The following is a 112,082-nucleotide window of genomic DNA, read 5'->3' on the forward strand; positions in this document are numbered from 1 at the left end:
ACGCGTACCTCGACGGCTGGTTCGACACCGGGGCGCTGTGGCGCGAGGTGTTCGGGCCGCTGGAGGCGGGCGGCTCCGGCCGGGTGCTGCCCGACCTCTGGGACCCCGTGACGGACCGGGCCACCCGCTCCCCGTACCACGCCCTGCCCGAGGGCGGGGTGGTCGTCGTGCACGGGCCGTTCCTGCTGGGGCACTGGTTCCCGTTCGCGCTCACCGTTCATCTGCGGCTGTCCCCGGGAGCGTTGCGGCGGCGCACGCCGGAGCCGGAACGCTGGACGCTGCCCGCCTTCGCCCGGTACGAGGACGAGGTGGCGCCCGCCGAACGGGCGGACGTGGTGGTCCGGGCGGACGACCCCGCCCACCCGGCCTGGTCGGGGCTGCCGGAGAGCGGGTGAACCGAGCGCGGTACGGCACCTGCTGTCAGTGAACCGGCGGCCGCCCGCCCACCGTCGCCACGGCCGCCGCCCCCGCCCGGCAGCCCTCGGCCGCGGCGGTCACCTCGTCCGCCCCGGCCAGCAGGGCCGCCAGGAACCCGCCGGTGAACGCGTCGCCCGCCCCCGTCGAGTCGACCGGCTCGCGCACCGCCGCGCCGGGAACGCGGCCGATCACCTCACCCCCTGCGGCCACCACCGCGCCCCCCGCGCCCAGGGTGACGACGACGCGCGGGAACCACCGGCTCAACTCGGCCGCCGCGACATCGGGTTCGGGCAGTCCGGTGAGCAGCCGGGCCTCGTCCGCGTTCGGCAGCAGCAGCTCCGCCCCCTCCGCGAACTCCAGGAACCGCTTCGGCCCCAGCTCGCCGAGGAAACCGGCCGACGCCGGATCGACGCTCACCGGAACACCCCGCTCCACGGCGGTCCGCAGGGCGAGCAGCGCCGCCGCCCGGCTCGACGGCGCGAAGAGGAGGTAGCCGGAGAGATGCAGCCGCCCGACTCCCTCCAGCATCGACGGCGCGAAGTCGTCGGAGGCGAGCCGCAGCACCGCCCCGGCGTCGGTCAGGAACGTCCGCTCGGCCGCCGCGTCGACCAGGGCGATCACCGTCGCCGTCGGAACCTCCTCGTCCACCGCCAGGAACGCCCGCACCCCCGCCCGCGCCAACGCCTCCCGATGCCAGTCGGCGGACCCCGCCCCGGCCCTGGCGAGCAGCCGCACGTCGGCACAGCCCGAACGCACCGCCCAACAGGCGACGTTGGCCCCCGCGCCGCCCGGCAGGGTCCGGATCCGGGCCGACGTGTCCGTACCGTGCGCGAGTGCCGACCCGTACCGCGCCACCACGTCCGTGACGACTTCCCCCACCACCAGGAGTCCGCCGCCCGCCGCCGGACGGTTCACCGGGCGGCCGCCGCGACGGCGATCCGTGCCGCGAGCGTCACATTCCCGCGTACGGCCGCGAGGTTCGCCTCCAGCGACGCGCCCCTGGTCCGCCGCATCAGCTGGTCCAACAGGAACGGCGTGACGCCCTGCCCCGAGATGCCCCGCTCCCGGCACGCGTCCAGCGCCTCCGCCAGCACCCGGTCGTGCAGGGCCGGATCCAACTGATCCGCTTCCGCTACGGGGTTGGCGACGATCAGCGCGGACGCGGGCCCGCCCAGCGCCTCCCTCGCCCGGACCACCTCCACCACCTCCTCGGGGCTGTGCACCGTCCAGTCGACGGGTTCGCCCGAAGTGCTCAGATAGAAGCCGGGGAAGTGCCCGGTGCCGTAGCCGACGACACAGACGCCGAGGGTCTCCAGCCGCTGGAGGGTCGCCGGAACGTCGAGGATCGACTTCACGCCCGCGCAGACCACGGTGATCCCGGTGCGGGCGAGCAGCCGCAGATCGGCCGACTCGTCCTGGTCGGCGGTCCACTCCCGGTGTACGCCGCCGAGCCCGCCCGTCGCGAAGACGCCGACGCCCGCCCGCGCGGCCAGGAAAGCCGTCGCGGACACCGTCGTCGCCCCGCTCGCCCCGGCGGCGAGCGCCGGGGCGAGATCGCGGTGCCCCAGCTTGCGTACCGTCGGATCCTCGGCGACCCGCTCCAACAGGTCCTCACTGAGGCCCACATGGGCCCGGCCGTCGAGAACGGCGACGGTGGCCGGGACGGCTCCGGCGGACCGGACGAGCCCCTCCAGCTCCCGCGCCACGGAGAGGTTGCGGGGCCGCGGCAGACCGTGCGCGATGATCGTCGACTCCAGCGCCACGACGGGCGGACCGGCGCTCAGAGCCGCGCGCACCTCTGCCGAGAGCACCGGCTCGTAGGGTTCTGGTGAGTTCTGAGGCATGCCCCATCCCTGTCGCGGCCGGGAGGGGCGCAAACCACGGCCGGACGTTCTCCGGCGGGTCCTGGTCACCCGGTGGCCGGAAGCGGTCGCTAAGGTGACCGGCCATGACGACAAACGACCAGGTCCCCGCCTCCTTCGCCGTGCACATCCCGGACGCCGAGCTCGTACCGGAGCCCCTCGATCCGGCGCAGATCGTCTCGGGCGATCCCGTGGTGACGGGCAAGGTGCTGTGGGAATCGCCCGACGGCAAGCAGATCCGCGGCATCTGGCAGATCACGCCCGGCGTGGTCACCGACACCGAGGCGAACGAGCTGTTCGTGGTCGTCAGCGGCCGGGCGACGGTCGCGGTCGAGGGCGGGGCGACGCTGGAGATCGGCCCGGGGGGCGCCTGCGTCCTGCGCGAGGGCGACCGGACGACGTGGACGGTTCACGAGACGCTCCGCAAGGCGTACCACATCAGCCTCTGAGGACGACGACTCCCCGACGGAGCGGCCGGGGCGAGGTCCCGAGGCACAGAGGGCCCGGACCGGGGGCGCGCGGGTCAGCCGCCGACCGCCCCCGGCCCCGGCCCCGCGTCCGGCCGCTGCCGCAGGCTCCGGCGCAGGGCGAGCACGGCGACCGGCAGCAGCAGCGCGGCGCCCATCGCGTTGAGGGGCCCGTACCCCCACTGGGCGACGATCACCCCGGCCGTCGCCCCGCCGACGCCCGCCGCCGCGCTCATGGTCAGGTCCGAAAGACCCTGCACCGCCGCCTGGGCGGACCGCGGCACCGCGTCGGTGAGCAGCGCCGACCCGGCGATCATCCCCGCCGACCAGCCGAGACCCAGCACGAAGAGGCCCGCCGCGGTCTGCCCGTGCCGGGGTCCGGCCGTACCCGCGAGCAGCGCGGCGCAGCTCAGCAGTCCGACGGCCAGCCCGATGACGGTCAGCCGGCCGAGCCGGTCCGCCAGCCACCCCATCAACGGCGAGAACGCGTACATGCCCGCGATGTGGCCGCTGATGACGAGCCCGATCAACTGGAGACCGGCACCGTGCCGGCTCAGGTCGACCGGGGTCATGACCATGATCGACACCATGGCGGTGTGCGACACGGTGACCGTCACCAGGGCGAGCCGCGCCATCGGCGACGCGCGCACGGCCTCGATCCCGGCGCGCAGGGAGCCCTTCGGCGGCCCCTCAGGGCCCTCGGGGGCCAGGGCGCGGGCGGTGAGGAGCGGATCCGGGCGCAGCGCGAGCGCCACGACGAGTCCGGCGAGCAGGAACACGGCGGCCGAGCAGAGGAACGGCCCGGCCGCCTCGGGCACCGGCGTACCGCGGAACAGCCGGCTCGCCGGGGCCGATATGTTGGGGCCGAGGACCGAGCCGATCGTGGTCGCCCAGACGACGGTGGAGATCGCCCGCCCCCGCCGCTCCGGCCCCACCAGGTCGGCCGCGGCGAACCGCGCCTGGAGACCGGCCAGCGACCCCGCGCCGAACCCGGCCATGCCGAGCAGCAGCAGCGGGAAGCTCGGCAGCATCGTGGCCAGGACCACCAGGCCGCCGCCCAGCGCACCGATCAGATAGGCGAGCATCAGCCCGGACCGGCGGCCCCGGGAGGTCATCAGGGCGGCCAGCGGCAGCGACAGCAGCGCCGTGCCGAGGACGGACGCGGTCGGCGCGAGGCCGGACAGCGCCTCCGATCCGCTCACCTCCGCGGCGAGCATCGGGGCCAGGGCGATACCGATGGCGACGCCGAGGCCGCCGAGTATCTGGCTGACGATGAGCACGGCCGACGTCCGGCGCTGCAGAGCGGGCAGGCCGACGGCCGGGACCGGGGGGAGGGAGAGGGGACGCGTCACCGGCGCAGTGTGCCACCGCTCGGCCGCCGCCGTGCACCCGGGCGGGTGAACGCCCCTCGCGAGGCCGGCACCTTCGGCTCCGCACGAACCGAGCACGACGATCAGGACCGAGCACGACGATCAGGACGGAACATGCTGAACATCGGCTTCACGCCCGACAGTGACATGGACATCCCCGCAGGGGCCGAGCGCGCCTGGCGTGACGGGCGGATCGGGCTCGCCACTCTGAGCGCGACGGACCTGCGCTACGGATGGTTCGCGTACCGGACCGACTTCGAGGTGGGCGGGCACGCGTTTCTGTCCGGGGCGCGGGAGCCCCTCGTCGACACCATGTTCACCCTGGCGCACACCCTCCGGGGCCTGTACGCGAACGGCTCGGCGGAGATCGATTTCACCGAGAGCTCCTACGTGATCCGGCTCGAAGTCACGGGGGACCGGGTGACGTTCACCTCGTCGCGCCGAGCCCCCGCCGAGCCCCCGCGATGCGCGGTCGAGGACTACGCCGCGGCGGTGCGCGCATTCGTCGCCACCGGTACCGCGTGGCTGGCCGGGAACCATCCCGCCATCGCGGCCAACCCCGCACTCCACGAGCTTCGGGCGCTGGTGTCGGATCCGGCGGGCGGTGGCACCGGTGACCCCGGCCTGCGAACCGTCTAGAACAGCGGCTGCGGCAGCACCCCCTCCAGCGCCAGCAGTTGCCGCTTGGTCTCCAGACCCCCGCTGAATCCGCCCAGGCCCCCGTCGCTCTCCACCACCCGGTGACACGGCACCACCACCGGCAGCGGGTTGGCCCCCATGGCCGCGCCCACCGCCTGGGCCCCCTCCGGCCGGCCCACCCGCGCGGCCAGCTCGCCGTACCCCACGACCGTCCCGTAGGGCACCCCGGACGCCAGCTCGCGGAGCACCTCACGGTGGAAGCCGGAGGTCAGCGACCAGTCCAGAGCGAGGCCGAGGTCCCGCGGCTCGCCCGCGAAGTACGCCGCGAGCTCGCGTATCGGCTCGGCGAGCCGTGCCGAACCGGGCGCCGCCACCGGCTCCGTGCCGAACCGGGTCCGCAACCGGTCGAGTGCCGCGTCCCGGACGGCGGGGCGGGCGTGGAAGGCCACGGTCACCAGGCCGGTCGCGGTCGCCGCGAGCAGCAGCGGACCGATGCCGCTGTCCAGGACATCCCACTCGACGGTCGGCTCTCCACCGACCCCGTAGCCGTTCATGCCGACCACCGTACGGCCCGCCACTGACAGCGACGGGCCGGTCGGCCGGAAGACGCGGAAGGGCGGCGTCAGCTCGTCGCGTCGCGCACCACGTCGGGGAAGTTGGTGATGATGCCGTCGACCCCGTAGTCACGGGCCTTCACCGCGTCCGCCGCCTTGTTGACCGTCCACGTGTTCACCCGCAGCCGCTTGCCGTGCGGGCCCTTGAGCTGCTGGACGGCCGCCACGTAGTCGGCGCCGATCGTCGCGTACGACGGGTTGATCTGGTCGGTGAACGCCGCGTACGAGGGCAGGTCCGCCACCGCCGGGGTGCCCAGGAAGCCGGTCGTGATGTCGGGGCGCAGTTCGTGCACCTTCTTCACGCTGTCGGCGCCGAAGCTCTGGATGACCAGCCGGTCCCGTACGTGGGAGCGGTCCAGCCACCCCGACCGGCCCAGCGTCCGGATGATGTCCCGCTCGATGCCCGGGTAGGTCGCCGGGCTCTTGATCTCCAGGAGCAGCTTCTGCCGGTTGCGCTCCAGACGGTGCAGGAACTGGGTGAGCGTCGGGATCCGGGCCCCGGTGAACTGCTCCCCGAACCAGCTGCCCGCGTCGAGTTTCGCCAGCTCCGCCGCGGTGAAGTCCTTGACCGCCCACGGCGCCCGGTCGGGGAAGACCTCCTCGACGTCCGTCGTGCGCTTCAGATCGGTGTCGTGCAGCACGACGAGCACGCCGTCGCGGCTGCGGTGGACGTCGTTCTCGACCCAGTCGATACCGAGCGCGTCCGCGGCGTCGACGGCGGCGAGGGTGTTCTCCGGCGCGTAGCCCGACGCCCCCCGATGGGCCACGACGACCGGGTTCGCCCGCTGCGCGGAGACCTGGTCCGGGGCCTCGGGCCGGTCGGCGGGCAGCAGCAGGGCGCCGGCGCCGAGCAGGGCGGCGGCCGTGGTGGAGGCGGTTGCGGTGCGGACGAACACGGGGACTCCTCACGTCGGGAGTGTGCGGACACGCAGAGAGTGACAGCGGCCCGCCAACGCCCGGCGGGGCGGCGATGGCCGCGAAATGAACGGAACCTTCGGTCCAGAGGACCACCGCCGCGGCACGGCCCGCGACCGTGCCGATAAAATGCGCCTTCTTTTGTCTGTCTGCCGGGACTCGCCCCTTGGGGACCCTCCTCGACCCCGGGCATTCTCGAAGGGCCTGCGCGCATGCAAGGAACAGTCGACGGATTCACCTACGGCCTGGTGACTCCGGTCGCGGCGTTCTTCATGGCCGCGCTGGGAGCCGCCCTCGGGCTCCGCTGCACCACCCGGTCCCTTCACACGACACGCTCCTGTCGGATCGGCTGGCTGGCGCTGGGCTCGCTGTCCATCGGCTCCGGGGTGTGGACCATGCACTTCATCGCGATGACCGGCTTCACCGTCCGGGAGGCGCCGATCTCCTACGACAAGACCCTCACCTTCGCCGGCCTGGCCGTGGCCGTCGTGATGATCGGCATCGGCATTTTCATTGTGGGATACCGGGGCGCGACCCGCATGGCGTTGATCACGGGCGGCACCATCACCGGTCTCGGCATCGCCTCGATGCACTATCTCGGCATGGCGGGCATGCGCATGGCCGCACACCTCGCGTACGACACCCCCCTCGTCGTCCTCTCGGTGCTGATCGCCGGGGTCGCCGCCACGGGCGCGCTGTGGGCGGCCGTCACCCTGAGGGGAGCCCTCTCCGGCCTCGGCGCGAGCATCCTGATGGCCGTCGCGGTGACCGGGATGCACTACACCGGCATGGCGGCGCTCGACGTGCACCTGCATCTGCCGCCCACCCTGCCGGCCGACCTGGCCGACGTCCTGCCCCGCGACCGGCCCGCCGAGATCATCGGCCCGATGCTGGCAGGACCCGCCTGCTTCCTGCTCCTCGCCGCCGTCGTGCTCCTGTTCGACCCGAGGGCGATGACGGGCGAGCCCGCCCCGTACCCGCGGGCCGGACACCGCCCGCGGAGCATGGTCCGCGAGGGCGCGGCAAGGGCCCGGTACCGCTGATCCGAGGCCGTTGTCAGTGGCGGGTCGTACGGTGGTTGCATGCGGCCCGTTTCCAAGATCGAACGTTCGGTGCGGCCTTTCGAGGTCGTCAGTCCCTACCAGCCCAGCGGCGACCAGCCGACGGCCATCGCCGAGCTGGAGCGGCGAATCCGCGCCGATGAGAAGGACGTCGTCCTGCTCGGCGCGACCGGCACCGGAAAGTCGGCGACCACCGCCTGGATGATCGAGAAGCTGCAGCGCCCCACCCTGGTGATGGCGCCGAACAAGACGCTCGCCGCCCAGCTGGCCAACGAGTTCCGTGAGCTCCTCCCGAACAACGCGGTGGAGTATTTCGTCTCGTACTACGACTACTACCAGCCCGAGGCGTACGTCCCGCAGTCGGACACCTACATCGAGAAGGACTCCTCCATCAACGAGGAGGTCGAGCGGCTGCGTCACTCGGCGACGAATTCGCTGCTCACCCGGCGCGACGTCGTCGTGGTCGCCTCCGTCTCCTGCATCTACGGCCTCGGCACGCCCCAGGAGTACGTGGACCGCATGGTCCAGCTCAAGGTCGGCGAGGAGATCGACCGCGACCAGCTGCTGCGCCGCTTCGTCGAGATGCAGTACACCCGCAACGACCTGGCGTTCACCCGCGGCACCTTCCGGGTCCGGGGCGACACCATCGAGATCTTCCCGGTCTACGAGGAGCTCGCCGTCCGCATCGAGATGTTCGGCGACGAGATCGAGAACCTGTCCACGCTCCACCCGCTCACCGGCGAGATCATCAGCGAGGACCCCACGGTCCACGTCTTCCCCGCCAGCCACTACGTCGCCGGCCCCGAGCGCATGGAGCGGGCCGTCAGCGGCATCGAGCAGGAGCTGGAGTTGCGCCTGGCCGAGCTGGAGAAGCAGGGCAAGATGCTGGAGGCCCAGCGCCTGCGCATGCGCACCACGTACGACATCGAGATGCTCCGCCAGATCGGCACCTGCTCCGGCGTCGAGAACTACTCGATGCATTTCGACGACCGCGCACCCGGCACCGCCCCCAACACCCTCCTCGACTACTTCCCGGACGACTTCCTGCTCGTCCTGGACGAGTCCCACGTCACCGTCCCGCAGATCGGCGCGATGTACGAGGGGGACGCCTCCCGCAAGCGGACCCTCGTCGACCACGGCTTCCGGCTGCCGTCCGCCATGGACAACCGGCCGCTGAAGTGGGAGGAGTTCCTGAAGCGGATCGACCAGACGGTGTATCTCTCGGCCACCCCGGGGAAGTACGAGCTCTCGCGCGGCGACGGGTTCGTCGAGCAGATCATCCGCCCCACCGGTCTCGTCGACCCCGAGGTCGTCGTGAAGCCCACCGAGGGCCAGATCGACGACCTGGTCCACGAGATCCGCGAGCGCACCGAACGCGACGAGCGCGTCCTGGTCACCACGCTCACCAAGAAGATGGCCGAGGACCTCACCGACTACTTCCTGGAGCTCGGCATCCAGGTCCGCTATCTGCACAGCGACGTCGACACCCTGCGCCGCATCGAGCTGCTGCGCGAGCTGCGCTCCGGCGAGTACGACGTCCTCGTCGGTATCAACCTGCTGCGCGAGGGCCTCGACCTTCCCGAGGTGTCCCTCGTGGCCATTCTCGACGCCGACAAACAGGGCTTCCTGCGCTCGGGCACCTCGCTCATCCAGACCATCGGCCGCGCCGCCCGTAACGTCTCCGGCCAGGTCCACATGTACGCCGACAAGGTCACCCCGGCCATGGAGCAGGCGATCGACGAGACGAACCGCCGCCGCGAGAAGCAGATCGCGTACAACACCGAGCGGGGCATCGACCCGCAGCCGCTGCGCAAGAAGATCAACGACATCGTCGCGACCATCGCCCGCGAGGAGGTCGACACCGAGCAGCTCCTCGGCACCGGCTACCGGCAGGGCAAGGAGACCAAGGCCCCGGTCCCCGCGCTCGGGGGCAAGGCAGCCAAGGGCGGGGCGAAGGGCAGGGCCGCCAAGGCCGGCGCCGTGACCGGCGACCGCCCCGCGACCGAACTGGCAGGGATCATCGAGGAGATGACCGACCGGATGCGGGCCGCCGCCGCGGATCTGCAGTTCGAGGTGGCCGCCCGGCTGCGCGACGAGGTCGGTGAACTGAAGAAGGAACTGCGTCAGATGAAGGAAGCGGGCATGGCCTGATCCCGCCGTTCGATTCCGCTGCCGATCGCCGGTGCCGGGCCGCTCCCGGCACCGGCGATCGACACCGTATCCACCGCGCCGGGCGGGCCACGCCGGGTGTGTTGCAAGACCGACACAAAAACGGACCGAACCTGCTGCCACCCGGGGTGGAATGCGTAGGGTGCGGGGAAACCGCACACGGATGGCTGCGGGGCAATGCCGAGAGGGGACAGCGCGTGACGGTCAATATGACCAAGGGTCAGGCCATCAGCCTGGAGAAGAGCGACGGGGGGACCCTGACCGCGGTACGGATGGGGCTCGGCTGGCAGGCGGCTCCGCGCCGTGGCCTGTTCGGTTCGCGCACCCGCGAGGTCGACCTGGACGCCTCGGCGGTGCTCTTCGCCGACAAGCAGCCCGTCGACGTCGTGTTCTTCCGCCACCTCGTCAGCGACGACGGCTCGGTCAAGCACACCGGTGACAACCTGGTCGGCGGCGCCGGATCCGGCGGCGACGACGAGGCGATCCTCGTCGACCTCCAGCGCGTCCCGGTCCACATCGACCAGATCGTCTTCACGGTGAACTCCTTCACCGGGCAGACGTTCCAGGAGGTCCAGAACGCCTTCTGCCGCATCGTCGACGAGACCAACGGCCAGGAGCTCGCCCGGTACACGCTCGACGGCGGCGGCCAGTACACCGCCCAGATCATGGCGAAGGTGCACCGCGCGGGCAACGGCTGGAAGATGACGGCCCTCGGGAACCCGGCCAACGGCCGCACGTTCCAGGACCTGATGCCGTCGATCCTCCCGCACCTGTAGGACCGGGACCGGTCCGGTCTCCGGCCCGGCGCCCAGACAGGCGGGGGCGGCTCCCGGCGGCACAGACCGCCGGGAGCCGCCCCACGCACAGCACGACAGCGCACGGCAGCAGACGGCCGTACGCGGCAGAACACGGCATCGCACGGCCCGGCGCCCACAGCGGCGCGCGGGCCATCGTCGAGGGGGACAGGGCAATGACGGCCGAACTGGTCCGGGGGCAGAACCACACCTTGCCCCAGACCCGTCTGGAGATCCGGGTGTCGGCGGGCACGCCCGTCGTGGCCGGGGCCACCCTCGGCGACGAACAGGGCACGGTGCGCGGCATCGAGTGGATCGCCCACCCCGGCTCGCCCCAGCTCCCCGGGCTCGAGGTCTCCCAGCAGGCGGCGGCCGACCACCGGCTCGCCGTCGACCTGGAAGCCCTGCCCACCGGCGCCCACCGGGTCACCGTGCTGCTCGCGCTGCCCGTCGGAGCCGGCGGCCCGGTGCGGTTCGGCGCCGTCCCCGCCCCCTTCGTCGCCGTCACCGGGCTCGACGGCACCGAGATCGCCAGCTTCACGCTCACCGACCTGGACGCCGAGTCCGCGGTCAGCGCCCTGGAGCTCTACCGCCGCCAGGACGCCTGGAAGGTCCGGGCCGTCGGACAGGGGTATGCGGGCGGGCTCGCCGCGATGCTCGCCGACCAGGGCGTGACCGAGCCCGCCGCCCTGGCCGGAACGATCCAGGAAGCCGTCACCCGGGGCCTGGCCCGCTCGGTGGCCCCGCCGCCGCCCCGGACCCCGGAAGGCGACCGCGTACGGCACGCGACGGGCTCCGCCGACCACCGCCCGACCGCGCCGCCCCCGTCCCCGGCCCAGGCCCCGGAGCCCCCCGAGCCGCTGACCGACCCGGCCGCCACCGGCCCGGCGCACACCGCCCAGCCGCACACCGCCCCCGGACCGGCCGCCGCGGGACCCGCGGCCGCGGGACCCGCGGCCGCGGGCACCTCCGCCGGCGGGCCCATCAACTACGCGCACCCGCGGCGGCAGCACGCCGCGCCCCCCTCGCCGCCGCCCACCGCGCCCCCCGCCCAGCCGGGACAGCCCGCTCAGCCGGTCGCGGGCGACGCCACCGGCTGGTCGATGGACGAGCGCCTGTACAACCAGATCTGGGGCATGTTCGAGGACCTGGCCCGCGCCGTCGCCGCCTACCGCAGCGCCGTCGACTTCGCCGAGTCCCGGATGGACCAGGAGCTCGACCGGGCCCTGTCCGACCCGCGCAACCGGATCGGCGGTGCGGGCGACCGCGCCCGCGAGGCGGCCCGCGCCAAGCGCGACGAGCTGACCTCCCGGGCCCGGGAGGCCCTCGACCGCGATCTGGCCCAGTTGGCAGCCGAGGCGGCCGTCGTAGAGCCCGCGCTCCCGGCGGCGTACGCCGGCTGGGGCAACCCCGTCTGGCACGCCCACCGCATCCCCATGGAGATACCGATGGCCCTGCGCATCGGGGATCTCCATCTGCCCGAGCGCACCGACCTGCGCATCCCGCTGCTCGTCCGGCTGCCGCTGGAGCGCGGGATCTGGGTGGACAGCGGACGGGCGGCGTCCGAGGCTGCCGCCCTGATGGACACCGACCGGCTGCGCCGGCTGGCCATGGAGACCGCGGTCGCGCACGCGGCGCGGCTGCTCGCGGTGTATCCGCCCGGGGAGTTCGCGGTGCACGTCATCGATCCGGCGGGCTCGGCTGCGGGCCCGCTCGCCCCGCTGGTCGAGGCGGGCGTCCTCGCCGGACCGCCCGCCGCCGGGCCCGGGGGAGTGGCGTCGGTCCTCGCCCACCTCACCCGGCGGGTCGATCTGGTGCAGATGGCGGTGCGGGCCCGGGCGGCCGACTCGCTCCCGCCCGACCTGGACACCGGCGAACAGCTCCTGGTGGTCAACGACTTCCCGCACGGCTTCGACGACCGGGCCGTCACCCAGCTCCGCTACCTCGCCGACGAGGGCCCCGCGGTCGGGGTGCACCTGCTGATGGTCGCGGACCGGGAGGAGGCCAGTGCGTACGGGCCGATCCTCGACCCGCTGTGGCGTTCGCTGCTGCGGATCACGCCGGTCGCCGACAGCCACCTCGCCGACCCCTGGGTCGGGCACGCCTGGACCTACGAGCCGTTGACGGTCCCGCCGGGCAGTCGTGTCCTGGAGCAGGTGCTCGCGGCGGTGGCCGAGGCTCGCAGAGCTGCCGGCCGCTGACCGGGAAGGCAACGTTGACCTGCGGTCTTGACGACCTCTTTACCCTTTTCTTTACCTACCCTTGGTGATGCCTGTACTGTTCGGGGAACGGAGGGGAGTACTCCTTACGCGACGTGCCCGTCAATACGGACCGCAATCGGTCCCGGGGCGTCGGTCCAGGCGCGCACCACGTGCAGGGATGGAAGAGACCTCCGGCAGCGACGACGCTGATTCAGTAGCCGTAGCGAACTGCCGGAGGCGCAGTGGACGTTTCATGGACCGTATGGGCCCTGACCATCGTTGGTCTGTCGGCCCTCATCGCCGTCGACTTCTTCATCGGGCGTAAGCCCCATGACGTGTCGACCAAGGAAGCCGGGATCTGGACGATCGTCTGGATCGCGCTGGCCATTCTCTTCGGAGTCGGCCTCATGGTCGCCGGCGAGAGCCAGGCCTCCGGCGAGTTCTTCGCAGGTTTCATCACCGAGAAGTCGCTGAGTGTCGACAACCTCTTCGTCTTCGTCCTGATCATGGCGAAGTTCTCGGTGCCCTCCCACCTCCAGCAGCGTGTGCTGCTGATCGGTGTGCTCATCGCCCTGGTGCTCCGCGCGATCTTCATCGCCGCCGGCGCCGCCGTGATCGCGAACTTCTCGTGGGTGTTCTACATCTTCGGCGCGTTCCTGATCTACACCGCCTGGAAGCTCATCCAGGAGGCCCGGGCCGGCGAGGAGGACGAGGAGTTCGAGGAGAACCGCCTCCTCAAGAAGATCGAGCACCGCTTCGGCGTCGCCGATCAGTACCACGGCACGAAGCTCTTCATCCAGAAGAACGGCAAGCGCATCCTGACCCCGCTGATGGTGGTCATGCTCGCCATCGGTATGACCGACGTGCTGTTCGCGCTGGACTCGATCCCGGCGATCTTCGGCCTGACCCAGGACCCGTACATCGTCTTCACGGCCAACGCGTTCGCGCTGATGGGCCTGCGCCAGCTGTACTTCCTCATCGGCGGTCTGCTGAAGAAGCTGGTCCACCTCAGCTACGGCCTGTCGGTGATCCTCGGCTTCATCGGCGTCAAGCTGGTGCTGCACGCCCTGCACGAGTCCGGTGTGCACACGCCCGAGATCTCGATCCCGTTCTCGCTCTCCGTCATCTGCGGTGTCCTGGTGATCACCACGATCACCAGCCTCATCGCCAGCAAGAAGCAGGCGGCGGCCGAGGCGGAGGAGGCCGCGAAGGCCGAGACCGCCGGCCCGGCCGACGAGGAGAGCAAGACCCTCAGCTAGCTGACCCGGGGCCGCCCCGAGCGGCACAGGGACACACCGGCAGCGGCCGGGGTGGACACGGCGGAAGCCGTCCACCCCGGCCGCTTTCGCGTGCGAGCCCGGAAGGCGCGTACGCGGAGGGTGCGGGTGCGCCGAGGATGCGGGTCGGCGCGTGCGGGCTACCAGCCGCGGGCACGCCACTCGGGCAACTGGGGGCGCTCGGCGCCCAGCGTCGTGTCGTGTCCGTGGCCCGGGTAGACCCAGGTCTCGTCGGGCAGCCGGTCGAACAGCTTCGTCTCGACGTCGTTCAGCAGGCTCGCGAACGCCTCGGGGTCCTGGTGCGTGTTCCCGACCCCGCCGGGGAAGAGGCAGTCCCCGGTGAACAGATGCGGGGCGCCGTGCGGATCGTCGTAGACCAGGGCGATGGAGCCCGGGGTGTGACCGACCAGGCGGCGGGCGGTGAGTTCGACCCGGCCGACCGTGACCGTGTCACCGTCCTCGACCGGGACGTCGGTCGGCACCGGGATGCCCTCGGCGTCGTAGCGGCCCGCGTACGTCCGGGCGCCCGTCGCCCCGACCACCTCGGCCAGCGCCTGCCAGTGGTCCCCGTGCCGGTGGGTGGTGACGACGGAGGCGATCCCGTCGTCACCGATCAGCGCGAGCAGGGTCTCCGGCTCGGCGGCCGCGTCGATCAGCAGCTGCTCGCCGGTGGCCCGGCAGCGCAGCAGATACGCGTTGTTGTTCATCGCGCCGACGGCGACCTTGGAGATCATCAGATCCGTCAGTTCGTGCACGCTCGCCGGTCCGCCGACCTTCACCGCTCCGCTGTACGTCATGCGGCTCAGCCTATAGCGGGGGGAGTGCGGGCAGCGGGCCTCCGGCCACGGTCAGGGCGGAGCCGTCACGGCGTCCGCAGAGCCAGCCCAGCAGCTCCACGGCGGGCCCCTGCACCGTCACCAGGTCGCTCGGCGGGCCGCCGCCCGTGCTCCAGGTCCGGCCGTCCAGGTCGGTCAGCCCGGTGGCGGGCACGTTCTCGTTGCCCAGGAAGCGATCGGCGAGGAAGGCGATCTCCCGCTCCACGAACTCCGCGGGCAGGTCCTCCAGCTCGTAGCCGATGCCGAGATCGACGTGGTGCAGATCGACCTCGACCCAGCGCCGGAAGGGCACCCGGGCCGCGGAGTCCGTCACCCCGTTGCGCAGGGTGACCGTTCGGGACCAGTCGGCCGGTTCGGCGGCGACGGCCAGGAAGGCGTCCGCGGTCTCCCGCAGGTCGGTCAGCTGCTCGGCCGCCGGGCGGGGGGCGCCGGCCGCGATGTCGGCGTCGCGGGTTTCGCTGCTCGCGTACATCGGGAGACCCCGGAGAACATTTCCGAGCGCGTCGGCGTTACGTGACAGGTGGGCCAGAACATGGCCCCGACTCCATCCGGGCAGCCGTGACGGCTCGGCGACAGCGGCGTTGTCCAGTTTGCCAACTGCGTCGAGCAGCCGTTCGGTCGCTTCCCGTACAGCTCCCAGGTCGTGCGCATGATCAATCATGCGGCCGAGCCTAGCCCTGCCACTCATTCGGGTGAAGGAGGGTGAGGGTGGCCGTAAATCGAATGTGCGTGCTATACGCTCGGAATCGAAAGCTTCGTACACCGCTGTGGCGCCCCCCATACCCTGGGAGAGGGGCTCAGTTCCCCCGCTTCTCTCTAGAAAGGTGCGGACCGGCGTGGCCGACCGTCTCATCGTCCGTGGCGCGCGCGAGCACAACCTGAAGAACGTCTCGCTCGACCTGCCCCGCGACTCCCTCATCGTCTTCACCGGGCTCTCCGGGTCGGGCAAGTCGTCCCTCGCGTTCGACACGATCTTCGCCGAGGGGCAGCGCCGCTACGTGGAGTCCCTCTCCTCGTACGCTCGCCAGTTCCTCGGCCAGATGGACAAGCCGGACGTCGACTTCATCGAAGGTCTGTCCCCGGCCGTCTCCATCGACCAGAAGTCGACCTCGCGCAACCCGCGCTCGACGGTCGGCACCATCACGGAGGTCTACGACTACCTCCGGCTGCTCTTCGCCCGGATCGGCAAGCCGCACTGCCCCGAGTGCCGCCGCCCCATCTCCCGCCAGTCGCCGCAGGCCATCGTCGACAAGGTCCTCGGCCTGCCCGAGGGCAGCCGCTTCCAGGTCCTGTCGCCGCTGGTGCGCGAGCGCAAGGGAGAGTTCGTCGACCTCTTCGCCGACCTCCAGACCAAGGGCTACAGCCGGGCCCGCGTCGACGGCGAGACCATCCAGCTCGCCGAGCCTCCCACGCTCAAGAAGCAGGAGAAGCACACCATCGAGGTGGTCGTCGACCGCCTCACCGTCAAGGACAGCGCCAAGCGCCGGCTGACCGACTCGGTCGAGACCGCGCTCGGCCTCTCCGGCGGCATGGTCGTGCTCGACTTCGTCGACCTCCCCGAGGACGACCCCGAGCGCGAGCGGATGTATTCCGAGCACCTCTACTGCCCGTACGACGACCTCTCCTTCGAGGAGCTGGAGCCGCGCTCCTTCTCCTTCAACTCGCCCTTCGGCGCCTGCCCCGACTGCACCGGCATCGGGACGCGCATGGAGGTCGACCCGGAGCTGATCGTCCCGGACGAGGAGAAGTCCCTCGACGAGGGAGCCATCCACCCCTGGTCCCACGGGCACACCAAGGAGTATTTCGGCCGACTGATCGGCGCGCTCGCCGAAGCCCTCGGCTTCCGTACGGACATCCCCTGGGCCGGACTGCCGCAGCGGGCCAAGAAGGCCCTGCTCTTCGGCCACAAGATCCAGACCGAGGTCCGCTACCGCAACCGCTACGGGCGCGAGCGCGCCTACACCACCCCCGCCTTCGAGGGCGCGGTGCAGTTCGTCAAGCGGCGGCACACCGAGGCCGAGAGCGACTCCAGCCGGGAGCGCTTCGAGGGCTACATGCGCGAGGTGCCCTGCCCCACCTGTGAGGGCACCCGGCTCAAGCCGATCGTCCTCGCGGTGACGGTGATGGAGAGGTCCATCGCCGAGGTCGCCGCGATGTCGATCAGCGAGTGCGCCGAGTTCCTCGGCCGCCTCAAGCTGAACGCCCGCGACAAGAAGATCGCCGAGAGGGTGCTCAAGGAGGTCAACGAACGGCTGAAGTTCCTCGTCGACGTCGGCCTCGACTATCTGTCGCTGAACCGCGCGGCCGGCACCCTGTCCGGCGGCGAGGCCCAGCGCATCCGGCTGGCCACCCAGATCGGCTCCGGCCTGGTCGGCGTGCTGTACGTCCTGGACGAGCCGTCCATCGGCCTGCACCAGCGCGACAACCACCGGCTGATCGAAACCCTGGTCCGGCTGCGGGACATGGGCAACACGCTCATCGTCGTCGAACACGACGAGGACACCATCAAGGTCGCCGACTGGGTCGTGGACATCGGCCCCGGCGCCGGTGAGCACGGCGGCAAGGTCGTCCACTCCGGCTCGCTCAAGGAACTGCTGGGGAACAAGGCCTCGGTCACCGGCCAGTATCTGTCCGGCAAGCGGTCCATCCCGACCCCGGACGTCCGCCGCCCGGTCGACCCGGCCCGGGGCCTCACCGTGCACGGCGCCCGGGAGAACAACCTCCAGGACATCGACGTCTCCTTCCCGCTCGGCGTCCTCACCGCCGTCACCGGCGTCTCCGGTTCCGGGAAGTCGACCCTGGTCAACGACATCCTCTACACCCACCTGGCCCGCGAGCTCAACGGCGCCAAGTCGGTGCCCGGCCGCCACACCCGGGTCGACGGCGACGACCTCGTCGACAAGGTGGTCCACGTCGACCAGTCGCCGATCGGCCGGACCCCCCGGTCCAACCCGGCGACGTACACCGGAGTCTTCGACCACGTCCGCAAGCTGTTCGCCGAGACGATGGAGGCGAAGGTGCGCGGCTATCTGCCGGGCCGCTTCTCCTTCAACGTCAAGGGCGGCCGCTGCGAGAACTGCTCCGGCGACGGCACGATCAAGATCGAGATGAACTTCCTGCCCGACGTGTACGTCCCGTGCGAGGTCTGCCACGGAGCGCGCTACAACCGGGAGACCCTGGAGGTCCACTACAAGGGCAAGTCCATCGCCGAGGTGCTGGACATGCCGATCGAGGAGGGCCTGGAGTTCTTCGAGGCCGTCCCGGCGATCGCCCGCCACCTCCGTACGCTCAACGACGTCGGCCTCGGCTACGTCCGGCTCGGGCAGTCCGCGCCGACCCTCTCCGGCGGTGAGGCGCAGCGCGTCAAGCTGGCGAGCGAGCTCCAGAAGCGCTCCACCGGCCGTACGGTCTACGTTCTGGACGAGCCGACCACCGGTCTGCACTTCGAGGACATCAGCAAGCTGATCACGGTGCTCTCGGGCCTCGTGGACAAGGGCAACTCGGTGATCGTCATCGAGCACAACCTCGACGTCATCAAGACCGCCGACTGGGTGGTCGACATGGGCCCCGAGGGCGGCAACGGCGGCGGACTGGTCGTCGCCGAGGGAACACCGGAGCAGGTCGCCTCGGTGCCCGCCAGCCACACCGGGAAGTTCCTCCAGTCCATCCTGGACGCGGACCGGATCGCCGAAGCCGCGGTGCCCTCGGGCGGGACACCCCGTAAGACGGCCGCCCGCAAGGCCGCCCCGGCGAAGAAGACGGCTGCCGTGAAGAAGACGGCAGCCGCAAAGAAGGCCACGGCGACCAAGGCGCAGGCCACGGCCACCGGCACCAAGGCCGCTGCCGCCAAGAAGACGGCCCGGGCCCGCAAGGCCTAGGGGGCGCCCGGCGGACCAGGGCCGGGGGCGCCCGGCGGACCAGGGCCGGACTCCCCTGGCCCGGGCTCACCGATGGCGGCGGCCCCCGCAGGACGACGGGGGGCCGCCGCCATCGGCGTAGGCGGCCCGCCGCCTGTCCACCACGGCTCCCCTCGGCGGTTTCCCGGCGGGGGCGGGCCGGGGCCCGCAGGCCCCGTCCCCTCTCGACCGGCCCGCCCGCAAGGCTCCCGTTCCCCGCCGGTATCGTCGGTTCTGTCACCGGCACCCGCGGCCGCCGTCGTCGCTCCGCGGCCGTCCGGCGACCCCGACCGCGGTGTCCCACCGCGATCCGCCTCGAACGACACCCGTGGAGTCCGCATGCCCGGCCTGCCCGCCGCCCGCCGTACCGTGCTGAAGGGCGCCGCGCTCGCCGGTGCCGCCGGGCTCGGGGCGGCCGCCTGCTCGACCGAGTCCAAGCTCGGGCACGCCAAGAACCCCACGCCGACCGCCCCCGTCGCCCTCGGGGCTGCCTCCGACGTGCCGGTCGGCGGGGCCAAGCTCTACCGGGAAGCGCGCCTCGTCGTGAGCTGCCCGGCCAAGGGCGAGTACAAGGCGTTCAGCGCCCAGTGCACCCACGGCGGCTGCGTCCTGACCAAGATCGAGGGCACCGAGGGCCACTGCCCCTGCCACGGCAGCCGCTTCGACACGACCACCGGCGAGGTCATCGAGGGCCCGGCCACCGTGCCGCTGCCCGCCGTCCCGGTCACCGCCGAGGGCGGAAACCTCGTCGCGGGCCCCGACGCCTGAACCACGAGCGCCGCCTCGTCGGCACACCGGCCGGCTCTCACTCCCAGTCCCAGTCGATCCCGATCAGGCCCGGCCGTACGCCCTCCGCCACCAGGTGCACGGTCCGGTGCCGGCCGGTCAGTGTGAGGTCCCCGCGGGCCCCGCGCGCCGCCCCCGCCGACGCCTGGGCGAACCGGCGGCACCGCACCGGGAGCGCGGCCTCGTCGAAGCCGACCTGGAGCACGTACTGGCCGCCCCCGAAGGTGAAGCCGCGCACGTACTCGCCGCTCGCCCCGCCCGTACCGTCCTCGAAGCCGTAGCCGAAGAGGTACGTCTCGCCGGACCGCAGCCGGGTGTCGAACAGCAGCTCCGCCACCAGCACCCCCGCGTCCCCGTCCCAGCGGACCCGGCCCGTCCGGCAGTTCTCCAGGGCCCGCACCGCGATCCGCGACGGGGCGCAGCCGGGATCGCCCCGGTACACCGCGAGATAGCGGTCCACGCCGTCCCGGTGCGCGCGCACCACATGCCGGGAGGTGCGGCCGGCCAGCTCCCGGCGCGCCCCGATCCGCACCCGCTCCTGGTGCCCCACCGTGTGCAGCCCGCCGTCCACCGGTGACTCCATCGCCGCGAGGAGCCGCTCCACCGAACCCGACGCCTCCATCAGCGACCGGTACGAACGCCCCGCCGGGCGGTCCCCCTCACCCGGGGCGTCGCCGTCGCGCAGCAGCCTCAGCAGCGAGTCCTCCGGCAGCGCGAGCACCTCCTCCAACGCCCGCACGGCCCGCAGCGACTCGGCCCGCCGGGGACGGCGCACCCCCTGCTGCCAGTAACTGAGACTGGTCACCCCGAGCGTGACGCCCCGGTGCGCCAGATGGTGCCGCACCCGCTGGAGCGGCAGCCCGCGCACCGACAGGGCCGTGCGCAGCGCCAGATGGAACGGACCGGTCCGCAGAACCTGCGCCAGTTCGGTCTCGGTCTCGGTCTGCCGCATGGGCGGGCCTCCGGTGAACGTTCACGTGGGGAGTGGCGACACCGACCCCCGGGGGATGCGGGGGAGCAGGTGACCGGGGCGGTGCCGTTCACACGGACGCCGTGCCGTTCACACCGTGATGTCACCTCGCATTGAAGCGTGTTGACCTGCTCCGGACAACGCCGGATGCTCTTCGTCAGCGTCCGGACGCGCTCCTCCGATCCCCACCCCCGTTTCGGGAGGAACGCCATGCGCAACCGAAATGTCAGCCCCAGACGGCCCGCAAGGTCCCCAAGGCGCGGAAGGTTCTCGTTCACCGCCCTCCTGGCCGCCGCCCTCCTCGCTGTCCCCGCCGCCACCGCCACCGCCGCCCAGCCCCCTGCCACGACCGGCTCCACCATCGCCGCCGCCCAGCGGCTCAACATCACCATGCAGGCGCAGCAGCAGAGCAACTGGTGCTGGGCGGCCGGCGGCAACACCATCGCCGCCTGGTTCGGCCGCGGCTACTCCCAGAACCAGTTCTGCAACGCCGCCTTCAACCGCAACCAGAACACCCAGTGCCCCAACTCGCAGGCCACCCTGGGCAATGTCCAGACCGGCCTGTCCTGGGCCGGTGTCAGGCCCGGCAGTTACGTCACCGGCTGGCTGCGCTACCCGACCGTGCAGGCCGAGATATCCGCCCAGCGCCCCATCGAGACCCGGATCCAGTGGTCGTCAGGCGGCGGCCACATGCACGTCATCTACGGGTACGACGACGCCAACAGCTGGGTCTACTGGGGCGATCCCTGGCCCTCCAGCAACCGCTACAACTGGGCCTCGCACGCCTGGTACGTGAACAACAACGAGTTCTCCTGGACCCACTCGCTCTACCGGATCGGGGCGTGAGGACATGAACTCCACCACCCGGCACTCAGCCACCACCCGGAACGCGGCAACGAACCGGAACGCGACCACCCGGCGCCTCGCCGTCGCCACCGCGCTCACCGCGACCGCCCTGTTCACCGCCGCCGCCCCCGCCCTCGCCGACGACGGCCGCGCGGCCCCGCCGAAACTGACCGCGTCGACCCTCGAAGCCGCCCACGAGGCCGCGACCGAGCCGGCGACCCTGGACACCCTGTCCCGGTTCTTCGCCCGGGAGGGCGCGGTGAGCAGGAAGGCGAGCGCACCGAGGATCGAGGGCGAGGCCGTGCCCGTGCGCACGCTCTCGGCCGCCTTCGTCGCCGGAAAGGCCGGGGCCGCCCCGAGCACCCTGGACTACCTCGCCAGCACCGCCGTCTCCTCCGACGGCCAGAGGGCCTCCCTGTGGACTCTCCCCGGGGCGGGCGCCGACGGCGACTGGCAGGTGGTGAACATCGCCGCCGGCGACGACGAGGCCCGCTACGTCGCCCAGGGGGCCCGCGCGCTCCCCGGGGGCACCGTCTTCCGCGAACCGCAGATCGACGCCTGGTACGTCCACGACGGCTCCCGGGTCCTCCCGCTCGACCAGGACGCGAGGACCGCTGTGGGAGCGAAGGGCACCACGCTCGACGCCTACTGGACCCGGGTCCAGAAGGCTTACGGCGACAAGCTGCCCGGCTCCGGATACGCCCGCTCCGGCCAGGCGGGCGGCTACGGCCCCGACGCGGCCGCCGGACCCGCCGCCGGACCCGCGCCCGCCCCCGGACCGGTCTCGGGCCCGGCGGCGGACCGGACCGCCCCTGATCCGGCCGGAAACCCCGCACTGGCCGGCGCGGCCCAGGGCCCAGACACGGCCCTGACCGCCGTCTCCACCACCGCCGGGGTCGGGGCGCTCCTCGCCCTGGCCCTGTGCGGGGCCGCCGCGCTGCGCCGCCGGAGCCGTACCGGGCGGTCCCCGGCCGCGGACGCCTGAGCAGCGGATCCAGCGGCGCCGCCGGCCCACCGGCCCGCGCTCCGGGGTGCGGAACACCCCACGGCACTCCGGAGCGCGGCACCGCCCCCGGCAAGACGTGAGGACGACGCACTGTCACTGCCCGCAAGTAGGGTGTGAGACATGGCAGACCCCTCCAGCTACCGCCCCAAGCCGGGACAGATCCCCGACTCCCCGGGGGTCTACAAGTTCCGCGACGAGCACCGCCGGGTGATCTACGTCGGGAAGGCCAAGAACCTGCGCCAGCGCGTGGCCAACTACTTCCAGGACCTGGCGAACCTCCATCCGCGTACGCGCACGATGGTCACCACCGCCGCGTCCGTCGAGTGGACGGTCGTCTCCACCGAGGTCGAGGCGCTCCAGCTGGAGTATTCCTGGATCAAGGAGTTCGATCCCCGGTTCAACGTCAAGTACCGGGACGACAAGAGCTATCCCTATCTCGCGGTCACGCTCAACGAGGAGTTCCCCCGCGTCCAGGTCATGCGCGGCGCCAAGAAGAAGGGCGTGCGCTACTTCGGCCCGTACGGCCACGCCTGGGCCATCCGCGAGACGGTCGACCTGATGCTGCGGGTCTTCCCCGTCCGCACCTGCTCCGCCGGGGTCTTCAAGAACGCCGCGCGCACCGGCCGCCCCTGCCTGCTGGGCTACATCGGCAAGTGCTCCGCCCCCTGCGTCGGCCGGGTCACCCCCGAGGAACACCGCGAGCTGGCCGAGGACTTCTGCGACTTCATGGCCGGGCGCACCGGCACCTACATCCGCCGCCTGGAGAAGGACATGATGCAGGCGGCGGAGGAGATGGAGTACGAGCGGGCCGCCCGCCTCCGCGACGACGCCGAGGCCCTCAAGCGGGCCATGGAGAAGAGCGCCGTCGTCCTGGCCGACGCCACCGACGCCGACCTGATCGCCGTCGCCGAGGACGAGTTGGAGGCCGCCCTCCAGATCTTCCACGTACGCGGCGGCCGGGTGCGCGGCCAGCGCGGCTGGGTCACCGACAAGGTCGAGGCGGTCGACACCTCCGGCCTCGTCGAGCACGCCCTCCAGCAGCTGTACGGGGAGGAGCGCGGCGACGCCGTCCCCAAGGAGGTCCTGGTCCCCGCCCTGCCCGAGGACACCGAAGCGGTCTCCCAGTGGCTCGCCGAGCGCCGGGGTTCCCAGGTCAGCCTGCGCATCCCGCAGCGCGGCGACAAGAAGGACCTCATGGCCACGGTCCAGCGCAACGCCCAGCAGGCCCTCGGGCTGCACAAGACCAAGCGCGCCTCCGACCTGACCACCCGCTCCCGCGCCCTGGAGGAGATCGCCGAGGCGCTGGGTCTGGACACCGCCCCGCTGCGCATCGAGTGCTACGACATCTCGCACCTCCAGGGCGACGACGTGGTGGCCTCCATGGTGGTCTTCGAGGACGGCCTCGCCCGCAAGAGCGAGTACCGCCGCTTCCAGATCAAGGGCTTCGAGGGCCAGGACGACGTCCGCTCGATGCACGAGGTGATCGGCCGCCGCTTCAAGCGCTACCTCCAGGAGAAGGAGCGCACGGGGGAGTGGGAGGAACAGCCCACGGACACCGCGACCGCCGGACCCGCCGCCACCGGCCCCGTCCCCGGCCCCGCCGCCACCGGCCCCGGACCCGCCGCCACCGGCCCTGGCCTCGCCCCGGCCGCCGACGAGCGCCCCTCCGTCGCCGAGGACGCCGAGCCCCGGGAGGACGACGGCCGTCCCAAGCGGTTCGCCTACCCGCCGCAGCTCGTCGTCGTCGACGGCGGGCAGCCCCAGGTCGCCGCCGCCAAGCGCGCCCTGGACGAGCTGGGCATCGACGACATCGCCGTCTGCGGCCTCGCCAAGCGCCTCGAAGAGGTCTGGCTCCCCGACGACGACGATCCCGTGGTCCTTCCCCGCTCCAGCGAGGGCCTCTACCTCCTCCAGCGCGTCCGGGACGAGGCGCACCGCTTCGCCATCACCTACCAGCGCGCCAAACGCGCCAAGCGCATCCGCACCAGCCCTCTCGACGACGTGTCCGGCCTCGGCGAGACCCGGAAGCAGGCACTGATCAAGCATTTCGGCTCGGTGAAGAAGCTCCGGCAAGCGACAATCGACGAGATCTGCGAGGTCCCCGGGATAGGGCGAAGGACGGCGGAATCCGTGGCCGCCGCCCTCGCCTCGACCGCTCCCGCGGCACCTGCCGTGAACACGGCCACAGGAGAGATCATTGAAGAGGACGACGGGGGCAACTCATGACCGAGAACAGCCACGAAACCGCACAGAACATCACATGCCCGGCCGACACAGACCCGACCGCCTCAGTGACAGCCGACACCGCAGACCGAGCAGACGGAGCAGCAGACGTGAGTACGAACACCCCGAACGAGACGGGTGACGCGGCCATCCCCGAGCTGGTGATCATCTCCGGGATGTCGGGCGCCGGCCGCAGCACCGCCGCCAAGTGTCTGGAGGACCTCGGCTGGTTCGTCGTCGACAACCTGCCGCCCGCGCTGATCCCCACCATGGTCGAGCTCGGCGCCCGCTCCCAGGGCAACGTGGCCCGGATCGCCGTCGTGGTCGACGTACGAGGCCGGCGCTTCTTCGACAACCTCCGGGAATCTCTCGCGGACCTGGAAGCCAAGCATGTCACCCGGCGGATCGTCTTCCTGGAGTCCTCCGACGACGCCCTCGTGCGCCGCTTCGAGTCCGTCCGCCGCCCGCACCCCCTCCAGGGCGACGGGCGCATCGTCGACGGCATCGCGGCCGAGCGCGACCTGCTGCGCGAGCTGCGCGGCGACGCCGACCTGGTCATCGACACCTCCAGCCTCAACGTGCACGAGCTGCGGGCCAAGATGGACGCCCAGTTCGCGGGCGAGTCCGAGCCGGAGCTGCGGGCCACGGTGATGTCCTTCGGCTACAAGTACGGCCTGCCCGTCGACGCCGACCTCGTCGTCGACTGCCGCTTCCTGCCCAACCCGCACTGGGTCCCCGAGCTGCGCCCCTTCACCGGCGTCAACGAGGAGGTGTCCGACTATGTCTTCGACCAGCCGGGCGCCAAGGAGTTCCTCAACCAGTACACCGAGCTGCTCCAGCTCATCGCCGCGGGCTACCGCCGCGAAGGCAAGCGGTACGTGACCATCGCCGTGGGCTGCACCGGAGGCAAGCACCGCTCCGTCGCCATGTCCGAGAAGCTCTCCGCCCGCCTCGCCGCCGAAGGCATCGAGACCGTCCTCGTCCACCGCGACATGGGGCGAGAGTGACCGGACGCAATCTGCGGATGCGGCGCCTGAGCCGTGCCACCTCGGCGCTCTCGGGCCGCAAGCGCGGTGCTCAGCCCAAGGTCGTCGCGCTCGGTGGCGGCATGGGTCTCTCGGCGTCCCTGACGGCGCTGCGCCGGATCACCGGCGACCTCACGGCCGTTGTCACCGTCGCCGACGACGGCGGCTCCAGCGGCCGGCTGCGCGAGGAGCTGGGCGTGCTGCCGCCCGGCGACCTCCGTAAGGCCCTCGCCGCCCTGTGCGGCGACGACGACTGGGGCCGCACCTGGTCCCAGGTGGTCCAGCACCGGTTCGAGTCCAAAGGCGACCTGCACGGGCACGCGGTCGGCAATCTGCTGATCGTCGCCCTCTGGGAGCAGCTCGGCGACCATGTCCAGGCGCTCGACCTGGTCGGCAAGCTGCTCGGCGCGCACGGCCGGGTGCTGCCGATGTCGGCCGTCCCCCTGGAGCTCCAGGCGCTGGTCAAGGGCCACGACCCCGACCTGCCCGACGCGATCGTCACCGTGCGCGGTCAGGCCACGGTGGCGCTCACGCCCGGCGAGGTGCAGTCCGTGCACGTGGTCCCGCCCGACCCGCCGGCCGTCCCGGAGGCCGTCGCGGCGGTCCTGGACGCCGACTGGGTGGTCCTCGGACCCGGCTCCTGGTTCTCCTCGGTGATCCCGCACCTGCTCGTGCCGGAGCTGCTCGACGCCCTGGTCACCACGAAGGCCCGCAAGGTCCTCTCGCTGAACCTCGCGCCCCAGCCCGGTGAAACAGAAGGCTTCTCACCGCAGCGTCATTTGGAGGTTTTGGGGCGACACGCCCCTAAACTCGCCTTGGACGTGGTGCTGGCCGACGAGGCCGCCGTGCCCGACCGTGAGTCCCTCGCCGACGCCGCCCAGCGGCTCGGAGCCGCGGTCGAGCTGGCGCCGGTGGCATCGCCCGACGGCGTTCCGGTCCATGATCAGGAGCTGTTGGCCGCCGCGTACGACCGTATTTTTCGGATGCATGGAAGGATCGGCCCATGGCGATGACGCCAGCGGTGAAGAACGAAATCTCTCATCTTCCCGTCACCCGGACCTGCTGCAGGAAGGCAGAGGTCTCGGCGATTCTTCGGTTCGCGGGTGGGCTGCACCTGGTGAGCGGCCGGATTGTGATCGAGGCGGAGCTGGACACCGGCAACGCCGCCCGCCGCCTCAAGCGCGACATCCTGGAGATCTTCGGGCACAGCTCGGAGCTGATCGTGATGGCCCCCGGCGGACTGCGGCGCGGCTCGCGCTACGTCGTCCGCGTGGTGGCCGGCGGTGACCAGCTCGCCCGCCAGACCGGTCTGGTCGACGGCCGCGGCCGGCCGATCCGCGGGCTGCCCCCGCAGGTGGTCTCGGGGGCCACCTGCGACGCCGAGGCGGCCTGGCGCGGCGCTTTCCTCGCCCACGGTTCGCTCACCGAGCCCGGCCGCTCCTCCTCCCTGGAGGTGACCTGCCCCGGCCCCGAGGCGGCCCTCGCCCTGGTCGGCGCGGCCCGCCGGCTCTCCATCGCCGCCAAGGCCCGCGAGGTGCGCGGCGTGGACCGCGTGGTCGTCCGCGACGGCGACGCGATCGGCGCCCTGCTGACCCGGCTCGGCGCCCACGACGCGGTGCTCGCCTGGGAGGAGCGGCGGATGCGGCGCGAGGTCCGCGCCACGGCCAACCGGCTCGCCAACTTCGACGACGCGAACCTGCGCCGCTCGGCCCGCGCCGCGGTCGCCGCCGGGGCCCGGGTGGGGCGCGCGCTGGAGATCCTCGGCGAGGAGGTCCCCGAGCACCTGGCCGCCGCGGGACGGCTGCGCATGGAGCACAAGCAGGCCTCCCTGGAGGAGCTGGGCGCGCTCGCCGACCCGCCGCTGACCAAGGACGCGGTCGCCGGCCGGATCCGCCGGCTGCTCGCGATGGCCGACAAGCGGGCCCAGGACCTGGGCATCCCGGGGACCGAGGCGACCCTCAGCGAGGAGCTCGCCGACGGCCTGGTCGGCTGACCGGCCGACTCGGCGGCGGGCGGGGGACGTTGGTCCCGAACCCACCGGGACATGGGTCCCGGACTGCCGGGACCCATGTCCCGGCGGGCGAAACGGAGGTCCGTACTCCTACTGGCGAGTACGGGCCTCCAGCCGTATCCGGTGGCGCGTAGGGGCCCTCTCGATGTCACTCCCCGGCCCTCGGAGAGGTAGGGTCGGAAGCGGTCGGGGACATCCCTATACAACTCGCCGGCGTCGAAAACCGGCGTACCTAACGAGGAGATCGGTTCGTGACGATCCGCGTAGGCATCAACGGCTTCGGCCGCATCGGTCGCAACTACTTCCGCGCGCTGCTCGAGCAGGGTGCGGACATCGAGATCGTGGCTGTCAACGACCTGGGTGACACTGCGACCACTGCACACCTGCTGAAGTACGACACCATCCTGGGCCGCCTCAAGGCAGAGGTCAGCCACACCGCCGACACCATCACCGTCGATGGTCACACCATCAAGGTGCTCTCCGAGCGCAACCCGGCCGACATCCCCTGGGGTGAGCTGGGCGTCGACATCGTTATCGAGTCGACCGGCATCTTCACCAAGAAGGCCGACGCCGAGAAGCACATCGCGGGCGGCGCCAAGAAGGTCCTCATCTCGGCTCCGGCCAAGGACGAGGACATCACCATCGTGATGGGCGTCAACCAGGACCAGTACGACGCGGCCAAGCACAACGTCATCTCCAACGCCTCCTGCACCACCAACTGTGTGGCGCCGATGGCCAAGGTCCTCGACGAGAACTTCGGCATCGTCAAGGGCCTGATGACGACGGTCCACGCGTACACCAACGACCAGCGCATCCTGGACTTCCCGCACTCGGACCTGCGCCGCGCCCGCGCCGCTGCCGAGAACATCATCCCGACCACCACCGGTGCCGCCAAGGCCACCGCCCTGGTCCTCCCGCAGCTCAAGGGCAAGCTCGACGGCATCGCGATGCGCGTTCCGGTCCCGACCGGCTCCGCCACCGACCTGGTCGTCACCCTCCAGCGCGAGGTCACCAAGGACGAGGTCAACGCCGCGTTCAAGAAGGCCTCCGACGACGGCGCCCTCAAGGGCTTCCTGACGTACACCGAGGACCCGATCGTCTCCTCGGACATCGTCGGCGACCCGTCGTCCTGCACCTTCGACTCCTCCCTGACCATGGTCCAGGAGGGGAACTCGGTGAAGATCCTCGGCTGGTACGACAACGAGTGGGGCTACTCCAACCGCCTCGTCGACCTCACGGTCTTCGTCGGCGAACAGCTCTGATCCTCGGGTCGGCAGGCACATCGATGTGAGCTAGGGGCTCGACCGGCGCAACGACGCGCCGGTCGAGCCCCTTAGCATGCTCATCGGTCCTTCCAAGGAGTAAACGGAACAGATGAAGACGATCGACGAACTTCTCGCCGAAGGGGTCGCGGGCAAGCGGGTATTCGTCCGCGCCGACCTCAACGTGCCGCTCGACGGCACCACGATCACCGACGACGGCCGTATCCGCGCCGTCCTCCCGACGATCGCCAAGCTCGCCGAGGCCGGCGCGCGCGTGGTCGTCGCCTCGCACCTCGGCCGCCCCAAGGGCGCCCCGGACCCGGCGTTCTCGCTGGCTCCCGCCGCCGCCCGCCTGGGCGAACTCCTCGGCGCCGACGTCGCCTTCGCCACCGACACGGTCGGCGAGTCCGCCCGCGCCGCGGTCGCCGGCCTCGCCGACGGCCAGGTCGCCGTCATCGAGAACCTGCGCTTCAACCCCGGCGAGACCTCCAAGGACGACGCCGAGCGCGGCGCCTTCGCCGACCAGCTGGCCGAGCTCGCCGACGTGTACGTGGGCGACGGCTTCGGGGCCGTGCACCGCAAGCACGCCTCCGTGTACGACCTCCCGGCGCGGCTGCCGCACTACGCGGGCTACCTCATCGCCACCGAGGTCGGCGTCCTGAAGAAGCTCACCACCGACGTCAAGCGCCCGTACGCGGTCGTCCTCGGCGGCGCCAAGGTCTCCGACAAGCTCGGCGTCATCGACCACCTGCTGGAGCGGGCCGACCGCATCCTCATCGGCGGCGGCATGGCGTACACCTTCCTCAAGGCCCAGGGCCACGAGGTCGGCAGCTCGCTGCTCCAGGAGGACCAGATCCCCGCCGTCCAGGAGTACCTGCGGCGGGCCGAGGAGAAGGGCGTGGAGTTCGTCCTCCCCGTCGACGTCGTCGTCGCCCCCGCCTTCCCCGACCTCAAGACCAAGGCCCCGGCCCACCCCGCCACCGTCGCCGCCGACGCCATGCCGGAAGGCCAGATGGGGCTGGACAACGGGCCCGAGACCAACAAGCTCTACGCATCGAAGCTCGCCGACGCGGCCACCGTCTTCTGGAACGGCCCGATGGGCGTCTTCGAGCACCCCGACTTCGCCGACGGCACCCGCGCGGTCGCCCAGGCGCTCGTCGACTCCCCGGCCTTCAGCGTCGTCGGCGGTGGCGACTCCGCCGCGGCCGTCCGCATCCTGGGCTTCGACGAGAATGCTTTCGGACATATTTCGACCGGTGGCGGCGCGAGCCTCGAATACCTCGAGGGCAAGACGCTTCCCGGGCTCGCCGCACTGGAGGACTGACCTTTCATGACCACCCGCACCCCGCTGATGGCGGGCAACTGGAAGATGAACCTCAACCACCTCGAGGCCATCGCCCACGTCCAGAAGCTCTCCTTCGCCCTGGCCGACAAGGACTACGAGGACGTCGAGGTCGCCGTCCTCGCGCCCTTCACCGACCTGCGCTCCGTGCAGACCCTGGTCGACGGCGACAAGCTGAAGATCAAGTACGGCGCCCAGGACATCTCGGCGCACGACTCCGGCGCGTACACCGGTGAGATCTCCGGCCCCATGCTCGCCAAGCTGCGCTGCACCTACGTGGCCGTCGGCCACAGCGAGCGCCGCCAGTACCACGGCGAGAACGACGAGATCTGCAACGCCAAGGTGAAGGCCGCCTTCAAGCACGGTCTGACCCCGATCCTCTGCGTCGGTGAGGGCCTGGACATCCGCAAGGCCGGTGACCAGGTCTCCTACACCCTCGCGCAGCTCGACGGCGCCCTGAAGGACATCCCGGCCGAGCAGGCCGAGACCATCGTCATCGCCTACGAGCCGGTCTGGGCCATCGGGACCGGCGAGGTCGCCACCCCCGAGGACGCCCAGGAGGTCTGCGGCGCGATCCGCGGCCGTCTCGCCGAGCTGTACTCGCAGGAGCTGGCCGACGCCGTCCGCATCCAGTACGGCGGCTCCGTCAAGTCCGGCAACGTCGCCGCCATCATGGCGCAGCCCGACGTGGACGGCGCCCTCATCGGCGGTGCCGCACTGGACGCCGACGAGTTCGTCAAGATCGTCCGCTTCCGCGACCAGTGAGTATGCGGTAGCGCCGATCCGTCGTACCCTTGCGGGGGCCGAGGGGGTGGTCACCCTCCGGCCCCCGCTGTACGTACAGGCAGTATTCGAGAAATCCGGAAAGTAGGGACCAGCCGTGATTCTGGCGTTCCAGATCGCCCTGATCGTCTTCAGCCTGCTGCTGATGCTGCTGGTGCTCATGCACAAGGGCAAGGGCGGCGGCCTCTCCGACATGTTCGGTGGCGGAATGCAGTCCTCCGTCGGTGGCTCCTCGGTTGCCGAGCGTAACCTCGACCGGATCACCGTGGTGGTCGGTCTGATCTGGTTCGCGTGCATCGTCGTCCTCGGTCTGCTCATCAAGCTCGACTGAACGACCCGTTCCGCGATTCCGGTAACGGTGTAACTCCTTCCACTGGACGCACGTTGGGCCTTACGTAGACTGAGGCATCCTTCGAGCACCATCACGCAGGGAGTTACGACCGTGGCAAGTGGCAACGCGATCCGGGGAAGCCGGGTCGGAGCGGGGCCGATGGGGGAGGCCGAGCGCGGCGAATCCGCGCCGCGCGCCCGCATCTCCTTCTGGTGCTCGAACGGGCACGAGACGCAGCCGAGCTTCGCCCATGACGCGCAGGTGCCGGACATCTGGGACTGCCCGCGCTGCGGCTTCCCGGCCGGCCAGGACAAGGACAGCCCGCCCGACCCGCCCCGCACCGAGCCGTACAAGACGCATCTCGCGTACGTACGTGAGCGCCGCAGCGACGAGGACGGCGAAGCGATCCTCGCCGAGGCACTGGCCAAACTCCGCGGCGAGATCTGACATCCCTCCCCGTACAGCTCCACGGAAACCCCAGTCGTTCACCGGCCGGACACCCACGGGTGTCCGGCCGTATCGCGTTCCCGCGCCACCCTTCTCCTCCACGCCGTCGGCCTCCCCGATCAATTAGGTTGGAGGGGCAGCGGGGATGCTGATGACGAGTGAGAAGTGGGCTGATATCCCGGATGAACGCAGCAAGCCGAACCAAGCTCAACCAGACGCCCGAGTGGACGGCTCTCGCCAAGCACCGTGAGGAGCTCGGCGCACCCCAGCTGCGCGAGCTGTTCGCGCGGCAACCGGACCGGGGCACCGCCTACACCCTGCGGGTCGGCGACCTCCACCTCGACTACTCCAAGCACCTGGTCACCGACGAGACGCTGCGCCTGCTGCGCGAGCTCGCCGCCGCCACCGGGGTCGCGGAGCTGCGGGACGCGATGTTCCGCGGCGAGAAGATCAACACCACCGAGGACCGGGCGGTCCTGCACACCGCGCTCCGCGCCCCGCGCGAAACGGTCGTCGAGGTCGACGGGGAGAACGTCGTCCCCGCCGTGCACGCCGTCCTGGACAAGATGGCCTCCTTCGCCGACCAGGTCCGCTCCGGGCAGTGGACCGGCCACACCGGCAAGCCCGTCAAGAACATCGTCAACATCGGCATCGGCGGCTCCGACCTCGGCCCCGCCATGGCCTACGAGGTGCTGCGCTCCTTCACGGACCGCGACCTCACCCTCCGCTTCGTCTCCAACGTCGACGGCGCCGACCTCCACGAGGCCGTCCGCGACCTCGACCCGGCCGAGACGCTCTTCGTCATCGCCTCCAAGACGTTCACGACGATCGAGACCATCACCAACGCCACCTCCGCCCGCGACTGGCTGCTGACCGAGTTGAGGGCCGGTCAGGACGCCGTCGCGAAGCACTTCGTGGCGCTGTCGACCAACGCCGAGAAGGTCGAAGAGTTCGGCATCGACACGGCCAACATGTTCGAGTTCTGGGACTGGGTCGGCGGCCGCTACAGCTACGACTCCGCCATCGGCCTCTCGCTGATGGTCGCCATCGGCCCGGACCGCTTCCGCGAGATGCTGGACGGCTTCCACCTCGTCGACGAGCACTTCCGCACCGCCCCCGCCGAGGAGAACGCCCCGCTCCTGCTGGGCCTCCTCGGCGTCTGGTACGGCAACTTCTTCGACGCCCAGTCGCACGCGGTGCTGCCCTACAGCCACTACCTGTCCAGGTTCACCGCGTATCTCCAGCAGCTCGACATGGAGTCCAACGGCAAGTCCGTCGACCGCGAGGGCGACCGCGTCGACTGGCAGACCGGCCCGGTCGTCTGGGGCACGCCCGGCACCAACGGGCAGCACGCCTACTACCAGTTGATCCACCAGGGCACCAAGCTGATCCCGGCGGACTTCATCGGCTTCGCCGCCCCGGTGCACGACCTGCTGCCCGGCCTGATCGCCCAGCACGACCTGCTGATGGCCAACTTCTTCGCCCAGACCCAGGCCCTCGCCTTCGGCAAGACGCCCGAGGAGGTCCGGGCCGAAGGCGTGCCAGAGGAGCTGGTCCCGCACAAGACGTTCCGGGGCAACCACCCCACGACGACGATCCTCGCCGACAAGCTGACCCCCTCGGTCCTCGGCCAGCTCATCGCGCTGTACGAGCACAAGGTCTTCGTCCAGGGCGCCATCTGGAACATCGACTCCTTCGACCAGTGGGGCGTCGAGCTCGGCAAGGTCCTCGCCAAGAAGATCGAACCGCTGCTGACCGGCGACGGGGGAGCGGACACCGGGCAGCTCGACAGCTCCACCGCCGCCCTGGTCGACGCCTACCGCACCCTGCGCGGGCGCTGAGCCGATGCCACAGGGGGAGGGGGAGACGGTCCGGCTGCGGCCGCCGCGCAACACACTGAACGAGCGGGCCGTCGGCTGGTGGCGGGTCCAGTGGCTGCTGCTGACGGCCCTGCACGTCGTGCCGCTCGCGGTGCTGGGCGCGCTGATCGAGCCGGCCCGTTTCTGGCTGCTGCTGCCCGCCGCGGTCCTGGCCGTCGCGGGGGCGGCGGCCACCGTCCTCTTCCCCCTGTGGTGGTTCCGTACGCACCGCTGGGAGATCACCGACGACGCGGTGTACGTCCGCACCGGGTTCTTCTGGCAGGAGTGGCGGATCGCCCCGATGTCCCGGATCCAGACCGTGGACACCGTGCGCGGCCCGCTGGAGCAGCTCTTCCGGCTCGCCACCGTCACGGTCACCACCGCCTCCGCCAAGGGCGCTGTCCGGATCCAGGGGCTGGACCACGAGCTGGCCGCCGACCTCGCCGGGCAGCTCACCCGGATCACCCGCGACACCCCCGGCGACGCCACATGAGCACCGCCGCCCCGCCCGCCGACTGGCACCGCCTCGACCCCCGTACGGTCCTGGTCACCGCCCTCGTCGTGGCGGGGGTCGTCGCGGGCGCCGCCATCCCCGTCACGCTCGGGCTCACCCGCTGGTCCAGCCTCCCCGTCGCCGTGCTCCAGGTGCTCGCCGGAGCCCTCCTGGTCATCGGGGTCGCGGCGGGCGCCGACCGGGTCCGCTGGCACCGCACCCGCTACCGCATCGGCACGGAGCGCGTCGACCTCCACACCGGCCTCCTCCTCGTCAAGCGCCGCTCCCTGGCCCGCAGCCGCATCCGCACGGTCGACCTCACCGCCAACCTGATGCTCCGCCTCCTCGGTCTGGTCACCGTCAGGATCGGCACCGGAGAACAGGGCTCCGAGTCCACCCTCGTACTGGACCCGGTCACCCGCGCCGAGGGCGAACGACTGCGCCTCCTCCTCCTGGAGCGCGCCGCCACCGCATCGCCCGGCGTCCACCGCGAGGGCGAACTGGCCGTCCTGGACCCCCGCTGGATCCGTTACGCCCCGGTCTCCTTCGTCGCCCCCATGCTCGGCGGAGCGGCCGCCGGGGCCGTGATGCAGGTCAGCGACTGGATCGGGGCCCAGGGCCAGGTCATCGAGTGGGTCGGCGACCGGTTCCGGGAGACCCCACTGCTCTGGACGATCATCGTCCTGGTCCTGGCCGCCCTGGTCGCGGGCGTCGTCGGGGCGCTCGGCCTCTGGATCGAGATGTGGTGGAACTACCGCCTGGAGCGCGAGGCGGGCGGCACGCTGCGGGTCCGGCGCGGGCTGTTCACCTCCCGGTCCATCTCCGTCGAGGAGGCCCGGCTGCGCGGCGTCGACCTGGTCGAACCCCTGGGCGTCCGGCTGCTCGGCGCGGCCCGCCTCGACGCGATCACCACCGGCCTGGCCAAGGACCACGAGGCCAGGAACGCCGACCACAACACCCTGCTCCCGGCCGCGCCCCGGACCCGGGCCGACTCCGTCGCCGCCGACGTCCTGCGGGAGCCGGACACCCCGACCGGCGCGGCGCTCACCCCGCACCCCCTGGCCGCCCGGGGCCGCCGGCTGCGCTGGTCGCTCGCCGCGGCCCTAGCCCCGGTCCTGATCCTGACCCTCCTCGGGGCGCTGCTCACGCCCGTGCTGCTGTGGATCGCCCTCGGCTGCGCGGCGGTCGCCGTCCCCGTGGCCGTGGCGCTCGCCCTGGACGCGTACCGGGCGCTCGGCCACGCGCTCTCCGGCCGCTATCTGGTCACCCGCTCCGGAACGGTCCGCCGCTCCACGGCCGCCCTGGAACGGGCCGGGGTGATCGGCTGGACGGTGAAGCAGTCGGTGTTCCAGCGCCGGGCCGGGCTGCTGAGCATCACGGCCACCACGGCCGCCGGAGGCGGCGCGTACACGGCGTACGACACCGACGCGTCCGAGGGCCTGACCTTCGCCGCCGATGCGGTCCCGGGGCTGCTGGAGCCCTTTCTGGAGCGTTCCCCGAAGGGCGCCTGAGAGGCCTGGGGCGGTCAGCCCCCGTGCGTCGTGTCGATGACGCAGAAGCGGTTGCCCTCGGGGTCGGCGAGCACCACGAAGTCCGGGTCCGGCGGATAGAGCTCCCACGCGACCCGCTCCGCGCCCAGCCCCATCAGCCGCTCCACCTCGGCCTCCTGCTCGTCCGAGTAGAGGTCCAGGTGGACCCGGGGGACCTCCTGGACGGGGGAGGTGGAGCGCCCCAGCGCCACGCCGACGCCGGGTCCTTCGACCGGGACGAGCACCACCCAGTCGTCCGTCCCCGGCTCACGCTCGGTATAGGTGAGCGCCGCCTTCCAGAAGGCGGCGGCCCTGCTCACGTCGGTCGCGCCCATCACCACGGTTCCGATATGCACCATGGGGCCGAGCTTTTCACGACGAAGGCCCGGCCCGCTCGGGATGAGCGGGCCGGGCCTCAAGAGCGTCACCACTCAGGCGGAGGCCGGAGGGTAGAGCGCGCGCGGCAGTCGCGAGGCCGCCGCCGCGTCCAGCAGCCACAGCGTGCGGCTGCGGCCGTACGCCCCCGCCGCCGGGGCCTGGATCTCCCCGGCCCCGGACAGCGCGATGGCCGCCGCTTCCGCCTTGTCCTCGCCCGCCGCGAGCAGCCACACCTCGCGCGCCGCGCGGATCGCCGGCAGCGTCAGCGAGACCCGGACCGGCGGCGGCTTGGGCGCCCCGTGCACACCGACGACGGTGCGCTCGGTCTCCCGTACCGCGGGCAGCTCCGGGAAGAGCGAGGCCACATGCGTGTCCGGGCCGACGCCCAGCATCAGCACGTCGAACGTGGGCACCGGGCCGTGGTCCTCGGGACCCGCGGCGGCGGCCAGTTCACCGGCGTAACCGGCCGCAGCGGCATCCGCGTCGTCGCCGTACGGGCCGTCGGACGCGGGCATCGCGTGCACCCGGGCCGGGTCCAGCGGCACCGCGTCGAGCAGCGCCTCGCGGGCCTGGGTGACATTGCGCTCCGGGTCGCCCTCGGGCAGGAACCGTTCGTCACCCCACCACAGGTCCAGGCGCGACCAGTCCACCGCGTCCCGGGCGGGCGCGGCGGCGAGCGCGGCCAGCAGGCCGTTGCCGTTGCGCCCGCCGGTCAGCACCACCGAGGCGTGGCCCCGGGAGGCCTGGGCGTCCACGATCTTCGTGATCAGCCGGGCCGCCGCGGCTTGGGCCATCAGCTCCTTGTCGCGGTGGACGACCAGTTGGGGAGGCGTCACTTGGAGGCCGCCTTCTTGGCCGGGGCCTTCTTCGCGGCGGGAGCCTTGGCCTCGGCGGGCTTGTCCGCCTTGTCCGAGGCGGACGTGACCGGCCTGGCCGTGACCTCGCCGCCCGAGTGCAGCTTGTCGACGCCGAACTTCACCGCCGATGCGTAGGTGTTGTCCGGGTCGAGCCGGCGCAGCTCCTCCGCCAGCAGCTCGGAGGTGTCCCGGCGCTTGAGCGCCACCGCGCGGTCGGGCTGGTTCTGCATGGAGAGCGTGGCCAGCGAACCGTCGGCCCGGTCCAGGACGATGACGCCGTTCTTCGTCTCCATCCGGACCGCGGTGAGCCCGGGGCCCTGGGAGAGCGTGCGCTCCACCGGGACGCCGAGCCGGTCCGCGAGCCACATGGCCAGCAGCTCGCAGCTCGGGTTGTCGCTCTCGCCCTCGACGGTCGCGCCGATGACCTCGGCCGGCTGCTGGTCCAGCGCGGCGGCCAGCATCGAGCGCCACGGCGTGATCCGGGTCCAGGCCAGGTCCGTGTCGCCGGGGCTGTACGTCGCGGCCCGCACCGCCAGCTCGTCGAGCGGCAGCTCCGCCGAGTAGGTGTCGGTGATCCGCCGCTGGGCCAGTGCCCCGAGCGGGTCGTTCGCCGGGTCGGCGGGGGCGTCCTCGGGCCACCACACCACGACCGGGGCGTCCGGCAGCAGCAGCGGCAGGACGACCGACTGGGCGTGGTTGGCCAGCTCGCCGTGGAGGCGCAGGACGACGGTCTCGCCGGTGCCCGCGTCGGAACCGACCCGGACCTCGGCGTCGAGCCGGGCGTCGCGCCGGGCGCGCGGCGAGCGGCTGACCCGCTTGATCACCGCGATGATCCGCGAGGGGTGCTCGCGCGAGGCGTCACCGGCCGACTTGAGCGCGTCGTACGCGTTCTCCTCGTCGGTGACGATGACCAGCGTGAGCACCATGCCGATGGCGGGGGTGCCGATCGCCCGGCGGGCCGAGACCAGCGCCTGGTTGATCTTGCTGGACGTGGTTTCCGTGAGATCGATCTTCATGGCCGCCTCCAGCTCCGTCCGTCACGTGCGAGCATCTCGTCGGCCTCGGCCGGACCCCAGGTGCCGGCCGCGTACTTCGCGGGCTTGCCGTGCTTGTCCCAGTACTCCTCGATCGGGTCGAGGATGGTCCAGGAGAGTTCGACCTCCTGGTGGCGGGGGAAGAGGTTGGCGTCGCCGAGCAGCACGTCCAGGAGGAGCCTCTCGTACGCCTCCGGGCTGGACTCCGTGAACGACTCGCCGTACGCGAAGTCCATCGTGACGTCCCGGACCTCCATCGAGGTGCCGGGCACCTTGGAGCCGAAGCGCACGGTGACGCCCTCGTCGGGCTGGACCCGGATGACCAGGGCGTTGCCGCCCAGCTCCTCGGTCGCGCTCGACTCGAAGGGCAGGTAGGGGGCGCGCTTGAAGACGACCGCGATCTCCGTGACCCGGCGGCCGAGCCGCTTTCCGGTGCGGAGGTAGAACGGCACGCCCGCCCAGCGGCGGTTGTTGATCGTCAGCTTGATGGCCGCGTAGGTGTCGGTCGTCGACTTGGGGTCGATGCCGTCCTCCTCGCAGTAGCCGAGGACCTCCTGGCCGCCCTGCCAGGCGTGCTCGTACTGGGCGCGCACGGTGTGCGCACCGAGGTCCTCGGGCAGCTCGACGGCGGTGAGCACCTTGAGCTTCTCGGCCACCAGGGCCTTCGGGTGGAAGGAGCCGGGCTCCTCCATCGCGGTCAGAGCCAGCAGCTGGAGCAGGTGGTTCTGGATGACGTCACGGGCGGCGCCGATGCCGTCGTAGTAGCCGGCCCGGCCGCCGATGCCGATGTCCTCGGCCATCGTGATCTGCACGTGGTCGACGTACGACCGGTTCCAGATCGGCTCCCACATCGTGTTGGCGAACCGCAGCGCCAGGATGTTCTGGACCGTCTCCTTCCCCAGGTAGTGGTCGATCCGGAAGACCTCGTTGGGCGGGAAGACGTCGTGCACGAGCTGGTTGAGCTCCTGCGCGCTGGCCAGGTCGTGACCGAACGGCTTCTCGATGACGGCACGCCGCCAGGAGCCCTCCTTCTGGTCGGCCAGGCCGTGCTTCTTGAGCTGCTGGACGACCTTGGGGAAGAACTTCGGCGGCACGGAGAGGTAGAAGGCGAAGTTGCCGCCCGTCCCCTGCGCCTTGTCGAGCTCCTCGATGGTCGCCTTCAGCGTCTCGAACGCCTCGTCGTCGTCGAAGTTGCCCTGGACGAAGCGCATCCCCTGGATGAGCTGCTGCCAGACCTCCTCGCGGAACGGCGTACGGGCGTGCTCCTTGACGGCGTCGTGGACGACCTGGGCGAAGTCCTCGTCCTCCCAGTCGCGGCGCGCGAAACCGATGAGCGAGAAGCCCGGCGGCAGCAGGCCGCGATTGGCCAGGTCGTAGACGGCAGGCATCAGCTTTTTACGGGACAAATCGCCCGTGACGCCAAAGATGACCAGGCCCGACGGCCCCGCGATACGCGGGAGCCGTCGGTCCTGTGCGTCACGGAGCGGGTTGGCTCCGGGAACAGCAGACAAAGTGGTCAGCCCTCCGAGGGGGCGAGGCGCGAAAGCTCCGCCTCGGTCGACTTGAGCAGGTCGTTCCAGGACGCCTCGAACTTCTCGACGCCCTCGTCCTCCAGCACCTGTACGACGTCGTCGTAGGAGATGCCGAGCTTCTTGATGGCGTCCAGGTCCGCGCGCGCCTGGTCGTAGCCGCCGGCGACGGTGTTGCCGGTGATCTCGCCGTGGTCGGCCACCGCCTCCAGCGTCGCCTCGGGCATGGTGTTCACCGTGTTCGGCGCCACCAGGTCGTCGACGTACAGCGTGTCCTTCAGCGACGGGTCCTTGACGCCGGTCGAGGCCCACAGCGGACGCTGCTTGTTGGCCTGCGCCTTGTCCAGGGCCGCCCAGCGGTCGGAGGAGAAGACCTCCTCGTACGCCTCGTAGGCCAGGCGGGCGTTGGCCAGGGCGGACTTGCCCTTGGCGGCCTTCGCCTCGTCGGAGCCGATCGCGTCCAGCCGCTTGTCGATCTCGGTGTCCACGCGGGACACGAAGAACGAGGCCACCGAGTGGATCTTGGAGAGGTCCAGGCCCGCGGCCTTCGCCTTCTCCAGGCCCGCCAGGTAGGCGTCCATGACCGCGCGGTAGCGCTCCAGCGAGAAGATCAGCGTCACGTTGACGCTGATGCCCCGGCCGATCGTCTCGGTGATCGCCGGGAGGCCCGCCTTGGTGGCCGGGATCTTGATGAGCGTGTTCGGCCGGTCGACCAGCCAGGCCAGCTGCTTGGCCTCGGCGACGGTGGCCAGGGTGTTGTGGGCCAGGCGCGGGTCCACCTCGATGGAGACCCGGCCGTCCTGGCCGTCGGTGGCGTCGAAGACCGGGCGCAGGATGTCGGCGGCGTCGCGGACGTCCGCCGTCGTGATCATGCGCAGGGCTTCCTCGACGGTGACCTTGCGGGCGGCGAGGTCGGTGAGCTGCTGCTCGTAACCGTCGCCCGAGGAGATCGCCTTCTGGAAGATCGACGGGTTGGTGGTGACGCCGACGACATGGCTCTGGTCGATCAGCTCGGCCAGGTTGCCGGACGTGATCCGCTTGCGCGACAGGTCGTCGAGCCAGATCGCCACGCCCTCGTCGGAGAGGCGCTTGAGTGCGTCTGTCATGAGTTGCATCTCCTACTAGTCGTATCTACCGGCGTCAGCGTGCTGCGGCTTCGAGCCCAGCCACATGTTCAAGGGAGTCCCGCGCGGCGGCGGCCACGTGCTCGGGCGTGAAGCCGAACTCGCGGAACAGCACCTTCGCGTCGGCCGAGGCACCGAAGTGCTCCAGCGAGACGATCCGGCCGGCGTCGCCCACGTACCGGTACCAGGTCAGGCCGATGCCCGCCTCGACGGCGACGCGCGCCTTCACCGACGGCGGCAGCACGCTGTCCTTGTACGCCTGGTCCTGCTCCTCGAACCACTCGACCGACGGCATCGAGACCACCCGGGTCGGCACACCGGCCGCCTGGAGCTGCTCGCGCGCCTCGACGGCGACGTGCACCTCGGAACCGGTCGCGACGATCAGCACCTGCGGCTCGCCACCCTCGGCCTCGAAGAGCACGTAACCGCCCTTGGCCGCGTCCTCGTTCGCCTCGTACGTCGGCACACCCTGGCGGGTCAGCGCCAGACCGTGCGGGGTGCCCTTGCCGAACACCTTGGTGTAGCGGCGCAGGATCTCGCGCCAGGCGATGGCGGTCTCGTTGGCGTCGGCCGGGCGCACGATGTTCAGGCCCGGGATGGCGCGCAGCGAGGCCAGGTGCTCGACCGGCTGGTGGGTCGGACCGTCCTCGCCGAGGCCGATCGAGTCGTGCGTCCACACGTACGTCACCGGCAGGTGCATCAGCGCGGAGAGCCGCACCGCGTTGCGCATGTAGTCGGAGAACACCAGGAAGGTGCCGCCGTAGATGCGGGTGTTGCCGTGCAGCGCGATGCCGTTCATGGCGGCGGCCATCGCGTGCTCGCGGATGCCGAAGTGGATCGTCCGGCCGTACGGGTCGGCCTCCGGCAGCGGGTTGCCCGCGGGGAGGAACGACGACGTCTTGTCGATCGTCGTGTTGTTCGAGCCCGCGAGGTCGGCGGAGCCGCCCCACAGCTCGGGCACGATCTCACCGAGCGCCTGAAGCACCTTGCCGGAGGCGGCACGGGTGGCCAGACCCTTGCCGGGCTCGAAGACGGGGAGCTTCTCCTCCCAGCCCTCGGGCAGCTCGCCCGCGGCGATCCGGTCGAAGGAGGCGGCGCGCTCCGGGTTGGCCGTGCGCCACGCGGCGAACGACTTGTCCCACTCGGCGCGGGCCTCACGGCCGCGGTCCAGGGCCTCGCGGGTGTGGCCGATGACCTCGTCGGAGACCTCGAAGGTCTGCTCCGGGTCGAAGCCGAGGACCCGCTTGGTCGCCGCGACCTCGTCGTCGCCGAGCGCCGAGCCGTGCGCGGCCTCGGTGTTCTGCGCGTTCGGGGCCGGCCAGGCGATGATCGAGCGGGCCGCGATGAACGACGGGCGCTCGGTCTCGGCCTTGGCCGCCTGCAGCGCCGCGTACAGACCCGCCGGGTCCAGGTCGCCGCTGGGCAGCTGCTCGACACGCTGCACGTGCCAGCCGTACGCCTCGTACCGCTTGATGGTGTCCTCGGAGACCGCGGTCTCCGTATCGCCCTCGATGGAGATGTGGTTGTCGTCCCAGAGCAGGACCAGGTTGCCCAGCTTCTGGTGTCCGGCCAGCGAGGACGCCTCGGCCGAGATGCCCTCCTGGAGGCAGCCGTCACCGGCGACGACCCACACCATGTGGTCGAACGGGGAGGTGCCGGGGGCCGCCTCGGGGTCGAACAGGCCGCGCTCGTAGCGGGCGGCCATCGCCATGCCCACCGCGTTGGCGACACCCTGGCCCAGCGGGCCGGTCGTCGTCTCGACACCGGTGGTGTGGCCGTACTCCGGGTGGCCCGGGGTCTTCGAGCCCCAGGTGCGGAAGGCCTTGAGGTCGTCCAGCTCCAGGCCGTAGCCGGCGAGGTAGAGCTGGATGTAGAGGGTCAGGCTGGAGTGGCCGGCGGAGAGGACGAACCGGTCGCGGCCGGTCCACTCGGCGTCCGCGGGGTCGTGCCGCATCACCTTCTGGAAGAGGGTGTACGCGGCAGGCGCGAGGCTCATGGCCGTGCCCGGGTGGCCGTTTCCGACTTTCTGTACGGCGTCCGCGGCGAGAACACGGGCGGTGTCCACGGCCCGCTGGTCCACATCGGTCCACTGGAGGTCTGTGGTGGTCGGCTTGATGCTCACCCTGAGTCAGGGCTCCTCTCCACTGTTGTAAACCGGTGACTGTTACCGCACCGGGCGCTGTCGAGCCTACCCCCGTTGCCGGACACGCTTTCCGTGCACTTTCCAGGGTGTGGGCGACCCGTGGAGTTCGCCTCCCGGCGGAATGCACATCCGGCGAACAGTCACCCCCAACACGACCCCACCCCCGCGAAGGGCGGTGTATCCCCAACGTCTAGAGTGGTCGAGTTCGCGCAAGTCTTCACAAGGGCCTCCATGCCCGGAGCTTGCTGGGATTTCTCTGTCAGGGGTGTGCGTGACGGCCGTCGAGTCCCGACCCGCAGGGGTCGCCTTGACTCCCAGCCCAGGGGGCCATCGCCCGTTCGGGGCCCGCGTCAAGGCATTCGTGGCGCTTACCAAGCCACGGATCATCGAGCTGCTGCTCATCACCACCGTTCCGGTGATGTTCCTGGCTGCCCAGGGCGTACCCGATCTGTGGCTCGTTCTGACGACCACCATCGGGGGATACCTCTCCGCGGGCGGCGCCAACGCGCTCAACATGTACATCGACCGGGACATCGACGCGCTGATGGACCGTACGTCGCAGCGCCCCCTGGTCACGGGCATGGTCAGTCCCCGCGAATGCCTGGCCTTCGGCATCGGCCTCGCGGTGTTCTCCACGCTCTGGTTCGGACTGCTCGTCAACTGGCTCTCGGCCGCCCTCGCGCTCGGCGCGCTGCTCTTCTACGTCGTCGTCTACACGATGCTGCTGAAGCGCCGCACCTCCCAGAACATCGTCTGGGGCGGCATCGCGGGCTGCATGCCGGTCCTCATCGGCTGGTCGGCCGTGACGAACACGGTCTCCTGGGCCGCCGTCATCCTCTTCGCCGTCATCTTCTTCTGGACGCCGCCGCACTACTGGCCGCTGTCGATGAAGGTCAAGGACGACTACGCCCGGGTCGGCGTCCCGATGCTCCCGGTCGTCGCCACCAACCGGGTGGTCGCCAAGCAGATCGTCCTCTACAGCTGGGTGATGGTCGGGGTCTCGCTGCTGCTCACCCCGCTGGGCTACACCGGCTGGTTCTACACCGCGGTGGCGCTGCTCTCCGGTGGCGCCTGGCTCTGGGAGGCGCACGGCCTGCAGAACCGGGCCAAGGCCGGGGTGACCGGGGCCAAGCTCAAGGAGATGCGGCTGTTCCACTGGTCCATCACCTACGTCTCGCTCCTCTTCCTGGCCGTCGCGGTGGACCCCTTCCTCCGCTGACAACCCCGCTTCCGGCGTACGGGCGGGTCGCGTGGCACAAGCCACGCGACCCGCCCGTCGCCAGTTCATCTACCCGTCGGTAGCATCCTGTTCATGGCAGAGAAGGCAGCAGACGCAGCGGACACCGAGCAGACCTCACGGACGGACGCCAGGAAGGCGGCGCGCGACGGGCGCAGGGCGGCGAAGCTCGCCCGCGAGATCGGCGCCTTCGCCAAGGAGCACGGCGGCGCCGAGGGACAGCTCGCCTACATCGGCCAGGCGGGTGCCCGCATCGTCCTGGTCGGCCAGGACGGCGCCTGGGGCGACCTCGTGGCCCCGACCTACGCGGTGGCCGAGAGCGCGGCCGCGAAGTCCGGCATCACGATGCACGACGAGTTCGACGGCGAGTTCGCCCTCAAGGTCCGCACCGGCCCGTACGAGTGGTCCAGGATGGCCGGGATCCAGGTCGGCGGCCCCTCCAACGACCGCTGAGGCTTCCGCCTCGGACGGTGTCCCGTCCGGGGGAGCGTCCTGACCCTCCCTCGGGCAACACCTGACCCGGGGCTCACCCGTTAGGCCGTGCGTAGACACGCCGTCCCAGGGAGCCCCGGATGACCGACACCGTGCCCGTGGCCGATCTGGTCGACCAGAACTGCCACGGAGTGCTCCGCACCGAGCTGGGCCTCGGCACCTTCGAGGCCCGGCTCGGTGCCGCCCGCGCCCCGGCCGCCCCCGGCACCACCTTCTTCGACACCCAGACCGGCTTCGCGGTGCGCCGCTGGTGCCCGCCCCTGCTCGGTCTCGAAGCGCACTGCCTGCCCGCCTCCTATCTGGCCAGGCGGCGCGAACTGGGCGTCGCCGAGACCTCCCGCCGCCTGCTGCGCGCCACCGGGGTCTCCGCCCACCTCGTCGACACCGGCCTCCCCGGCGACCTCACGGGACCGGCCGAGATGGCCTCGGCGGCGGGGTCCGACGCCCGGGAGATCGTCCGGCTGGAAATCCTCGCCGAGCACGTCGCCGACACCTCGGGCACCGTCGACACCTTCCTCGTCAACCTCGGCGAGGCCGTGCACACCGCCGCGTCCTCGGCCGTCGCGTTCACCTCCGTCGGTGCCGCCCCGTACGCCGCGCCCGAGCCGCCGGGGCCGGTCCGGGTGCGGGCAGCGGCCGGGCGCTGGCTGGCCCGGCGGGAGGCGGAGCGCCGGGCCGCCCGCCGGGGCACGGCGGGCCGGGAGGGCGGTGGGGCGCCCGTCGAACCGGAGCTGCTGGACCATCTGCGCTGGTCGGCGGTGGCCTGCGGGATCCCGCTGCAACTGCGGCTGGGCACCGCGGACCCGGCCCGCCTCGCCGACTTCGCCGCCGCCACCGAGGGGCACGGCTGCGACCTCGTCCTCCTGCACGGCTACCCGCACCACCGGCAGACCGCCGCGCTGGCCGGCCGGCATCCCCACGTCTACGCGGACCTCGGGGCCGTACCGGCGCGGACGGGGGCGCGGGCGGCGGCCGTGCTCGCGGAGATCATGGAACTGGCGCCGTTCGGCAAGCTGCTGTTCTCCAGTGGGGCGCGGGCCCTGCCGGAACTGCACCTGGTGGGCGCCCGTCAGTTCCGCGAGGCGCTGGGACGGGTGCTGGGCGCCTGGGTCGAGGACGGCGCGTGGACCCGGCAGGACGCGGCCAGGATCGCCACGATGATCGGGTCGGGCAACGCGCGCCGGGTGTACGGGCTGGGAGAACGGTGAAGGGGCGGCGGGTCCCCCGGCCCGCCGCCCCTTCAACCGCCGTACGTGTGTCTGTTCAGACGGCCGTCGCCGGTGCCGCCTCCGGGCGCTCGGCGGCCGGGCCGGGCAGCGGGGCGGGCGCCTCGTCGCCGCGCTCGCGCATGCTCAGGACGAGCCGGACCACGGCGATCAACAGGATGGCCGAGCCGAACATGTGGATGCCGACCAGGATCTCGGGGACGTCGCTGAAGTACTGCACGTACCCGATCGCTCCCTGGGCGAGCAGGACGAGCAGCAGGTCACGGGCGCGGGCCCGGGTGTCGGCGGGGGCGTCGACCACCCGCAGGGCCAGCCACATCGCGATGGCCAGGGCGCAGACCACCCAGGCGGCGATGGCGTGGACATGGGCGGCGGCCGACCAGTCCCACGGCATGCGCGGTACGTCGCTGCTGTCACCGGCGTGCTTGCCGGAACCGGTCACCGAGGTGCCCAGCACGATCAGCACCACCGTGGTCGCGACGATCGCCCAGGACAGCCGGCGCACCGGCAGCGGGGCCCGGGGCCGCGGCGGACCGTCGCCCTCGCCGATCCGCACCCAGGTGATCACGGCGACCGTCAGGAGCACGTTGGCCAGCAGGAAGTGCCCGGCCACCGTCCACGGGTTGAGTCCCGCCCAGACCGTGATCCCGCCGAGCACGGCGTTGCCCAGCACGATCCAGAACTGCGACCAGGCCAGCCTCGTCAGCTTGCGGCGGCGCGGCTTCATCGAGCTGACGGCGATGATCGCCCAGCCGACCGCGGCCGACAGCACATACGTCAGCATCCGATTGCCGAACTCGATCGCGCCGTGCAGCCCCTGCTCGGGCGTCGCGAACAGGCTGTCGTCGGTGCACTTGGGCCAGGTGTCGCAGCCGAGACCCGAACCGGTGAGCCGGACGGCCCCGCCGGTGATGATGATGAAGACGCTCATCAGGACGGCGGAGAGCGCGGCGCGCTTCACCATCTTGGTGGACGGCGTCCAGCGCTTGGCGATGAGGGAGATGGGGGTTTCCACGCGGACCATCGTAGGACGGGGCTTGTGCGCGTTTTCACGAGGGGTGGTTCGTGGCGGCTTGCCCAGGAAGATCCCCGCCGACGCGTACTACTCCCAGCGGAAGAACTTCGCCGCCGCGCCGAGCCCCAGCACCGCCCACACCGCGAGGATCCCGGCCTGGGCCCACGGCATCGACGCGCCGTGCTGGAGGACGTCCCGCAGCCCCTCCGAGAGCGCCGACACGGGCAGCAGACCCAGCATCGACTGCACCGCGTCCGGGAACTTGTCCAGCGGCACGATGACCCCGCCGCCGACCAGCAGCAGCAGGAAGACCAGATTGGCGGCGGCGAGCGTCGCCTCGGCCTTGAGCGTCCCGGCCATCAGCAGCCCCAGCCCGGAGAACGCGGCGGTCCCGAGGACGAGGAGCAGCAGCACCGAGAGCGGACTGCCCTCGGGCGACCAGCCGAGCGCGAAGGCGATCGCCGTCAGCAGCACGATCTGGAGCACCTCGGTGACCAGCACCGACAGCGTCTTCGCGGTCATCAGCGCCCAGCGGGGCAGCGGGGAGGCCCCGAGCCGCTTGAGGACCCCGTAACGGCGTTCGAAGCCGGTGGCGATGGCCTGGCCGGTGAAGGCGGTGGACATCACGGCGAGCGCCAGGATGCCCGGGGCGAGGAAGTCGACGGACTCGCCCGCTCCGGTGTCCACGATGTCGACCGCGCTGAACAGCACCAGCAGCAGCGTCGGGATGATCACCGTCAGCAGCAGCTGCTCGCCGTTGCGCAGCAGCATCCGGGTCTCCAGCGCGGTCTGCGCGGCGATCATCCGGGGGAGCGGGGCGGCGCCGGGGCGCGGGGTGTACGTACCGGCGCTCATGCGCGCAGCTCCTTGCCGGTCAGTTGCTTGCCGGTCAGTTCGAGGAAGACGTCCTCCAGGGTGTGCCGCTCGACCGAGATGCCCTCGGGCATCACGCCGTGCTGGGCGCACCAGGAGGTCACGGTGGCCAGCAGCTGCGGGTCGACGTTCCCGGTGATCCGGTACGTCCCGGGCAGCGGCTCGGCGGCCCCGCAGCCGTCGGGCAGCGCCTTGAGGAGGGAGCCGAGGTCGAGCCCCGGGCGGCCGGTGAAGCGCAGGGTGTTCTCCGCGCCGCCCCGGCAGAGCTCCTCCGGGGTGCCCTGTGCGATGACCCGGCCCGCGTCGATGATCGCGACGTCGTCGGCGAGCGCTTCTGCCTCGTCCATGAAGTGGGTGGTCAGCACCACGGACACGCCGTCGGCGCGCAGCTCGCGGACCAGGTCCCAGGTGGACCGGCGGGCCTGCGGGTCGAGCCCGGCGGTCGGCTCGTCCAGGAAGACAAGTTCGGGCCGGCCCACGACCGCCAGGGCCAGGGAGAGGCGCTGCTGCTGGCCACCGGAGAGCCGCCGGTAGGTGGTGCGGCCGCAGTCGCCGAGGCCGAGGCGCTCGATGAGGGCGTCCACGTCGAGGGGGTGGGCATGCAACTTGGCCATGTGCCGGAGCATCTCGTCGGCGCGGGCGCCGGAGTACACGCCGCCGGACTGGAGCATCACCCCGACCCGCGGACGCAGCCGCTCCGCGTCGGCGACGGGATCGAGGCCGAGGACCCGTACGGTGCCCGCGTCGGGGCGGCGGTAGCCCTCGCAGGTCTCGATGGTGGTGGTCTTCCCGGCGCCGTTCGGGCCGAGGACGGCGGTCACCGCGCCGGCCGCGACGACCAGATCGAGGCCGTTCACCGCGGTCTTCGCGCCGTACCGCTTCACCAGGCCGGTGACCTGTACGACGGGCTCGTTCTCCATGGCAAGGAAGTCTAGGCAGGGCCCGGAGAGGGCCCGGCCCCGGGGCCAGATTAGGTAACCCTAAGTGACGAACCACACCGTAGATCGTTTCGGACCGTGGTTGTCAGGGCCGAATGAATTACGCAACAATGGTGTTGTGAAATACGACGGACGGGCTCCTCAGGAGGAACTCGCGACCGGTGAGCGCTCGACGCGCAACCGGGTCGCGCGCTCCATCCTGGACCACGGTCCCTCCACCGTCGCGGACCTCGCCAAGCGACTCGGCCTCACCCAGGCCGCCGTCCGCCGCCACCTGGACGCCCTCGTCTCCGACGATGTCGTCGAAGCCCGTGAACAGCGGGTGTACGGGGCGCGGACCCGAGGCAGGCCCGCCAAGGTGTTCGCCCTGACCGACTGCGGCAGGGACGCCTTCGACCAGTCCTACGACAAGCTGGCCGCCGACGCCCTGCGCTTCATCGCCGAATCCGGCGGGGACGAGGCGGTCATCGCCTTCGCCCGCGCCCGGATGGCCGCGATGGGCGAGGCGTACCGCGCGGCGGTCGAGGCCGCGGAGCCCGAAAGGCGCACCGAGGCCCTGGCCAAGGCCCTGTCCGCCGACGGGTACGCTGCTACGGCGCGAAGCGCGCCGGGCCCGCAGCAGGGCGAACAGCTGTGTCAGCACCACTGCCCGGTGGCGCATGTCGCCGAGCAGTTCCCACAGCTGTGCGAGGCGGAGACGGAATTCTTCTCCAGCCTCCTCGGGACCCATGTGCAGCGGCTGGCCACCCTCGCCCACGGCGACGGCGTGTGCACGACGTATGTGCCGCGAAGTGGCCACGCAGCACCCCCACAGACCACCCATTCAGCATCTGCAAGCACGGCCGGGAGGAACCCCGCATGACGCTCCCCACGGAGACTGCCCACCCTGAGCTCGAGGGTCTGGGTACGTACGAATTCGGCTGGGCCGACTCCGACGCGGCAGGCGCGGCGGCGAAGCGCGGTCTCTCCGAGGCTGTCGTCCGCGACATCTCGGAGAAGAAGAACGAGCCCGAGTGGATGCTGAAGCTGCGGCTCAAGGGCCTCAGGCTCTTCGACAAGAAGCCCATGCCCAGCTGGGGCTCGGACCTGTCGGGCATCGACTTCGACAACATCAAGTACTTCGTGCGCTCCACGGAGAAGCAGGCCGCCTCCTGGGAGGACCTGCCCGAGGACATCAAGAACACGTACGACAAGCTCGGCATCCCCGAGGCGGAGAAGCAGCGCCTCGTCGCCGGTGTCGCCGCGCAGTACGAGTCCGAGGTCGTCTACCACCAGATCCGCGAGGACCTGGAGGAGCAGGGCGTCATCTTCCTGGACACCGACACCGCGCTGAAGGAGCACCCGGAGCTCTTCAAGGAGTACTTCGGCACCGTCATCCCGGTCGGCGACAACAAGTTCGCCTCGCTGAACACGGCCGTGTGGTCCGGCGGCTCGTTCATCTACGTGCCCAAGGGCGTCCACGTGGACATCCCGCTCCAGGCCTACTTCCGTATCAACACGGAGAACATGGGCCAGTTCGAGCGGACGCTGATCATCGTCGACGAGGACGCCTACGTCCACTACGTCGAGGGCTGCACCGCCCCGATCTACTCCTCGGACTCGCTGCACAGCGCCGTGGTCGAGATCATCGTGAAGAAGGGCGGCCGCTGCCGCTACACGACCATCCAGAACTGGTCGAACAACGTCTACAACCTGGTCACCAAGCGGGCCGTGGCCTACGAGGGCGCGACCATGGAGTGGGTCGACGGCAACATCGGCTCCAAGGTCACCATGAAGTACCCGGCCGTCTACCTGATGGGCGAGCACGCCAAGGGCGAGACCCTGTCCATCGCCTTCGCGGGCGAGGGCCAGCACCAGGACGCCGGCGCCAAGATGGTCCACATGGCCCCGAACACCTCCTCGAACATCGTCTCCAAGTCGGTGGCGCGAGGCGGCGGCCGTACGTCCTACCGCGGACTGATCGAGATCGGCGAGGGCGCGCCGGGCGCGAAGTCCAACGTCCTCTGCGACGCTCTGCTCGTCGACACGATCTCCCGCTCGGACACCTACCCCTACGTCGACGTCCGCGAGGACGACGTGTCGATGGGCCACGAGGCGACCGTCTCCAAGGTCTCCGAGGACCAGCTCTTCTACCTCATGAGCCGCGGACTCACCGAGTTCGAGGCCATGGCGATGATCGTGCGCGGCTTCGTCGAGCCGATCGCCAAGGAGCTGCCCATGGAGTACGCCCTGGAGCTCAACCGGCTGATCGAGCTGCAGATGGAGGGTTCGGTCGGCTAGGACCTCGTCCGAGGATCCGTCGGGGCGGCCCGGGTGGCCGCCCCGCCACCCCACCGAACCACCCCCCTTCTTGACTGAGAAAGCGAGCACTACGACAGCCATGGCTGAGGCTCAGAACACTCCGGTGGGCTCCACCACCGCCGGCTCCATCGCGGTCGCCGCCGAGTCGACCGTCGCCACGCGCATGAGCGCACCCCCGTCCTTCGACGTCGCGGACTTCCCCGTCCCGCACGGCCGCGAGGAGGAGTGGCGCTTCACGCCGCTGGAGCGCCTGCGCGGACTGCACGACGGCACCGCCGTCGCCACGGGCAGCGGCGTGAAGGTCGCCATCGAGGCCCCCGAGGGTGTCACCGTCGAGACCGTCGGCCGGGACGACTCCCGGCTCGGCAAGGCCGGCACCCCGGTGGACCGGGTCGCCGCCCAGGCGTACAGCTCCTTCGAGCAGGCCTCGGTCGTCACGGTCGCCAAGGAAGCCGTGCTCACCGAGCCGATCCGGATCGCCGTGCACGGCGAGGGCGGCACCGCCTTCGGCCACCAGCTCATCCAGCTGGGCGCCTTCGCCGAGGCCGTCGTCGTCATCGACCACACCGGTGACGCCGTGCTCGCCGCCAACGTCGACTACGTGCTCGGCGACGGCGCCAAGCTGACCGTCGTCTCCGTCCAGGACTGGGACGACACGGCCGTCCACGTCGGCCAGCACAACGCGCTGGTCGGCCGGGACGCCTCCTTCAAGTCGATCGTCGTCACCTTCGGCGGCGACGTCGTCCGCCTGCACCCCCGGGTCGCCTACGCGGCCACCGGCGGCGAGGCGGAGCTCTTCGGTCTGTACTTCACCGACAAGGGCCAGCACCAGGAGCACCGCCTCCTGGTCGACCACAACACCCCGCACTGCAAGTCCAACGCGGTGTACAAGGGCGCCCTCCAGGGCGACGGCGCGCACGCCGTCTGGATCGGCGACGTCCTCATCCAGGCCGCGGCCGAGGGCACCGACACCTACGAGATGAACCGGAACCTCGTCCTCACCGACGGCGCCCGGGTCGACTCCGTGCCCAACCTGGAGATCGAGACCGGCGAGATCGTCGGGGCCGGCCACGCCTCGGCGACCGGCCGTTTCGACGACGAGCAGCTCTTCTACCTCCAGTCCCGCGGCATCCCGGCCGAGGAGGCCCGCCGACTGGTCGTGCGCGGCTTCTTCGCCGAGCTGGTCCAGCAGATCGGCCTGCCGGACGTCGAGGAGCGGCTCATCGAGAAGATCGAGGCCGAGCTGAAGGCGTCCGTCTGATGTCCTTCGTCAAAGCCTGTGCGCTGAGTGAGCTGGAGGACGACACCCCCAAGCGGGTGGAGCTCGACGGCACACCTGTCTCCGTCGTCCGCACCGAGGGCGAGGTGTTCGCGATCAACGACATCTGCTCGCACGCGAACGTCTCCCTCTCGGAGGGCGAGGTGGAGGACTGCGCGATCGAGTGCTGGCTGCACGGATCCGCGTTCGACCTCCGCACCGGCAAGCCGTCCGGCCTTCCCGCGACGCGCCCCGTCCCCGTATACCCCGTAAAGATCGAAGGGGACGATGTGCTCGTCTCCGTCACCCAGGAGTCCTGAGTCACCCATGGCAACGCTTGAAATCCGCGACCTGCACGTCACCGTCGAGGCCGACAACGCCACGAAGGAGATCCTCAAGGGCGTCGACCTGACCGTGAAGCAGGGCGAGACCCACGCCATCATGGGCCCCAACGGGTCCGGCAAGTCCACCCTCGCGTACTCGCTCGCGGGTCACCCCAAGTACACGATCACCGGCGGTTCGGTCACCCTGGACGGCGAGGACGTCCTGGAGATGTCCGTCGACGAGCGGGCCCGCGCCGGCCTGTTCCTCGCCATGCAGTACCCGGTCGAGATCCCCGGTGTCTCGGTCTCCAACTTCCTGCGCACCTCCGCCACCGCCATCCGCGGCGAGGCCCCCAAGCTGCGGACGTGGGTCAAGGAGGTCAAGGAGACGATGGCCGAGCTCCAGATGGACCCGGCCTTCGCCGAGCGCAACGTCAACGAGGGCTTCTCCGGCGGTGAGAAGAAGCGCCACGAGATCCTTCAGCTGGAGCTCCTCAAGCCGAAGATCGCCGTCCTGGACGAGACCGACTCCGGCCTGGACGTCGACGCGCTCAAGACCGTCTCCGAGGGCGTCAACCGGGTCCGCGCGACCGGCGAGGTCGGCACCCTGCTGATCACGCACTACACCCGCATCCTCAAGTACATCCAGCCCGACTTCGTGCACGTCTTCGCCAACGGCCGGATCGCGGCCTCCGGCGGCGCCGAGCTGGCCGACCAGCTGGAGAACGAGGGCTACGAGGCCTACACGAAGGGTGGCCCCGTGACCGGAGGGAACTCAGGAGGTGCGGCCGCGTGACTGACGCCCGACAGGGGCTCACAGGCCTCCTCGACACCGAGGCGATCCGCAAGGACTTCCCGATCCTGGACCGCACGGTCCACGACGGCAAGAAGGTCGTGTACCTGGACTCCGCGGCGACCTCGCAGAAGCCGCGCCAGGTCCTCGACGCGCTGAACGCGTACTACGAGCGCCACAACGCGAACGTGCACCGCGGCGTCTACACGATCGCCGAGGAGGCCACCGCGCTGTACGAGGGCGCCCGCGACAAGGTCGCCGCCTTCATCAACGCACCCAGCCGTGACGAGGTGATCTTCACGAAGAACGCCTCGGAGTCGCTGAACCTCGTGGCGAACATGCTCGGCTGGGCGGACGAGCCCTATCGGGTGGACCGTGACACGGAGATCGTCACCACGGAGATGGAGCACCACTCCAACATCGTGCCGTGGCAGCTGCTCGCGCAGCGCACCGGCGCGAAGCTGAAGTGGTTCGGCATCACCGACGACGGCCGGCTCGACCTGTCGAACATCGACGAGATCATCACCGAGAAGACGAAGATCGTCTCCTTCACGCTGGTCTCCAACATCCTGGGCACGGTCAACCCGGTCGAGCAGATCATCCGGCGCGCCCAGCAGGTCGGCGCGCTGGTCTGCATCGACGCCTCGCAGGCGGCCCCGCACATGGTGCTCGACGTGCAGGCGCTTCAGGCGGACTTCGTGGCCTTCACCGGCCACAAGATGGTCGGCCCGACCGGCATCGGCGTGCTGTGGGGACGGCAGGAACTCCTGGAGGACCTGCCTCCGTTCCTCGGCGGCGGCGAGATGATCGAGACCGTGTCGATGCACTCGTCGACGTACGCCCCCGCGCCGCACAAGTTCGAGGCCGGTACGCCCCCGATCGCCCAGGCCGTCGGCCTCGGCGCGGCCGTGGACTACCTCACCTCGATCGGCATGGAGAAGATCCACAGCCACGAGAAGGCGATCACCGAGTACGCGCTCAAGCGCCTTCTGGAGGTCCCCGACCTGCGGATCATCGGTCCGACGACGGCCGAGGACCGCGGCGCGGCGATCTCCTTCACGCTCGGCGACATCCACCCGCACGACGTCGGCCAGGTCCTCGACGAGCAGGGCGTCGCCGTCCGGGTCGGCCACCACTGCGCCCGCCCGGTCTGCCTGCGGTACGGAATTCCCGCGACGACGCGAGCGTCGTTCTATCTGTACTCCACGCCTGCCGAGGTCGACGCCCTGGTGGACGGCCTGGAGCACGTACGGAACTTCTTCGGCTGAGGGCGTAACGGTGAAGCTTGATTCGATGTACCAGGAAGTGATCCTGGACCACTACAAGCACCCCCACGGGCGTGGCCTGCGGGACGGCGACGCCGAGGTGCACCACGTCAACCCGACGTGCGGCGACGAGATCACGCTGCGCGTGAAGTACGACGGCGAGACCATCGCCGACGTGAGCTACGAGGGCCAGGGCTGCTCCATCAGCCAGGCCTCCGCCTCCGTGCTGAACGAGCTGCTCGTCGGCAAGGAGCTGTCCCAGGCGCAGAGGATCCAGGACGCCTTCCTGGAGCTGATGCAGTCCAAGGGCCAGCTGGAGCCGGACGACGCGATGGAGGAGGTGCTGGAGGACGCCGTCGCGTTCGCCGGCGTCTCCAAGTACCCCGCCCGGGTCAAGTGCGCGCTGCTGAGCTGGATGGCGTGGAAGGACGCGACGGCCAAGGCGCTGTCCGAAGGGAAGACCGCATGAGCGACAACGAGACCGCGACCATGAAGCCGGCCTCCGAGGAGGAGGTCCGCGAGGCGCTGTACGACGTCGTCGACCCCGAGCTGGGCATCGACGTCGTCAACCTGGGCCTCATCTACGGCATCCACGTCGACGACGCCAACATCGCCACCCTCGACATGACCCTGACGTCCGCGGCCTGCCCGCTGACCGACGTCATCGAGGACCAGGCGAAGTCCGCCACGGACGGCATCGTCAACGAGCTCCGGATCAACTGGGTCTGGATGCCGCCGTGGGGCCCGGACAAGATCACCGACGACGGACGCGAGCAGCTCCGCGCGCTGGGGTTCAACGTCTGATCCCGAGCTCCGAGCACCATGCGTATGGCCGTGCCCGCCGGTTCCGACCGGCGGGCACAGCCGTTTTGCTGCGGCAGGGCGTCAGACGTGGGCCGGTGGCGGCCCGTACTGCTCGGGCAGGGTCGGGCCCGCTGCTTCGGCCAGGACCGGGCCCAGGTTCTCCGTACGCATGCGGAGGTCGACGTAGAGCAGGCCGACCACCAGGGGCGGGAAGATCGCCGTGAACAGCTGGGCGATCAGCTGGCTGACGAACGACAGCACCATCAGACCGCCGAACAGGGCGATGAGCTCCCCGCCGCTCGGGTCGGCGCCCATGTCCTCGGGTTCGAACATGCCGGGGAGCATGCCGACCGCCTGGAACGGCATCTGGATCATGTAGCCGATCATGGATGCGATCCCATAGGCGAGCAGCCCGACGCCGAAGACCCGCCACCAGGTGCCGCGCACCAGCTGGGCCGAGCGGCGCAGGGCCGCGACCGGGCGCTGGTCCTCGAAGACCACCACTGTCGGCGCCAGGGAGAACCGCACCCAGAGCCAGATGGCGAACGGGCCGATGAGCAGCGCGCCGACGAGGCCGGCCACGATCAGCGGTACGACGCCGTCCTCGTCGCCCAGCGAGATCATGTAGATCATCAGCCCGGCGAAGCCGGCCAGGAAGAGTGCCAACGGGACGAGCATGATCAGCCCGGTGAGGAACACCGTGCCGATGATCGACCAGACCCGCGCCCAGGCCCGCTTCCAGACCTCCCCGAAGCGGATCGGGCGGCCCAGGACGGCCTCCTGGAGGACGACGGGGACCGCCGCCTGCACCACGGCCGACGCCAGCAGGTAGGTGATCATGCCGAGGATCACCAGCACACCGAACGCGACGCCCAGCGGGACCAGTTGCGCCGCGTCCGGGGACCCCGAAGAGTTGGACGTCAGCTCGTCCCACTGGCTCGCGACGGCGGAGGCGGCCACCACCAGCGCCACGATCATCACGAGCGTCGCCGCGCCGAACAGCGTCAGAGCCATACCGATCAGCGGCTTCCAGTACCGCCCGATCGTCGTGAAGGCGCCGCTGAGCATGTCCGAGACCCTCAGCGGCGCCAGGGGTATCACCCCCGGCTTGGGCGGCGCGGCCCATCCGCCGTGCCAGCCGACCCCCGGTCCCTGCGCGCCCCCGTGGAAGGGCCCCCCACCGTGAGGTGCGCCCCCGTACGGGCCACCGCCCCACCCTGCATCCTGCGCCACTGCTTCTCCGTCGCGTCGTCGGCCCGGTCGGCCGGGCCGTTCGTTCAGTCGGCACACCGTAGCGCCCCCGACGCGGGCCGATGATATGTACGGGCGTACGCAACGTTGAGTACAGTCGTACACATGGGATACGCATACGGACTGCTCGCCGGTGCCATCGCGGCGGAGGTGGCCGGGACGACGGCCATGAAGTACAGCGAGGGCTTCACCCGGCTCTGGCCCTCGATCGGCACCGTGGTGGGCTACCTCATCGCCTTCACCCTCCTCGCGCAGACCCTCAAGACGCTCTCCGTCGGCACCGCGTACGCCATCTGGGCCGGCGTCGGCACCGCGGCCGTCGCCCTCATCGGGATTCTCTTCCTCGGCGAGTCCAGCAGTCTGGTCAAGATCGCGGGCATCGCCCTGATCGTCGCGGGGGTCGTCGTCCTCAATCTGGGAGGGGCCCACTGATGGCCCGCCGGTACGACCCCGACCGGCGGACGCGGATCATCGACGCGGCGCTGACCGTGATCGCGGCCGACGGCATAGCCGGGCTCAGCCATCGCACCGTGGCCGCCGAGGCCGACGTGCCGCTCGGCTCGACCACGTACCACTTCGCCTCGCTCGACGAACTCCTCGTCGCCGCCCTGCGCCGGTGCAACGAGAACTTCGTCCAGGCGCTGCGCTCCAGCGGGCTCTTCGCCGAGGAAGGGGATGCCGGGCCGGGTGAGGGGGATGCCGGGCAGGGCGCGGAGGGAGCCGGCCTCGCGGAGGAGCTGACCCGGTTGCTCGACCGGTGGTTCGCGGGCGAACGCGGGGCGATCGAGCTGGAGTACGAGCTGTACCTCGCTGCCCTGCGCCGCCCCGCGCTGCGGCCCGTCGCCGCCGAGTGGACCGCGGAGGCCGTCGCGCTGCTGTCCCGGCGCACCGATCCGGAGACCGCGCGGGCCCTCGTCGCGCTGATGGACGGCGTCTGCCTCCAGGTCCTGCTGACCGGGGGCACGTTCGACGCGGCGTACACCCGGGTGATGCTGGAGCGGATCGTGGCGGGCGGCGACGCCTGACCGCGACGCGGCCCCCGTCGGCACGCTCCCGTCAGTCCGTCCCTCGGCGCACCGCCTCCAGTGCCTCCCGCACGCTCCCCCCGATGTCCGTGATCGGGTACAGCACCTCGTGGATCGTCCGCTCCCGGTCCACCACCAGCGTCAGCCGCTTGAGCCTGCTCACGCCCGCCGCCCGGAACGTCGGCAGTCGCAGCGCCGCCGTCAGGGCCAGGTCCGCGTCCGAGAGCAGCGGGAAGCGCAGCCGCTCCTTCTCCGCGAACGCGCGCTGCTCGTCCGGGCGCTGCACGGACACCCCGTGGACCGTCGCGCCCGCCGCGGTGAATTCGGCCAACTGGTCGCGGTACGCGCACGATTCGAGGGTGCAGCCGCTCGCCCCCGGGATTCCCGCCCAGCCCGGCGGATAGGCGTCGCGGGTGGCGTAGGCGCTGGGGAAGCAGTACAGGACGGTGTACGGGGTGTCGGCGACCGGGTCGCGGAGCCGGCCGTCGTTCCCCGGCAGCAGCAGCTCCGGCAGCCGCGTCCCCTTGAGTGCCCGCACCCGGGCCGCCTCCTGCGAGGCCTCCGTCGTCGTCGCCATCGTCTCCCCTTCTCCCAGTACCCAGGTGTCGCCCCAGTCCTGGAGCGCGATCAGCACGGGCAGCAGGGCCCGGCCGCGCGGGGTGAGGCGGTACTCGTACCGGACCGGGCGGTCCTGATACGGCTCCCGATGCAGTACGCCTGCGTCGACCAGCAGCCGCAGCCGCTCGGTCAGCACCTTGCGCGATACGCCCAACTCCCGCTGGAGCGCGTCGAAGCGGTGCACTCCGCGCGCGGTGTCCCGCACGATCAGCAGAGTCCACCAGTCGCCCACGACGTCGAGCGCCTGGGCGATCGAGCAGTCGGCGTCCGCCAGGCTGGTGCGCTGGGGCATGGTCGTCCTCCGGTTGTGGCCGCTGTCCGCCCCCACCCCGCCGGGGCCTTTCGGTTGACCCCGATGGAATCATGCTGCCATAGTCCGTTCCCATAAGGAACTCACTGCGATGTGCAGGAGTCGCCAGGAGTCGTACGAAGGGGGCGGGGGATGGGCATGGTGCGCGGAGTGCCGAGGACGGTACGGCTGCTGGCGCTCGGGGCGTTCCTCAACGCCGTCGTCAGCTTCACCTTCGTCTATCTCTTCGTGTACCTCGTCGGACCGCGCGGCCTGAGCGTCACCCAGGCCGGAGTGATCAGCGGCGTCGGCGGCATCGGCCTGGTCGCGGGGAACTTCACCGGCGGCTGGTTCGGCGACCGGTTCGGTCACCGCCGCGCCCTGCTGACCGGCGCCTGCGTGAGCGGCGCGGTGCTCGTCGTCCTGCCCGTCCTGCCGGTCGCCGCCCTGTACGCGGTGCTCCCCCTCGCCCAGTACGCGGCGGGCGTCGTCCGCGCCGCCAACGCCGCCCTCGTCGCGGTCTCCGTGCCCGAGGGCGGAAGCCGCCGCCAGAGCTTCGCCCTCTTCCGGTTCGCCGCCAACGGCGGCTTCGCCGTCGGCCCGCCGCTCGGCGCGCTGGTCGCCACCCGCTTCTCGTACGACTGGCTCTTCGTCGCCGACGGCCTCGGCACCCTGCTCTTCGCGCTCTACGCCGCCCGGATCCTGCCCGCCCGCGGCAGCGCCCACGCGGTTCCCGCCCACGACCCGGACGCCCCGGGCCTCTGGCGCGAACTGCGGGCCAGACCCGCCGTCCTGGTGCTGCTCGCCGCGATCGTGGTCGTCGACACCGTCTACCGGCAGCAGTACTCGACCCTGCCGGTCTTCCTCGCCGACCACGGGCACACCACCCAGCTCTACGGCTGGCTGCTCGCCGTCAACGGCGGCGTCATCCTCTGCCTCGAACTGCCCGCCGCCCACGCCCTGCGCCGCCGCACCCCGCTCGGCCTCGTCGGCGCCGGACTCCTGCTCGTCGGGCTCGGCTACGCCGTCCTGATCCCCGGCGCGGGCGCGCTCTTCGCCGTCACCATGATGTTCTCCCTGACCCTCGGCGAGATCCTCTACAAGACCCCCGCCACCGCCTACGTCGCCGACCAGGCGCCGGGCCACGCCCAGGGCCGCTTCCAGAGCCTGTACGCCGGTGCGTCGATCAGCGGGCAGGTGCTCGCCCCGCCGCTCGGGGCCGCCCTGTACGCGGCGGCCCCCGGGCTGCTCTGGCCGGTCTGCGCCCTGCTCGCGGCGGCGGCCGGGGTGGCGGTGCTGGCGGCGCGGCGGCTGCCCGGACCGGGGGAGCGGGCACCGGTGGTGGGAATGGGGCCGCACGCTGAGACCGGTTCGCCCGAGCGGGCCCCGGCCGGTTAGGTTGCTGTTCATGACCGACACGACTTCCCAGGGTTCTGCCCGTACCACCGGCGCCGTCGCCGCCGGCCTCGCCACCGTCGCCGGTGACGGCACCGTCCTCGACACCTGGTTCCCCGCCCCCGAGCTGACCTCCGACCCCGGCCCGGCCGGTACGACGCGGCTCTCTCCGGACGAGGCCGTGAACCGGCTCGGTGAGGGCGCCGCCAAGGCGATCGGCGTGGACGCCCGGCGCGGCGTCGAGATCGTCGCCGTGTCCACGGTCATCTCCTCGCTCGACGACAAGCCGCTCGACGCGCACGACGCCTACCTGCGCCTGCACCTGCTCTCGCACCGGCTCGTCCAGCCGCACGGCCAGAACCTCGACGGCCTCTTCGGGCTGCTCGCCAACGTCGCCTGGACCTCGCTCGGCCCGGTCGCCGTCGACGACCTGGAGCGCGTGCGGCTCAACGCCCGTGCCGAGGGCCTGCACCTCCAGGTCACCTCGGTCGACAAGTTCCCGCGCATGACGGACTACGTCGCCCCCCAGGGCGTCCGCATCGCCGACGCCGACCGCGTCCGGCTCGGCGCGCACCTCGCCGCCGGGACCACCGTCATGCACGAGGGCTTCGTCAACTTCAACGCGGGCACGCTCGGCACCTCCATGGTCGAGGGCCGGATCTCCGCGGGCGTCGTCATCGGCGACGGCTCCGACATCGGCGGCGGCGCCTCCACCATGGGCACGCTCTCCGGCGGCGGCAAGGAGCGCATCATCATCGGTGAGCGCTGCCTGGTCGGTGCGGAGGCGGGCGTCGGCATCGCGCTGGGCGACGAGTGCGTCGTCGAGGCCGGCCTGTACGTCACCGCCGGTACGCGCGTCACGCTGCCGGACGGTCAGGTCGTCAAGGCCCGTGAGCTGTCCGGCGCCTCGAACATCCTCTTCCGCCGCAACTCGGTCACCGGCACCGTCGAGGCCCGCCCGAACAACGCGGTCTGGGGCGGCCTGAACGAGGTCCTGCACGCCCACAACTGACCCGCTTGCCTTTTTCAGGCCGCGAGGAGTCCCTCGTACGCCTTCCGCAGCCCGTCGGCCGCCTCGCGCCCGGCGGGCTGCAGCGGTTCCCGGACCGGACCGGCGTCCAGCAGGGCCTTGGCCGTGACGGTTCCGGGCAGCCCGTTCGCCATCATCAGCTCGACGAGCCGGGCCGTCAGCCCGTTCAGCCGGGCCGCCTCGTCGGTGCGGCCCGCGTCGAAGGCGTCCAGCGGCGCCCGCACCTGGCGCGGGGCCACGTTCGCGACCGTACTGACATAGCCCGCGCCGCCCACCGCGTACAGCGGAAGGTTCAGCTCCTCGCTGCCCGAGTAGTACGCCAGCGAGGTGCGGGCCAGCACCTTCGTCGCGCCGAGCAGGTCGTAGGAGCAGTCCTTCACCGCCACCACCCTCGGGTGCTCCGCCAGCCGCAGCAGGGTCTCCGGCTCGATCCGGACGCCGGTGCGGCCGGGGATGTCGTACAGCATCAGCGGCAGACCCGTGGACTCGGCCACCCGCAGGAAGTATGCCTCGACGGCGGACTGCTGCGGGCGGCTGTAGTAAGGGCTCACCACCAGCAGCCCGTCCGCGCCCGCGTCCTCGGCCTCCCGGGCCAGGCGCAGGGTGGTCGCGGTGTCGGGGCCCCCGACGCCGGAGAGCAGCGGCACCCCGTCGCCGACCTCCGCCCGGACGGCCCGCAGCAGGGCGGCCTTCTCGGCGCCGGTCGTGGTGGGTGACTCGCCCGTGGTGCCGCTGAGGACGATCCCGTCGCAGCCCTCGGCCACCAGGCGCGCGGCGTGCGTACGGGCGGCGTCCGGGTCCAGGGCGCCGGTGGCGGTGAAGGGCGTGATCATGGCGCAGAGCGTGCGGCCGAAGGGACGCGGTGCGGTGGTGGTCATGAGGGAAGTCTCGGCGTCCGGAACCGTAAAGGTCCACTTAGATCTCCTTGTGGTGAACGGCAAGAGATGCTGAAGGGTGCGGCGACCGCTGCCGTTCCTCTGGCAAGATCGAACGCGCGGACGACCGGCCGCGGCGAGGGGTGGGCGACATGAACGAGCGCGTACGGGTACGGAGACGGGTCCGGGTGGCCCTGCTGTCGGCCACACTGACGGCACTGACCGGCTGCTCCGGGTTCCTCGTCCCGGCCGGCGAGGGCGAACGGCCGGACCCCGCCCCGTCCGCCTCCGCACCCCGTGCCGAGACGCTCCCCCCGACCCCCGCACCCGGCGCGGACGCCCCCGCCCAGGGAGCACCGGCGCAGACCGGCCCGACCGCCGCCCCGCCCGGGACCTGCCCGTCCTCCGGGGTCGTCGTGGACATGGGCCCGGTGGAGACCGGAATGATGCACCGGGCCGTCGTGCTCACCCTCACCAACTGCGGCCGCAAGCCCTACGCCGTCGACGGCTATCCCTGGGTCCAGGCCCTCGGCGAGGACGGCAACCCGCTCCCCGTGAAGGTCAACGAGGACGGCTCGTACTTCGGCAACGACCCCGGCCCGAAGAAGCTCCTGCTCGACCCCGGCCTCACCGTGAAGTCGATCCTCGCCTGGGTCTCCACACCCGAGGGCGGCGACCTCATCGAGGGCGACGCCCTGGCGATCTCGGCCGCCCCCGGCCTTCCGGTGCGGGTCTTCCCGCTGGAGGGGCACGACATCCGGCTGATGGACGAACTCAACACGACGGCCTGGCGCACCGAACTCAGCGGCTGACACCGGGGGCGGACGTGGGGACGGTGTGGGTGACCCAGGCCGCCCCCGCCGGAGCCCCGGGCAGCACGTGCAGCAGGAACGCCGGGGGCTCGTCCGGATAGCCGGGCAGGCCCTCCCGCAGCACCAGTCCGCTCTGCCGGTACGTGCTCGGCGCGACGGCCACCGTGCTGCCCGCGAAGGGCGCCGTCACCGGGCGGTGCACATGGCCCGCCAGCACCCGGACGACCCGGGGATGCGCGGCGACCACCTCGGCCGGCTCCGGGCCGTCCGCCAGACCCATCGCGTCCAGGAACGGGATGCCGACCGGAACCGGCGGGTGGTGCAGGCAGACGAGCGCCGGTACGCCGGCGCGCCGGGCGAGGGTCCGGTCCAGCCGGGCCAACTGCCCGGAACCCAGGCGCCCGCCCGGCGAACCGGAGACCCGCGAGTCCAGGACCACGACCGTGAACGCCGGGTGCTCGACCACGTACGACGTCAGCGTCCCTCCGCCCAGGAACCGCGTCCCGCCGAACCCGCCCACGAGCTCCTCGGGTGTGTCGTGATTGCCCGTCACCAGATGCAGGGGCAGCGGGAACGCGTCGATCTCCGCGCGCAGCGCCGCGTACTCACCGGGCTCCCCACGCTCCGTGAGATCACCGGTGATCACAGCACAGTCCGGGAGCGGGTCCAGGGCCAGCACCCGGTCGAGGGCGGCCCGCAACCCCGCCGCGGGGGCCGCCGCAGCGGGGCCGGTGGTGATGTGCGGGTCGCTCAAGTGCGCCACGGAGAGGGTCATGCCCGCACCCTTCCCCGGCGCCGGAGGACCGCACCCGCACCACTCACGCCCTGGGCGAACGGAGTCCGGCCGCACCCGGCGGAACCGCCTTGACCTCAACCGGGCTTGAGGTGTGAACGTGGTGGTCATGCGCACCGAACAGTGCGCGGGAGAGGGGAACACCGTCATGACCACGCACTTCACCGACCGCCCCGACCCGGCCCGCACCGATGCCGGGATCGCCAAGGCCAGCACCTGGAACGTCGGGACACCGCAGCGGCAGCAGGAGGCCGCCGACGCGATCCGGAAGGTGTGGGGGAGCCGGGAATGGCCGCATCCCGGGCTGCTCTCCTACAGCGTCTACGCCGGGGAGGACGGTGCGACCCTGCTGCACTACTCCCAGTGGACCGGCGAACAGGCCTACCAGGACTTCGTACGGGAGGGGCGCGACGCCCGCAACGCCGAGATCGACGCGGCCGTTCCCGGCATCGAACGCCTCGGGCTGCACACGTACGAGCTGTACCGCTCCGGGCCGCGGGCCGAGGGTGACACCCGGGAGACCGGCTGCGTCGTCATCGTCGACGTCGAGTTCGACGGACCCGACGCGGCGCGCCAACGCGACTGGGTGGACAGCGTGTTCGAGGCCCTCGAACAGGAGGAGGGCCTGCCCGAGGGCGGCATCGCCGCACACTTCCATGTCGGAACCGACGGCACCCGGGTCCTCAACTACGCCGAGTGGGAGAGCGCCGAGCACCACATCGCGGCTCTCGCAGCACCCGGTGAGGGCGTCGGATCCCCGTCCCCGCTCTGGGAACGCGTCCAGAAGTACCCGGGCATGACCGGCGGCGGCGTGCGCCGCTACACCCCCGCGCTCAGCATGGAACCGGGTACGGGCGCGTAGGGCGGCAAGTGCGCCGGGGCAAGCGGCCGAAGCCGTGGGCGGCATGCGGTGAATTGCGTCTAGGCTTGGGCGGCTGAACCGCGTACGCACTCCGTACGCCCCCGAGCACGCACCGAGGAGAACCCCCGATGTCCGCAGAGCGCCCCTCCCTGCCGCCGGTGCGGCTCAACTCCGAGGCCGAACTGGCACGGGACGCGCTCGCCGCTCCGCTGTTCGTCCGGGCCGTCAGGCTCGCCCGGTGGGCCGGCCCCGACACCCGCGTCGGCGCCGGCGGCGAACTCGTCGAGGCGCAACTGCCCGCGGCCGCCGAGCACCTCGGGCTCCCGGCCGACGACGACGGCGCCGCGTACGCCAGCGAGGCCTGGCGGCTCGCCGTGGACACCGGCCTCCTCGATGTCACGGACCCCGAGGAGGAGGACGCCGAGGGGACCGTCTCCGCGGGCGAGAACCTGGGCCTGCTCACCGGCGGCTCCCCGCAGGACGTCCTGGCCATCTGGCTCGACGGCCTGGACGCCGTGCACGCCGACGCCACCGCGCCCGTCCTGGACGACTTCACGGACCTCGTCGGCGAGGACGGTTCGATCGACTTCGACGCCCTGGACTGGGACCCGGAGGCCGAGGCGGAATTCCTCGACGGCGTCCTCGGCAACCTCTACCTGCTCACCCTCGCGGACAACGGCGCGGGCGAAGGGCCGGTCCCACTGCCCGCCCTCGCCGCGTCGATGATCGTCCCCGACGACATGGGCGAGCCCACCGACGACATCCTGGAGCAGGTGTCGGAGGCGATGATGCGCCTCGACGACCAGTTCCGGCTCCTCGAACCCATCGGGATCGTCGAGTACCGGCCGGTCGACGAGGCGCTGATGGTCGAGGAGGGCGAGGCGCCGGTGGACGCCGTCGGGGGCGACGAGGACGACGTCACCCGGTACGGCATGGTCAAGCTCACCCCCCTCGGCCTGTACGGCGTCCGGGCCCGGATGCTGGAGGCCGGGGTGGACGCCCCCGCCGTCGGCGACCTCGCGGGCAAGGGCGCCGACGCCCTCCTCGACGGCATCGCCCACTACCCGGAGTCCGCCGCCCGCGCCGAGGTCAAGCTCTGGCTCGCGGGGTACGCCGACGGCGCGGTGTCGGCGGCGGCAGAGCTGCTGGCCGCCGCGCGCGGCACGGACGAGGGCGGACCGCTGCGCCGCCTCCACTGTCAGCAGGCCCTCGCCCTGGCCGGCCCCGAGGCGGAGCCCGCCGTACGCGCGGTGCTCGGCGACCGGGAACTGGGCGGCCTCGCCCGCGTCTGGCTCGCGGAGCGCGGCGCTGCCGACGTGCCCGCCCCGCCGGAGGACATGATCTTCTGGCTGGCCATCGACACCATCGCCGCCCACCTGGACGCGGACGGCGAGCTGGACGAGCTCCAGGGCCTGATCGAGGGCCTCTCCGCCCAGCACAGCGGCTTCTTCGACGAGGTCTGGCGCGTCGACCACCCGGCCACCGCCGATGTGCTGGAGGCCATGGGCCGCCTGCACAGCGACAAGAAGGCCGCCAAGGACGCCCGCAAGGCTGCGTTCAAGGCTCGGTCACGCGCGGGGCGCTGAGCGAGAAACGCCACACGTTCGGGGTGCTTTTCCGGCGCCCGCTTCCGCGTGATTCTGCTGCTGGAAGGCCGGGAAAGCGCTGACCTGACCCGGTCGGCGCGGGTCACGAATGCGGTACGTCTGGGCGTCGAGCGGCAGACGGGCATGGCGTCGGGCCTTTACAGGGCGCATACTCGACTCGATGAAACAGTCAGCCGGTTCCCGGCGTCACCTGCCGTCCAGTCCCTTCAACCGCCCGGCCCAGGAGGCCCCACCGGTCGAATGCTTCGATGTGGGCGACAGGGTGTCGCACGACCAGTTCGGACTCGGCAGGATTCTCGCTGTCGAGGGTGACAACGACGCGGTCCTCATCGACTTCTCGGGGCGCCAGGGAAGGATCCTGAGCCCCTACTCCAAGCTCACCAAGCTCTGAGACGCCCGCCTTTCTCCGTATCCGGGGCACCTGAACCCAGCCGGTTCAGGTGCCCCGGATGCGTCTGAGGGGGGCGGCTACAGCGCCTTGGCGGCGGGCTTCACCATGCCCCGCACGGTGCGCGACTTCACGAACTCGCCCATCGCGGTCATCTCCCACTCGCCGGTGAACTGCTTGATCAGCTTGGCCATCATCACGCCGGTCTGCGGCTCGGCGCCGGTCAGGTCGAAGCGGACCAGCTCCTCGCCGGAGGCGTCGTCGATCAGCCGGCAGTAGGCCTTGGCGACCTCGTTGAACTTCTGGCCGGTGAACGAGTTCACCGTGAAGACCAGGCCCGTGGCGTCGGCGGGGATCCGGCCGAGGTCCACGACGATCGTCTCGTCGTCGCCCGCGCCCTCACCGGTCAGGTTGTCGCCGGAGTGCTTGATCGCCCCGTTCAGGATGGTCAGCTTGCCGAAGTAGCAGCTGTCCAGGTGGTTGCGGTTGGGGCCGTAGGCGATCACCGACGCGTCCAGGTCGATGTCCTTGCCGCGGAACGCGGGCTCCCAGCCCAGGCCCATCCGGACCCGCGAGAGCAGCGGTGCGCCGCCCTTGACGAGGGACACGGTCTGGTTCTTCTGGAGGTTGACCCGGCCCTTGTCCAGGTTGATCTTGCCGGAGCCCGCGGGCGCGGCGGGGGTCACCGGGGGAGCGGGCGGGGCGGCCGGGGCGGGCGGCGCGATCCTCGGGTCGACGGGGGCGGCCACCGGGGCCGGGGGCTGGGGCGCGACCGGGGCGGGGGCCGCCGGAACCGGAGGGGCGACCGGGGTCGCGGGCTCCTCGACCGAGACGCCGAAGTCCGTGGCGATCCCGGCCAGCCCGTTCGCGTAGCCCTGGCCGACCGCGCGGGCCTTCCAGGCGCCGTTGCGCAGGTAGATCTCGATGACCACGAGCGCCGTCTCGGCACCCAGCTGCGGCGGGGTGAAGGTGGCGATCGCGCTGCCGTCGTCCGCGTTGCGCACGGTGGCGGTGGGCTCGATGCCCTGGAAGGTCTGGCCCGCGGCGTCCGGGCTCGCGGTGACGACGATCTTCTCGATGCCCGGCGGCACGGCGGTGGTGTCCACCACGATCGCGTCGGGCGCCGAACCTCCGCCGGCGCGGTAGGTCACGCCCGGGCCCGAGGGCTGGTTGTAGAAGATGAAGTCGTCGTCGGAGCGCACCTTGCCGTCGGCGGTGAGCAGCAGGCCCGAGACGTCGAGCCGCACCGGAGCGGCGACGTCCACCGCCACGCGGGCGGCGGAGAGGGGAATGTTCGAGCCGGGGGTCATTGCGGTCATGCACGGGGTAACGAACGACCCGGCTTTGCCGTTCCCTTACCTTTCCCTCGGTCCACCAGATGCTTTTCGGCCGTCGGAACGACCCGAAGGAAAGGCCCGGAAGCGACTCAGCGGCGGTTGCGCGGGTGGTTGCGGGCCGTGCGCTCGTTGCCGTGCTTGTACGCGCCCGTCCAGCGCGCCATCACCAACTGGGCGTCGCCCGATACCACCTCGGCCAGGAACTTCTCCGCCCGGCCGCCGCGCAGCGTGCCCGCGGGCCTGCCGTGGTGGGTGATGGTGACGCTCTGGTCGCCCTGCTGTTCGTACTGGAATCCGGAAGGTCTCGGCATGGCCGTATCCTGCCCGTCCGGACGCCCCCGCGTCGCCCGGATTTCCGCCGTACCGGCCGGCGCCCGCCGCCGTTCCCGGGCTTGCGCCCGCCGTTCCCGCCGCCGCTCCCAGGCCGTTCAGTGCGGCCAGATCGGCGGGTCCGTCACGAAGTGGCCGCCCACGCAGGCGTGCGCCGGGTTCTCCGGGTCCAGCTCGCCCTGGTCGGCGACGAGCTTCGCCGCGTACGGCTCGGAGTCGTCCAGCGGGCGGTAGCCCAGTGCCCGCGCCGGCGCCAGGTCCCACCACAGGCGCGTGTTGGCGGAGGAGCCGTAGACGACGGCGTGGCCGACGTCCTCGGCGGTGAGGGCCGCGTGGAACAGCCGGGCGCCGTCGGCCGGGCTCAGCCAGACCGACAGCATCCGCACCGACGTGGGCTCCGGGAAACAGGACCCGATCCGCACGGAGACCGTCTCCACTCCGTGCTGGTCCCAGTAGAGCTGGGCCAGGTCCTCGCCGAAGCACTTCGAGAGCCCGTAGAAGGTGTCCGGGCGGCGCGGTGTGTCCAGCGGGATCAGCGGATCACCGGCGGCCGGGCGCGGGGTGTGGCCGATGACGTGGTTGGAGGACGCGGACACGATGCGCCGGACGCCCTCCTCGCGGGCCGCCTCGTAGAGATGGTGCGTGCCCTGGATGTTGGCGCGCAGGATCTTGTCGAACGTGGACTCCAGCGAGATGCCCGCCAGGTGGATCACCGCGTCCACGCCGCGCACGGCCTCGCGCAGCGCCTCCCGGTCGTTCAGGTCGGCGGTGATCGCCCCGGGCTCGCCCTCCACCGGCACCAGGTCGAACAGCCTCAGGTCGTATCCGTACGCGGGCAGCAGCCCTCGCATCAGCGTGCCGAGGCCGCCTGCGGCACCCGTGAGCAGGACGGTACGCGGAGCGGTCACGGTGCGGGGAGCGGTCATACGGGGTCTCCTCGGGGCGTACGCGAGCGGCGCTGTGCGAAATGGCGGCCAGCATTCACATGTATGGACAAGCTAGGGAGGTGGTGGGGCTGCGTCAAGAGGTCGTTCGGGCGCGGCGTCCGCCTTGACCTGTTGTCGAAGGCTGCCTTAGCGTTACGGTGTTCAGAAATATGGACGCCGATCAGAATTGTGCACGCCTGAATCTGCTCAGGGAGCGCCCGTGACCTCAGCCCCCCTTGCCGCCCGGCTCCGTGAAGTCGCCGGGCCGCTCTTCTTCCCCGTGACCGCGTTCGGGCCGGACGGCACCGTCGATCTCGACGTCTTCCGCGCCCACGTGCGGGCCGGGACCGACGCCGGAGCCGCCGCCGTCTTCGCCTGCTGCGGCACGGGCGAGTTCCATGCGCTGACCCTTGAGGAGTTCCGCCTCGCGGTCGCCGCCGCCGTCGAGGAGACCGCCGGACGGATTCCCGTCATCGCCGGGGCCGGCTACGGCACGGCCCTCGCTGTCCAGTACGCACGTGCCGCCGAGGAGGCCGGGGCCGACGGGCTCCTCGCCATGCCGCCCTACCTCGTCGTCGCCGACCAGGAAGGGCTCCTGAACCACTACGCGGCCCTCGCGGCGGCCACCGGCCTGGAGACGATCGTCTACCAGCGGGACAACGCCGTCTTCACCCCGGAAACCGTCGTCGCCCTCGCCCGCACGCCCGGCATCATCGGGCTCAAGGACGGCCTCGGCGACCTCGACCTCATGCAGCGCATCGTCAGCGCGGTCCGCACCCACCGGCCCGACGACGACTTCCTCTACTTCAACGGACTGCCCACCGCAGAACTCACCGGCCTCGCCTACCGGGGCATCGGGATCACCCTCTACTCCTCCGCCGTCTTCGCGTTCGCCCCGGACATCGCCCTCGCCTTCCACCGGGCCCTGGACTCCGGCGACGACGCCCTGGCGAACGCGCTGCTCGACCACTTCTACCGGCCGCTCGTCGAACTGCGCGCCCAGGGCCGCGGCTACGCCGTCTCCCTGGTCAAAGCAGGTGTCCGGCTCCAGGGCCTGGACGTCGGCGAGGTGCGTACCCCCCTCAGCGAACCGTCCGCCGCGCACGTCAAGGACCTCATCGAGATCATCGCGAGCGGCCGCACCCTGCTGGAGGAGCACGCCGCTGAGGGGCACTCCGCTGAGGGGCACGCCGCTTCGGGAGGCCGGGCGTGAAGGCGGGCGTCTTCCTCTACCCGTGGGACGTCGTCGGTGACCCGGACGCCGCCGCCCGGATCGCGGACCTCGGCGTCCGGCAGGTCACCCTGGCCTCCGCCTACCACTCCACCCGGGCCCTGACCCCCCGCCACCCCGCCCACCGCGTCGTGACCGCCGAGCACGCCGCCGTCCTCTACCCGCCGGACCCGGACCGCTGGGCGGGCCGGGCCCTCGCCCCGTACCGCCAGGCCTGGACGCCCGGTGACGATCCGTACGGGGAGGCCGCCGAGGCGCTGGCCGCCGCGGGCCTGGAGGTGCACAGCTGGGTGGTCCTCGCGCACAGCTCGCGGCTCGGCGCGGAACACCCGGACACCTCGGTGGTCAACGCCTACGGCGACCGCTACCCCTGGGCCCCCTGCATCGCCCGCCCCGCCGTGCGCGACTACCTCGTGGACCTCGCGGCGGAGGCCGCCGCCCGGCCCGGCGCGCACGGCACCGAACTGGAGTCCTGCGGCTGGTACGGCTTCGCCCACCTCCACGCCCACGACAAGGTCGCGGGCGTCGGCCTCGGTGACGCGGCGCAGTACCTGATGTCGCTGTGCTTCTGCGCGGTGTGCCGCGAGGGGTACGGAGAGGAGGGCGTCGACCCGGAGGCGCTTTCCGCCTTCGTACGCCGGGCCCTGGAGCCGGCCTGGTCCGGCGGCGGCTCCCCGGAGTCCGGCCGCGACGGCATCGCGAAGCTGCTCGGGCCGGAGCAGGCGGACGCCACCCTCGCCTGGCGCGGCCGGGTGGCCAATACGGTGCAGCAGGCGGCCGTCGCGGCTGTACGGGCGGCGACCCCGCCCGGCTTCCAGGTGCTGTTGCACGCCGACCCCGTCCCGTACCGCACGGGGGCCAACGTCGGCGTCGAACCGGACCACGTCCTGGCGGTGGCCGACGGGGTGGTGCTGCCCTGCACCGGGTCCGACGCCGTACGGGAGGCGGTCCTCGGGCCGTTCGCCGGGCGCGGCGGGGTGCGCGCCGCCAACTTCGGGGTCGTCACCGGGATGGGCGGCAGCCCCCGCACCCTGGAGCGCGACGCGGCCCACGCCGCCTCGCTGGGCGCGGACCAACTGCGCCTGTACCACGCGGGCCTTGCCTCCGGCCCGGACCTGGAGGCGGTCGCGGCCGCACTCTCACGGCTGGGGTGACAGGGCTCCCATCGCCGCGGCTGGGGTGACAGGCGCCCCCATCGCCCCGCGCCTCACAGCCGGGGCGACCGCCCCCCATCGCCCCGCGCCTCACGGCCGGGGCGAGGCGGGGGCGCCCCGGCGGCGTCGCGCGCCCGCCGCCAGGCCCACCGCGGCCAGCACCCCCGCAGCCCCCGCCGACGCCGTCAGCACCCGCACATCCACCACCGCGACGAGCCCCGCCCCCAGTGCCAGGGCCACCGCGTTGGGCGCCGTCATCAGTGAGCCCGCCGTCGCCGCCGTACGCCCCAGCACCGCGTCCGGCGTCTCCCGCTGCACCGCCGTCATCGCCGCGACCAGCACGCACGGCAGACCGAACCCGATCGCCGCGCTCGCCGTCGGCGCCACCGCGTCCGACGACAGCGTTCGCGCCCCGACCCCCAGCGCGAACAACGCGATCCCGCCCGCCGCGAACACCCGCTCGGGCAGTCGGCGCAGCAGCGGCCCCGCCAGCAGCCCCACCGCCACCGAACCCGCGCCCTGCACCGCGTAGAGCACCCCCGCGTACGCCGGGGCCCGGCCGAGCACCTCGTCGACGTACGCGAAGGTCACCGCCCCGTTCACCCCCGCCAGGAACATCGTCGCCGCCCCCGCCGTCACCAGCGGGCGCAGCGCGGCCGAGGAGCGGATCCGCCGCAGCCCGGCGGCGAGTTCATCGCGCCAGGAACCCGGAGGGGACGGCTTCGGCCCCGAGGTCCCGGGCGTCTTCCGTACCGGCAGCTTCGCGAAGACCAGGGCGGCCAGCGCGCAGGTCGCCGCCGCCAGCAGCGCCACGGCGGGCCCGCCGAACCGTACGTACAGCCCCGCGCCCGTCAGCGGGGCGACCAGCTTCATGCCCTCGTTGGCCGTCATCCGCAGCCCGTTGAAATCCGCCAGCAGGGAGGCGGGCACGGTCCCCGCGACAAGTGCCGACTCCGCCGCGTCGAGCACGACACCGCTCGCCCCGTGGAGCACCAGCACCGCGAAGAGCAGCCAGACGGTGCGGCCCGAGTCCACCAGCACCAGCGGGACCAGCAGGCAGGCCATCACCACGTTGCCCCGCACCAGCAGCACTTTCCGGTCCATCCGGTCCGCGAGCGCGCCGAGCGCCGGCCCGGCCAGCACCGGGGCCCACATCGCGAACACCGTCAGCGCCGCCAGACTGTTCGACCCGGTCAGCGACTTGACCCAGATGCCCGCCGTGAGCCACATCGCCGACGTACCGAAACCGGAGACGACCACCCCCGCCAGACAGCGCCCCGCCGTCCGGTCCCGCAGGACCCTCACCACCGCCGAACCGCCGCCCATGCCGGTGCCGTCCTCTCCGCTCCACGCTCCGCGCATCCGCGCTGTGTGCGGCTCATGGTGGGGAGTAAGGCCGTCCGACGGCATCGGGCGGATTCCCTAGACGACCGCCAGCCGCCGGATCTCCTCCGCCAGCTCCGCCGCCGAGGTCGTCAGCACCATGTGGTCCGCCTCCGGCAGCACCACATGCCGGCCGTGCGGTGACTGCCGGGCCCGGTAGGCGTGCGAGGCGGTCGCCCGCTCGCGGACGGACTTCGGCATCCCGGGGGAGACCCGTCCCGCCGACACCACCGTCACCGGCAGCCCCGCAAGACCCGGCGGGTTCTCCAGCAGGGCCCGCAGGTCGCCCGCCGCGTCCTCCAGCTCCCGGCCCCGGGTCCGGGTCATGGCGACGGTGTAGCCCTCGGCCCGCATGTCGGCGGCGGCGTCCGGCGGCAGTGTGGCGGTGAGCGAGCGGTAGGCGCGGCCCAGCAGCCCCAGCCGGGCCAGCGCGACCGTCACCAGCTGCCCGATCCGCTCGGCCCGCCGCATCGCGGGCTGGAAGAGCAGATCGCAGGACTCGTCGGTCGGGTCGACGAGCACCAGGCCCGCCACCCGCGCGGGCTGCGCGGCGGCCGCCAGCCGTACCAGGGGCCCGCCCCAGCTGTGGCCGACGAGGAGGAACGGGCCGCCGGGGCCCACGCGTTCGAGGTGGTCGAGCAGATCCCCGAGGTCCTCGGCGAGGGCGGGCAGCCGGCGCGACACCCCGGCGGGGGCGGCCGGGCTGCGACCGAGACCGCTGCGGTCGTACACCACCGTCGGCGCGACATCGGCCAGCGCGGCCCGGGCGCCCGCCCAGTAGGAGCGGCCCGCGGCGAGCCCGCCCTCGAATACCACGGTCGGCCGGGCCCCGTCAGGGCCGACGGGGCCCGGCAGCCACTGGTAGTACAGCTCCCGCCCGTCGCCGGTACGGGCGCGGCCCGCCTCGCCCTGGCTGTGGGCGGGGGCGTCGGCGTCGCGCCCCGTTCCGTGCTCCGCCGGAGCCATCCCCGTACCTCCCACACGTCGTCACGTTGGCATGTCGGCACATTGGCGCCCCGGGACCGTCCGGGGCGCCAAGTAAGGCAAGGGTAACCTAAGTCGAAGGTGTCGGGGGTTCGTTCACCTCTCCAGCGCCGCCTTCATCATCTTCTGCGCGATCGGCGCGGCCAGGCCGTTGCCGCTGACCTCGGAGCGCGCCGAGCCGGAGTCCTCGACGATCACCGCGACCGCGACCTCCTTGCCGCTGCTGCCGTCCTTCGCGTACGAGGTGAACCAGGCGTACGGGGTGTTGCTGTTGTCCACGCCGTTCTGCGCGGTGCCCGTCTTCCCGCCGACCTCGGCCCCGGCGATCCTGGCGTTGGTTCCGGTGCCGTCCTCGACCACGGTCACCATCGCGCTGCGGAGCTGCTCGGCGGTCCTCTCCTCCACCACGCGCTTCGTGTCGCCGTCCTCGGTCTCCTCCAGCACCGTGCCGTCCCCGTCGGTCACCGACGCGACCATGTGCGGCGCCGCCAGCTCACCGCCGTTGGCCAGTGCCGAGGTGACCATCGCCATCTGGAGCGGGGTCGCGGTGACCTCGAACTGGCCGATCCCCGTCAGGGCCGTCTGCGCCTTGTCCATGTCCGTCGGATACACGCTCTTCGCCGCCCGGACCGGGACGTCCAGCTTCTCGGTGTCGAACCCGAACGCGTCCGCCATCTCCTTGACCTTGTCCTGGCCGAGGTCGGCCGCCGCCTTCGCGAAGACGTTGTTGCAGGAGTACTGGAGCGCGGTGCGCAGGGTCGCGTTCTCGCAGGGGGCGGACGCGTTCTCGTTGCGCAGGACCGTGCTGGTGCCGGGCAGGGTGTACGGGTCGGGGCTGTCGGTGCGCTCGTCGACCGAGCCGTAGAGCCCGTTCTCCAGGGCGGCCGCCGCGACCACCAGCTTGAACGTGGACCCCGGCGCCAGCGGCTGCCGCAGCGCCCGGTTGACCAGCGGCTTGTCCGGATCGTCCAGCAGTTTCCGCCAGGCGTCGCCGTCCGTCGTCCCGCTGATCTTCGAGGGGTCGTACGAGGGGGTCGAGACCATGCCGAGGATCCGGCCGGTCTTCGGGTCGGTCGCCACCGCCGCGCCCTTGTCGTCGCCGAGCGCCTCGTACGCCGCCTTCTGGACGCCCGGGTCGATCGTGGTGAGGACGTTCCCCGGCTTCGCCTGGCCGCCGGTGACCAGGTCCTTCGGGTCCTTCAGCCGGTCGTCCGTGCCGTCCAGGACGTCGCTGTGGATGCCTTCGAGCTGGGTCGCCCCGTACGCCTGCGAGCTGTAACCGGTGACGGCCGCGTACAGCTCGCCCTGCGTGTAGGTCCTCTTGTACCGGAGGTCGCCACCACTGGTCCCCTTCGATCCGGTGACCGGTGAACCGGCCACGATGATGTCCCCGAGCCGCTGCGCGTACTGCGCGATGGTGTTCCGCCGGTTGTGCTCGTCGTCTGCGAGCGCCCTGGCCTCGTAGCCCTGCACCCAGGTCGCCCGCACCAGCAGGGCGAGCACCATGAGCAGGCAGAAGACCGAAGCGCGCCTGATTGTCTTGTTCATCCCGGTGGAGGGACGAGCGGGGCGGTTCCGGACGTTCCCTTCCGTGCCCCTTCTCACCGTTTTCTCACCCGGCCCCCGCCCCGTTGCGACCCGCTCAGCCCGGGGTGATGAAACCGGACTCGTACGCCGCGATCACCGCCTGGGTGCGGTCCCGGGCGCCGGTCTTCGCGAGGACCGCCGCCACATGCGTCTTCGCCGTCGCCGGGCCCACCGACAGCCGGCCCGCGATCTCCGCGTTGGTCAGCCCCGCCGCCATCAGCCGCAGCACGTCCGCCTCCCGGTCGGTCAGCCGCGCCACCCACGCCGGGACCCCGGCCGGCCTGCGCGCGGCGTGCTCGGCGGCCAGCGTGCGCACCGCCGCCGGGTAGAGGAGCGAGTCGCCGCACGCCACCAGACGCACCGCCTGCACCAGCTCCTCCGCCGCCGCCCGCTTCAGCAGGAACCCGGCCGCCCCGGCGTGCAGGGCGTCGTAGACGTACGCGTCGTTCTCGAAGGTCGTCACGACGACGATCCTCGGCGGGTCCTCCAGGGTGGAGAGGATCTGCTCCGTGGCCCGGATGCCGTCGATCTCCGGCATCCGTACGTCCATCAGCACCACGTCGGGCCGCAGCTCCCGCACCACGGAGACGGCCTCCGCGCCGGTGGTCGCCTCCCCCACGACCTCGATGCCCTCCTCGGCGTCCAGGATCACCCGCAGTGCCGTGCGCACCATCCGCTCGTCGTCCGCGAGCACCACCCGCACCGGAGCCCCGCTCATCGCCGCCCCTCCGCCCGGTCGGCCGTCCCCGTCGCTTCCGCCGTCGTCAGCGGCAGCCGGGCGGTGAGCCGCCAGACCCCGTCGTACGGTCCCGCCTCGGCCCGGCCGCCCAGCAGGACGGCCCGCTCCGCGACGCCGCGCAGCCCGCGACCGCCCCCGGGGCGTGCCACGGCCGGCTGCTCGCCCAGCGGATTCTCCATCACGATCATCAACTCCCTCTCCCGTTCCCGTACCGCGATCAGCAGCCGCACCGGGGAGGCCGCGTCGCCCCCGCCGTGCCGCAGGGCGTTGCTCAGCCCTTCTTGGACGATCCGGTACGCCTCCCGCGCGACCACCGGGTCCACCACGCCCGGGTCCTCCGGATCACCCTCCCGCTCGTACGCCACCGGCACCCCGCAGTGCGCCAGCAGCCCGCCGAGCGCGTCCAGACCCGGCCCGTACGCCGTGCCCTCCTCGTCCGGCTCCCCGTCCTGCCGCAGCAGCCCCAGCACCGAGTCCAGCTCGCCGACCGTGCGCCGCGTCGTCTCCTCGATGGCGGTCAGCGCCTCGCGGACGAACTCCGGGTCCCGGTCCAGGACCCGGCGCGCCGCCCCCGCCTGAAGGGTCACCGCACTCAGCGCGTGCCCCACCGAGTCGTGCAGCTCCCGGGCGAGCCGGTTGCGCACCGCCAGATCCGCCGCGCGGCGCTCGGCGGCGGCCAGCCGGTCCTCGGGGGTCGGCCCCAGCAGCACCGGCGCCCGCCGGGCCAGCACCTCCCCGGCCACGGCGGCGGCCAGCGCCAGCGCCAGCAGCATCGCGAGCCCCGCGAACGGCGCGAGGGCCAGGGCCCACGGCTCCCGCAGCGCCTCCGGCCCGTCCAGCAGCCAGGTCTCGCGCAGCCCGGCGAAGAACGGCAGGGCGATCACCGCCACCGCGAACGGCGGCAGCGCCAGCGTGGCCCCGCTGATGATCCCGCCGAGTGCCAGATGCAGGGTGTACCAGCCGGCAGTACGCACCCGGGCCTGCCGGGTCCGGGCGGGCCCGTCGGCCAGCACGGCGGGCGGGACCCCGCACAGGGCACGGGCGGCGGCCACCGACAGCGGCCGGACGAGGGCGAAGAAGCCGGTGACCGCGGCCATCGGCAGGGCGAGGCCGAAGGCGACGAACTGCGCGGGCAGCGAGGAGAAGAGCTGCCCGCCGCCGCCCGCCATGCCGACCAGGACCGTGCCGACGAGGAAGTACGGCATCAGCAGCGCGCCACCGATGATCAGGTGCAGCCAGCGCAGCCGGGCCCGCCTGCCGAACAGTCCGGCGAGGAACCTCATGACCTTCGGCTCTCGTGGGTTGCGTCGCGCGCGGGTGCGGAACGCGCCGCCGCGCGCTCCGCGAAGAAGTACGCACCCAGCGTCACGACGAGCGCCCCGGCCAGCATCTGGACAGCGTAGGTCACCATGGTCGCCGCCGTCGGCCGGTCCGCCGCCTCGCCCGCGCCCATCAGCCCGGCGAGGCTCATCCACCCGCCCCAGCAGGCCATCTGCGCCGAACCGCACCACGCCAGGACGAGCGGCAGCCGCAGGGAGAGGCCGTCCGTGCGCCGGAAGGCCAGCAGCAGCACCCCGACGGCGGTGACCACGACGAAGAGCAGGCTGACCGCTTCGAGGACGTAGAAGTCGCTGGTGCGGTCCGCCGCCCGGGCCGGCTCCAGCCCGGCGGTCGAGCCGGTCGCCCACAACAGGTGGGTGACGCCCGGGACCAGGGCGGCCGACGCGGCGGCGACAGCGGTCGCGCGCAGGGCGGGCGCGGTGGGGCTCTCCGGCAGATCCCGCAGCCGCCCCCGCCACAGATCGCCCCAGCGCTCCCTGGCGTACAGCGCGAAGAGGGAGCCGAGGGCGAGGCCCTGGACGATGAAGCCGCCGTAGACGACACCGAAGACCCACGGGTCGAGGAACGGCTCGGAACTCCCCTCGCCGACCGGCCGCCCGCCGCCACCGCCGAGGATCCGTACGACCAGCTGGACCGGGAAGGCCGTCATGATCGGCAGCAGCAGACCGCTCGCCACCCACATCGGCAGCACCAGCAGCCAGGCCGGCACCCGCAGACCCCAGGGCCGGGTGAGCAGCAGCGCGAGGGCGACGACGGCACCGTCCATCAGCACGGTGGCCCCGTTGGCGACGGCCAGCGCGGTGCCGCCGTCCAGCAGGGGGCTGCCGTCGGGGATCCCGATCCGACTGCCCGCCATCCAGGCCGTCTTGAGGCCGACGTACGGCAGGCAGGACGCGATGGCGGCCACCCGCAGGACGGACCGCGCGCGGCCGATGCGGTACGGGGGGTCCTCGGGCGGTGTGCCGGTGCCGGTGCGTTCCTCGGGCGGTGCGCCGGTGCCGGTGTGCAGGTTCGCTGTCATGCCACCAGGCTTCCGCCCGGGCCGTCCCCGCACGTCCTGCCCGCCGACGATGCGCCTCCGCCGCGCGGGGGAGGCCCGCTGCGGGGAGGGCTACGCGGGGAGGCCCTACGCGCGGAGCGTCACCAGCACCTCGTCGATCTCCTCGCCCCGGGCCTGGGCGAACCCCCGGTCGGTGCCGGTCACCACGAAGCCGCACTTCTCCAGCACCCGGCGCGAGCCGAGGTTGTCGGCCGCCGCCCGGGCGTGCAGCGGACGTGTGGGCGTCTCGTCGAGGAACGCCCGCAGCGCGGCCGTCGCCAGCCCGCGGCCCCAGTGCGCCCGGTCGATCCAGTACGTCACCTGGCGGTCGCCCACCTCCCCGTACGCCCCGACATGGCCCACCACGACGCCGTCGGCCACCGCCGTGCGCATCACCACCCCGCCGGACCCGGACCGGATCCGCGCCCAGTGGGCGTCGAACGCGGCGCGGTCGGTGGGGTCCTTCGGGGTGAACGCGGCGACCCGGGTCGCGTCCGGATCGCTCATCCAGGCGAAGAACAGCGGCAGGTCGGCGTCCTCCACCGCGCGCAGCGACACCTCGGCCATCAGAGCCGCCGCGTCGCGAGGGAGAGCCGGTCCCGGGCGTCGAACAGGGCGTCCTTCACCGTCTGTTCGTGGCCGGGTGTGAGCCGGGCGACCGGCACCGAGCAGCTGATCGCGTCCCGGGCGGGCGTCCGGTAGGGGATCGCGACCCCGAAGCAGCGCAGACCGAGGGTGTTCTCCTCGCGGTCCACGGCATAGCCCTGCTCGCGGACCAGCCGCAGCTCCTCGATGAGCTTCTCGCGGTCCGTGATGGTGTGTTCGGTCAGCGCGGGCAGCGTCTCGGGCAGCATCTTGCGGACCTGCTCGTCGCTGTGGGTGGCCAGCAGGGCCTTGCCCAGCGACGTGGAGTGCGCGGGCAGCCGGCGGCCGACCCGGGTGAAGGGGCGCAGATAGTGCTGGGACTGCCGGGTCGCGAGGTAGACCACGTTCGTCCCGTCGAGACGGGCCAGGTGGATGGTCTCCGTGGTGTCGTCGGAGAGCCGGTCCAGGGTCGGCCGGGCGGCGGCCACGACCTCGTCGCCGTCGATGTACGAGGTGCCGACCAGCAGGGCGCGGACACCGATCCCGTACCGGGTCCCCGTCGCGTCCGTCTCGACCCAGCCCAGCTCCACCAGGGTGCGCAGCAGCATGTAGAGGCTGGACTTGGGGTAGCCGACCGCCTCCTGGACGGCGGCCAGCGAGTGCATGCCGGGCCGCCCCGCGAAGTATTCGAGGAGTTCCACGGTCCGTACCGCGGACTTGACCTGTGCCCCACCGGACTCGGCGACCGACATCGCCCACGCCCCCTTCTCCAGCCTCTTCGCTTCCCGGCCGAACGCCGTCCGAAAAGCTCGCCACCACGATTGCCAACACGGAACGCCCGGAAATAGAGTCCCAGGACATTCACGATCAGGAACTCTGTTCAGAATACCGAACACTTGCTGATCTGCGGCTGAAGACGGCCGGACGACGGCCGCAGGCGGGAGGGAATCACGGTGAGCGCAGTACCAGTCTGGAGCGTCGACCCCCGTACGGGGAACCCGCGCGAGCAGGTTGCCGCGGAGGCCACCGCCGAGGAGGTCGACCGGGCGGTCCGGTCGGCCCACGCCGCGCGGGACGCCCTCGCCGACCGGGTGGCGCGCGCCGCGTTCCTGCGGGCGGCGGCGGAGCTGCTGGAGGAGTCCGGCGAGCACATCATCGAGGCCGCCGACGCGGAGACCGCCCTCGGACCGGCCCGGCTCACCGGCGAACTCGCCCGTACCGCCGCCCAGTTCAGGGCCTTCGCGGAGGTCGTCGACGAAGGCGCCTACCTCGACGTCCACATCGACCACCCGGACGCCTCCCGGACCCCGCCCTGGCCCGACCTGCGCCGCTACAAGATCCCGCTCGGGGCCGTCGCCGTCTACGCGGCCAGCAACTTCCCGCTCGCCTTCTCCGTCCCCGGCGGCGACACGGCCAGCGCGCTGGCGGCCGGCTGCCCCGTCGTCGTCAAGGCGCACCCCGACCACCCGGCCACCTCCGAACTCTGCGCCTCGGTCCTCCGCCGCGCCGCGGCCCGCACCGGGCTGCCCGAGGACGTCCTCACCGTGGTGCACGGCTTCGACGCGGGCGTCGAGCTGATCCGCCACCCGCTGGTGAGCGCCGCGGGCTTCACCGGCTCCGTACGCGGCGGACGCGCCCTCTTCGACGCGGCGGCCGCCCGCCCCGCCCCCATCCCCTTCCACGGCGAACTCGGCTCCCTCAACCCGGTCGTCGTCACCCCGGCCGCCGCCGCCGAGCGCGCCGGGGAGATCGGCGCGGGCCTCGGCGGCTCGATGACGCTCGGCGTCGGCCAGTTCTGCACCAAGCCCGGCTTCGTCCTCGCCCCCGAGGGCGCGGCGGGCGACCAGCTCCTCAAGACCCTCACCGAGACGGTCAGCTCGACCGGCTCCGGCGTCCTGCTGGACCACCGCATGCGGGACGCCTTCGTCGCGGGCGTACGGGAGCGGGCCGCGCTGCCCGGTGTCGACGCCCCGGTCACCCCCGGCGCCGCCGGCGAGCACACCGTCTCCGCCGGATTCCTCACCGTGCCCGCCGCCCGGCTCACCGCCGAGGGCCCGCACGACGCGCTGCTGGAGGAGTGCTTCGGCCCGGTCACCGTGATCGCCCGGTACACCTCCGTCGACGAGATCGCCGCCGTCCTCGCCCGGCTGCCGGGGAACCTCACCGCCACCCTCCAGACCGCCACCGACGAGACCCGGGACCCCGACGCGGGCCCGCTGCTCGCCGCCCTCACCCCGCTCGCCGGGCGCATCCTCGTCAACGGCTGGCCGACCGGCGTCGCCGTCGCCCCGGCGCAGCACCACGGCGGCCCCTACCCGGCGACCACGTCCGCCTCCACCTCGGTCGGCGCGACGGCGATCGAACGCTGGCTGCGCCCGGTCACGTACCAGTCCACCCCCGATACGCTCCTCCCGGCCGAGCTCCGCGAGGACAACCCGCTGGGCCTGCCCCGCCGGGTGGACGGACGCCGCGCATGAGCCTGCACCTGGACCGCCTCCCCTTCGCCCTGGACCCGGCGGGCCCCGACGGGCGCTGGACCCACGCGGACGGCGTCCTGACCGGCCGGGCCGGCCCCGGCCAGGACCTCTTCGTGCCCCCGTCCGGCGACTCGCTCGACCCGGCCTCGGACGCCCCACGCCTCCTCGGCGCGGTGGGCGACGGGGACTTCCGGCTGGTGGCACGGGTCCGGCCGGGCCTGGCGGCGGCCGGTGACGCGGGCGCGCTGTACCTCCGGGTCGCGGAGCGGGAGTGGGCCAAGCTCTGCCTGGAACGCTCCGCCGACCTCCCGACCGTCTGCACCGTCGTCACCCGGGGCCACTCCGACGACGCCAACGCCTTCGTGGTGGAGGAGGGCGTCTGCTGGCTCCGCCTGAGCCGGACCGGCAGCGCCTACGCCTTCCACGCCTCCGCCGACGGCGACAGCTGGACCTTCGTCCGCGTCTTCACCCTCGGTACGCCCGAGGAGCGGGCGGCCGCCCGCGTCGGCTTCCTCGTCCAGTCGCCCACGGGTCAGGGCTGCGGCGCGGTCTTCGACCGGATCGCGTTCCTGCCCGGGGGAGTGGCGAACCTGCGCGACGGTCGGTGAGCCGCGAGGGGCGCCGGGTGCGCGCGGAGAGCGTCAGGACGCCGTCGCGGCCCGGTCGGACTCGCTGCGCAGCACGCAGAACTCGTTGCCCTCGGGGTCGGCGAGCACCGCCCAGCCGGAGCCGTCCGGCTCGCGGAGATCGGCGACGAGGGTGGCGCCGAGGGCCAGCAGTCGCTCCACCTCCTCCTCGCGCGAGGTCTCGGGGCGCAGGCACAGATGGAGCCGGTTCTTCGCCTTCTTCGGCTCGGGGACCTGATGGAAGTAGAGCATCGGGCCCTCCGCCATCATCACCTGTGTCTCCGCCATGCCCGGTTCGTCCTCCGGGTGCAGCGGACGGCCGGTCACCTCGCTCCAGAACCGCGCCAGCTCATACGCGTTCACACAGTCGATCGCCACGTTCTGCACCACTGAGACCATGCCCGCGAGCTTTCCCGATTTCCGCCCCGGACGCCAGCGGGTCGCGGGGCGGGAATCACCAGGTCAGCTTTGGTGTTCGCACGAAGACGTGACGTACGGAGGGCCTCTCCGCACGCCCCCTCGTGAGCCTGGGAGAGAAGAAGAGTCATGCGCGTCGAGATCTGGAGCGACATCGCCTGCCCGTGGTGCTACATCGGCAAGGCCCGCTTCGAGAAGGGCCTCGCGGAGTTCGCCCACCGGGACGGGGTCGAGGTGGTGCACCGGTCCTTCGAGCTCGACCCCTCCCGGGCCAAGGGCGACACCGCGCTCGTGATCGACATGCTGGCCGAGAAGTACGGCCGCAGCCGCGAGGAAGCCGCCGCGATGGAGGCCAACGTCGCCGCCAACGCGCAGTCCGAGGGGCTCGGCTACCGCACCGAGGGCCGTGACCACGGCAACACCTTCGACATCCACCGGTTGCTGCACCTGGCCAAGGCTCGGGGCCGCCAGGACGAGCTGCTGACCCTCGCCTACCGGGCGAACTTCGCCGAGGAGCGTTCCGTCTTCGACGACGAGGTGCTGGTCGCCCTCGCCGAGGAGGCCGGACTCGACGCCGACGAGGCCCGCGCGGTGCTCGCCGACCCCGAGGCGTACGCGGACGACGTCCGCACCGACGAGCGCGAGGCGGCCGAACTGGGCGCCAACGCCGTGCCGTTCTACGTCCTCGACCGGCGGTACGGCATCTCCGGCGGCCAGCCCTCCGAGGTCTTCGTCCAGGCGCTGGAGCAGGCCTGGAAGGACCGCCCCGCCACCGCCCTCACCACGGTCGGCGGGGACGCGGCGGCCTGCGACGCGGACGGGGCCTGCGAGCTTCCATAAGCATTTCTTTGGAGTTCCCCTTAACTCTCTGCAATTGACTTTGGGTTGAGGGGGCTCCAGGGTGGACGCATGACGATCCTCGCGCCCATCCAAGCCGCAGCCGTCGAATTCGCGCCCGAGGTCACCTACCTCAACACCTCCAGCTGGGGCCTGCTGCCCCGCCGGACGATCGCCGCCGTCAAGGCCCTGGCCGACGAGAACGCCGCGGGCCGCCGGGTGGGGGCCGGCAGCTTCGAGGCCGTGGAGGCCGCCCGGGTCGGCTTCGCCCGGCTCGTCGGGGTCCACCCGGACCGGGTCGCCACCGGCAGCTCCGTCACCGTCCATGTCGGCCTCGTCGCCGCCTCGCTGCCGCCCGGCGCCGAAGTCCTCTGCCCCGAGGGCGAGTTCTCCTCCGTGGTGAGCCCGTTCGCGCTCCGCGGCGATCTGCGCATGCGGTACGCGCCGCTCGCGGACCTCGCCGGAGCCGTCCGGGAGTCGACCGCGCTGGTCGCCTTCTCCGCCGTGCAGTCGGCCGACGGCCGGGTCGCCGACCTCGACGCCGTCCGCGCGGCCGCCGCGGCGCACGGGGCCCGCACCCTGCTGGACGCCACCCAGGCGGCGGGCTGGTTCCCGGTGGACGCCGGGGCGTACGACTACACCGTCACCGGCGGCTTCAAGTTCCTGCTCTGCCCGCGCGGTACGTCGTTCCTGACGGTCACCGAGGGGGCGCAGGACACCCTCCCGGCCCTCTTCGCGGGCTGGGTCTCCGCCGGCGCCCCCTGGGCGAGCAACTACGGCCCGCTGGAGCGCCTCGCCCCCACCGCCCGGGGCTTCGACGAGCCGCCCGCCTTCCTCTCGTACCACGGGGCCGAGCACTCCCTCGCCCTGCTCGCGGAGGTCGGCGCCGACGCCCTGTACGCGCACGCCACCGGGCTCGCGGCCCGGCTGCGGGAGGGCCTCGCGAAGCTCGGGCACAAGGCCGTCCCCGGGGAGTCGGCGATCGTCGCCGTACCGGGGCTCGACGGGCGGCAGCCCGAGCTGGTGGAGGCCGGGATCGCCGTCTCCGCCCCCGCCGGGAATCTGCGGATCTCCTGCCACCTCTACAACACCGAGGCCGATGTGGACCGGCTGCTGGACTTCCTGGCCTGAGCGTACGGGCGCGGATCAGGCTGAACGGGCAGGGCCCAGGCTGTACGAGTCCGGCTCAGGCGGACGCGGCCCCGCGCCGGTCGGGGCAGTCCTCGGTCTCCCGGCAGAGGTTCTCCTCGACCTTCGCCAGGAGCCGCACCAGCTCCGTGCGCTCGGCCGGGTCCAGACCCGCGAGCGTGTGCTCCTCCAGGCTGCCCCAGGCGGCCTCCACCGCGGTGTGCAGCGCGCAGCTCTGGTCCGTCGCCTCGACCAGCACGGCCCGCCGGTCGGCCGGGTCGGGGCGGCGGCGCACATGCCCGGTCTGCTCCAGCCGCTGGAGCATCTTCGTGACCGTGGACGGGTCCAGCTCCAGGGCCCTGATCAGCTCCGTCTGCCGGACCGCCCCCCGGTCCCACAGGTGCATCATCAGCAACTCCTGCCCCGGGTAGAGGTCCACCCCCTTGAGCGCCTTGCCCGCCGCGATCCGGTGCAGCCGCGCCACCCGGGAGACGGCGTGGCTGACGGGCCCGCCGAGCGCCGCCGTGGGCAGCGCGTTCGTACAGGCGTCTTCCGCGGGGGTGGCGCGGGTCATGGCGGGCTCCTGGGGTCCTCGGGGCGGTGAGCGGCGGCTTCGGCGGTGGCCTCGGGTGGCGGCTTCCGATGATGCCCGACGGTTTCGGACAACTTTACCTTGGTCGGCCAATGAATGGGTTACAGTTGCTCCCGGCGGCGATCGTTGGCCGACCACATACTTTCTGTTGGCCGACCACATACTTATCTGGGAGCCCTCATGACCACCGTTTTCGACCCGATCGATCTGTCCGGCACGCCCCTGGCCAACCGCATCGCGCTGGCCCCGATGACCCGCAGCCGGGCCGGGGAGGGCGGCACCGCCACCGAGCTGACCGCCACGTACTACGCCCAGCGCGCCTCGGCGGGACTCGTCATCACCGAGGGCATCCAGCCGTCCGTCGTGGGTCAGGGCTACCCCTCCACGCCCGGCCTGCACAGCGCCGAGCAGGTCGCCTCCTGGCGTACGGTCACCGACGCGGTGCATGCTCAGGGCGGCAGGATCTTCGCCCAGATCATGCACGCCGGCCGCATCGGCCACCCGGTCCTCCTGCCGGACGGGCTCGTCCCCGTCAGCGCCTCCCCGGTCAAGGCCGAGGGACAGGTCTACACCCACGTCGGACCGAAGGACTTCGTCGAGCCGCACGAGCTGACCGACGCCGAGGTCCGCGCGACCGTCGCCGACTTCGTCACCGCCTCCCGCAACGCCGTGGAGGCCGGGTTCGACGGGGTCGAGCTGCACGGCGCCAACGGCTACCTCATCCACCAGTTCCTCGCCCCCAACACCAACCTGCGCACTGACGCGTGGGGCGGCTCAGACGAGGCCCGCACCCGCTTCGCCGTCGAGGTCGTCAAGGCCGTCGCCGCCGAGATCGGCCCCGAGCGCACCGGACTGCGCATCTCGCCCGGCAACCCGTACAACGACATCGACGAGCCCGCGCCGGAGGCCACGTACACCGCGCTGGTCCGCGCGATCGAGCCGCTCGGCCTCGCCTATCTGCACATCCTGGAGGCCGCCCCGATCCGCGAGCTGACTCTCGCGCTGCGCAAGGCCTTCTCCGGCACCCTCGTCATCAACGTGCACTCCGAGGGCCCCACCGGTCCCGGCGACCACACGGTGATCGACGACGGCATCGCCGACCTGATCTCCTACGGGGCGCTCTTCCTCGCCAACCCGGACCTGCCCGCCCGGCTGAAGGCGGGCGGCCCGTTCAACACCCCCGACCCGTCGACCTTCTTCGGCGGCGACGCCAAGGGCTACACCGACTACCCGGCGCTCGACGCCGTCTGATCCTCCAGGGGCCGCCCGTCCCACCGCCACGCGGTGCGGCGCGGGTGGCCCGGCAGTTCGGCGCGGCCGGTGGCCCACAGCAGGACGGCCCACCGGTCGCCGCCCGCCGGCGCGTCCGGGAAGAGCCGGGCCAGCACCCGGTCGCAGAGTGCGCCGGGCGGCGCCCACTCAAGGTCCAGACCCTCCGCCAGGTCATGGGTGTGCACCAGGGTCTCCACCACACCCATCGCGGCGAAGCCCTCCGGGTCGGAGATCCCGTACCCGTGGTACGAGCGCACCCCTGGCCGCGTCGTCCGTACCATCGAGGCCAGCAGCGCCCCGCTCGCCTCCACCGTCGCCAGCAGCCCGGCGGGCCCGGCCGCCCGGTCGGCGAAGACCGCGTTGTGCGGACCGCCCTCCCGGTCCGGCGCCCACCGGAAGGGCACGTCGCGGTCCAGCGGAGGCGTCCGGGGTCCCAGCTGCACCGCGTAGGCGAACAGATCGTCGCCCAGGTGCTCCGCCGTCTCCCAGCAGGTCCACTCCAGCGAGCCCGCCCGGGCCTCCCAGCGGTCCGCCGGGGCCTTCGCCAGTACGTCCACCGCGAGGCGCACGGCGGTCGTCACATCGTCGGCGGTCACCGGCAGCCGGGTCCCGGTCAGCGCAGCCCGCTCGGCCGCGCTGCACTCCACACAGAACTCGTTGCCCTCGGGGTCGGCGAGCGTCGCCCAGCCCCGCCCGTTCGGCCTGCGGTGGTCGCCGACGAGGGTCGCGCCGAGCGCGAGCAGCCGCTCGACCTCCTCGTCGCGGGAGCGGTCGTGCGGCTGGATGTCGAGATGGACGCGGTTCTTGGTCTGTTTGGGCTCCTCCACCTGTACGAAGAGGATCGCCGCGCCGGGCGTTTCGACCAGCGCCTCCGGATCACCGGGGAGGTCCTCGTCGGAGATCCGGGCGCCGAGCACCTGGGCCCAGAAGGTGCCGAGTCCGTAGGCGTCGGAACAGTCGATCGTGATGTGGCGTACATGGGAAGTCATGGCGGACACCCTCTCCGCCGACGCGGGCCCCGGTCCAGCGAGTTACGCGCGAAGGGCCGGGACGGCGTACCGTCCCGGCACCTCCCGTCTGCGCGTCGCGCTACTTCACCGGGGTGAAGTCCCGCGCCCCGATGAACTCCGGGCGGCGGATCGGAGCCGCGAAGGGCTCCTGTGCCGCGTTCTCCACGCTGTTGAAGACGATGAAGACGTTGCTGCGCGCGTACGGGGTGATGTTGTCGCCCGAACCGTGCATGGCGTTGCAGTCGAACCAGGTCGCCGAACCGGCCTTGCCCGTGAAGAGCTTGATGCCGTGGCGGTCGGCCATCTTCGTCAGCGCCTCGTCGGACGGGGTGCCGGCGTCCTGCATCTGGAGCGACTTCTTGTAGTTGTCCTTCGGCGTCTCGCCCGCGCAGCCGAGGAACGACTTGTGCGAACCGGGCATGATCATCAGCCCGCCGTTGGTGTCGAAGTTCTCCGTCAGCGCGATCGACACGGAGACCGTCCGCATGTTCGGCAGACCGTCCTCCGCGTGCCACGTCTCGAAGTCCGAGTGCCAGTAGAAGCCCGAGGCCCCGAAGCCCGGCTTCACGTTGATCCGGGACTGGTGGACGTACACGTCCGAGCCGAGGATCTGGCGGGCCCGGCCCACCACCCGCTCGTCGCGGACCAGCCCGGCGAAGACCTCACTGATCTTGTGGACCTCGAAGACGGACCGTACGTTCTGCGTCTGCTTCTCCACGATGGAGCGCTCGTCGGCGCGGATCAGCGGGTCGGCGACCAGCCGGTCCAGCTCCGCCCGGTAGGCGGCGACCTCGTCCGGCGTGATCAGCTGCTCGATGCTGAGGAAGCCGTCGTGCTCGTAGCTCTGCAGGTCCTTGGCGGCGATCGGACCCGGTGCGCCCGGCGCGGACCAGATGACCGGGTCCTGGCGGGGAGTGGTCATCTCGGCGGCGCCGCGCGAGGGGTACAGATCGGCGCGTACTTCGGTGGTCATGGTTCAGCCCTCCTCGGTCAGCAGTGGGTAGACACCGTTCTCGTCATGGTCCTCCCGTCCGGTGACGGGGGGATTGAAGACGCACACGCAGCGGAAGTCCGTCTTGGGCCGCATGGTGTGCCGCTCATGCCCATCCAGCAGGTACATCGTGCCGGGCGTGATCCAGTGCTTCTCGCCGGTCTCGTCGTTGGTGAGCTCGGCCTCGCCCTCGGTGCACAGCACCGCCTCGATGTGGTTCGCGTACCACATGGAGGTCTCCGTGCCCGCGTACAGCACGGTCTCGTGGAGCGAGAAGCCCACCTTCTCCTTGGCGAGCACGATGCGCTTGCTCTCCCAGGTGCCGGACGCGGCCTTCACATGCCGGTCGGTGTTCTCGATGTCACTGAACGATCGGACGATCACGGTGAGCGGTTGCCTTTCTCTTCTCTGCGCGGGCCCCGGGCGTCACAGCCCGGGGCCTCTCTTCTTCCACCTGCCCCGGCAGTACCGGGTCAGGCCGTCTCGCGGACGGAGCGGGCCAGCGTGCGCAGGCCCTCGTCCAGCTCTTCGGGGGTGATGGTCAGCGGCGGCAGCAGCTTGACGACCTCGCTCTGCGGGCCGGAGGTCTCCAGCAGGAGCCCCAGCTCGAAGGCGCGGGCGCAGACCGCGGAGGCGCGGGCCGGGTCCTCGAACTCCATGCCCCACACCAGGCCCCGGCCGCGGAAGCTCGCGGTCGGCTCCTCGGCGCAGACGGCCAGCAGCGTCTGCTCGATCTGCTCGCCGCGGGCCAGGGTCTGCTTCTCCATCTGGCCGTCCGCCCAGTACGCCTGCAGCGCGGCGGCGGCCGTGACGAAGGCCGGGTTGTTGCCGCGGAAGGTGCCGTTGTGCTCGCCCGGCTCCCAGATGTCCAGCTCCGGCTTGAACAGGCAGAGCGACATCGGCAGCCCGTAGCCGCTGATGGACTTCGACAGCGTGACGATGTCCGGGACGATGCCGGCCTCCTCGAAGGAGAAGAAGCCGCCGGTCCGGCCGCAGCCCATCTGGATGTCGTCGACGATCAGCAGCATGTCCTGGCGCTCGCACAGCTCCTTGAGCGCGCGCAGCCACTCGGCGCGGGCGACGTTGATGCCGCCCTCGCCCTGGACGGTCTCCACGATCACGGCGGCGGGCTTGTTCAGCCCGGAGCCCTGGTCCTCCAGCAGCCGCTCGAACCACAGGAAGTCGGGGACCGTACCGTCGAAGTAGTTGTCGAACGGCATCGGGGTGCCGTGCACCAGCGGGATGCCGGCCCCGGCGCGCTTGAAGGCGTTGCCGGTGACGGCGAGCGAGCCCAGCGACATGCCGTGGAAGGCGTTGGTGAACGAGACGACGGACTCGCGGCCCTTGACCTTGCGCGCCAGCTTCAGCGCCGACTCGACGGCGTTGGTGCCGGTCGGGCCGGGGAACATCACCTTGTACGGCAGGTCGCGCGGGCGCAGGATCACGTTCTGGAACGTCTCCAGGAACGCGCGCTTGGCGGTGGTCGCCATGTCCAGGCCGTGGGTGATGCCGTCGCGCTCGATGTAGTCGATCAGCGCTCGTTTCAGGACCGGGTTGTTGTGGCCGTAGTTGAGCGAGCCGGCCCCGGCGAAGAAGTCCAGGTAGGAGTGGCCGTCCTCGTCGGTCAGCCGGGCGCCCTGCGCACGGTCGAAGACGGCGGGCCAGCCGCGGCAGTAGCTCCGGACCTCGGACTCCAGGGTCTCGAAGACACTCAGTTCGGGCGGGGTGATGGTCACAGCGGGTCTCCTGCGTGAGGGGGTGTGACGGGCGGTGGTCTCGTGCTCCCCGCCGCACGGATGCGGCCGGGACCGCGCCGGGTGGTCGGCCGGCGCGAAAAGTCGTGGGGGCCGGGCGCACGGGTCGGGTGCGCCGAGCGTGCCCGGGCGGGCTCAGGTGGCGAACGGGCCGATCCGGTAGAGCACCTCGGGCAGGTGGGTCCCTTCGGGGAACAGATCGCCGTCGAAGAGGACCTCCTGCTCCAGCGCCACGTCGTGCCGCTGGGCGTAGGACGTGAACAGCCGGTCGGAGGCGGTGTTGTCCGGGGTGATCGTCGTCTCCACGGACGACAGACCCTGGTCGGCGGCGACCCGGGCGGTCAGCGCGTCCAGCAGCGTGGCGGCCAGCCCCTTGCCGCGGTGGGCCGCGTCGACGGCCACCTGCCAGACGACGAGGGTCTGGGGGCGGTCGGGCCGGATGTAGCCCGTCACGAAGGCGATGGGCTCGCCGCTCTCGCCACGGGCGACGACGGAGGTCGCGGCGAAGTCACGGCACCACAGCAGGTAGCTGTACGAGGAGTTCAGGTCCAGGACCTGGGAGTCGCGGGCAATGCGCCAGATCGCGGCTCCGTCCTCCACTCGCGGCGCATCGATACTGAGGAATTCGCTTCGGGCACGGGCAAGATCTGCTGGTGCGGCGGTCATGAAATTGAATTTACCCAGCAAATTTGGAAATTGCATCGACGCAAGGGGTTGGGCAGCGGGCGCCCATGTGTTATCAGGCGTGCGCGAGACCCCCACTGAATCGGAAGCGATTTCCACCCTTATGTCCTGAATTTATCGGGCATAACGCCGAGCTTGTGGAGTCGGTCACAAGGTCGTAACTCTCTCGGTACGCACCCGAATCGCGAAGTCGGATTCGCGGGAAAACTGGTGCGTTTAGGTTACAGAAAAGCGGGCATAAGAATGCGGGAAGCTGTTTTCCGAAAAACAGCTTCCCGCATTGTGCAATTTATCGGCTCGGCCAGGTTTTCGAAACAGCCCGGCGGGCAGCCTCGATATCGACCTGCCGGCCCGCATCGGTCAGCGCCGCCCCCAGAGCCGCGAGCGAGGACAGCACCGCGCCCCGCGTCGCATCCGCCCCGTAATGGTTGACCCGGATCATCTCCTTGGACAGCGCCCCGCCGCCCGCGACCAGCGGCAGCGCGGGGTCCGCCGCCAGTGCCGCCGCGACCAGCGCGGCCGCGTCCGTCCCCGCCGGGGCGCGCAGCGTCGTCGCCACCGGGGCCGCGTCCCGAGCCTCGTGGACGTACGGCTCGAGACCGCCGCCCAGCGCCACCGCTCCGGCCCGGGTCGCCGCGGCGGCCGAGGCGTGCCGGGCCATCACCGTCTCCAGGCCCTCGTCCTCGATCCGGGCCACACACGCCTCCAGGCCCAGCATCTCCAGCTGCGCCGGGGCGTGCGGCAGAGCCGTGCGGCCGCCGTCGATCCAGCGCTCCTTCCAGTCCAGCAGCGAGAGGTAGGAGCGGCGCGGGGCGGTCGGGTTGGCGGCGATCCGCTCCCAGGCCCGCGCGCTCACCGACACCGCGGAGACCCCGGCGGGCCCGCCCATGGCCTTCTGCGCGCCGATCACGCACAGGTCGACGCCCCAGGCGTCCGGCAGCAGCGGTTCGGCGCCGACCGAGGCGACCGCGTCCAGCATGAACAGCGCGCCGTGCGCCCGGACCACCTCGCCGATCTCCGCGACCGGGTTGGTGTTGCCGGTCGCGGCCTCCGCGTGCACCAGCGAGACGAAGTCGATCTCCGGGTGCTCGGCCAGCGCCTCGGCGACCTGGCCGGCGGTCACCGCCGTGTGGAAGGGCACCGCGAGATCGACGACCTGCGCACCGCAGTCCCGCAGCCAGTTGCCGAAGGTCTGCCCGTACGGACCCGTGACCACGTTCAGCGCGGTCGAGCCGGGCCGCGCGCCGCTGCGGATACAGCCCTCCAGCGGCAGCAGCGCCTCGCCCTGGGTGATGACGACGTCCTGCTCCGTGGCGAGGAGCCGGGCCACGCGCCGCTCGATCGCCGCGAAGTGGCCGGCGGTCAGCGGGGGAAGATCGAGGAAGGGGTGCGTCACGGTGGGGCTCTCTTCGGGTTCGTCCGTCGGTCGAAAGGCACTGGCAGCCTACCGACGGCCCACCGGAGGCCTCGTACAGTGCCGCGTATGAGTGATCGGGTGAGCGGTCGGACGGCCGGCCGGACGGGTGGTCGAAGTGAGTGATCGGGAGGAGCGGCCGGTGCTGCGGGTGAAGGGCCGGGTGCTGGTCGGCCCGGACGAGGTGCGGGACGAACTGTGGGCGGTGGACGGGCGGATCACCTACGAGCGCCCGCCCGGCGCCGACGACGCGGTGACGGTCAGGGGCTGGGCGCTGCCCGGCCTCGTCGACGCCCACTGCCATGTCGGCCTGGACCGGCACGGACCGGTCGACGCGGCGACCGCGGAGAAGCAGGCGCTCACCGACCGGGAGACGGGGACCCTGCTGATCCGGGACGCCGGATCGCCCTCCGACACCCGCTGGATCGACGACCGCGAGGACCTGCCGAAGATCATCAGGGCCGGCCGCCACATCGCCAGGACCCGCCGCTACATCCGTAACTACGCGCACGAGATCGAGCCCGGCGACCTCGTCGCGTACGTCGCCCAGGAGGCCCGGCGCGGCGACGGCTGGGTCAAGCTCGTGGGGGACTGGATCGACCGCGACGCCGGGGACCTCACCGCCTGCTGGCCGCGCGGCGAGGTCGAGGCGGCCATCGCCGAGGCGCACCGCCTCGGCGCCCGGGTCACCGCGCACTGCTTCGCCGAGGAGTCGCTGCGCGATCTGGTGGAGGCGGGCATCGACTGCATCGAGCACGCCACCGGCCTCACCGAGGACACCATCCCTCTCTTCGCCGAACGCGGCGTCGCGATCGTCCCGACGCTGGTCAACATCGCCACCTTCCCCGACCTCGCGGCGGGCGGCGAGGCCAAGTTCCCCCGCTGGTCGGCCCATATGCGGCAGCTGTACGACCGCCGCTACGACACCGTGCGCTCCGCGTACGACGCCGGGATCCCGGTCTACGTCGGCACCGACGCGGGCGGCTCCCTGGCGCACGGCCTGGTCGCGGGCGAGGTCGCCGAGCTGGTCAAGGCGGGCATCCCGCCGCTGGAAGCACTCTCCGCGACCGCGTGGGGAGCCAGGCGCTGGCTGGGGCGGCCCGGCCTGGAGGAGGGGGCCCCGGCGGATCTGGTCGTGTACGACGCGGATCCGCGCGCGGACGTCCGGGTGCTGGCCGCGCCCCGCTACATCGTGCTGAACGGGAGGGTCATCGGCTGACCGGGCGGTGTGTTGACGGGCAGTGACGGATGCGGCCGTCGGCTCGTTGATGTAGCCCGGCCCGTCCACGCACCTCGGCCCCCGCCGCGTGAAACGGGTGACGCGGAGAGGCCGGAGGGAACGCACGTGCCGAAAGATTCGAATATGCGCGCGGAAACCCCCCTTTGGGGTGAACTCACGTCAGGTATCCGCCAGTTCACCCTCAGTGCGTAAAGATTCACGGAGTCGAGGCCGCCGGCGCGGGCGATGTCCCCCATTGGACTGCGCCGGTGGCTCCATGTCTCTTGTGGGGGTTCCACCATCTTGAACAGCAACACCTTCCGTCTCGCCGCCGTGGCGGTCGCCGCCGCCCCCGTCGCGCTGCTTGCCGCCGTCCCCGCGCACGCAGCCCCGGCGACGCCCACCACCGGCGGTGAGGGCAGGGCGAGCGCCGTTGTGCTCCGTACCGGACTCGACGTCTCGCTCCTCAACAAGTCCGTCCAGGTGCCCCTGAAGGTCACGCTCAACGAGGTGCAGGCCCCGGCCAGCGCCGAGAAGACCGCGCTGACCGTCAACCTGGACGGCGTGGAGGGCCGCCCGGTCAACGTGCTGCGCGCCGACGTGGCCACCGCCGATGCCACCGTCGACGAGCACAAGGCCGAGGGCTACACCAACCTGGCGAAGGCCCGGATCCATGTCCCCGGACTCGCGGCACTTCCGCTCGTCGAGGTCGAGAAGGTCACCTCCAAGGCGCTCTGCGAGACGGGCAAGCAGCCCGTCGCCGAGTCGAACGTGCTCGGCCATGTCGCGGTGCTCGGCAAGAAGGTGACGCTCAGCGCGGGCGGCCCGACCCAGGTGTCCGTGCCGGGCGTCGGCGAGGTCACCCTCGACCTGTCCAAGACGGTCACCACCGAGCGCACGGCGGCCGCGACGGCCCTCCAGCTCAAGGTGGCGGTCAACCCGCTGAAGCTCAACGTCGCCGAGGTCGACGGCGAGGTCACCCTCGCCGAGGCGACCTGCGAGACCCCGAAGGGGCCGAAGACGCCCGAGGAGCCGAAGACGCCCGAGGAGCCGAAGACGCCCGAAGAGCCGAAGACCCCTGAGGAGCCGAGCTCGACCGACGGCGGCTCCACGGGCGGCGGCGACGTGAAGACGCAGACCGGCTCCGACACGGGCACCGCCCCCACCGAGGCCAACCTCGCCGAGACCGGCGGCAGCTCCACCACCCCGTACATCGCGGGCGGCGCGGCCCTCCTCCTCGCCGTCGGCGCGGGCGCCACGGTGCTGGCGCGCAGGCGCAGCAGCGGCCAGAGCTGATCCGTACGACGGGGGACGGGGGCGGCACGACGGGGGACGGGGGCGGCGTTCGCACGGTGAGAACGCCGCCCCCGCGTTCCGGGCTCCCTCAGCGCCCCGATCTCGCGGGCAGTGCCTGCACGGCCTGGTCCAGGGCCTGGAGGAAACGATTGGTCGTGGCCCGGTCGCGGACCGCGAGCCGCAGCCACTGCGGCCCGAGCCCCGGGAACGTGTCGCCGCGCCGGGCCGCGAAGCCCAGCAGCCGCAGCCGCTCCCGGACGTCCGCCGCCCGCTCCAGCCGCACCAGCACGAACGGCCCCCGGGCCTCCTCCACCACCTCCACCTCGCTGAACTCCGCGAGACCGGCGAGCAGATGGGCCCGGTCCACCGTGATCCGGTCCGCCGCCTCCGCCGCCTCCACCAGCGCCCGCGGCTCCATGCACGCCGCCGCCGCCGCCAGCGCCGGGGTGGACACCGGCCACAGCGGCTGCGCATCGGCGAGCCGCGCCACCGTCTCCGGCTCGGCCAGCACGTAACCGATCCGCAGCCCGGCGAGCCCCCACGTCTTGGTGAGGCTGCGCAGCACCACGAGCCCCGGAACGTCCGTCCGGTCGCACAGTGCCTCGCGCTCGCCCGGCACGACGTCCATGAACGCCTCGTCGACCACCAGCGTCCGCCCCGGCCGCGCCAGCTTCTCCAGCAGGGCCGCCGGATGCAGCACGGACGTCGGGTTCGTCGGATTGCCGACCATCACGAGGTCCGCCTCCTCGGGCACCGCCGCCGGATCGAGCCGGAAGCCGTCCTCGGCCCGCAGCAGGACCCGCCCCACCTCGTGCCCGGCCGCCCGCAGCGCCGCCTCCGGCTCCGTGAACTGCGGGTGCACCACGACCGGGCGGCGCACCGGAAGCGCCCGGGCGATCAGGACGAACGCCTCGGCCGCGCCCGCCGTCAGCAGCACCCGCTCCACCGGCAGCCCGTGCCGGTCGGCCACCGCGGCCCGGGCGGACGACCCGTCGGGATAGGCGGCCAGCGAGGTGAGCGACGCGGCTATCCGCTCGCGCAGCCACGGGGGAGGGGTGTGGGTACGGACGTTCACGGCGAGATCGGTCAGATTCTCGCCGCGCACCTCCGCGTCGCCGTGGTGCCACAGGTCGGGCCCGGCACTCTCGATGTCCCGCGTGGGGGGATGCGTGGGGGGGTTCATGGCAGCCATGGTGAACGGGCGGGAGCCTGCCGTCACCGGTGAGGTGGAAGTTTTCCTGCCGGAAACATCGAAAGCCCCGTCGGCGGCCGGGAAACGGCGGGCCACCGCACAGGTCGCCACCCCCTTGGACATCCCCTTCACGGCCGCTTTCCCGACCGGGGCGCGGGTCTTCGGCACCACCAGCTCGTCCGCCTCGATCAGCGCGGCGGCCTCCGCGACCGACACCGTCCCCACCGCCGCGCCCACCGCGGCCGAGGGGTGCGGCACCCGGACCGCGGCCAGCGCCCCCGCCGGATGCGTGCGCACCGGCACCCCGAGCCGGGCCGCCGCCCCCACGATCCCCGGCTCGTCCCCCTTGGCGTCGACCGTGGCCACCTCCACCACGTCCGCCGGGTCCAGCCCCGCCCCGCTCAACACCGCCTCGATCAGCGCGAACACCGCGTCGCCCGAGGCTCCCCGGCGTGCGCCGACCCCCACCACCAGACTGCGGGCGCCGGACTCGGGTCCGGGGCCGAGGGATGCTCCGGTCATCGGCGGAGTCCTGCCTTTCAGGTCATACGTCTCGGTGGTACGGGGAAGGGGGCTGGACCGCTTCGTATACGAATCCGTATACGGAGGCCGGGCCCGGGCGACGGGGACGCCACCGGTAAGGACACCCTGAGATGCGCGGAGGGGGCCCGATCGGCTAGCAAGGCCCCATGGCGGTGTTCGTCGCGCTCGGCGCGTTCCTGATGACCCTGGCCGGCGGCTGGGTCGCCCAACGCGTCACCGACCGCCGCCATCTGGTGCTCGGCCTCGCGGGAGGGCTGATGCTCGGCGTCGTCGGCCTCGACCTCCTGCCGGAGGCGATCGAAGCGGCGGGCGAGCCGGTGTTCGGGGTGCCGATGGCGCTGCTGCTGTTCGTGGGCGGCTTCCTGGCGGCCCATCTGGTCGAGCGGCTGCTCTCCGCACGCCAGGTGGCGCACGGGGCGGGCGGTGGGCACCACGGCGACCGCGTACCTCAGGTCGGGCTGACGGCGGCCGCCGCGATGGTCGGCCACAGCCTGATGGACGGCATCGCGCTCGGCGCCGCCTTCCAGGTCAGCGGCTCCATGGGCGTGGCCGTCGCGCTGGCGGTGATCAGTCATGACTTCGCCGACGGATTCAACACGTACACCCTCACCAGTCTGTACGGGAACGCCCGCCGCAAGGCGCTCCTGATGCTGTTCGCGGCCGCCGTGGCACCGGTCGTGGGCGCGGCGACGACGCTGCTGTTCACCCTTCCGGAGGAACTGCTCGGCGGCTATCTCGGCTTCTTCGGCGGAGCCCTGCTCTACCTGGCCGCTGCGGAGATCCTTCCCGAGGCGCACCACACCCATCCCGCCCGCTCCACCCTTCTCTGCACCATCGGGGGCGTGGGCTTCATCTGGCTGGTCGTCGGCATCGCCGAGTGAGCCGCGCGTACGCCCCGGACGCCCCGGTGCGCCGGACGCGCCGCCGCCGAACGGGCCGGAAGCGACCGCCGGCACGCAGTCCGTGACGCCGGGCGGAGGTGATCCTCTCACCGTGCCGGATGCGCCCGGCAGTGCTCGACGAACCGTCGGGCCACCTCGGGCGACGCGGCCCAGTGGGTGTGCAGATAGCTCGCGTGCACGCCCCGCTGGACGTATCCCTCGACCCGCCGCTCCGGCTGGTGCATGCCCCAGGCGGGCGTGGTGCCCGCCGCCGGCTCCAGCACCGTCCGGTGGAACTCGTGCCCCCGCATCCGGGTCCCGGCCGCCGCCAGCGGGCTGTCCGAGACCGCCACCGCCTGCCGGTACCCGAGCGTGAGGCGCTCCGACATCCGGGCCTCGGCGTCGAGCACGCCGCACATCGGCTTCCCGTCCAGCTCCCGGGCCAGATACAGCAGCCCCGCACACTCGGCGGCCACCGGCGCCCCGCTCAGGGCCAGTTCCGTGACCGCCCGCCGCAACGGCTCGTTGGCCGACAGCTCGGGGGCGTACACCTCCGGGAACCCGCCGCCGATGACGAGCCCCGCCGTCCCCGTCGGCAGCTTCTCGTCCCGCAGCGGATCGAAGGTCACGACCTCCGCACCGGCCGCCGTCAGCAGCTCGGCGTGCTCCGCGTAGGCGAAGGTGAACGCCGCCCCGCCGGCCACGGCGACAACCGGCTTCTCGGCGCCGGGCCCCGCGGCGTACGCGGGCGCCCACGGCTCGTCCGCCAGCGCGGGAGCCGTCCGGGCCAGCGCCAGCAGCGCGTCCAGGTCGCACCCGGCGCGCACCCGCTCGCCCATGGCCCGTACGGCGTCCACCGCGTCGCTCTGCCGCTCGGCCACCGGGACCAGACCCAGGTGCCGCGAGGGCGTCGCGACCTGCGGGGCCCGCCGGATCACCCCGAGCACCGGCAAACCCGACTCGTCCAGCGCGTCCCGCAGCAGCGCCTCGTGCCGGTCCGAGGCCACCTTGTTCAGGATCACCCCGCCGATCCGCACCTCCGGGTCCCACGAGGCGAACCCGTGCACCAACGCCGCCACCGACCGGGACTGCGAGGACGCGTCCACCACCAGCACCACGGGCGCCTTGAGCAGCTTCGCCACCTGCGCGGTCGACGCCAGCTCCCCCTGGCCCGCCCGTCGCCCACCACCACCCTGTCCGAGCACTTCGTGCACTGCTTGAATTCCAGCACCGTCGTACAGCCCCATCACGCCCTCGACCACGGCGAGGTCGCACCCCGCCGACCCGTGCGCGAAGAGCGGGGCGACGAGATCCGTCCCGCACATGTACGCGTCGAGGTTCCGGCCGGGGCGGCCCGTCGCCAGGGAGTGGTAGCCCGGATCGATGTAGTCCGGGCCGACCTTGTGCGGCGAGACGGCGAGACCGCGCGCCGCGAAGGCGGCCATCAGACCGGTGGCGACGGTGGTCTTGCCGCTGCCCGAGGCCGGAGCGGCGATGACCAGTCGGGGCACACTCACCACTCGATGCCCCTCTGGCCCTTCTGCCCCGCGTCCATCGGGTGCTTGACCTTCGACATGTCGGTCACCAGATCGGCGGCCTCGACGAGCTTGTCGGGCGCGTTGCGGCCGGTGATCACCACATGCTGGGTGCCGGGCCGGTTCCGCATGACCTCGACGACCTCATCGGTGTCGATCCAGCCCCAGTGCATCGGATAGGCGAACTCGTCGAGCACGTACAGCTTGTACGTCTCGGCCGCCAGGTCGCGCTTGACCTGCTCCCAGCCCTCGCGGGCCTTCTCCTCGTTGTCGAGCTGGCCGTCGCGCTGGACCCAGGACCAGCCCTCGCCCATCTTGTGCCAGTCGACGGTGCCGCCCTCGCCGCTCGCGCCCAGCACCTTCAGCGCGTTCTCCTCGCCGACCTTCCACTTCGCCGACTTCACGAACTGGAACACCCCGATCGGCCACCCCTGGTTCCACGCCCGCAGCGCGAGCCCGAAGGCGGCGGTCGACTTGCCCTTCCCGATGCCCGTGTGGACGAACAGGAGCGGGCGGTTGCGCCGCTGACGGGTGGTGAGCCCGTCGTCCGGCACCGATGTCGGCTGTCCCTGCGGCATTAAGCGGCCCTCCCGGCTGCGGTGACGTCCTTGACGAGCCCGGCGATCGAGTCGGCCCGCAGCTCGTCGAGCGTGACGGCGGTGCCTCCCAGTTCCCGGGCCAGCTCCCCGGCGAGACCGAGGCGCACGTACCCCGACTCGCAGTCCACGACGACGGACGCGGTCCCCTCCGAGCGGTGCAGCCGCCCGGCCCGCCCCGCGAGCGCCACGGGCTCCGGCCCGCCGGTCGCCCGCCCGTCCGTCACGACGACGAGCAGGGGCCGCCGCGACGGATCGCGCAGCCGCTCCACCCGCAGCACGTCATGAGCCTTCAGCAGCCCGGCGGCCAGCGGAGTGCGCCCGCCCGTCGGCAGCGACTCCAGCCGGGCGGCGGCCGCGTCCACGGACGAGGTCGGCGGCAGCGCCACGTCGGCCTCCTTGCCCCGGAAGGTGACCAGACCGACCTTGTCCCGCCGCTGGTAGGCGTCCAGCAGCAGCGACAGCACGGCCCCCTTGACCGCGCTCATCCGCTGCCGGGCCGCCATCGACCCGGACGCGTCCACGACGAACAGCACGAGGTTGCCCTCACGCCCCTCCCGGGTCGCCTGCCGCAGATCGTCCCGCCGCACCACCAGCCCGCGCCCACTGCGCCCGCGCGCACGCTGGTGCGGGGCGGCGGCCTGCACGGTGGCGGCCAGGTGCAACTTGGTCAGCGCGCCCTGCGGCCGGACCGCTCCTGTGGTCCGACCATGCTCGGTGCGGGCCCGGGAGCGCCGCCCCGCGGCGCCTTCGCCGAGCCCCGGCACGCTGAGCATCTTCGTCCGGAACGGTTCGGCGGCGGCCACGGGCTGCTGCTCGCCACCGGCGGGCTGTCCGGGCGTGTCGGGCGCGCTCCCGGGGGCCGGGGACGACGTGTCCTCACTCTGCGAGGCCGACGGCGGAGTGCGGTCACCATCGGCCTGGGGCGGCACACCCCCGCCCCCACCGCCGTCGCCCCCGCCATCGGGCCCGGGATCGGGATCGTCGTCGTCGCTCCCGTCCTCCTGCGGGCCGGCCTCGTCCAGCGTCTGGTCGAGCTTGTCCTCGTCCAGACCGGGCGCGTCGAACGGGTTGCGCCGCCGCCGGTGGGGGAGGGCCAGCAGGGCGGCCTGCCGTACGTCGTCGGCGGTGACCTCCTCGCGGCCCGCCCAGGCGGCGAGCGCGGTGGCGGTACGGGCCATCACGATGTCGGCCCGCATCCCGTCGACCTCGAACGCGGCGCAGGTCGCGGCGATCTGCCGCAGCACGCCGTCGCTCAGCACGACCCGGGGCAGCAGGACCCGCGCGGCGGCGATCCGCTCACGCAGGGCGCCCTCCTCCCCGGCCCAGCGCGCGGCGAAGCCCTCCGGGTCGTCGTCGTACGCGAGCCGGCGCCGCACGACCTCGACCCGCTCGTCGGTGTCCCGGGACGCGGAGACCTCCACGGTCAGCCCGAACCGGTCCAGCAACTGCGGCCGCAGCTCGCCCTCTTCCGGGTTCATCGTTCCGACCAGCAGGAACCTTGCCGCATGCCGTACGGAGACGCCCTCGCGCTCGACGTACGAGGCACCCATGGCCGCCGCGTCCAGCAGCAGGTCCACCAGGTGGTCGTGGAGGAGGTTGACCTCGTCGACGTACAGGATCCCGCGGTGCGCGTCGGCCAGCAGCCCCGGCTCGAACGCCTTCACGCCCTCCGAGAGAGCCCGCTCGATGTCGAGTGCCCCCACGAGCCGGTCCTCGGACGCCCCGACGGGCAGCTCCACGGTCCGCGCCGGACGCGTCACCCCGGCCGCCTCCGCGTGCGGCCCGTCAGGACACGCCGGATCGGGGGAGCCGGGGTCACAGGAGAACCGGCACCCGGGTACGACGGGGACCTCGGGCATCAGCGCGGCGAGCGCCCGCACGGCGGTGGACTTGGCGGTCCCCTTCTCACCGCGCACGAGCACACCGCCTACGGCCGGACTGACGGCGTTCAGCAACAGCCCGAGCCGCAGGTCGTCCTGCCCGACGATCGCGGTGAAGGGATACGGCGTACTCACAAGGCCTCCTCGTCGACATGCTGTTCAGCTTCTTGCCCGAGCCCGTCGGGCGTGGCTCCCGCGGACCCGGCAATGTCAAGCCCCTCCGGCGATTGAGGAGCGGGGTCCGGGGCAGCGCCCCGGCTCTCCGGTCCACCCGCTCCCAACGGCGGCGCCCCCGGCGGCACGAACGGCAACCCAGCCGGAGCACCCCCCTCGATCAACCCCCACAACGCATCCGTGTCCGCATGCTCCTCCACCAGATCCCCGAGCCGATCCAGCTGCTCCTCCCGCAGCACCCCGAAACTCGTGTCCGGCGCGGGAACGAACCGCCGCCCGGCGGCCCGGGCCACCTCCACCAGGAACCGCCGCCGGAACGCATCGCTCTCCAGCGACCCGTGCCAGTGCGTCCCCCACACCGCCCCCACCCGGCACCCGTCCAGGAACGGCTCACCGCCCCGTACGTCGGCCACCCCGTGGTGGATCTCGTACCCCTCCACGGGCTCGCCCAGCGCCGAACCGACCGGCCGCGCCAGCGTCTTGTCCCGGTCGAAGCGAATCCGTACGGGAAGGACCCCCAGCCCGTCCACGACCCCCGCCCGCGACTCCACCTCGTCCTCGATGCGCTCACCGAGCACCTGGAACCCGCCGCAGATCCCCAGCACCGGACGCCCCTCGGCCGCCCGCCGCACCAGCGCGTCCGCGAGCCCGCGCTCACGCAGCCAGGCCAGCGCCTTCACCGTGCCGCGCGTCCCCGGCACGATCACCAGGTCCGCGTCGGCCAGCTCCTCCGCCCGGTCCACGAACCGCACGACGACGCCCGGTTCGGCCGCCAGCGCGTCCACGTCCGTGAAGTTGGACATCAACGGCACCGCGCAGACCGCGACCCGCAGCACGTCCCCCCCGTGGGGCGGCGCCACGACCGACTCCCGCACCGCACCCCGCAGGGAGACCCGCAGACCGTCCTCCTCGTCGATGCCGAGCCCATGGGCGTACGGCAGCACCCCGTACGTCCGCCGCCCGGTCAGCCCGTACAGCATGTCGAGCCCCGGCTCCAGCAGCGAGACGTCGCCCCGGAACTTGTTCACCAGATAGCCCGCGACCAGCGACTGGTCCTGTGCGCTCAGCAGCGCCGTCGTCCCGAAGAACGAGGCGAAGACCCCGCCCCGGTCGATGTCCCCGACGACCAGCACGGGGAAGCGGGCGGCCCGCGCGATGCCCATGTTCACGATGTCGGTGCGCCGGAGGTTGATCTCGGCGGGGGAGCCCGCCCCCTCGCAGATCACCGCGTCGTACGTCGACCGCAGCTGCTCCAGGCAGTCCGTGACCGTGCCGAGCAGCGCCTCCTGACGGCCCCCGTGGTACCCGCGGGCGCTCATCTCGCCGACCGGCTTCCCCATCAGGACGACCTGGCTGGACCGGTCGCTGCCGGGCTTCAGCAGCACCGGGTTCATCAGGGCCGTCGGCTCCACCCGGGCGGCCTGCGCCTGCATCGCCTGGGCGCGCCCGATCTCCGCGCCCTCACGGGTCACAAAGGAGTTGAGGGACATGTTCTGCGCCTTGAACGGCGCGACCTTCACCCCCCGGCGCACCAGCCAGCGGCAGATCCCCGCGGTGACGACGCTCTTGCCCGCGTCCGACGTGGTGCCCGCGACCAGCAGCCCGCCGCTCATGCCCGTCCCCGTTCGCGTACCGCACGCGACTGCGCCCCACCGCTCATGCCCGTCCCCGCTTCCGTCCTGTCGACGACCGTCCCGCGACCGACCGCCGCGCGACCAGGTGGCCCGCCGCCAGCCGGCCCGCCACGCACACGCCCAGAGCCAGCGCACTCACCCGGCGCGACAGCCGCACCGCGCGCTCGATGTCCGCGCCCCGCACATCCCGCCCGGCCGCCCCGTTCAGCACGGGCCGGTGCTCGACGCGCCCCGCGTACGCGAGCGTGCCGCCCAGCCGTACGCCGAGCGCCCCCGCGAACGCCGCCTCCACCGGGCCCGCGTTCGGGCTCGGGTGGCGGTGCGCGTCCGCCTTCCAGGCGCGTACGGCCCGGGCGGGCCGCCCGCCGCCCGCCACGGCCAGCGCGGCCGTCAGCCGGGCGCCCGGCCATCCCGCCACGTCGTCCAGGCGGGCCGAGGCCCAGCCGTAGCGGCGGTAGCGGGGCGACTTGTGGCCGACCATCGCGTCCAGCGTGTTCACCGCCCGGAAGCCGACGAGCCCCGGCACCCCGCCGATCGCCCCCCACACCAGCGCGCCGACGACGGCGTCCGAGGTGTTCTCGGCGACCGACTCCACGACCGCGCGGGCGATCCCCGGCGCGTCCAGGGAGTGCGGATCGCGCCCGCACAGATGCGGCAGCCGCTCCCGGGCCACCTCCAGGTCCCCGGCGGCGAGTGCGCCCCCGATGGCGCGGGCCTCCCGGCCCAGCGACGTACCGCCGACGACGGACCAGGCGGTGGCGGCGGTCAGCGCGACGGCGAGCGCCGGGCGTCCCCGAACGGCGCGGGCGGTCAGCGCGGCGGCCCCCACGGCGCCTCCGGCGCACACCAGGGTGTGCAGCGCGCCCCGGCCACGGTCGTCACGCCACAACAGGGACTCGACCCGCGCCGCGGCGCGCCCGAAGCCGGCGACGGGGTGGCCCCGCCGCGGATCGCCGAACAGCGCGTCGGCGACCATTCCCGCCGTGGCGCCGTACACGAAGATGCGATCGGCACGCACGGGTCAGCCCGTCGTGGAAAGAGGCGATCCGGCACGGAGGGCCACATGAAGGGGCACAGGAAGCGGCGCGGGGAACGGCGCACGGCGGCCGGGCATGGCGTAGGTCCTCACTCAGGGTCCGCGCCCTGGTTCGACGTGACCGGCGACGAGAGTCTCCTGGCTCCCGGATCCGCAGTTCCCCCGGCCTTCCAGCCCGCGTACCGCGAGCCGTGACGTCCGGTGTGGGGGAGTGCTCCCCGGTGACAGTGGCGGGACCGCGCCGGATTCGCACCGGCTTCCTCTGCTGTCGCCGTAAATGGCTCCGGCAGTCCACCACGCCCCGAGAACAGCCGTCAACTCGCTGTTGACCTGCGGGGCTCCATTGTGGGCGGACGCACACACGGACGCGCATCGGGCCGGACACACGAGGGTGTGTCCGGCCCGAAGGAGTGCGAGGAACGCGGGGAAACGGGGTCAGGCGACGATCAGGTAGATCCCGTACGAGACCGCCGCCACGCACAGCCCGAAGCAGGTGTACGCGCCGGTGCGCGCCAGCGCGGCCGACCCGCCGGAGGCGCTGCCTCCGGCCGTCGCGGACTGCTTGGAGAGGGCGACGATGCCCAGGGTGAAGAGGCCGACCAGCGCGACGGTGACCACGAGGCTGACACCGAAGACGGAGGCGAGGGCTGCCCAGTCGATTTTCATGCGGATGTGTCCTTACACCTTGGCCGGCGGCCGGGCCGGGTCGTCGGGCGCCGAGGCCGGGGCCGGGATGGTGGTCGTGAGGTCGGAGGCCGGGCCGCCGACGGGCGGCGGCTGGACCGCGGCGATGGCCGTGGTGACGACCCCCTGGGGCTCGTCGCCGTCCGTGTCGTTGACGTTGGTGTGGTCGACCGGCTGGCGGCGCGAGGCCAGCCAGATGGCGAACGAACCGCCCACCAGGATGACCGCCGTGACGGCGACACCCCAGGGGCCCTGCTTGGTCAGGAACTCGGCGCCCGCGCCGACCAGTCCCGCGGCCGGCAGGGTCAGACCCCAGGCGACGAACATCCGGGTGGCGGTGGACCAGCGGACCACGCCCCCCTTGCGGCCGAGGCCCGAGCCCATCACGGCGCCGGAGCAGGACTGGGTGGTGGAGAGCGAGAAGCCGAGGTGCGAGGAGGCCAGGATGACGGTCGCCGCGCTGGTCTGGGCGGCGAAGCCCTGCGGCGGCTGGAGGTCGGTCAGGCCCTTGCCCATGGTGCGGATGATGCGCCAGCCACCGAGGTAAGTGCCGAGAGCGATGGCGACACCGGCGGAGACGATGACCCACATGGGCGGGTTGGAGCCGGGGGCCAGGACACCGCTGGTGACCAGGGCCAGGGTGATGATGCCCATCGTCTTCTGGGCGTCGTTGGTGCCGTGGGCGAGCGAGACGAGACCGGCGGAGGCGATCTGCCCGGCCCGGTAGCCCTTGGCGGTCGACTTGAGCTGGTTCGGGTCCGTGACGTTCCGGTTGATCCGGTACGTCAGCCGGGTGGCCAGCATCGCGGCGATACCGGCGACCAGCGGGGCGGCGATCGCGGGGAGCAGCACCTTGGTGACGACGGTGCCGCCGTTGATCGAGGACCAGCCGGCCGACATGACCGCGGCACCGATCAGACCGCCGAACAGGGCGTGGGAGGAGCTGGAAGGCAGCCCCAGCAGCCAGGTCAGGAGATTCCACAGGATGGCGCCGACGAGCGCCGCGAAGATGACTTCTGTTCTGATGCCGTCTTCGTTGACGATCCCGCCGGAGATCGTCTTGGCGACCTCCACCGACAGGAACGCGCCGATCAGGTTGAGAACGGCGGACATGGCCACCGCTGTCTTGGGCTTCATCGCGCCGGTCGAGATGGTGGTCGCCATCGCGTTGGCGGTGTCGTGGAAACCGTTCGTGAAATCGAACACGAGAGCTGTTACGACCACAATCGCAAGCAGCAGCGTGATGTGTTCCATTTACCCAGGCAATCGTTCGACGTCAGTGGCTCGTGGACCGTAGGCAACCTGGGTGAACGGAAGATGAACTGAGCAGGGCGCTACGGTGACCCCAAGCGGAGTCCGATGCTTCCGCTTGTGTACGAGTGGGGTTGTGCGAGGCCGGTGGGGCGCGGCGTGGGCTGCCCTTTGCCCCCCGTTGGCCAACATTTTGGACGGCTGTTCGGCACCCGGAAGAGATCCCCGTCACGCCCTGTGTGACGTTCCGGTTGCGCGGCTTCACCCCTACGCTCGCCCCATGAGCGAGCAGCAGCCGGAATCCGTCCGCCAGGCCTGGCGGGACGTCGTCGACACGGCCCGCCGGAGCGCGGCCGACGGCCTCGTCGTCGGCACCTCCGGCAACGTCTCCGCCCGCGTCGGCGACCTCGTCCTGGTGACGCCCAGCGGAGTGCCCTACGACCGGCTCGGCCCGGACGACGCGGTCGGCGTCGACCTGGAAGGAAACCAGGTCATCGGGGACCTCGGGCCGACCAGCGAGCTCCCCCTCCACCTGGCGGTCTACCGCTCCACCGACGCCGCCGCCGTCGTCCACACCCACGCCGTGCACGCCACCGCCGTCTCCACCCTCGTCGCCGAGGTCCCGCTCGTGCACTACGCGGCGGCCATCCTCGGCGGCCCCGTCCGCACCGCCGCCTACGCCCGCTACGGCACCCCGGAGCTGGCCGACGCCATGCTCGAAGCCCTCCGCGGCCGCACGGGCTGCCTGCTCGCCAACCACGGCACCGTCACCTACGGCGACACACTCGACCAGGCCTACGACCGCACCGCCCAGCTGGAGTGGCTGTGCCACCTCTGGCTCACCGCGAGCTCGGTGCCCGGCCACACCCCGGCCCTGCTCTCCACGGCCCAGCTGGCCGAGGTGACCCAGGCGCTCAAGGGGTACGGCCAGCGCGGCTGACCGGGCGGGTCCGGGGCGGGTCCGGGCCGCCCGAGGACGGCTCCGCCCCGGACGGCCCCCGCCCGCTGGCAGCCCGTCCGCCGCCCCACGACACTGAAGCGGTGCGCCCGGTAACCGCGACGGCAGCGGCCGTCACCTCGATCCTCGGCGTCGGTGCGGCAGCGGTCGCGGCCGGCCGGTACGCCAGCGACGTCGCCCTCAAGGCGACGCCCGGACGTCCCCTCCCCGCCGACCGCAGACTCACCGTGCACGCCACCGCGGCCGGGCAGGTCACCCTGACCCGGTCCTTCTCGGCGCTCCGGCCCGGCACCTGGGGTATCGCCGGATCCGGGGTCCACGCGGTCGTCGGCCCCGTCGTCGAAGGGGCCTCCGAGGGCGCCGACACCGTCGTCCGCAGGCTGGAGAGCGTCGGTCAGGGGATCCTCGAACCGGGCACGAGGGTCCGGCTCACCCCCGCCCTGTACGGCGGCGACCCCGGCAGCGACCTCGGCCTCGACCACAGCGAGGTCGAGATCCCCGGCGAGCTCGGGGCCCTGCCCGCCTGGTACGTCCCCGGCGCACGCGACACCTGGATCATCACCGTGCACGGCCTCGGCGCCACCCGGGCGCACCCCATGAACCTCATGGGCTTCCTGCACCGGCAGCGCTTCCCCGTGCTCGACCTCGCCTACCGCGGCGACCCCGGGGCCCCCCGCCCCGCCGACGGCCTCGGCCACTTCGGCGCCTCCGAGTGGCGCGACGTCGACGCCGCCGTCCGCTACGCCCTGCGCTACGGGGCCCGGAACGTGATCGTGCACGGCTGGTCCACCGGCGCCACCATGGCCCTGTACGCCGCCGTCGAGTCCCCGCTCCGCGACCGGATCAGCGGCCTCGTCCTCGACTCCCCGGTGCTGGACTGGCCGGTCACCCTGCGCGCCCTGGCCGCCGCCCGCGGCGTCCCGGCCGCCCTGCTGCCGCTCGCCGTCCGCGCCGCCCAGGGCCGGACCGGGATGGGCGCCACCCCCGTGCTGGAGACCTCCGTACCGGCCTCCCTGCGCACCCCGACCCTGATCCTGCACGGCCCCGACGACACGATCGCCCCGTGGGGCCCCTCCCGCGAACTCGCCGCCCGGCGCGCGGACCTGGTCAGCCTGCACGCCGTACCGCAGGCTCCGCATGCGGCGATGTGGAACGTCGGCCCGGACCGCTACGAGGAGACCCTGCGGCGCTTCCTCACGCCTCTGATGTGAGCCGATGGGGTGAACTCTCCCCTTTGCCGCCGCGCCCGGGGAACCTTTCACGTACCGGTGAAACGGCTTCCGTTTGGGCTTTCGGGCCGTCAGGGGCAAGACTGCTCCCGTGACGTCCCGTACTCCGCGCGACTCCAGGCTGCGACTTGTCCGCCCGCGACCCCTCGCCACGGCCCGCAAGGCCGTGACCAACCGGCGCACCAGGCCGGCACCCCGGCCCCCCGAGGGCACCCCGCCCCGCGCGGAACTGGCCCGCCAGGCCAGGGCGGTGCTCGCCGACGCCGTACGCATCGCCCACTGGGCGGCCGGCACCCCGGGCCCCGGCACCGCCACCCCGCTCGCGGCCCACGCCCTCGAACGTGCGGCCGCCGTCCTGGAGCTCTCCCCGGCGCAGGTCCGCGCCGGCTGGGACCGGGCCCGGCTGGCCGGACTCGTCGAACTGCACGGCGACACCGCCCGCCCCGGGTGGCGGCTGCGCGCCTGGGACCGGGACGACTCCGCCGTGCTGCGCGGCTGGGTGGCGCTCTTCGACGCCTGGTCGCTCGTCCATCCCGCACCCGCAGGCATCGAGGCGGGCGCGGTCGCCGAAGCCGTCGAGGCCGTGCCCCAGGTGCTCTCCCTCCTCCAGCTCTCGGCGGGCCCCGTCACCGTCCCCGCCCTGCTGGACCTCCTCGGCCAGCGCGTCGCCGAACTCCAGGAGGAGCGCTGCGAAGTGCCCCTGGGTCCCGGCAGAACCGCGCCCGGCGCCCCCGCCGGGCCGGTAGAGACGGCCGCCGACCAGGCCGCCGACCGGGCCACCGCACCCGCCCGGAGCGCCGACCTCAACGCCTTGCTGCTCGACTGGGCCCTGGAGGGCCTCGCCGCCGTCGGAGCGCTGACCCTCGGCAAAGGGCACGCCACCCTCACCCCGCTCGGCAACTGGGCGGTCTGGGTCAAGCTGGAACAGATCTGCGTCGCCGCCCAGAGCCCGGCCGGAAACATCGAACAGTCCGCCGCCGACATGCTCCTCGGCTGCGCCCGGCTCACCCCGGGGCCGGCCCGCGACGAATACCGCGCCTGGCTCGCCGCCCGCACCGTCGGCAGCGCCGTCGCCGAACTGCTCGCCGTCGCCCGGGGCGAGGACGCGCTGCTGCGCGGACTGGCCTTCGAGGCGCTGCGCGTCGTCGGCGCCCCCGCCGAACCCGAGGTCCGCGCCGTCCTCGCCGAACCCTCGCTGCGCCCCTACGCGCTGCTCTGGCTCGCCGAGTACGAGGGCAACGACCCCGACGACGCCCAGGACGTCCTCAGCCGTGAGGAGTCCACCTGGCTCTGGGTCGACACGGCCGCCGCCGTCGCCGACCACGGTGAGACCGGACTCCTGGTGCGCCATCTCGACTCCGCCGTGCAGGGCACCGTCCCGGCCCTCCTCGACGAGGTCAGGGCCGTCGGCCACCCCCGCACCGTCCAGGTCCTGGTCGCCCTGGCCGCGGCCCACCCGGACCCGACCCTGGCCAAAGCGGTCCGCCGGGCCGCCTTCCAGGTGCACACCGGAGGAGCCTGACCCGTACGTCGTACGTCCCGGATCCGCGCGACCAGATCCGTGATTCCCGGACCCGCGCGACCTGATCCGTACATCCGGGATTCGCACGCCCCGATTCCTACGTACGCTCCCCGGGTCTCCGCTCAGCCCGCGGACCCCGGGGCGTACGTCCCGAAGCTCCACACATTGCCCTCGGCGTCCCGCGCCATGTAGTCCCGGGAGCCGTAGTCCTGGTCGGTCGGCTCCATCAGGATCTCCACGCCGAACTCCCTGGCCCGGGCGCAGTGCTCGTCCACCTCGTCGACCACCACGTACACCCCCGCCGGGCCCGCGCCCGTCATCGCCCGCGCGAACACGCCCTCGCGCCCCTTGGAGCCGAGCATCACCCTGCCGTTGCCCAAGGACAGCTCGGCATGCAGCACACTGCCGTTCTCGCCCTCGTACACCGCCTCCTCGGTGAAGCCGAAGCCCTTGGTCAGCGTTCTGATCGCCGCCCTCGCGTCGTCGTAGAGGATCGTCGGGTAGATCGTCGGGACCCCGCTCGCCGCGCCCGCCATGACACTCACCTCTCCTGCCGTCCGCACCGTCCGATGTGATCCGCGTCTCAGTCTTCCACCCGGCACTGACAACGGCAGGCCGTCGCGGATCAGGCGAACGTGTCGCACCGTTCCATGTCGCCCGTGCTGAACCCGGTGGAGAACCACTGCTGCCGCTGCGCGGCCGAACCGTGCGTCCACGACTCCGGCGTGACCCGGCCCTGGTACCGCTCCTGGATCCGGTCGTCGCCGACCGCCGCCGCCGCGTCCAGACCGTCCCGGATGTCCGCCCGGGTCAGCTCCGTGATCAGCGGCCGGCCGGTCGACTCGTCCGGCGTCGTCGTGGCGTGGTGCGCCCAGACCCCGGCGTAGCAGTCGGCCTGCAGCTCCACCCGCACCGCGTTGCTGTTCTCGCCCTGCCGCCCGTCCTGCGACCGGCCCAGCGTGCCCATCAGGTTCTGCACGTGGTGGCCGTACTCGTGCGCCACCACGTACGCCTGCGCGAACGGGCCGCCGCTGGAGCCGAACTTCGTCCGCAGGTCGTCGAAGAACCCGAGGTCCAGATAGACCTTCCGGTCGCCGGGGCAGTAGAACGGGCCGACCGCCGAGGTGGCGGCCCCGCAGGCAGTGCCCACCTGCTGGCTGAACAGGACCGTCCGGGCCCCCGCGTACGTCGCGTCCCGCCGCTGGAACTCCAGCCGCCAGAAGTCCTGCACGCTGTTGACCACCGCCACCGTCCGGCAGTCCTCCCGGCTGTTCGCGTCCTGCCCCTTCAGACAGCTCTCCTGCACCTGCCCGGCCGACGAGGAGGTCGCCGCCGGGTCCGCGCCGTCGGAGGAGAGCCCCAGCTGATCGGGGCCGACGCCGAAGAGCAGCCCCAGGATCAGGGCGATCACCCCGGCGATGCCCCCGCCCACCGTGGCCCGCCCGCCCGGGATCCGGCTGCCGCGGACGTCCTGGACCTCGGAGGTGTCCAGATCGGCGTCGTCGTCGAACTGCACGGTCGCACCACCCTCGGGATCGGGCGGGCGACGCCGTGCCGCCCTGCGCCGAGTATCGGTCGCTTCGTCCCACCGGGCACGCGGAAAAGCAGTTGCGCACCGCCAGTAGAATGGCCGTATGGCCTACCTCCTTGTGCATTAGCGGCGTCGAGAGACCTCCGCCCTCGTCCCTCCGCCGTCCTGACTGCCCTGGAGTTCTTCCCGTGATCACCGCTTCCGGCATCGAGCTGCGCGCCGGCGCCCGCATCCTCATCGAATCCGCTTCCTTCCGCATCGCCAAGGGCGACCGCATCGGCCTCGTCGGCCGCAACGGAGCGGGCAAGACCACCCTCACCAAGTGCCTCGCCGGCGAAGGCGCCCCCGCGGCCGGCACCATCACCAAGTCCGGCGAGGTGGGCTACCTCCCGCAGGACCCGCGCACCGGCGACCTCGACGTCCTCGCCCGCGACCGCATCCTCTCCGCCCGCGGGCTCGACGAGATCCTGCGCAAGATGCACGAGAACGAGGACCGGATGGCGAACGGCAAGGGCGCCACCCGCGAGAAGGCCATGAAGAAGTACGAGCGCCTGGAGACGGAGTTCCTCACCAAGGGCGGGTACGCCGCCGAGGCCGAGGCCGCCACCATCGCCGCCGCGCTCAACCTGCCCGACCGGGTCCTCGGCCAGCCCCTGCACACGCTCTCCGGCGGTCAGCGCCGCCGCGTCGAGCTGGCCCGGATCCTCTTCTCGGACGCCGACACCCTGCTCCTGGACGAGCCGACCAACCACCTCGACGCCGACTCCATCGTCTGGCTGCGGGACTACCTCAAGACCTATCGCGGCGGCTTCGTCGTGATCTCCCACGACGTCGAGCTGGTCGAGACGGTCGTCAACAAGGTGTTCTACCTCGACGCCAACCGCTCCCAGATCGACATCTACAACATGGGCTGGAAGCTCTACCAGCAGCAGCGCGAGGCCGACGAGAAGCGCCGCAAGCGCGAGCGCCAGAACGCCGAGAAGAAGGCCGCCGCCCTCAACTCGCAGGCCGACAAGATGCGCGCCAAGGCCACCAAGACCGTCGCCGCCCAGAACATGGCCAAGCGGGCCGACCGGCTGCTGGCGGGCCTTGAGGCCGTCCGGGTCTCCGACAA

General features: G+C 72.2%; 107 protein-coding genes and 1 riboswitch (2 of these 108 running past the window's edge). Of the genes, 57 read left to right on the forward strand and 50 right to left on the reverse strand.

Annotated elements, in window-relative coordinates; translation table 11 throughout:
- Positions 1-395, forward strand: the 3' portion of a protein-coding gene (locus IE140_RS09470; RefSeq protein WP_032778463.1) for a nucleoside/nucleotide kinase family protein. The gene continues 253 nt to the left of window position 1, outside the view; only the last 395 of its 648 coding nucleotides appear in the window; the start codon falls outside the window, past its left edge; its stop codon occupies positions 393-395.
- Between the two features lie 25 nt (positions 396-420).
- Here the strand turns inward: IE140_RS09470 and IE140_RS09475 are convergent, their stop codons facing one another.
- A complete protein-coding gene (locus tag IE140_RS09475) occupies positions 421-1,332 on the reverse strand; it encodes a carbohydrate kinase family protein (RefSeq protein ID WP_150197798.1) in 912 nt (303 codons plus the stop codon).
- On the reverse strand, positions 1,329-2,261 hold the full coding sequence (locus tag IE140_RS09480) for a pseudouridine-5'-phosphate glycosidase (protein ID WP_150197796.1): 933 nt from the start codon (positions 2,259-2,261) through the stop codon (positions 1,329-1,331). Before IE140_RS09480 ends, IE140_RS09475 begins: the two co-directional genes overlap by 4 nt.
- 104 nt (positions 2,262-2,365) lie before the next feature.
- Here IE140_RS09480 and IE140_RS09485 point away from each other — a divergent pair, with 104 nt between their 5' ends.
- Positions 2,366-2,728: a cupin domain-containing protein gene (locus IE140_RS09485; protein WP_150197794.1), complete on the forward strand. Its 363-nt coding sequence runs from the start codon at positions 2,366-2,368 to the stop codon at positions 2,726-2,728.
- 74 nt (positions 2,729-2,802) lie between these two features.
- Here the strand turns inward: IE140_RS09485 and IE140_RS09490 are convergent, their stop codons facing one another.
- Positions 2,803-4,026 carry an MFS transporter gene (locus IE140_RS09490; RefSeq protein WP_150197800.1) on the reverse strand — a complete coding sequence of 408 codons (1,224 nt, stop codon included), beginning with the start codon at positions 4,024-4,026 and terminating at the stop codon, positions 2,803-2,805.
- 204 nt (positions 4,027-4,230) lie between these two features.
- Between IE140_RS09490 and IE140_RS09495 the strand changes: the two genes are divergently transcribed.
- Complete coding sequence (locus IE140_RS09495) at positions 4,231-4,755, forward strand: hypothetical protein (protein WP_150197792.1); 525 nt, start codon at positions 4,231-4,233, stop codon at positions 4,753-4,755.
- Here the strand turns inward: IE140_RS09495 and IE140_RS09500 are convergent.
- Both IE140_RS09500 and IE140_RS09505 read right to left on the reverse strand, forming a co-directional pair.
- Positions 4,752-5,309: a methylated-DNA--[protein]-cysteine S-methyltransferase gene (locus IE140_RS09500; RefSeq protein ID WP_093442754.1), complete on the reverse strand. Its 558-nt coding sequence runs from the start codon at positions 5,307-5,309 to the stop codon at positions 4,752-4,754. The genes IE140_RS09495 and IE140_RS09500 overlap by 4 nt on opposite strands.
- Before the next feature lie 68 nt (positions 5,310-5,377).
- Positions 5,378-6,265: a glycerophosphodiester phosphodiesterase family protein gene (locus tag IE140_RS09505; protein ID WP_032778331.1), complete on the reverse strand. Its 888-nt coding sequence runs from the start codon at positions 6,263-6,265 to the stop codon at positions 5,378-5,380.
- A gap of 231 nt (positions 6,266-6,496) precedes the next feature.
- Between IE140_RS09505 and IE140_RS09510 the strand changes: the two genes are divergently transcribed.
- The 5 genes from IE140_RS09510 to IE140_RS09530 all read left to right on the forward strand — a co-directional run bounded on the left by IE140_RS09510 (position 6,497) and on the right by IE140_RS09530 (position 13,768).
- Positions 6,497-7,327 (forward strand): MHYT domain-containing protein, encoded by an 831-nt coding sequence (locus IE140_RS09510; protein WP_150198202.1) that lies wholly within the window; start codon positions 6,497-6,499, stop codon positions 7,325-7,327.
- Between the two features lie 39 nt (positions 7,328-7,366).
- Entirely contained in the window at positions 7,367-9,496 is a 2,130-nt protein-coding gene (uvrB, locus tag IE140_RS09515; protein ID WP_150198200.1) for an excinuclease ABC subunit UvrB, read from the forward strand.
- A 215-nt stretch (positions 9,497-9,711) separates the two neighbouring features.
- Positions 9,712-10,290 (forward strand): TerD family protein, encoded by a 579-nt coding sequence (locus tag IE140_RS09520; RefSeq protein ID WP_093442746.1) that lies wholly within the window; start codon positions 9,712-9,714, stop codon positions 10,288-10,290.
- A 194-nt stretch (positions 10,291-10,484) separates the two neighbouring features.
- Positions 10,485-12,509 carry a TerD family protein gene (locus IE140_RS09525; protein WP_189460277.1) on the forward strand — a complete coding sequence of 675 codons (2,025 nt, stop codon included), beginning with the start codon at positions 10,485-10,487 and terminating at the stop codon, positions 12,507-12,509.
- Positions 12,510-12,751: 242 nt separating this feature from the next.
- Positions 12,752-13,768 (forward strand): TerC family protein, encoded by a 1,017-nt coding sequence (locus IE140_RS09530; protein ID WP_093444539.1) that lies wholly within the window; start codon positions 12,752-12,754, stop codon positions 13,766-13,768.
- 158 nt (positions 13,769-13,926) lie between these two features.
- Here the strand turns inward: IE140_RS09530 and IE140_RS09535 are convergent, their stop codons facing one another.
- Both IE140_RS09535 and IE140_RS09540 read right to left on the reverse strand, forming a co-directional pair.
- On the reverse strand, positions 13,927-14,583 hold the full coding sequence (locus tag IE140_RS09535; protein WP_150197869.1) for an MBL fold metallo-hydrolase: 657 nt from the start codon (positions 14,581-14,583) through the stop codon (positions 13,927-13,929).
- Between the two features lie 10 nt (positions 14,584-14,593).
- Positions 14,594-15,283, reverse strand: a complete 690-nt coding sequence (locus tag IE140_RS09540; protein ID WP_093444537.1) for a maleylpyruvate isomerase family mycothiol-dependent enzyme — start codon at positions 15,281-15,283, stop codon at positions 14,594-14,596.
- Positions 15,284-15,458: 175 nt separating this feature from the next.
- Between IE140_RS09540 and uvrA the strand changes: the two genes are divergently transcribed.
- Positions 15,459-18,500, forward strand: a complete 3,042-nt coding sequence (uvrA, locus tag IE140_RS09545) for an excinuclease ABC subunit UvrA (protein ID WP_150197871.1) — start codon at positions 15,459-15,461, stop codon at positions 18,498-18,500.
- 357 nt (positions 18,501-18,857) lie between these two features.
- Positions 18,858-19,286, forward strand: coding sequence for a Rieske (2Fe-2S) protein (locus tag IE140_RS09550; RefSeq protein ID WP_006123693.1), 429 nt, complete (start codon positions 18,858-18,860; stop codon positions 19,284-19,286).
- 37 nt (positions 19,287-19,323) lie between these two features.
- On the opposite strand, the gene IE140_RS09555 is transcribed toward IE140_RS09550, so the two are convergent.
- Positions 19,324-20,256 carry a hypothetical protein gene (locus IE140_RS09555; protein WP_150197873.1) on the reverse strand — a complete coding sequence of 311 codons (933 nt, stop codon included), beginning with the start codon at positions 20,254-20,256 and terminating at the stop codon, positions 19,324-19,326.
- 228 nt (positions 20,257-20,484) lie between these two features.
- On the opposite strand from IE140_RS09555, the gene IE140_RS09560 reads away from it, so the two are divergent.
- The 14 genes from IE140_RS09560 (at position 20,485) to IE140_RS09625 (ending at position 35,413) form a co-directional block, all read left to right on the forward strand.
- Positions 20,485-21,120, forward strand: a complete 636-nt coding sequence (locus IE140_RS09560) for a papain-like cysteine protease family protein (RefSeq protein WP_032778465.1) — start codon at positions 20,485-20,487, stop codon at positions 21,118-21,120.
- Positions 21,121-21,124: 4 nt separating this feature from the next.
- A complete protein-coding gene (locus tag IE140_RS09565; RefSeq protein ID WP_150194942.1) occupies positions 21,125-22,105 on the forward strand; it encodes a hypothetical protein in 981 nt (326 codons plus the stop codon).
- Positions 22,106-22,246: 141 nt separating this feature from the next.
- The gene (gene uvrC / locus IE140_RS09570) at positions 22,247-24,352 is read left to right on the forward strand and encodes an excinuclease ABC subunit UvrC (RefSeq protein ID WP_189460279.1); all 2,106 of its coding nucleotides are present in this window, start codon (positions 22,247-22,249) and stop codon (positions 24,350-24,352) included.
- The gene (rapZ, locus tag IE140_RS09575; RefSeq protein ID WP_189460281.1) at positions 24,349-25,356 is read left to right on the forward strand and encodes an RNase adapter RapZ; all 1,008 of its coding nucleotides are present in this window, start codon (positions 24,349-24,351) and stop codon (positions 25,354-25,356) included. Before uvrC ends, rapZ begins: the two co-directional genes overlap by 4 nt.
- Positions 25,353-26,387: a gluconeogenesis factor YvcK family protein gene (locus IE140_RS09580; RefSeq protein WP_006123687.1), complete on the forward strand. Its 1,035-nt coding sequence runs from the start codon at positions 25,353-25,355 to the stop codon at positions 26,385-26,387. The genes rapZ and IE140_RS09580 overlap by 4 nt, the downstream gene beginning before the upstream one ends.
- A complete protein-coding gene (gene whiA / locus IE140_RS09585; RefSeq protein WP_006123686.1) occupies positions 26,378-27,367 on the forward strand; it encodes a DNA-binding protein WhiA in 990 nt (329 codons plus the stop codon). Before IE140_RS09580 ends, whiA begins: the two co-directional genes overlap by 10 nt.
- 269 nt (positions 27,368-27,636) lie before the next feature.
- Positions 27,637-28,647 carry a type I glyceraldehyde-3-phosphate dehydrogenase gene (gap, locus tag IE140_RS09590; protein WP_006123685.1) on the forward strand — a complete coding sequence of 337 codons (1,011 nt, stop codon included), beginning with the start codon at positions 27,637-27,639 and terminating at the stop codon, positions 28,645-28,647.
- A 112-nt stretch (positions 28,648-28,759) separates the two neighbouring features.
- On the forward strand, positions 28,760-29,971 hold the full coding sequence (locus IE140_RS09595; protein ID WP_093444532.1) for a phosphoglycerate kinase: 1,212 nt from the start codon (positions 28,760-28,762) through the stop codon (positions 29,969-29,971).
- Positions 29,972-29,977: 6 nt separating this feature from the next.
- Positions 29,978-30,754, forward strand: coding sequence for a triose-phosphate isomerase (gene tpiA / locus IE140_RS09600; protein ID WP_032778347.1), 777 nt, complete (start codon positions 29,978-29,980; stop codon positions 30,752-30,754).
- A gap of 115 nt (positions 30,755-30,869) precedes the next feature.
- Positions 30,870-31,103: a preprotein translocase subunit SecG gene (gene secG / locus IE140_RS09605; RefSeq protein WP_006123682.1), complete on the forward strand. Its 234-nt coding sequence runs from the start codon at positions 30,870-30,872 to the stop codon at positions 31,101-31,103.
- A gap of 111 nt (positions 31,104-31,214) precedes the next feature.
- On the forward strand, positions 31,215-31,550 hold the full coding sequence (locus IE140_RS09610; RefSeq protein WP_078566397.1) for an RNA polymerase-binding protein RbpA: 336 nt from the start codon (positions 31,215-31,217) through the stop codon (positions 31,548-31,550).
- A 182-nt stretch (positions 31,551-31,732) separates the two neighbouring features.
- Positions 31,733-33,391 (forward strand): glucose-6-phosphate isomerase, encoded by a 1,659-nt coding sequence (gene pgi / locus IE140_RS09615; protein ID WP_150194938.1) that lies wholly within the window; start codon positions 31,733-31,735, stop codon positions 33,389-33,391.
- Between the two features lie 4 nt (positions 33,392-33,395).
- Entirely contained in the window at positions 33,396-33,902 is a 507-nt protein-coding gene (locus IE140_RS09620) for a PH domain-containing protein (protein WP_032778349.1), read from the forward strand.
- On the forward strand, positions 33,899-35,413 hold the full coding sequence (locus tag IE140_RS09625) for a PH domain-containing protein (RefSeq protein ID WP_150194936.1): 1,515 nt from the start codon (positions 33,899-33,901) through the stop codon (positions 35,411-35,413). The genes IE140_RS09620 and IE140_RS09625 overlap by 4 nt, the downstream gene beginning before the upstream one ends.
- Positions 35,414-35,427: 14 nt before the next feature.
- Here IE140_RS09625 and IE140_RS09630 read toward each other — a convergent pair whose 3' ends face one another.
- The 6 genes from IE140_RS09630 to tkt all read right to left on the reverse strand — a co-directional run bounded on the left by IE140_RS09630 (position 35,428) and on the right by tkt (position 42,475).
- Positions 35,428-35,790, reverse strand: coding sequence for a VOC family protein (locus tag IE140_RS09630; protein ID WP_030713309.1), 363 nt, complete (start codon positions 35,788-35,790; stop codon positions 35,428-35,430).
- A gap of 72 nt (positions 35,791-35,862) precedes the next feature.
- A complete protein-coding gene (gene pgl, locus IE140_RS09635; RefSeq protein WP_150194934.1) occupies positions 35,863-36,645 on the reverse strand; it encodes a 6-phosphogluconolactonase in 783 nt (260 codons plus the stop codon).
- Positions 36,642-37,682, reverse strand: coding sequence for a glucose-6-phosphate dehydrogenase assembly protein OpcA (gene opcA, locus IE140_RS09640; RefSeq protein ID WP_150194932.1), 1,041 nt, complete (start codon positions 37,680-37,682; stop codon positions 36,642-36,644). The genes pgl and opcA overlap by 4 nt, the downstream gene beginning before the upstream one ends.
- Positions 37,679-39,211: a glucose-6-phosphate dehydrogenase gene (gene zwf / locus IE140_RS09645; protein ID WP_032761449.1), complete on the reverse strand. Its 1,533-nt coding sequence runs from the start codon at positions 39,209-39,211 to the stop codon at positions 37,679-37,681. The genes opcA and zwf overlap by 4 nt, the downstream gene beginning before the upstream one ends.
- A 5-nt stretch (positions 39,212-39,216) precedes the next feature.
- Entirely contained in the window at positions 39,217-40,335 is a 1,119-nt protein-coding gene (gene tal, locus IE140_RS09650) for a transaldolase (protein ID WP_118899786.1), read from the reverse strand.
- 34 nt (positions 40,336-40,369) lie between these two features.
- Positions 40,370-42,475: a transketolase gene (gene tkt, locus IE140_RS09655; protein WP_150194930.1), complete on the reverse strand. Its 2,106-nt coding sequence runs from the start codon at positions 42,473-42,475 to the stop codon at positions 40,370-40,372.
- 286 nt (positions 42,476-42,761) lie between these two features.
- Here tkt and IE140_RS09660 point away from each other — a divergent pair, with 286 nt between their 5' ends.
- From IE140_RS09660 to IE140_RS09670, 3 genes are all read left to right on the forward strand, one after another.
- Positions 42,762-43,715 (forward strand): heme o synthase, encoded by a 954-nt coding sequence (locus IE140_RS09660; RefSeq protein WP_093444527.1) that lies wholly within the window; start codon positions 42,762-42,764, stop codon positions 43,713-43,715.
- A 93-nt stretch (positions 43,716-43,808) separates the two neighbouring features.
- Entirely contained in the window at positions 43,809-44,186 is a 378-nt protein-coding gene (locus IE140_RS09665; protein ID WP_032761443.1) for a hypothetical protein, read from the forward strand.
- A 119-nt stretch (positions 44,187-44,305) separates the two neighbouring features.
- Positions 44,306-45,433 (forward strand): amidohydrolase family protein, encoded by a 1,128-nt coding sequence (locus tag IE140_RS09670; protein ID WP_150194928.1) that lies wholly within the window; start codon positions 44,306-44,308, stop codon positions 45,431-45,433.
- 55 nt (positions 45,434-45,488) lie between these two features.
- Here the strand turns inward: IE140_RS09670 and IE140_RS09675 are convergent, their stop codons facing one another.
- From IE140_RS09675 to IE140_RS09685, 3 genes are all read right to left on the reverse strand, one after another.
- Entirely contained in the window at positions 45,489-46,475 is a 987-nt protein-coding gene (locus IE140_RS09675) for a COX15/CtaA family protein (RefSeq protein WP_093444486.1), read from the reverse strand.
- A gap of 78 nt (positions 46,476-46,553) precedes the next feature.
- Positions 46,554-47,321: an ABC transporter permease gene (locus IE140_RS09680; protein WP_150194926.1), complete on the reverse strand. Its 768-nt coding sequence runs from the start codon at positions 47,319-47,321 to the stop codon at positions 46,554-46,556.
- Positions 47,318-48,259, reverse strand: a complete 942-nt coding sequence (locus IE140_RS09685; protein WP_093444484.1) for an ABC transporter ATP-binding protein — start codon at positions 48,257-48,259, stop codon at positions 47,318-47,320. Before IE140_RS09685 ends, IE140_RS09680 begins: the two co-directional genes overlap by 4 nt.
- A 136-nt stretch (positions 48,260-48,395) precedes the next feature.
- Here IE140_RS09685 and IE140_RS09690 point away from each other — a divergent pair, with 136 nt between their 5' ends.
- The 8 genes from IE140_RS09690 to IE140_RS09725 all read left to right on the forward strand — a co-directional run bounded on the left by IE140_RS09690 (position 48,396) and on the right by IE140_RS09725 (position 55,021).
- Entirely contained in the window at positions 48,396-49,139 is a 744-nt protein-coding gene (locus tag IE140_RS09690) for a helix-turn-helix transcriptional regulator (protein WP_093444483.1), read from the forward strand.
- Complete coding sequence (gene sufB / locus IE140_RS09695; protein ID WP_010070354.1) at positions 49,136-50,557, forward strand: Fe-S cluster assembly protein SufB; 1,422 nt, start codon at positions 49,136-49,138, stop codon at positions 50,555-50,557. The genes IE140_RS09690 and sufB overlap by 4 nt, the downstream gene beginning before the upstream one ends.
- Positions 50,558-50,657: 100 nt before the next feature.
- A complete protein-coding gene (gene sufD / locus IE140_RS09700) occupies positions 50,658-51,839 on the forward strand; it encodes a Fe-S cluster assembly protein SufD (protein WP_032761436.1) in 1,182 nt (393 codons plus the stop codon).
- Positions 51,839-52,156, forward strand: coding sequence for a bifunctional 3-phenylpropionate/cinnamic acid dioxygenase ferredoxin subunit (locus tag IE140_RS09705; protein WP_010061308.1), 318 nt, complete (start codon positions 51,839-51,841; stop codon positions 52,154-52,156). The genes sufD and IE140_RS09705 overlap by 1 nt, the downstream gene beginning before the upstream one ends.
- Positions 52,157-52,163: 7 nt before the next feature.
- Positions 52,164-52,955 (forward strand): Fe-S cluster assembly ATPase SufC, encoded by a 792-nt coding sequence (gene sufC / locus IE140_RS09710; RefSeq protein WP_093444481.1) that lies wholly within the window; start codon positions 52,164-52,166, stop codon positions 52,953-52,955.
- Positions 52,952-54,220, forward strand: a complete 1,269-nt coding sequence (locus tag IE140_RS09715; RefSeq protein ID WP_093444480.1) for a cysteine desulfurase — start codon at positions 52,952-52,954, stop codon at positions 54,218-54,220. Before sufC ends, IE140_RS09715 begins: the two co-directional genes overlap by 4 nt.
- A gap of 10 nt (positions 54,221-54,230) precedes the next feature.
- The gene (gene sufU / locus IE140_RS09720) at positions 54,231-54,686 is read left to right on the forward strand and encodes a Fe-S cluster assembly sulfur transfer protein SufU (protein WP_003969896.1); all 456 of its coding nucleotides are present in this window, start codon (positions 54,231-54,233) and stop codon (positions 54,684-54,686) included.
- Entirely contained in the window at positions 54,683-55,021 is a 339-nt protein-coding gene (locus IE140_RS09725; protein WP_003969897.1) for a metal-sulfur cluster assembly factor, read from the forward strand. The genes sufU and IE140_RS09725 overlap by 4 nt, the downstream gene beginning before the upstream one ends.
- An 81-nt stretch (positions 55,022-55,102) precedes the next feature.
- On the opposite strand, the gene IE140_RS09730 is transcribed toward IE140_RS09725, so the two are convergent.
- Positions 55,103-56,089, reverse strand: a complete 987-nt coding sequence (locus IE140_RS09730; protein WP_150194925.1) for a DUF7847 domain-containing protein — start codon at positions 56,087-56,089, stop codon at positions 55,103-55,105.
- 288 nt (positions 56,090-56,377) lie between these two features.
- On the opposite strand from IE140_RS09730, the gene IE140_RS09735 reads away from it, so the two are divergent.
- A complete protein-coding gene (locus IE140_RS09735) occupies positions 56,378-56,704 on the forward strand; it encodes a DMT family transporter (RefSeq protein WP_006123656.1) in 327 nt (108 codons plus the stop codon).
- Positions 56,704-57,297 (forward strand): TetR/AcrR family transcriptional regulator, encoded by a 594-nt coding sequence (locus IE140_RS09740; RefSeq protein ID WP_150198326.1) that lies wholly within the window; start codon positions 56,704-56,706, stop codon positions 57,295-57,297. Before IE140_RS09735 ends, IE140_RS09740 begins: the two co-directional genes overlap by 1 nt.
- Before the next feature lie 31 nt (positions 57,298-57,328).
- Here IE140_RS09740 and IE140_RS09745 read toward each other — a convergent pair whose 3' ends face one another.
- On the reverse strand, positions 57,329-58,207 hold the full coding sequence (locus IE140_RS09745; RefSeq protein WP_150198324.1) for a winged helix-turn-helix transcriptional regulator: 879 nt from the start codon (positions 58,205-58,207) through the stop codon (positions 57,329-57,331).
- 150 nt (positions 58,208-58,357) lie between these two features.
- Between IE140_RS09745 and IE140_RS09750 the strand changes: the two genes are divergently transcribed.
- Together IE140_RS09750 and dapD are read left to right on the forward strand one after the other, a co-directional pair.
- Entirely contained in the window at positions 58,358-59,602 is a 1,245-nt protein-coding gene (locus IE140_RS09750; protein WP_150198322.1) for an MFS transporter, read from the forward strand.
- A gap of 10 nt (positions 59,603-59,612) precedes the next feature.
- Positions 59,613-60,611, forward strand: a complete 999-nt coding sequence (dapD, locus tag IE140_RS09755; RefSeq protein ID WP_032762212.1) for a 2,3,4,5-tetrahydropyridine-2,6-dicarboxylate N-succinyltransferase — start codon at positions 59,613-59,615, stop codon at positions 60,609-60,611.
- 14 nt (positions 60,612-60,625) lie between these two features.
- Here the strand turns inward: dapD and dapA are convergent, their stop codons facing one another.
- The gene (gene dapA, locus IE140_RS09760; protein WP_150198320.1) at positions 60,626-61,507 is read right to left on the reverse strand and encodes a 4-hydroxy-tetrahydrodipicolinate synthase; all 882 of its coding nucleotides are present in this window, start codon (positions 61,505-61,507) and stop codon (positions 60,626-60,628) included.
- Positions 61,508-61,656: 149 nt separating this feature from the next.
- Between dapA and IE140_RS09765 the strand changes: the two genes are divergently transcribed.
- Positions 61,657-62,316: a DUF4232 domain-containing protein gene (locus IE140_RS09765; protein WP_032762211.1), complete on the forward strand. Its 660-nt coding sequence runs from the start codon at positions 61,657-61,659 to the stop codon at positions 62,314-62,316.
- Here the strand turns inward: IE140_RS09765 and IE140_RS09770 are convergent.
- Positions 62,306-63,091, reverse strand: coding sequence for a metallophosphoesterase (locus IE140_RS09770; RefSeq protein ID WP_150198436.1), 786 nt, complete (start codon positions 63,089-63,091; stop codon positions 62,306-62,308). The two genes, IE140_RS09765 and IE140_RS09770, sit on opposite strands and share 11 nt — an antisense overlap.
- Positions 63,092-63,257: 166 nt before the next feature.
- Here IE140_RS09770 and IE140_RS09775 point away from each other — a divergent pair, with 166 nt between their 5' ends.
- The 3 genes from IE140_RS09775 to IE140_RS09785 all read left to right on the forward strand — a co-directional run bounded on the left by IE140_RS09775 (position 63,258) and on the right by IE140_RS09785 (position 65,969).
- A complete protein-coding gene (locus tag IE140_RS09775) occupies positions 63,258-63,971 on the forward strand; it encodes an antibiotic biosynthesis monooxygenase (RefSeq protein WP_150198440.1) in 714 nt (237 codons plus the stop codon).
- Between the two features lie 128 nt (positions 63,972-64,099).
- Positions 64,100-65,557, forward strand: coding sequence for a hypothetical protein (locus IE140_RS09780; RefSeq protein WP_093444473.1), 1,458 nt, complete (start codon positions 64,100-64,102; stop codon positions 65,555-65,557).
- Between the two features lie 181 nt (positions 65,558-65,738).
- Complete coding sequence (locus IE140_RS09785) at positions 65,739-65,969, forward strand: hypothetical protein (protein ID WP_003969918.1); 231 nt, start codon at positions 65,739-65,741, stop codon at positions 65,967-65,969.
- A 77-nt stretch (positions 65,970-66,046) separates the two neighbouring features.
- On the opposite strand, the gene IE140_RS09790 is transcribed toward IE140_RS09785, so the two are convergent.
- The 3 genes from IE140_RS09790 to IE140_RS09800 form a co-directional block, all read right to left on the reverse strand.
- Complete coding sequence (locus IE140_RS09790) at positions 66,047-67,285, reverse strand: TerD family protein (RefSeq protein ID WP_189460283.1); 1,239 nt, start codon at positions 67,283-67,285, stop codon at positions 66,047-66,049.
- 107 nt (positions 67,286-67,392) lie between these two features.
- Complete coding sequence (locus IE140_RS09795) at positions 67,393-67,614, reverse strand: hypothetical protein (RefSeq protein WP_010070345.1); 222 nt, start codon at positions 67,612-67,614, stop codon at positions 67,393-67,395.
- Positions 67,615-67,731: 117 nt separating this feature from the next.
- A complete protein-coding gene (locus IE140_RS09800) occupies positions 67,732-68,541 on the reverse strand; it encodes an NAD-dependent epimerase/dehydratase family protein (protein WP_100565048.1) in 810 nt (269 codons plus the stop codon).
- A gap of 238 nt (positions 68,542-68,779) precedes the next feature.
- Here IE140_RS09800 and IE140_RS09805 point away from each other — a divergent pair, with 238 nt between their 5' ends.
- Both IE140_RS09805 and IE140_RS09810 read left to right on the forward strand, forming a co-directional pair.
- A complete protein-coding gene (locus tag IE140_RS09805; RefSeq protein ID WP_150195039.1) occupies positions 68,780-69,772 on the forward strand; it encodes a 5-dehydro-4-deoxyglucarate dehydratase in 993 nt (330 codons plus the stop codon).
- Entirely contained in the window at positions 69,769-70,944 is a 1,176-nt protein-coding gene (locus IE140_RS09810) for a hypothetical protein (RefSeq protein WP_189460285.1), read from the forward strand. Before IE140_RS09805 ends, IE140_RS09810 begins: the two co-directional genes overlap by 4 nt.
- Before the next feature lie 90 nt (positions 70,945-71,034).
- On the opposite strand, the gene IE140_RS09815 is transcribed toward IE140_RS09810, so the two are convergent.
- The 8 genes from IE140_RS09815 to IE140_RS09850 form a co-directional block, all read right to left on the reverse strand.
- Positions 71,035-72,270 (reverse strand): MFS transporter, encoded by a 1,236-nt coding sequence (locus tag IE140_RS09815; RefSeq protein WP_150195048.1) that lies wholly within the window; start codon positions 72,268-72,270, stop codon positions 71,035-71,037.
- 96 nt (positions 72,271-72,366) lie between these two features.
- Entirely contained in the window at positions 72,367-73,293 is a 927-nt protein-coding gene (locus IE140_RS09820; RefSeq protein WP_150195034.1) for an alpha/beta fold hydrolase, read from the reverse strand.
- A 114-nt stretch (positions 73,294-73,407) separates the two neighbouring features.
- Positions 73,408-74,859: a peptidoglycan D,D-transpeptidase FtsI family protein gene (locus tag IE140_RS09825; protein ID WP_150195032.1), complete on the reverse strand. Its 1,452-nt coding sequence runs from the start codon at positions 74,857-74,859 to the stop codon at positions 73,408-73,410.
- Between the two features lie 94 nt (positions 74,860-74,953).
- Positions 74,954-75,616 (reverse strand): response regulator transcription factor, encoded by a 663-nt coding sequence (locus tag IE140_RS09830; RefSeq protein WP_150195030.1) that lies wholly within the window; start codon positions 75,614-75,616, stop codon positions 74,954-74,956.
- Positions 75,613-76,920, reverse strand: coding sequence for a sensor histidine kinase (locus IE140_RS09835; RefSeq protein WP_150195028.1), 1,308 nt, complete (start codon positions 76,918-76,920; stop codon positions 75,613-75,615). The genes IE140_RS09830 and IE140_RS09835 overlap by 4 nt, the downstream gene beginning before the upstream one ends.
- Positions 76,917-77,999 carry a hypothetical protein gene (locus tag IE140_RS09840; RefSeq protein WP_229826737.1) on the reverse strand — a complete coding sequence of 361 codons (1,083 nt, stop codon included), beginning with the start codon at positions 77,997-77,999 and terminating at the stop codon, positions 76,917-76,919. Before IE140_RS09840 ends, IE140_RS09835 begins: the two co-directional genes overlap by 4 nt.
- A 105-nt stretch (positions 78,000-78,104) precedes the next feature.
- Positions 78,105-78,584, reverse strand: coding sequence for a GNAT family N-acetyltransferase (locus tag IE140_RS09845; RefSeq protein WP_006123635.1), 480 nt, complete (start codon positions 78,582-78,584; stop codon positions 78,105-78,107).
- Complete coding sequence (locus IE140_RS09850) at positions 78,584-79,354, reverse strand: IclR family transcriptional regulator (RefSeq protein WP_030813782.1); 771 nt, start codon at positions 79,352-79,354, stop codon at positions 78,584-78,586. The genes IE140_RS09845 and IE140_RS09850 overlap by 1 nt, the downstream gene beginning before the upstream one ends.
- Before the next feature lie 201 nt (positions 79,355-79,555).
- Here IE140_RS09850 and IE140_RS09855 point away from each other — a divergent pair, with 201 nt between their 5' ends.
- Both IE140_RS09855 and IE140_RS09860 read left to right on the forward strand, forming a co-directional pair.
- On the forward strand, positions 79,556-81,079 hold the full coding sequence (locus tag IE140_RS09855) for an aldehyde dehydrogenase (NADP(+)) (RefSeq protein WP_150195026.1): 1,524 nt from the start codon (positions 79,556-79,558) through the stop codon (positions 81,077-81,079).
- Positions 81,076-81,687: a DUF1349 domain-containing protein gene (locus IE140_RS09860; protein WP_150195024.1), complete on the forward strand. Its 612-nt coding sequence runs from the start codon at positions 81,076-81,078 to the stop codon at positions 81,685-81,687. Before IE140_RS09855 ends, IE140_RS09860 begins: the two co-directional genes overlap by 4 nt.
- Positions 81,688-81,720: 33 nt before the next feature.
- On the opposite strand, the gene IE140_RS09865 is transcribed toward IE140_RS09860, so the two are convergent.
- Positions 81,721-82,104 (reverse strand): VOC family protein, encoded by a 384-nt coding sequence (locus IE140_RS09865; RefSeq protein WP_150195022.1) that lies wholly within the window; start codon positions 82,102-82,104, stop codon positions 81,721-81,723.
- Positions 82,105-82,251: 147 nt separating this feature from the next.
- Between IE140_RS09865 and IE140_RS09870 the strand changes: the two genes are divergently transcribed.
- Both IE140_RS09870 and IE140_RS09875 read left to right on the forward strand, forming a co-directional pair.
- The gene (locus tag IE140_RS09870; protein WP_150195020.1) at positions 82,252-82,962 is read left to right on the forward strand and encodes a DsbA family oxidoreductase; all 711 of its coding nucleotides are present in this window, start codon (positions 82,252-82,254) and stop codon (positions 82,960-82,962) included.
- A 69-nt stretch (positions 82,963-83,031) separates the two neighbouring features.
- Positions 83,032-84,090 (forward strand): aminotransferase class V-fold PLP-dependent enzyme, encoded by a 1,059-nt coding sequence (locus IE140_RS09875; RefSeq protein WP_093444461.1) that lies wholly within the window; start codon positions 83,032-83,034, stop codon positions 84,088-84,090.
- Positions 84,091-84,145: 55 nt separating this feature from the next.
- Here IE140_RS09875 and IE140_RS09880 read toward each other — a convergent pair whose 3' ends face one another.
- Positions 84,146-84,661 carry a MarR family winged helix-turn-helix transcriptional regulator gene (locus IE140_RS09880; RefSeq protein ID WP_032778396.1) on the reverse strand — a complete coding sequence of 172 codons (516 nt, stop codon included), beginning with the start codon at positions 84,659-84,661 and terminating at the stop codon, positions 84,146-84,148.
- Between the two features lie 198 nt (positions 84,662-84,859).
- Between IE140_RS09880 and IE140_RS09885 the strand changes: the two genes are divergently transcribed.
- Positions 84,860-85,930, forward strand: coding sequence for an alkene reductase (locus tag IE140_RS09885; protein ID WP_150195018.1), 1,071 nt, complete (start codon positions 84,860-84,862; stop codon positions 85,928-85,930).
- On the opposite strand, the gene IE140_RS09890 is transcribed toward IE140_RS09885, so the two are convergent.
- The 6 genes from IE140_RS09890 to IE140_RS09915 form a co-directional block, all read right to left on the reverse strand.
- Positions 85,906-86,940 carry a VOC family protein gene (locus IE140_RS09890; RefSeq protein ID WP_150195016.1) on the reverse strand — a complete coding sequence of 345 codons (1,035 nt, stop codon included), beginning with the start codon at positions 86,938-86,940 and terminating at the stop codon, positions 85,906-85,908. The genes IE140_RS09885 and IE140_RS09890 overlap by 25 nt on opposite strands.
- 100 nt (positions 86,941-87,040) lie before the next feature.
- Positions 87,041-87,934 carry an ectoine hydroxylase gene (thpD, locus tag IE140_RS09895; protein ID WP_088574003.1) on the reverse strand — a complete coding sequence of 298 codons (894 nt, stop codon included), beginning with the start codon at positions 87,932-87,934 and terminating at the stop codon, positions 87,041-87,043.
- 3 nt (positions 87,935-87,937) lie between these two features.
- Positions 87,938-88,336: an ectoine synthase gene (locus IE140_RS09900; RefSeq protein WP_006123624.1), complete on the reverse strand. Its 399-nt coding sequence runs from the start codon at positions 88,334-88,336 to the stop codon at positions 87,938-87,940.
- An 89-nt stretch (positions 88,337-88,425) separates the two neighbouring features.
- Positions 88,426-89,688: a diaminobutyrate--2-oxoglutarate transaminase gene (gene ectB / locus IE140_RS09905; RefSeq protein ID WP_032761400.1), complete on the reverse strand. Its 1,263-nt coding sequence runs from the start codon at positions 89,686-89,688 to the stop codon at positions 88,426-88,428.
- Positions 89,689-89,841: 153 nt separating this feature from the next.
- Entirely contained in the window at positions 89,842-90,372 is a 531-nt protein-coding gene (gene ectA, locus IE140_RS09910; RefSeq protein ID WP_078566394.1) for a diaminobutyrate acetyltransferase, read from the reverse strand.
- A gap of 307 nt (positions 90,373-90,679) precedes the next feature.
- Positions 90,680-91,786, reverse strand: coding sequence for a pyridoxal-phosphate-dependent aminotransferase family protein (locus tag IE140_RS09915; protein ID WP_150195014.1), 1,107 nt, complete (start codon positions 91,784-91,786; stop codon positions 90,680-90,682).
- Positions 91,787-91,946: 160 nt separating this feature from the next.
- On the opposite strand from IE140_RS09915, the gene IE140_RS09920 reads away from it, so the two are divergent.
- On the forward strand, positions 91,947-93,023 hold the full coding sequence (locus tag IE140_RS09920; RefSeq protein ID WP_150195044.1) for an amidohydrolase family protein: 1,077 nt from the start codon (positions 91,947-91,949) through the stop codon (positions 93,021-93,023).
- A 303-nt stretch (positions 93,024-93,326) separates the two neighbouring features.
- Positions 93,327-94,319 carry an SCO1860 family LAETG-anchored protein gene (locus IE140_RS09925; protein WP_093805666.1) on the forward strand — a complete coding sequence of 331 codons (993 nt, stop codon included), beginning with the start codon at positions 93,327-93,329 and terminating at the stop codon, positions 94,317-94,319.
- An 88-nt stretch (positions 94,320-94,407) separates the two neighbouring features.
- Here IE140_RS09925 and cobC read toward each other — a convergent pair whose 3' ends face one another.
- A complete protein-coding gene (gene cobC / locus IE140_RS09930) occupies positions 94,408-96,033 on the reverse strand; it encodes an Rv2231c family histidinol phosphate aminotransferase CobC (RefSeq protein ID WP_150195012.1) in 1,626 nt (541 codons plus the stop codon).
- A 167-nt stretch (positions 96,034-96,200) separates the two neighbouring features.
- Here cobC and IE140_RS09935 point away from each other — a divergent pair, with 167 nt between their 5' ends.
- A complete protein-coding gene (locus IE140_RS09935; RefSeq protein ID WP_032761394.1) occupies positions 96,201-96,935 on the forward strand; it encodes a ZIP family metal transporter in 735 nt (244 codons plus the stop codon).
- Between the two features lie 107 nt (positions 96,936-97,042).
- On the opposite strand, the gene IE140_RS09940 is transcribed toward IE140_RS09935, so the two are convergent.
- From IE140_RS09940 to IE140_RS09970, 7 genes are all read right to left on the reverse strand, one after another.
- Positions 97,043-98,455, reverse strand: coding sequence for a cobyrinic acid a,c-diamide synthase CobB (locus IE140_RS09940; protein WP_150195010.1), 1,413 nt, complete (start codon positions 98,453-98,455; stop codon positions 97,043-97,045).
- Positions 98,449-99,048: a cob(I)yrinic acid a,c-diamide adenosyltransferase gene (gene cobO / locus IE140_RS09945; protein ID WP_006123614.1), complete on the reverse strand. Its 600-nt coding sequence runs from the start codon at positions 99,046-99,048 to the stop codon at positions 98,449-98,451. Before cobO ends, IE140_RS09940 begins: the two co-directional genes overlap by 7 nt.
- Positions 99,048-101,084 carry a putative cobaltochelatase gene (locus tag IE140_RS09950; RefSeq protein ID WP_150195008.1) on the reverse strand — a complete coding sequence of 679 codons (2,037 nt, stop codon included), beginning with the start codon at positions 101,082-101,084 and terminating at the stop codon, positions 99,048-99,050. Before IE140_RS09950 ends, cobO begins: the two co-directional genes overlap by 1 nt.
- A complete protein-coding gene (locus tag IE140_RS09955; protein ID WP_189460287.1) occupies positions 101,081-102,736 on the reverse strand; it encodes a cobyric acid synthase in 1,656 nt (551 codons plus the stop codon). Before IE140_RS09955 ends, IE140_RS09950 begins: the two co-directional genes overlap by 4 nt.
- Positions 102,737-102,779: 43 nt before the next feature.
- Positions 102,780-103,775 (reverse strand): cobalamin biosynthesis protein, encoded by a 996-nt coding sequence (locus tag IE140_RS09960; protein WP_109178099.1) that lies wholly within the window; start codon positions 103,773-103,775, stop codon positions 102,780-102,782.
- Positions 103,776-103,925: 150 nt separating this feature from the next.
- A riboswitch (cobalamin riboswitch) is annotated at positions 103,926-104,055 on the reverse strand.
- A gap of 173 nt (positions 104,056-104,228) precedes the next feature.
- Positions 104,229-104,459 (reverse strand): hypothetical protein, encoded by a 231-nt coding sequence (locus tag IE140_RS09965; RefSeq protein WP_093444451.1) that lies wholly within the window; start codon positions 104,457-104,459, stop codon positions 104,229-104,231.
- A 12-nt stretch (positions 104,460-104,471) separates the two neighbouring features.
- On the reverse strand, positions 104,472-105,731 hold the full coding sequence (locus tag IE140_RS09970; RefSeq protein ID WP_032761387.1) for an inorganic phosphate transporter: 1,260 nt from the start codon (positions 105,729-105,731) through the stop codon (positions 104,472-104,474).
- Positions 105,732-106,008: 277 nt separating this feature from the next.
- Between IE140_RS09970 and IE140_RS09975 the strand changes: the two genes are divergently transcribed.
- From IE140_RS09975 to IE140_RS09985, 3 genes are all read left to right on the forward strand, one after another.
- Positions 106,009-106,668, forward strand: a complete 660-nt coding sequence (locus tag IE140_RS09975) for a class II aldolase/adducin family protein (protein ID WP_150193799.1) — start codon at positions 106,009-106,011, stop codon at positions 106,666-106,668.
- A gap of 101 nt (positions 106,669-106,769) precedes the next feature.
- Positions 106,770-107,897, forward strand: coding sequence for an alpha/beta hydrolase (locus IE140_RS09980; RefSeq protein ID WP_150193800.1), 1,128 nt, complete (start codon positions 106,770-106,772; stop codon positions 107,895-107,897).
- Between the two features lie 184 nt (positions 107,898-108,081).
- Positions 108,082-109,437 (forward strand): hypothetical protein, encoded by a 1,356-nt coding sequence (locus IE140_RS09985; protein WP_150193821.1) that lies wholly within the window; start codon positions 108,082-108,084, stop codon positions 109,435-109,437.
- 122 nt (positions 109,438-109,559) lie between these two features.
- On the opposite strand, the gene IE140_RS09990 is transcribed toward IE140_RS09985, so the two are convergent.
- Both IE140_RS09990 and ypfJ read right to left on the reverse strand, forming a co-directional pair.
- Positions 109,560-109,973 carry a VOC family protein gene (locus IE140_RS09990; protein ID WP_150193823.1) on the reverse strand — a complete coding sequence of 138 codons (414 nt, stop codon included), beginning with the start codon at positions 109,971-109,973 and terminating at the stop codon, positions 109,560-109,562.
- 89 nt (positions 109,974-110,062) lie between these two features.
- Entirely contained in the window at positions 110,063-110,953 is an 891-nt protein-coding gene (ypfJ, locus tag IE140_RS09995) for a KPN_02809 family neutral zinc metallopeptidase (RefSeq protein WP_010070324.1), read from the reverse strand.
- Positions 110,954-111,156: 203 nt separating this feature from the next.
- Here ypfJ and IE140_RS10000 point away from each other — a divergent pair, with 203 nt between their 5' ends.
- Positions 111,157-112,082, forward strand: partial view of an ABC-F family ATP-binding cassette domain-containing protein gene (locus IE140_RS10000; RefSeq protein ID WP_032761379.1) — the 5' portion only. The gene runs 673 nt beyond the window's last position; 926 of the gene's 1,599 nt are visible here — the first part of the coding sequence; it begins with the start codon at positions 111,157-111,159; its stop codon lies off the right edge, out of view.

Origin of the sequence: Streptomyces parvus (genome assembly GCF_014648875.1) — a bacterium.
Classification (GTDB): Bacteria; Actinomycetota; Actinomycetes; order Streptomycetales; family Streptomycetaceae; genus Streptomyces; species Streptomyces parvus.

What these genes read in the sequence shown, in the direction of transcription:
- IE140_RS09480 (WP_150197796.1), bottom strand. Translation starts at nt 2,261, where the DNA reads ATGCCTCAGAACTCACCAGAACCCTACGAGCCGGTGCTCTCGGCAGAG.
- IE140_RS09485 (WP_150197794.1), top strand. Translation starts at nt 2,366, where the DNA reads ATGACGACAAACGACCAGGTCCCCGCCTCCTTCGCCGTGCACATCCCG.
- IE140_RS09495 (WP_150197792.1), top strand. Translation starts at nt 4,231, where the DNA reads ATGCTGAACATCGGCTTCACGCCCGACAGTGACATGGACATCCCCGCA.
- IE140_RS09500 (WP_093442754.1), bottom strand. Translation starts at nt 5,309, where the DNA reads ATGAACGGCTACGGGGTCGGTGGAGAGCCGACCGTCGAGTGGGATGTC.
- IE140_RS09510 (WP_150198202.1), top strand. Translation starts at nt 6,497, where the DNA reads ATGCAAGGAACAGTCGACGGATTCACCTACGGCCTGGTGACTCCGGTC.
- uvrB (WP_150198200.1), top strand. Translation starts at nt 7,367, where the DNA reads ATGCGGCCCGTTTCCAAGATCGAACGTTCGGTGCGGCCTTTCGAGGTC.
- IE140_RS09525 (WP_189460277.1), top strand. Translation starts at nt 10,485, where the DNA reads ATGACGGCCGAACTGGTCCGGGGGCAGAACCACACCTTGCCCCAGACC.
- IE140_RS09535 (WP_150197869.1), bottom strand. Translation starts at nt 14,583, where the DNA reads ATGACGTACAGCGGAGCGGTGAAGGTCGGCGGACCGGCGAGCGTGCAC.
- IE140_RS09540 (WP_093444537.1), bottom strand. Translation starts at nt 15,283, where the DNA reads ATGATTGATCATGCGCACGACCTGGGAGCTGTACGGGAAGCGACCGAA.
- IE140_RS09550 (WP_006123693.1), top strand. Translation starts at nt 18,858, where the DNA reads ATGCCCGGCCTGCCCGCCGCCCGCCGTACCGTGCTGAAGGGCGCCGCG.
- IE140_RS09555 (WP_150197873.1), bottom strand. Translation starts at nt 20,256, where the DNA reads ATGCGGCAGACCGAGACCGAGACCGAACTGGCGCAGGTTCTGCGGACC.
- IE140_RS09560 (WP_032778465.1), top strand. Translation starts at nt 20,485, where the DNA reads ATGCGCAACCGAAATGTCAGCCCCAGACGGCCCGCAAGGTCCCCAAGG.
- IE140_RS09565 (WP_150194942.1), top strand. Translation starts at nt 21,125, where the DNA reads ATGAACTCCACCACCCGGCACTCAGCCACCACCCGGAACGCGGCAACG.
- uvrC (WP_189460279.1), top strand. Translation starts at nt 22,247, where the DNA reads ATGGCAGACCCCTCCAGCTACCGCCCCAAGCCGGGACAGATCCCCGAC.
- rapZ (WP_189460281.1), top strand. Translation starts at nt 24,349, where the DNA reads ATGACCGAGAACAGCCACGAAACCGCACAGAACATCACATGCCCGGCC.
- whiA (WP_006123686.1), top strand. Translation starts at nt 26,378, where the DNA reads ATGGCGATGACGCCAGCGGTGAAGAACGAAATCTCTCATCTTCCCGTC.
- IE140_RS09595 (WP_093444532.1), top strand. Translation starts at nt 28,760, where the DNA reads ATGAAGACGATCGACGAACTTCTCGCCGAAGGGGTCGCGGGCAAGCGG.
- tpiA (WP_032778347.1), top strand. Translation starts at nt 29,978, where the DNA reads ATGACCACCCGCACCCCGCTGATGGCGGGCAACTGGAAGATGAACCTC.
- pgi (WP_150194938.1), top strand. Translation starts at nt 31,733, where the DNA reads ATGAACGCAGCAAGCCGAACCAAGCTCAACCAGACGCCCGAGTGGACG.
- IE140_RS09620 (WP_032778349.1), top strand. Translation starts at nt 33,396, where the DNA reads ATGCCACAGGGGGAGGGGGAGACGGTCCGGCTGCGGCCGCCGCGCAAC.
- IE140_RS09625 (WP_150194936.1), top strand. Translation starts at nt 33,899, where the DNA reads ATGAGCACCGCCGCCCCGCCCGCCGACTGGCACCGCCTCGACCCCCGT.
- IE140_RS09630 (WP_030713309.1), bottom strand. Translation starts at nt 35,790, where the DNA reads ATGGTGCATATCGGAACCGTGGTGATGGGCGCGACCGACGTGAGCAGG.
- opcA (WP_150194932.1), bottom strand. Translation starts at nt 37,682, where the DNA reads ATGAAGATCGATCTCACGGAAACCACGTCCAGCAAGATCAACCAGGCG.
- tal (WP_118899786.1), bottom strand. Translation starts at nt 40,335, where the DNA reads ATGACAGACGCACTCAAGCGCCTCTCCGACGAGGGCGTGGCGATCTGG.
- IE140_RS09665 (WP_032761443.1), top strand. Translation starts at nt 43,809, where the DNA reads ATGGCAGAGAAGGCAGCAGACGCAGCGGACACCGAGCAGACCTCACGG.
- IE140_RS09670 (WP_150194928.1), top strand. Translation starts at nt 44,306, where the DNA reads ATGACCGACACCGTGCCCGTGGCCGATCTGGTCGACCAGAACTGCCAC.
- IE140_RS09675 (WP_093444486.1), bottom strand. Translation starts at nt 46,475, where the DNA reads ATGGTCCGCGTGGAAACCCCCATCTCCCTCATCGCCAAGCGCTGGACG.
- IE140_RS09680 (WP_150194926.1), bottom strand. Translation starts at nt 47,321, where the DNA reads ATGAGCGCCGGTACGTACACCCCGCGCCCCGGCGCCGCCCCGCTCCCC.
- IE140_RS09685 (WP_093444484.1), bottom strand. Translation starts at nt 48,259, where the DNA reads ATGGAGAACGAGCCCGTCGTACAGGTCACCGGCCTGGTGAAGCGGTAC.
- sufB (WP_010070354.1), top strand. Translation starts at nt 49,136, where the DNA reads ATGACGCTCCCCACGGAGACTGCCCACCCTGAGCTCGAGGGTCTGGGT.
- sufD (WP_032761436.1), top strand. Translation starts at nt 50,658, where the DNA reads ATGGCTGAGGCTCAGAACACTCCGGTGGGCTCCACCACCGCCGGCTCC.
- IE140_RS09705 (WP_010061308.1), top strand. Translation starts at nt 51,839, where the DNA reads ATGTCCTTCGTCAAAGCCTGTGCGCTGAGTGAGCTGGAGGACGACACC.
- sufC (WP_093444481.1), top strand. Translation starts at nt 52,164, where the DNA reads ATGGCAACGCTTGAAATCCGCGACCTGCACGTCACCGTCGAGGCCGAC.
- IE140_RS09725 (WP_003969897.1), top strand. Translation starts at nt 54,683, where the DNA reads ATGAGCGACAACGAGACCGCGACCATGAAGCCGGCCTCCGAGGAGGAG.
- IE140_RS09730 (WP_150194925.1), bottom strand. Translation starts at nt 56,089, where the DNA reads ATGCTCAGCGGCGCCTTCACGACGATCGGGCGGTACTGGAAGCCGCTG.
- IE140_RS09735 (WP_006123656.1), top strand. Translation starts at nt 56,378, where the DNA reads ATGGGATACGCATACGGACTGCTCGCCGGTGCCATCGCGGCGGAGGTG.
- IE140_RS09740 (WP_150198326.1), top strand. Translation starts at nt 56,704, where the DNA reads ATGGCCCGCCGGTACGACCCCGACCGGCGGACGCGGATCATCGACGCG.
- IE140_RS09745 (WP_150198324.1), bottom strand. Translation starts at nt 58,207, where the DNA reads ATGCCCCAGCGCACCAGCCTGGCGGACGCCGACTGCTCGATCGCCCAG.
- IE140_RS09750 (WP_150198322.1), top strand. Translation starts at nt 58,358, where the DNA reads ATGGGCATGGTGCGCGGAGTGCCGAGGACGGTACGGCTGCTGGCGCTC.
- dapD (WP_032762212.1), top strand. Translation starts at nt 59,613, where the DNA reads ATGACCGACACGACTTCCCAGGGTTCTGCCCGTACCACCGGCGCCGTC.
- dapA (WP_150198320.1), bottom strand. Translation starts at nt 61,507, where the DNA reads ATGACCACCACCGCACCGCGTCCCTTCGGCCGCACGCTCTGCGCCATG.
- IE140_RS09765 (WP_032762211.1), top strand. Translation starts at nt 61,657, where the DNA reads ATGAACGAGCGCGTACGGGTACGGAGACGGGTCCGGGTGGCCCTGCTG.
- IE140_RS09770 (WP_150198436.1), bottom strand. Translation starts at nt 63,091, where the DNA reads ATGACCCTCTCCGTGGCGCACTTGAGCGACCCGCACATCACCACCGGC.
- IE140_RS09775 (WP_150198440.1), top strand. Translation starts at nt 63,258, where the DNA reads ATGACCACGCACTTCACCGACCGCCCCGACCCGGCCCGCACCGATGCC.
- IE140_RS09780 (WP_093444473.1), top strand. Translation starts at nt 64,100, where the DNA reads ATGTCCGCAGAGCGCCCCTCCCTGCCGCCGGTGCGGCTCAACTCCGAG.
- IE140_RS09785 (WP_003969918.1), top strand. Translation starts at nt 65,739, where the DNA reads ATGAAACAGTCAGCCGGTTCCCGGCGTCACCTGCCGTCCAGTCCCTTC.
- IE140_RS09790 (WP_189460283.1), bottom strand. Translation starts at nt 67,285, where the DNA reads ATGACCGCAATGACCCCCGGCTCGAACATTCCCCTCTCCGCCGCCCGC.
- IE140_RS09795 (WP_010070345.1), bottom strand. Translation starts at nt 67,614, where the DNA reads ATGCCGAGACCTTCCGGATTCCAGTACGAACAGCAGGGCGACCAGAGC.
- IE140_RS09815 (WP_150195048.1), bottom strand. Translation starts at nt 72,270, where the DNA reads ATGGGCGGCGGTTCGGCGGTGGTGAGGGTCCTGCGGGACCGGACGGCG.
- IE140_RS09820 (WP_150195034.1), bottom strand. Translation starts at nt 73,293, where the DNA reads ATGGCTCCGGCGGAGCACGGAACGGGGCGCGACGCCGACGCCCCCGCC.
- IE140_RS09825 (WP_150195032.1), bottom strand. Translation starts at nt 74,859, where the DNA reads ATGAACAAGACAATCAGGCGCGCTTCGGTCTTCTGCCTGCTCATGGTG.
- IE140_RS09830 (WP_150195030.1), bottom strand. Translation starts at nt 75,616, where the DNA reads ATGAGCGGGGCTCCGGTGCGGGTGGTGCTCGCGGACGACGAGCGGATG.
- IE140_RS09835 (WP_150195028.1), bottom strand. Translation starts at nt 76,920, where the DNA reads ATGAGGTTCCTCGCCGGACTGTTCGGCAGGCGGGCCCGGCTGCGCTGG.
- IE140_RS09840 (WP_229826737.1), bottom strand. Translation starts at nt 77,999, where the DNA reads ATGACAGCGAACCTGCACACCGGCACCGGCGCACCGCCCGAGGAACGC.
- IE140_RS09845 (WP_006123635.1), bottom strand. Translation starts at nt 78,584, where the DNA reads ATGGCCGAGGTGTCGCTGCGCGCGGTGGAGGACGCCGACCTGCCGCTG.
- IE140_RS09850 (WP_030813782.1), bottom strand. Translation starts at nt 79,354, where the DNA reads ATGTCGGTCGCCGAGTCCGGTGGGGCACAGGTCAAGTCCGCGGTACGG.
- IE140_RS09860 (WP_150195024.1), top strand. Translation starts at nt 81,076, where the DNA reads ATGAGCCTGCACCTGGACCGCCTCCCCTTCGCCCTGGACCCGGCGGGC.
- IE140_RS09865 (WP_150195022.1), bottom strand. Translation starts at nt 82,104, where the DNA reads ATGGTCTCAGTGGTGCAGAACGTGGCGATCGACTGTGTGAACGCGTAT.
- IE140_RS09870 (WP_150195020.1), top strand. Translation starts at nt 82,252, where the DNA reads ATGCGCGTCGAGATCTGGAGCGACATCGCCTGCCCGTGGTGCTACATC.
- IE140_RS09875 (WP_093444461.1), top strand. Translation starts at nt 83,032, where the DNA reads ATGACGATCCTCGCGCCCATCCAAGCCGCAGCCGTCGAATTCGCGCCC.
- IE140_RS09880 (WP_032778396.1), bottom strand. Translation starts at nt 84,661, where the DNA reads ATGACCCGCGCCACCCCCGCGGAAGACGCCTGTACGAACGCGCTGCCC.
- IE140_RS09885 (WP_150195018.1), top strand. Translation starts at nt 84,860, where the DNA reads ATGACCACCGTTTTCGACCCGATCGATCTGTCCGGCACGCCCCTGGCC.
- IE140_RS09890 (WP_150195016.1), bottom strand. Translation starts at nt 86,940, where the DNA reads ATGACTTCCCATGTACGCCACATCACGATCGACTGTTCCGACGCCTAC.
- thpD (WP_088574003.1), bottom strand. Translation starts at nt 87,934, where the DNA reads ATGACCACCGAAGTACGCGCCGATCTGTACCCCTCGCGCGGCGCCGCC.
- ectA (WP_078566394.1), bottom strand. Translation starts at nt 90,372, where the DNA reads ATGACCGCCGCACCAGCAGATCTTGCCCGTGCCCGAAGCGAATTCCTC.
- cobC (WP_150195012.1), bottom strand. Translation starts at nt 96,033, where the DNA reads ATGACCGGAGCATCCCTCGGCCCCGGACCCGAGTCCGGCGCCCGCAGT.
- IE140_RS09935 (WP_032761394.1), top strand. Translation starts at nt 96,201, where the DNA reads ATGGCGGTGTTCGTCGCGCTCGGCGCGTTCCTGATGACCCTGGCCGGC.
- cobO (WP_006123614.1), bottom strand. Translation starts at nt 99,048, where the DNA reads ATGCCGCAGGGACAGCCGACATCGGTGCCGGACGACGGGCTCACCACC.
- IE140_RS09955 (WP_189460287.1), bottom strand. Translation starts at nt 102,736, where the DNA reads ATGAGCGGCGGGCTGCTGGTCGCGGGCACCACGTCGGACGCGGGCAAG.
- IE140_RS09965 (WP_093444451.1), bottom strand. Translation starts at nt 104,459, where the DNA reads ATGAAAATCGACTGGGCAGCCCTCGCCTCCGTCTTCGGTGTCAGCCTC.
- IE140_RS09970 (WP_032761387.1), bottom strand. Translation starts at nt 105,731, where the DNA reads ATGGAACACATCACGCTGCTGCTTGCGATTGTGGTCGTAACAGCTCTC.
- IE140_RS09975 (WP_150193799.1), top strand. Translation starts at nt 106,009, where the DNA reads ATGAGCGAGCAGCAGCCGGAATCCGTCCGCCAGGCCTGGCGGGACGTC.
- IE140_RS09990 (WP_150193823.1), bottom strand. Translation starts at nt 109,973, where the DNA reads ATGGCGGGCGCGGCGAGCGGGGTCCCGACGATCTACCCGACGATCCTC.